The sequence below is a fragment of the Leptolyngbya sp. AS-A5 genome (genome assembly GCF_039962495.1).
Taxonomy (GTDB): Bacteria; Cyanobacteriota; Cyanobacteriia; order Leptolyngbyales; family Leptolyngbyaceae; genus Leptolyngbya.
In genome coordinates, this window is record NZ_JAMPLL010000011.1 from 1 (window position 1) to 115,343 (window position 115,343).

Sequence of the window (115,343 nt, forward strand, 5' to 3'; positions counted from 1 at the left end):
ACTCTTCAACGCTTTCCTGGATTTCTAACTTGTAAACCCCTGCCATCGCGAAGTACAGAATCCAACTCTTGAGTTATACCATCTGTAGTCTAGTTTTGAAGAATTGGTATTAGGGGGCTGGTGAGCACTCTAATGTCTGGAAACAGACGGATGAGAAACAATGGCGCAGCACCGAGGCGACCTGAGCGGTGCACAATGGTAAAACCTCCAACCCTTATTGCCCAAACCTGCCCGAACAGGCAGACCCGCAAACGATCATCGTCAAGTTCTCAATGGCATCTTGTGAATTCATCGCACCGGAGCACCTTGGTCAGACTTGCCAGAGCGGTATGCGTCACGGGGTACAGTGTCAAGTCGCTTCTACCGTTGGCGCACTCAAGGAGTGTGGCCGCAGATTTTAGATCAACTCCAACAGCAAGGCGATGCGGAGCAGCAGATCGATTGGGAAGCGCATTTCGTCGATAGCACCGTTGTTCGCGCCCATCAGCACGCCTCTGGCGCAAAAAGGGGGGTCAAAACCCCGAACAACCGCGCTTAACGACTGACTAACTGCAAGAACAAGAGGCACTCGGACGCTCAAAAGGTGGGTTTAGCACGAAGATTCAGATTCAAGCTGAAGGACTCGGCAAACCGATGCAGTTTTTGGTTCTGCTTGGACAGAGCCATGATGTCACAGGCTTTGGCAAACTCAACCAAGCAGCGCCACGCATCAAGCGCAGGGGACGCGGTAGACCGAAGCAACGACCGCGCTATCTGGTCGGCGACAAAGGCTATGATGCCGATTCGATTCGTTGTACCCTCCGCCGCCAGCATACAACCCCGGTGATGCCCAAGCGCAGAAACGCCAAGCGCAAGCCACCATTGAATCGCGGACTGTACCGAGAACGCAACTGCATTGAACGCCTGATCAATCGACTCAAGCAAGCTCGACGAGTGGCAACACGATATGAAAAACGGGCGGAGAACTATCATGCAATGCTGACGATTGCCGCCATTCTGATTTGACTAAAATGAGGGGCTACCTTACATTTAGACTTTGCAGATACGCACTAGAAATTCCTCATTTTCCCTCTGACTAACCACTAGTGCGAGATCGTATTCCTGAATATTATGTAAGAGAAACTTTTCTGCATAGGCTGTAAACCCTGTTGATTTCATCGAGGATGATATGAAAACTGCTTCCGCCAGACTATGGAGTACGTTCTTCTCCATGCTTGCGCTTTGCTGCTCCAGTATTCCTGCAATGGCTTTGCCTCTTCAGGAAGGCATGTATCGTATTGGGTCTAAGTACATTCAAATTTCAGCCAACGGCGATCGCCTCTGCTATCAGGGACTATCGGCAAGAGGTAGCACTACTGCCTCAATTGGAACCTATACATTACCTGACTTTTACGTGGTTAATTTCAAAACTGCTGACAGTAAGGAAACACTTGTTTTGCACCAACCCACTATTGGAAATTTACTTTTTGGTACGTTACATAATCTTGCTTCTTGGGAGGCCGACTATCAAAGTCCTCGATCGCAAAATGATGCAATGAAGCGGTGTCTAGGAAGCCAATCTCCCTTCATAGAGCAGAGTACTTCATCACGGTAAATTAAATTTAGATTGAGCAGCAACTTCTTTAGTTGAGCAGATTTTAGAAGGAAACTTCCTCAGCTTTAGCTTTAGAAACAAAAATCTCTAAAGTAAATAAATTAAGTCAAGATCACGATCAACCTTAGAAAATTCCTGCTGTCTTAGCGGCTTGTTAAAAGTGAAAGAGCTTTGCCTAAATAGCAAAAAAGAAGCAATGTTAAGCTTGCTTTCCTCTGTTCCTGTATTCCTCTAATGTCTAAATCGTTCTTGGAATCCTTGTAGAGTCAATTCCTTCAAACCATTTCCAGTGCTGCGCCTTAAACCACTCGGCCATCTCTCCAGATGGGCAGCTTTTTCAAGCCACAGAATTTATAATATAGCAGAGCTTGGTGCATCCTGATTTTTTTCTTGCACGATCGCCCAAATTTCCAAAATTCCATCTCGATCAAGCTGTGCTGACCGGAACGTTTTGCGGTATGAATAGTGAGTTCACGCCCTCAGTTACTGCGATATATGAGTTGGAATCGTCGTCACGTTCTCTCGCTGGCTGATTTCTCGCCTGCGGAATATGATACCGTTCTGCAAACGGCGAGCAGTTTTCGAGAAGTCTTAACGCGCCGTACTAAAAAAGTCCCGACGCTGCAAGGGCAAGTGGTAGCAAATTTGTTCTTTGAACCCTCAACCCGCACCCGCAGTAGTTTTGAGCTTGCGGCAAAAAGATTATCTGCCGATACATTAAATTTTGCAGCCAGCACTTCTTCAATTACAAAAGGCGAAACCATTCTGGATACGGCGAAAACGTATCTAGCAATGGGAACGGACATGATGGTGATTCGGCATAAAGAAGCGGGAGTACCGCAGGCGATCGCCGATGAGATGGATCGCTTAAACGTGAAAGTTGGCGTGTTAAACGCAGGCGACGGACAGCATGAGCATCCCTCGCAGGCGTTGCTAGATTTGTTTACAATCTGTTCGCTGATTGATGTGGAGAAGCCACGATCGGCGTTATTAACTGGAAAGAAAGTCGCGATCGTGGGAGATATTTTGCATTCGCGAGTGGCGCGATCGAATATTTGGAGCTTGACAGCAAGTGGTGCAGAAGTGCATTTAGCTGCACCTCCGACCTTGTTACCAAAAGCGTTTGCGGCGTTTGTGAAAGACAGTAACCCGGAAATTTCGCGTCAGCTGTTCATTCATTGGACGTTAGAACCTGCTCTGATTGATGCGGATTTTGTCATGACGCTGAGATTGCAGAAAGAACGGATGACCAGTCATTTGCTGCCGAGTCTGCGGGAGTATCATCAGCAGTTTGGGATTACTCGCGATCGCCTGAAGTTGTGTAAGCCAGAGGTGAGAGTTTTACATCCAGGTCCCGTAAATCGTGGGGTCGAGATTAGCTCGGACTTGATGGATGATCCGGTTTTGAGTTTAATTTCTCAACAGGTAACGAGCGGAGTCGCTGTGCGAATGGCACTGCTCTATCTCATGGGCGGCGGTAAGGTCGGTTAAAGCTGCCGAATTGTGACCGAATCTGGATACACTGAGAACTGTTGAGCGATCGCGGGTTTCATGAATTCTACCGACTACGATGTGATTGTAATTGGGTCAGGCATTGGCGGCTTGGTGACAGCCACTCAGCTCGCGGCAAAAGGAGCCAGCGTCTTAGTTTTAGAGCGGTATCTGATTCCTGGAGGCAGTGCAGGCTATTTCGATCGTGAGGAAGGCTACCGCTTTGATGTCGGGGCATCAATGATTTTTGGGTTTGGGGACAAGGGAACGACGAATTTACTCACCCGCGCTTTGGATGGCGTGGGAATGTCGATCGAAACGATTCCCGATCCGGTTCAGGTTCACTATCACTTGCCGGATGGATTGGATCTGAAAGTTCATCGCGATTACGAGAAGTTTTTGCACGAATTGATCGCCTACTTTCCACACGAAGAAAAGGGAATTCGGCAATTCTATGATGAGTGCTGGAAGGTATTTAATTGCCTGAATGCGATGGAGCTGCTGTCATTAGAAGAACCGCGATATCTGACGCGAGTGTTTTTCCAACATCCCTTTGCTTGTTTGGGCTTAGTGAAATATTTGCCGCAGAATGCTGGAGATATTGCCCGTCGATATATTTACGATCCGCAATTGCTGAAATTTATTGATGCGGAATGTTATATCTGGTCGGTTGTGCCTGCCGATCGTACTCCGATGATCAATGCGGGGATGGTATTTAGCGATCGACATTACGGCGGCATCAACTATCCGAAAGGCGGTGTCGGGCAGATTGCACAAAAATTAGTCGAAGGATTAGAGAAGGCTGGAAGTCACATCAAGTACAAAGCAAGAGTGACGGAAATCGTCACTGAAAACAATCGCGCGGTGGGGGTTAAGTTAGCTTCTGGGGAAACATTCCGAGCAAAGCGGATTGTTTCTAATGCAACACGCTGGGATACGTTTGAGAAATTACTTCCCGAAACGCAGAAGCCAACCTCTGAGAAAAAATGGCAAAAACGCTATCAGCAATCCCCAAGCTTTTTGAGTTTGCATCTTGGAGTCAAGGCTGAATCATTACCTGTTGGAATCGAGTGTCATCACATCTTGCTAGAGAATTGGGATGATATGGAAGCAGAACAAGGAACGATTTTCGTCTCGATTCCGACACTGCTTGATCCGAGTTTGGCACCAGAAGGACATCACATTGTTCATACCTTTAGCCCTAGCTGGATGCAGGAATGGGAGAACTTGTCTCCGAGCGAATACGCCGAGAAGAAAGAGAAAGCCGCCGATCGCTTAATCGATCGTTTAACACAGATTATTCCGGATCTCGATCGTGGCTTAGATTTTCAGGAGGTTGGGACACCGAGAAGCCATCGCCGCTATCTGGGGCGCGACAATGGTACGTATGGCCCGATTCCCTCGCGTAAACTGCTGGGATTATTGGGAATGCCGTTTAATCGGACTGCGGTTCCTCATCTTTACTGCGTGGGTGATAGTACCTTTCCTGGACAGGGTTTGAATGCGGTAGCGTTTTCAGGATTTGCCTGTGCCCATCGGATTGCAGTGGATTTAGGACTGTAGCAGCTTACGGGGTAAGACTAAGCGGTTGAGGGGGAGCAAAGACGTTTGTACGATCGCACCCCTCCGCCGCAATCTGCACATACGCTGAAATCCATTTAAAGTAGCTTACCGTTTCTAGAGAAATCGGAACTTTGCTGAATAAAAATAGGAAGAAATCGATTCGCTGCCGTGATACCGAATCAATTTGTTAATGCGACAGATCCTTCGCCCCCTAAATCCCCCATACTGGGGGACTTTGAGAATCCGAAACAGATTTGGCTTGAAGTCCCCCACGAGTGGGGGACTGGGGGGGCTTCCAAGATCTGTAGCACTCAAAAATTAATTTGGTATGACAACAGCGATCGAAGATTTGATGAGCATTGCTGTGCGGATTTCTTTTTTCTCAGATGAGACGATCGACGCTAGAATCAGTTCCATTCCGATTTAAGATCAGAACATCTGATCTGCGTCCCGAATCAGTGTATGGAAATTCTCTCGGTTAGTCTTAAAAACTTCAAGTTTCACAGCGATCGCTCCTTTTCGTTTCAGCCGGGGACAAATGCGATTTGTGGTGAGAATGGTGCAGGCAAGACGAGCATTCTCGAAGCGATCGCGTGGGTATTGTTTGACTATACGGGCGCGTACACCAAAGATGATTTGATTCGCAATGGCTCCAATAGTGCCCAAGTGCGGGTAAGCTTTGTTTCGAGCCGGGATCAGCGCACTTATGATGTAAGTCGCTGTACGAGATCGAGCTACACCATTTATGATCCGGAACTGCGCGAAAAGCTCAATTACACCAAAAAAGAAGATGTCCTTCCCTGGCTGAGAGAACATTTGGGAGTGCCAGTAGGGACAAATTTATCCGATCTGTTTCGCAATACGATCGGGGTTCCGCAAGGCACGTTTACAGTTGATTTTCTCAAGACCGCAGAGGAGCGCAAGAAGGTCTTTGATCCGATTCTGAAGGTTGAAGAGTACAAGAAAGTCTATAAAGAGTTAGGCGACTTAGAAAAGTTTGCCAAAGCTCAATCTGAGAAGTTAGAGCGTGATATCCAGCAGTATGAGGAATCACTGCAAGAGTGGGATGAACTGAGTCAGCAGAAAGAAGCGCTCAGCCAGACGATCGCTCAGATTCAAATTGATCTGAAACATTGGGAGCAGCAATACGATCGGCTCAAAGCAGATCAAGAGCAGTACAGTGTGATCGCGGCTCAGGTTCAGCAACTTACTGCTAATTTAGAAGCGATCGTCAGTCGAATGCGGGCTGAGGAACTAAATGTCCAGCGATTGAAGCTAGAACTAGAGACGGCGGAAAAATCGGTTGCTATCTGTACAGAGCGCCGTGAGAGTTATCAAACTTATATGCAAGCTGACCAAGCTTTGCAAGCATTCGATCAGAGTCGGACTCAGCAAGAGAAACTATTGCGCGATCGCCAAACGCGAATTGAATCTTTCAGTGCCTATCAATCCAAGTTAGCGATTTTAACTCAAAAAGGTGAGCGTCGATCGCAAATCGAAGCGGATCTCAAGCAATTAGAACCATTAATCCAGCAACAATCTGAACTAGAGCAACAGCAAACCCAACTCAATCAGCAACTCCAAACCTGTCAAAGCTGGAAGCAAACTATGCAGCGCGATGAAAAGCGCCTAGTGCAACTTCAGCAGAATCAAAAACAACTGAGCGATGAAATCGAGCGATTAGAGGGATTAGGCGCGATCGTCAAACAAATTCCTCAGCTTGAGGAACAACAGCAGCGCTATCAACAACAACTCAGCCGCATCGAAGCTGCTACTCAATTCGAAGCAGACTTGCGCCAAATTATCTCACAAGCCCAGAAGCGCGAGAACATTCAAACTCAACACATTCGAGCGGCAACCGTAACGTTAAAAGAACTGCAACAAGCAACACCGCTTTGGCAATCTCAGCTTGAAACAGTGTTAACGACGATCGCCCATAGCTCAAAGCTCAATCATCTTTTGATGCAGGATCTTCAAGAAATCTTAGATGATTTATCTCAGCAGTTAGTGGTCGATCGCTTAAAACAATTACTCAAAGAAACTCAAACTCAGCTTAAAACGGTTCGCGATCAAGAAGCACAGTATCGCAGTCTAGACGCGAAGTTTGATCAAGAAGAAAGACTTGCTGCGGAAGTTGCAGAACTCCGATCGCTGATTGCTGAACATCAATCCCAACTGCTCACAGAACCCGAACTCAAAGCAAAGCTCGCTGAAATTACAGCACAGCTACAAGCATTAGATAATCCTCGCGATCGTAGTCGTTACCTCACACGCGATCTAAAAGCTTTAGCAGGTCTGGATGCTGAACTTACTCAACTCCAATCAGAACTGAAAAACGGGCAAGACGCAATTACCGCGATCGACTTGGAGTTAAAGACATTTGAGAACTTAGCCGATCAAATTCAGGAACAGCAGAACTTACGCGATCGCTACAGAGAAGACTATCAGCTTTATCTAGCTCACCAGCAATCCGCAAACAGCTTCAAAGACCGAAAAGCACAGCTAGAAGATGCGATCGCACAGTTAAATCAATATCAATCACAACTTCAAACATTAACCAATCAAAAAGCACGGCTAGAAGAAACTTACGATCCAGAGCAAGTTAAACAGATTAATGCTGAGTACGAAGAAGCCAACCGTCAAAAAATCTCACTTAGCACAACACTCCCGATCGAAACCAAGCGCCTAGAAGAATGCGAAACTAGGCTATCTCGCCTACAAGCCATTCAGCAAAAGCGAACCGAAGCCCAAGCCCAACTCAAGCAAAAACAAAAGACTGAACGATTTATCAAATTTGCGCGAAAATCCTACAAAGAAGCCGCACCTAGAATCACAGAACGCTATGTGCAAACAATTTCTCATGAAGCCGATCGCTTGTTTAGAGAATTGCTCAACCGTCCGAATGTAGCACTGCAATGGACACGCGATTATGAAATCATGGTGCAAGAAGGCGCACATTCCCGCAGATTCATCAATCTATCCGGCGGTGAGCAGATGTGTGCCGCTTTAGCCGTGCGATTAGCCTTGTTAAAGGTACTGGCAGACATCGACATTGCTTTCTTTGATGAACCCACCACAAATATGGATCGACCCAGACGAGAAAGCTTAGCCGAAGCGATCGGTAACATCAAATCCTTCCGTCAACTGTTTGTGATTAGCCACGATGATACCTTCGAGAAAGTCACAGAAAACGTAATCCTCGTTGAGCGAGAATTTAGCGACTAAGATTAAAGAGACTTGCGAGATAGGCAGCATACGATCGCAAATCCCGTAAGTCTCCTGCCACGATCGCACCTGAAATAAAAAGCGGAGCGAAAAAACCATAAACAATCCTAAGAGAGAAGCAGTTCTGCATCAAACTACCTACGCTAACAGAGCGCTAAACTGCCGATCAAGGACGAACTCCTATGAGTTGGGAAAGAAAACCAGATTCGTCCAGAGACACGATCGCGTCTCTGATGTTGCCGCTCGCTCTGATCTTAGGTCTTGTACTCTTGCTCAGCCTTAGCGCAGGACAGACTAGCCCAGAAACGACAGAAAGTAGTCCGTTGGAGGCTGGACTGAAGTTGCTTGTGAGTTACTTAGCCGCCGGAGCGGAAATCGCGGCAGCCATTGTGATCGGAGCGGCGGTGTTTCGAGGCATTGTAAACTATGTGCGGCAAGCGTTTTCTCGGAGGCAGCACTTAGATGCCACCGAAGGGATTCGCCTACAATTAGGGCGGGTTCTGGCGCTGGGATTAGAGTTTACCGTTGCGAGTGACATTCTTCGTACTGCGGTTGCTCCAACTCGTCAAGACATTCTAAATTTGGGTGCGATCGTCCTACTGCGAACCCTGTTGAACTATTTTCTAGAGCGCGAAATCCAGCAGGGCGAACACAATCGGATGTCCGAGCAACCTGCACAGCCGAGAGTGTAATGAGTCGAAAAAGCTTAAAGCCGATCGAAGGTGCAAATCGCACAATGCGGCGCAGATTGGGAATTAAAGGGGAACTCTTGCTGGCAACGGCTCCAACCGTCGTTGTATTGAGCGTGTCCTAGCTCTGGTTGAAGTGCTGAGTCGGCAACGCCTATTGTTTGCTTCTTTAGCTGCAAGTGCGTTTTTGATTTATCTCGATCCGCAGCATGGAACAAACTCCGTCCGAACTTTGGTTTCAGCGCAAATTATGTCAGCCGTGATCGGTTGGCTGACGTTTTGGTGGTTGGGAGCAGGGTATTTCGCCGCCGGAAGCGCGATGATTCTGACGATCGTGTTGATGATCGTGCTAGAGGTTGTTCATCCCCCTGCGGTTGCCACTTCACTCAGCTTTGCTCTCAGAGCAGGCGACGAAAATAACCTCGTTTTGTTTGCCTTAGCAGTAGGGATCACTGCGGTATTGGTGGGGCTAGAGCGAGTTGCGTTGTGGTTGATTGCTCGCTTTGATCGGTAACGAAAGAATTTGGTATTAGAAGTTACGATCGACAGGATAAATTTTCATCAGCCTTTTTTTGTAATTCACATCTATCATTAGGAATAGCTTGCCCTAACTTAGACGGTGATTCTCTATGATGAATGCTCAACGCTTAACTTTCGAGGGAATTTATCAATTTTTTCAAACCCCGCAGCCGGTCTTTCTCAATCAAGAACTCACAGTTTGCTATTTGATGTCAGTGCTAGTGCGCTCTGAGTCCTATGGGACAGAACTGGTACAACAGCTACAGCAGGACTACCCCAACTATCGGCTGTCAGACACGATTCTGCAAAATTCGCTGCGGTTTCTGGAAAAACAAGCCCTGATCACAAGCTACTGGAAAAAACTAGAAAAGCGAGGTCGTCCGCGCCGAATGTATCACCTGCGCCCGGAAGCTCGGTCTAAAGCAGAAGACTTGGCAAAACTCTGGTGGGAGCATATGGGACTCGCTTCTGCCGATCGCTCAACTCCAGAGCCAACCCCCGTGGTTTAAGTTTCTCAAGAACAATTGTCCGCCGCTCCTGCGATCGGCGGACAGTCTAATGCGTTCTAATACGTTAAATCCAGTTAAAGCGGATTAAGCGCTAGCGATGAGTTAAGGCGGAGATTTAGATCGCTTTGAGAATTAACCGAAATGACCTGATTTGTGTTGCGTCCGAAGATCAAGCCGCCTAATGCACCTGCGCCTGTTCCGATTAAAACCTTACCCAGGGAAACCCGACGATTTCCACTGACAGCGGAAATAATCGCCGCCGCACCAGACCCGATCGCGGCTCCTTTGAGGATGGCATCGGTGCTGACTCCGCGTCGAATCTCTTCAGTCCGGCTGATCACATCGGTTTGGGCATCGAGTGCGAGTTGAGTGCCGTTGGTCAAGACCAGCGTATTGGCGACAAAGCGCGTTCCACCGCTGGCGGGCTGGAATTCGCCTTTGACTTGGCTACCTGCGGGAATGAGCAGCGCTCCATTCGAGGTGCGAACGTTATTGGGGATCGTTAGGGTAATGGGAAGACGCTCATTAGGGGCAACCAGAATTTTTTCAGCATCGCGGTAAGCTAGGCGCAGAGTAGTATTGGCGGGGATGCGAACTGCTCCCGTAGAGCGGGGTTGCGAGGGAAAAAGCTGAGCAATCTGCATGGAAGCAGGGGCAGCAACCGCGTCTTTTGCCAAGACGATCGGGGCGGCTCCAGTTGCTGTTACACCTAATGTCAGGGCAAGTGCAGTCCCGGACTGTAGTTTTTTCAGGTTCAACATGATTTTTGTCCTTCAAGTCTGAATCTAGCGGCGATGTCTTGATTGACTTTGCAGCTAGAAGTTAAGTTCCTTGAGTTGAACATGGTTATTTCTCATTAACAAAAAACCTGTCTGAAGCCGGAGATTCGAGCAGGTGGGAAAAATCAATAATTCTAGACCTTGCACCTTACAATTCAGTCTAGTGACTTCCTCTAGAAAATCAATCCTGAACAATCCGATCGCTCCCCAAATAGCGGATCATTTTCAGCTATGCTTGATCGCCGAAAGTACCTGCATCGGTAAGTACACGGTAAACTTTGAGCCAACCCCAACCGTCGATTCAACCTCGATCGAACCTCCGTGTAGCTCGACTAATTGCTTAGTGAGCGCGAGTCCTAACCCTGTTCCTTCATACTTGCGGTCATACGACGCATCTAACTGCTGAAACTTCTGAAACAGAAACGATCGCTGATGGCTAGGAATGCCAATTCCCGTGTCTTCGACTTGTAAGACTGCGGCTTCTCGGCTAATTCTGACGCGCATCGTGACGCGACCTTGCGCTGGAGTGAACTTAATCGCATTGTTGAGCAAATTGAGGCAAATTTGCTGGACTCGCTGTGGATCAGCTTGAAATAGAAAGTCTTGTGATCGCTCTATGGCACTTTGAGATCGTTGTGGCAGCAGTTCTAGCGATAGTTCTACCTGTTTCGCATCGGCTTTATCCCGTAGCAGTTGAATGGTTTGCTGAGCCAGGTCAGCGAGGGAAAATCGTTGAATTTGCAGAAGCATTCTCCCCGCTTGTACTTCTGACAAATCGAGAATGTCGTTGATAAGTGTCAGCAAATGTTCGCCGCGATCTTGAATCGTTTGGAGATATTCCCGCTGCTTTTGGGGAGCCAGTGTATAACTGACATCCTGGTTATAGCAGCGTAATAGCGTTGAAGCCATGCCGATAATCGTCGTGAGGGGAGATCGTAGTTCGTGACTCATCGTAGCGAGAAATTCTGATTTAGCACGGCTAGCAGATTGAGCAGCGATCAAAGTATCTCTCAGTTCTTGAGTGCGATCGATAACTTGCTGCTCTAGCGTGTCTTTCTGCTCTTCTAGTTCGCTGTAAAGTTTTGCTTGATAAATGGCAATCGCGAGGTGTTCGGCGATGCGCTGAAGCAGGACTTTTTCGCGATCGTTCCACTGACGGGGCTGTTGGCACTGATGCACGATCAGCAATCCCCAAAGCTCATCTTGTACAACGATCGGAGTGACCAGTTCCGCTTGCATATCGAGTGAGAACTGATCCAACAACGAGGCAACTGTTGAGGATTTACGTCCGTTCACTGTCCAGGTAATCGATTCGTGCTGAGTTTTCTGAAGACGCTGTAGACTGGCAGCACTATATTCACTCATCACATGCAGAATCGAAGCAATCGCGTCGCTACTGCGTGACTCATAGGTAATACCATCCAGCTTCTGAATCATGCCGTCAGCGATCGAGCTTGTCATCGGATCAATTGCACAAGAAGGAGCCGGAAAGTTGAATTGATAAATGATTACACGGTCGGCTTGCAGAAAATCGCGCACTCGGTGAACTGCGGTTTCGAGAATCACAGGCAGATTTAAGCTGTGCCGAATTAAAGTCGTGACCTGGCTCAGTAGGCGTTCTTGCTCGACTTGATGAAACATTGCAGCATCCGGTGCAGGATGGGACAACAGTTCGATCAGTTTTAGTGCGAATTCACTTTGGCGATCGCTGTTGTTTTCCTGTAGCTCGAATGAAAAGGTAGGCGGATGGCTTAAAGTGCTGAGAAAGTCGGCGATCTCAGTAGGCGAAAACGATAGTTTTAGACAACAGTGCTCTGAATCTAGGGGTGCTCCTAGCAGCAAGGCGCTAAAGTCGGGCGATGCTACAAGAACAAAGCGAGAGGCAATTTGAGGAAAATTGGCTTCTGTCAATACGATCGCATCTGATCCAACCATCTGTTGGAGCAAGCTTCCGACTTGGTTAAACACAATCCAGGAAGAAGTTTGACTCAGGTTCTGGAAGCTAGGCATATCCGGGAGAGCAAGCGGCAGGTTTAGAGGAAGCGATTGACTCTATTACACTGCGGGGTGTTGAGCATCGTCCGTCGGAAGTGTTCCTTTATTATCAGTCTGATTTCAGGCGACCTGAACTTTATGAAGGTTCCCTTAATGTGATGATTACTCTGTCTGTAATTCTAAATAGATCGTAATACCAATTTGATTTATGAATTTTGCGCCCGATTGATCGCTGCGGAATTTGTTTTTGAATCGGTATCAAAACAGGGAGAAATTTTTGACACAAAAAAGGGGCGAATCATTCGCCCCTTTTCTCAATGGCTTAAACCATCTTTAAGTTCGGATACTCTGCCAACAGATCATCGCGAGTCAGAACATCACCTTCAGCTTGCGGAGTCCATAGCACTTCCAAAGCTAGAAGCTGATCGCTTGAAACACTACCCAACTGACCCAGCGATCGTCGCAGGTCTTCAGCACTATTAATCTGTGGAAGCTGCAACTTACCTTGAGTTCCCACCAGCAGTGTTACAACAATGTACTCGCCGGAAGTCTCTGATAATGCGCCACCTTTTTCTGCAACAGTCAACGCACTCGATGAAGCAGGTTTCAGTTGATTGTTTACGTTTGAGAGGGTTTCTGCATTGAACTTGCTGCGCTCAGATAACGCCAGACGATTGAACTCTGCACCTGCGGCTTCAAGTCGAGCTTGGCTCGATTCGGCAATGCCGTACACCCAATACTGAGGATTACGTAACAGAGCCAGCGTTACTTCTTGCAGCACTTGAGCTAAGCCTTCCGAGGTTTCCGTATCGGCGCGTTCACCGATGCGATCGAGATCGGCTTTCAGTTCCCGTGCTTGAGCTAGCAGCCCGACTTGGACTTTCGCTACCGAAACGGTCGAAGAGCCGTAATCCAGTTCGCCATCGCTGCTAGCGCGGCGGAAGCTGTTGACCAAGAAGCCTGCAACCGAAATCAAAATGAACAGCGAGAACACGCCACCCAGTCCGCCTCCAGTGCCAAAGAACGGGAAGTAGACAAACGGGAAGAACCCACCGCCACCGGGGTAATAGCCACCACCGTAACCGCCTCCAGGTGGAGAATAAGTCCGGCTGGGAGGCGAATAGCTCCGAGCCGGCGCTCTAAATGAGCCGCCACCAATCCGTCCACCGCTTGCTGCCAGCGCACCATCCGCATGACCAAACGCCAGCGTAATCACTAGCGCCAGTGCGATCACCGGACGGAGCAAGGCTTTAAATCGTTTTGAAATCTTCATAAATCTTTCCCCTATCGCTTCCAGACGGAGAGAAGTCAGGTTCAGCCGTCCGGCTTGTCTTAACTCTTTGTTACAGAGTTTTAAGCTCACAGATCTACTGTATCGCTTTCAATAGAGGTTGCAAATGTCCTAAGCGATACGTTTTAGGAGAGATTTCCGTACTAGAAGTTAGCCGCCACCGACGATCGTCACGATCTCTAGCCGATCGCCGTTTTTCACTTCGGTTTCGTCCCAAAACTGGCGATGCAGGATTTCGCCGTTGTATTCGACGGCGACTAAGCGGGGATTTAGCCCGAGCGATTCGAGGAATTTCGGCAGCGTTAAGGATGCCTCACAGGTTTGAGTTTCTCCGTTCACTTGTAGCGTGATCATGTCTCCCCCCACGGATCAGGCGTGGTGTGCGCCCGAAATCGGCGTTTTTGCTCTAATTGGGCGACAAAAAACTGGGTCGCAAAGGTGGGCTGGTCGGCTTGCATAATCGCCCGCACCACAGAAATGCGATCGGCTCCGGCGGTTAACACTTCATAGACATTTTGCGTATCAATGCCACCGATCGCATACCAGGGAATCGAGCAGTGTGCGGCTGCGTATCGCACATAGTCTAAGCCTGCTGCGGGTCTGCCTGCTTTTGTCGGGGTTTCGTAAACAGGCCCGACTCCAACATAGTCGGCTCCCTGTGCGATCGCTTGCTCTAATTGCTCTGGGCTGTGGGTCGATCGACCAATAATTTTGTGCTGACCGAGCATTTGGCGTGCCCACTCTAGCGGCAGGTCGTCTTGTCCAAGGTGAACGCCGTCAGCATCCACGGCTAATGCCAAATCGACGCGATCGTTGACGATAAATAGCGCGTTGTATTCCCGGCACAACTGGCATAACTTTTGAGCATTCTTGAGCCGGACAGAATCGTCTGCTTCTTTATCGCGATACTGCACCAGGGATAGTCCACCTTGTAGGGCTGCTTCTACGGTGCTGAGTAGGTCGTCGGTCGGTGAGGTGATGAGGTAAAGCCGTGCGGATTCTAATTGCTGACGGCGCTGGATCGAGAGTAATTGGCTTTCGAGCGTGTAGACTTGGTAGCGCATTTGTTTGACCGCGCTTGCCATGTCCGATCGATAAACTTTGCCATATTCTTCTAGCACCCGGAGTGCCTCTTCTACGCGGGCAAAATTCACTTGTAGCACTTGTTCGACGCTGGTGCGGACTGCTTCCTGGGGATGGGTTAAGTCGGTGCCAGGATCATCCGGGGTATTTCGAGCCGCACGCAGTTCTGACTGATGCCAGTGGGCGAGTTCTTGCCGCCAGTCTTTGCACTGTTCGGTTAACGTGGCATCCTCTAAGCCAAAGCGACACCATTCCTCGATTACCCGCAGGCCTTCGCGGGCACGATCGAGGTTCGCATCTAAAATTCGGTATAGTGCTGGCTGCATAAGGGGTTGAAACTGCGCTGAATTGCCCATTCGATCCGTCCTATTGATTGTTTATCGTATCAGGGGTGCGAGACCTAACGCTTTTATAAAGAATCTTTAACTATCTGTCAGCAGATTAACTGAGAGAATTTCATTCCAGCGTGGTAATTTACGTAGAAATCGCCTCTTGCTCAAGGTTCCAGTAGTTCTACAGAGGTCGATTTAAATTTCCTATGTAGACTGAAATCTCTGTAACCGATCCATTCGCGTGCGCCATGTTATCCGAACAAGCCGTATGTAGGAGAACAACTGTGAATCGCCCTTTTCAGCCCCGTTTTGCTTTCTCCGTATTTGCTGTCTTTAGTGTATCGGGACTCGCTGCACCGCTTGCCAGTGCAAATCCGATTCCTGATCAGATGATTCTATCGACTGGCTCTGTAATTTATGTGAATCCCGCGATCGGTAGTGATAGTGCGTTGGGTCAAGCGAATTCTCCGCTTAAAACGATTACGGTGGCGCTCGATCGTGCGGCTCCAAATTCGACGATCGTTCTCTTACCTGGAGTTTATAGTGTCGAAACTGGGGAGGTTTTCCCGATCCAGCTTAAACCCAGCGTCACGGTTCAGGGCGATCCCCGCGATCGGGGGCAGAATGTGGTGATTCGCGGCGGCGATATGTTTTTGAGTCGATCGTTTGCGCGGCAGAATGTCACGATTTTGGGGGCGAATGGGGCAACTTTAACCGGAGTTACAGTAACAAATCCGAATCCGCAAGGATATGGACTTTGGACAGAATCGAGTAGTCCGGTGGTTGTGGCGAATACTTTCGCCGGGAACAGTCATGACGGCGCTTCGATCGTAGGCAATAGCGCTCCAATTCTGAAAAACAATTATTTCTACCAAAATGGTGCAAACGGCATCACAATTTATGGCACTTCACGCCCTGAGCTTCAAGAGAACATTTTTGAACGGACTGGATTTGGCGTAAACATTTCTCAAAATGCGGCTCCGAGGCTGATCGGCAATCGGATTACTCTGAACAAAGACGGCATTGTGATTCAGGGTAATGCTCAGCCGATTTTGCGAAACAATGTGATCGACAGTAACGATCGTGATGGCATTGTTTCGATCGCGCAGTCTCGTCCGGATTTAGGAACTTCGGCTGATCCGGGTAACAATACGTTTGTGAGTAATCGTCAGTTTGATGTCAATGCTCAGAGGACGACGCAAACGGTTCCAGCCTTTGGGAATCAACTCTCTGCCCGAACGATCGGACGGTTGGATTTATCTGGAATTGACAACACTCCACCGATTACAACAAATATTGCGTCTTCGACTGGGTTCGGACAGGCGCGACCTTTGACCAGTCTGACTCCGATCACAATTAATGCCAGATCTCCAGTTGGTCGTAGTCGTTCCGCCTCGGCTTCAGGCGCGATTGAGATTCCGGTTCCAGCTCCGATGAACGATCCGACTCCTGTGGTGCAGCGCCGAATTGCCCGATCGGCGTTCCCGCGCCCAATGAATTTTGGACAAATGAATTCTGGACAATCTGCACCCCTGCCGATCGCACGATCGACGTTTGCACGCCCAATGGATTCTGGGCAATCTGCATCATTGCCGATCGCGCGATCGGCGTTTCCGCGCCCGACTGAACCGAGACAAAGTGCGTCGCTCCCTGTCGGGCAGAGCATTCTACTGCCGGCATCAGCGTTTCCTCGATCAGCGACACCAATCCAGATCAATAGCATCTCGCGAGCGCCGGTCTCGCAGCCTTCTGCGTTTCAGGCTCGGCGCGCTGTTCCAGCAGGACTCTTACCTGTGCCTCGTGCTGTGCCACCGATTGGGAATACACGCGGAACGACAGTGCGGGTTTGGCGAGGAGGGGGAGCACGGAGCGCAGCGGTGGTGAGTCAAGCGGCGAGTTTAGGGTTTCGGTTTCGGGTGATTGTGAGAGCGAATACGGATATTGAACAGTCGCGATTGCGATCGGTAGTTCCGGGTGCGTTTTCGCTGCGGGGGCGGAATGTGATGCAGGCGGGTGCGTTTCGCGATCGCACCGAGGCAGATGAACTGCTGCAAGTGCTGATGAGTCAGGGATTGCAGGCGGCGATCGAGGGGGTTTAACGATCTGTCTGGGAGAGCTTTTCGCTGCGGCTGAGTCGGGTGATGCCTCCTCATCGTCAGTTCGACGAGTTTTCCTGCTTCGTTTTACCGGCTTCTTGCCCCCTAAATCCCCCATTCTGGGCGACTTTGAAGGTTGGAAAACTCCCAATTTTAGTTTTGTTTTCTAATACCAGATTGATTTGTGGATGCGACAGATTCTCGCCCCCTAAATCCCCCATTCTGGAGGACTTTGAGTATGATCTGTCGCATTCTATGTTTAATTCGGTATAAGTCCCCCACTCGTGGGGGATTTAGGGGGCTAGCAAAGGCAATCAACGAAGCGGATAATTTTTATCGAACTCCGTGAAATCGATTAGGACTTCGGACAATTGCGATCTGATGCACTATTTCAGTGGTCGCGATCGCTATTTCAGTGATCCGTTGTACTGTTTCAGTTCACGCGATCGCTAAAACAGTTCACGCGATCGCTATTTCAGTGATCCGATGAGCTAAAACAGTTCATCGATGAGCTATTTCAGTTCACGCGATCGCTATTTCAGTTCATCGATGAGCTATTTCAGTTCACGCGATCGCTATTTCAGCGATCCGTTGCACTATTTCAGTGATCCGTTGCACTAAAACAGTGCAATTCTTCAGTCCTACCAATTAAACGCTGGAAAGAAGTTCTCCCCGACCGATCGCTTCAACCGCTTCATCGCTCGACCCGCCATCTCGGTAAACAACAACTCCCCGCACAAAAGCTGCGTTGCATACCGCGTCGCCTTGTCATACTTCACGCCGTACTTGTAGCAAGCCCCCGTCCACTGATAGAAAATTCGCGCCAAATTCAACGCCGCATCGAAATTTGCCGCGAATTCCGCATGAATACGATTCGTGTACTCATCGGTTGCCTCATCAATAATCGAATCTGCCGCGATCGCACCACTCTTCACCGCGTGCAAAATCCCATCGCCAAATAGCGGATTAATCAACCCCGCCGCATCCCCAACGAGTAAAATTCGTCCTTCATGCAGTCGCTCTTTTCCACCCCAAATCGGCAGCGGATGAGCATGAAACTTCAGCGCATCCGGGTCGTATTTCACACCCAGCGCATCCATATAATCCAAAATCGTTTGCTTCAACTGAGCGGGGAGCGCGCGATCCTTTCTCGCATCCAGCGAATTCGGACGAAACGCACCTGCCCCAATATTTAAATGATCACCCTTTGGAAAAATCCACGCATAGCCCCGTTTTACCGCCCCGTATTCTAAATGAGCAATATCCGGACGCAAATCCGCATGACCCTCGCCCCATTGATGCGGATGCTCAATCTCCATCGCCAGCGCGATCGTCGGCTTCTTCCTTAGCTGTGTTGCCTTCACCACGACTCCGTTTGCGCCATCTGCGCCGATCACATATCGCGCCTTTGCGGTAAATTCACTACCTGTCTTAAAGCCTTGCGCTCTCACGATCACGCCATTCGATTCTGGCTCCACCGATCGCACCGCAATCCCATCCCTTAACTCCGCTCCAAATTTCAGCGCTCTCTGCGCCAAAACCTGATCAAAAATCGGGCGCTGCACCATCCACAACGACAATCGCTCATCTGTCGATCGTGGATTCATCAAGCCCAAATACGCATCCTCAAACTTCCAGGTGTGCCGCATCATCGTCACATCCGACTCCACAAACGCCTCCGGCGCCAAATCTTGCAGTTGATCCTGCATCACCATCGGCATTCCACCACCGCAAGTCTTATGACGCGGTAAAAACTGCTTTTCGAGCAGCGCTACTTTCAATCCTGCTTGAGCCAACTTTGCAGCCGAGATCGTTCCAGACGGGCCCGCACCGCAAACAATAACATCGTAATTTTGCATGAGCGATCGGTAAAATTTCGCTTTCTAGCCTAATCGAAAATCGCTTCCTACAGTAGCGGATGTCGTGCCAACTCTGACTCCTGTAGGGGCGACCCTGAATCAGCCGGGGAGTGGGGTGTCGTTTTAGCGTTCACAACTCAAACTCGATCGCTGTTCAGCCTGCTCAATCACTTCTCAGTAATTCCAGGGATCGATTTCTAACCAGTAATATTGCTCTGAATAGCAAATTAATACGGAAACCTAACCGTGAATCAGCTTCGTAGTGCTCAACATAATGACCTTTAAGCTATATTAAGCAACCGCTTTAGAGATAGAATCGGATCTATCTCAGGGACAACCTTTCTACACAGAAGTAAAAGTATTGAATTTGTGCAAATAAACTGATGTAAATTTAGCGATGTTTTTATGAAAAAACAGTAGAAGCTTTCAGGATTCTAGGTTTCTGGCTAGAAAGATCATGAGTCTCTGCAACTGATACAGCATCTTTAAGATGAAATTTTTAAGGTGACATTCCACTTATACAGAATGTTTTGGCTAACGCTAAAAAGCGGTTTCATCTAATGAGCAGCACAGCTAATACCTACCAGAAAAATGACCGGATTAGTATAATACCGCTAATTTTCCAGCAAATCTATCTTCAGATTTAGTCAGCCGTGCAATGACTCGAAAGAATAACCCTCAATCGCTGCAACCGACGCTAAGGGAAGATTTGATGCAGATTTTAGTCATCGAAGACGAAAGGGACGTGCGCCTCAATATTGTTGAGATTTTGGCTTCTGGAGGATTCGACTCGCTGAATGCAGACAATGGACGAATGGGCGTAGAACTGGCAAAAGAACGATCTCCCGATCTGATCTTGTGCGACATTAAAATGCCCGATTTTGACGGCTACCACGTTCTAGAAGCCCTGCGGCAAGATCCCCAAACCGCTATGATCCCGTTCATCTTTCTCACGGCAAAAGCGGACAAAGCCGAAATTCGGCACGGCATGAATTTAGGAGCCGACGACTATCTTGTCAAACCGTTTCGGCGCGTCGAATTGCTCGATACGATCGCGGCGCGCCTCAAACGCCATCGCGCCCAAGTCGAAATTCAGAAGAAAGTCGATCAGCTCCAACAGCTCAACAGTCAAAAAAACGATCTGCTCAACACAATTACGCACGATCTCCGCGCTCCACTCACCACGATTAAAGTCGCGCTGCAACTGATGGAAGCCGTGCCCGAAAATCGAGGGCAATATACCGAAATTGCGCTGACTGCCTGTGAGCAAGGCGAGGAGCTGATTCAAAATCTGCTTGACTTATATCGACTAGAGGCGGGTGAGGCATTATCTCCTGCAGAACCGCTCAACTTGAAAGAACTGATGCGTCTAACGACAGAGGGGTTTCGAGCGCGAAGCCGCGAGGGTCAGCAACGCTTCAGGGTCAATTTGCCAGAAACGCTGCCCACGATCGTAGCCGATAGCATCAGCTTACGACGCATCTTGGTGGAGCTGCTCAACAACGCTTGTAAGTACACCGAAAGCGGCGGCGAAATTTGCTTTCGAGTGGATGAAATTGCCCGCTCAACTCGGAGAACCGTGCTGAGATTTACGATCGCCAATCAAACCGAAATTCCCTCGCAGAGCCTACCGCAGATTTTCGACAAGTTTTACCGAGTTCCGGGTCGCGATCGTGCGCTCAAAGGTGGAACAGGGTTAGGACTAGCGGTGGTGAAAAAATTGGTTGACCAACTCCAGGGCACGATCGCGGTCAAAAGCGAAGCGGGTTGGACAACTTTTGTGGTTGAGCTTCCTTTCGAGGCGCTTTGAGTGCGATGAGCAAGGTTTTGATTCTCGGCATTTCTGTAGGTTTGATCGTGGGTCTATTGTGGGCGGGGGCGCACTTTATCGACTCGATCGGTGAACTGGTTCATTTCAATGCTCGTCCTCAATCCGATCGAGTGGTTTGTGAACTCACCCGCGAACCACTCATCGGCAAGCTAGAAACGCAGCAGTTTGATAAATCCCGGTTGCGATCAACCGCAATCCAGCGCAACTCTAATCAAATTCGGCTTGCTTTAGTCACACAGTCTGGGGAGCAAATTCCACTCACCCGCAATTGGTCAATTAGCAACAATCAGCAGCTATTGCAGCAGCGGGAATCCCTCGATCGCTTTCTTGCTGACCCGAAGGCGACGACGATCGAGATGCGAACGCATCGCCCCGGCTATCTTTGGGTTATTCTGGCGGTATTAATTGGAGCGATCGCCCTAGTTGGGAAAATTGCGCTACACCTGATCAAACCTTAGCGACAGCCTAAACTTTCGCGGCTGTCTACTCCGGTTGTGGGATTGGTCCCAGCCGCACGTTTACACAATTGCGTTGTCGTGTAGCGATCGAGGATGGCATCCGTAAAGTCAACCCCTGTAATGTCCGCCTCATCCAGAATGCTATTCGATAACGTTGCACCGACCAAAATCGCATTCGTCAGATTCGCTTTGTAAAGCGTGACCCGATCAATCAGCGATCCTTCCAAATTTGCGCCGCTCAGATTTGCACCCAGTAAATTCCCCTTGGTCAGCATTGAATTTTTCAGGTTTGCCCCCTGAAAATTTGCCTCCCGCATCTCGGCAGCCACAAACACCCCGCCCTCAAAATTTTGGTTGGAAAAATCCTGTCCAGTGAGTTGAGCATTGGCATAGTTGAGAAACCTCGTCTCAGCAAATGCCGGATTTGCCGCCAGCAAAATCCAAAACCAAGCCAGTGCAACAATCAACAGAGCGTAAACGATACGCTTTACCGTGCGGGGAATTGGAACAAGAAACATCAGACCAGCGTGAACGAAAGAGCTACCATCAGCCTAACGCTTACTGCGGGAGTTTCGATCGCTGAGCTTGCCAATCATCCCCAATCCGAATCGTCAAATCCGAGTCGAGTTCCCCAGTCGAATTGGCTTCAACGTTGCCAAATCCCAGCGCACTTTGCAGCACTTTTGCACCCTGTAAATCGCCGCGCTGCACGATAATTTGCGTTTTCTGCTGTGGGTCTTGCCAATTCTGAGCCTGATAAACATTCGTATATCCAAGCGTTTCAAGATACTGAGCAAACTGAGTTCCAGCCTTCGGATCACCGGACGCATTCTGAACGGCAATTTTGAGATTCGCTAAGGGGGCTTCCAGTCCGGTTTCCGTTGCGGCAGACTTGAAATACTCCTGCATCACGCGATCGCGCCCCTGCGTATCCATGATCCAATAGCTGGCACGAAATTCATTCGGAGCGCTAAACCGACCCGGCAACAGCACCATCTTGAAATCATCTTTGTCGAGCTTCTGCCCAAAATTCACCAGCGCCAGCATCTCTTCCATCGTCAGATTCGTGTCGATGTACTTCTGCATCAAGCTGACCAACCTGGGAATGCGCGGCAAAACCATCGGACTGGTCAATTTCGATCGCAGCGCTTTGATTAATGCCTGCTGCCGCTGTACCCGTCCAATGTCGCCGATCGAGTTATGCCGAAATCGAGCAAACTGCTCTGCTTTTTCTCCGTTTAGCGTTTGCCAACCGGGTTTGAGATCAATTTTGAGCTTTTGGGTGTTGTCGGTGTACTGCATCGCTTCAGGCACATACACTTCAACTCCACCAAGCAGATCGACCAGTTCGCGAAACGCATCGGTACTGACGCGGACATAGCGATCGATCTGCACTCCATTTAACGCCTGACTCACGGTTTCTCGCGCTAAAAGCGGCCCACCGCTGGCGTTGGCTTGATTGATCTTGGTGACTCCCACGCCCGGTATTTCAACTTGAGTATCCCGTGGAATCGACAGCAAACTCACCGAATCATCGGTTGGATCGACTCGGAGCAGCAGCATCGTATCACTTCGACCGGAGAAGATTTCGCTTGAACCCGTAGGAGCATCCAGCACGCGATCGATCCCCATCACCAACACATTCACGGGACGAGACACTTTGTACCGAAACCCACTGCTCCAAAAATCTCCGAGCAATCTTCGCCCCTGGTCTGGAGCGACACCGGGAAGCGGGGCGATCAGCGCCAAGGTGGTTCCAAGCGTTGCCGAAATCGTCGCGGCTCCCAAAAATCCAGCAATCCAAAAGAGAGATCGTGCGATCGCAGGCTGCTTAGGAGAGTTTACAGGCGCGATCGGGACGGCAGGGCGAGATTGAGCGGTCAATTTCTCAGTCGCGCTAGACGGATCTAGCGTAGATGGTCGCTTAGACTCTTTCACTCCGTTCACACCTCAAAAAACTTCGCTCAAACGCTCTACCAAACTGTTCGTCGTTATCCTAGCCAGAAAGTTTCTAATTTTCTTCAGCTTTTGGAGATATTTTCTCCTGCCAAACTAAGTAAATTAATTACCAGTTGAATTATCGCTCGGTAGATGAAATTCTGAGCAACCAGGCTTGGGTCATTCCAGGGAATTCTACACTCCCCTTCCGACATTCGGCTAGTGTTGTCTATCAAAATTGCACGATTTGGGGTCAAAGAAAACCGCATCTTTCGCATCTGCCAACCGAAGGAGCATTCTCAGAGTCAGGCAAGCTGCCTGATTCCCACGATAAACCTTGAATATTGCTGATCCGCCTAGATCGATCGGGGAAGAATGAGAAGAGTCCGCAAAGATAGTAATCAACGATATACGAATAGTCGTGAATTGATTAAAATCTGAGCGTTGTTCTAACCCCCATGGTGTGACGCGATATGACCCCATCTCTTGTTCCGATTATCCTTGCTGGCGGAAAAGGTGAGCGCTTTTGGCCCCTCAGCCGCAAACACCGTCCAAAACAGTTTCTCTGTCTAGATGGCAGCGGACGCAGCCTTCTACAAACAACCGCCGATCGCTTACTTTCGACCGCAGGCGATTGGAGCAATCTTTGGGTCGTGACGGCTTCCCATTTGGCCGATGGGGTGCGTGAACAGCTTCCCGACTTGCCGATCGAAAACATCCTAGTAGAGCCAGAGGGGCGCGATACGGCTCCGGCAGTGGCATGGAGTACGATCGAAGTTGCAAAGCGCTACGGTGAGGACGTTGTAACCGGATTTTTTCCAGCCGATCACTGGATTGCAGAACAAGACATTTTTGAAGCGACGCTAAAAGCCGCAACAGATGCAGCCGTCCAAAATGCAGCGATCGTCACTTTGGGAATTGCGCCAACTCATGCAGCAACGGGATATGGCTACATTGAGCAGGGTGAAAAGATTGGAGTGTACGACAATTATCCTGCTTATCGAGTCGATCGCTTCACAGAAAAGCCCGATCGGGAGACCGCAGAAGCATTTGTTAGTAGCGGACGGTTTAGCTGGAATGGTGGCATGTTCGTATTTCAAGCAAAAGTGATGCTTGATCAGCTGCACAAACACGCCCCAGAAATCATTCAATTATTAGAAGAGAAAGGCATCGAAGCATATTCAACCGTTCCTAAACTTAGCATCGATTACGCGGTGATGGAAAAGACCGATCGTGCTTGTGTGCTGCCAGTGCGCTTTAGCTGGGATGACTTGGGCGATTGGGGGGCGATCGAGCGTTTAATGAAGTCCGATAATCCAAATGTGGAGTTAGGGCAGCATGTCGGGCTGGATACCAGTGGCGCGATCGTTTATACCTCAGATGATGATGAAGTGGTGGTGACGATCGGTTTAGAAGATACGGTAATCGTTCGCGATGGCAAAGTGACGCTGATTGTGAAAAAAGACCGGACGCAAGAAATTAAATCGGTGTTGAAAACGATTCAGGCGCGATCTGAATTTCAGGATTTGTTGTAAAAAATCCCAATGGATATAGAGACGCGATTAATCGCGTCTCTATATCCCGGCGACGATCAATGATGTGCAACCCCCCAAGGGGCATCACAACACATTACACTGCCGAAATTCGACATGATCCCGACTAATCGAAATATCGCAATTGCCAAAGAAATCATGACCGAGTAATCCCACATCTAACGGGCCGATCGATACCGGAACCTCGCGAATCGTACTTCCTGCAACGGTGATCGACTGCACGACCGCAACTCTCACCGTCGTCACACCTGCTGCGGTCATCGCCTGAGCCTCACCGACGACCCTAACTCCCAATCGCCGCGCCATTTCCGCCGTGATCATCGTCGCGGATGCTCCCGTATCAACCATCATTTCATAGCGTTGGTTGCCGTTAAAAACCACATCGATCACAGGAATACGATTCTTGCGATACTTAATCGGGACGCGAATCCCTTGCTCTTTTTGAGCCGCGATCGCGCTTAGTTCCTCGGCTGAAATTGCGCGATCGATGCGAATGCCTGGATCTTGCGCGGCGATTTTTTCTTTTCCGGTGCGTGCTGCTCGATCTTCCGTTCTTGAAAGGGCTTGCTGAAATTCAGAGAGTTTTTGATTGGCTCGCTTGCGGTTTGGATCAGATTTCGGCACTTGTTTGAGCGCTGTGATCGCACTCTTCCACCGACTCGCAACCAGTTGCCAATCCTCCGGAGACTGCGCCGATTGACTGATCGTGCGGGCACTTGCCGCTCGATCGAGCGCCGTTTGATAGAAATCTTCAGTCGGTGCCGCAGGAGTGGCGACCGTTTGAACCGGAGAAGACGAAACCTGTGGAGAAACTCGCTGTGTCGATCGCTCCTGACTACACCCCGCTGCAATCGCCGCGAACACGATCGCCGACCTAACCCAAACACCAACTCTGAGCATACTGAGAATTCCAAGGACTCAATCCTGACTGTCTTAGAGTTCCCTAGAATTCTGTGCAAAAGCTTAGAGACCCCTTGCAACCCGCAATAGACATGATAATAATGATGAGATCTTTGTAATTGACTGTGTTTATGTCCTCTGCTCAACCTGCGTTACTTGTGCTGGCTGATGGCACAACTTATCAGGGTTACTCGTTCGGTGCAACGGGAACCACGATCGGAGAAGTCGTGTTCAATACCGGAATGACGGGTTATCAAGAAGTCATGACTGATCCAAGCTATCGGGGTCAGATTGTGACATTCACCTATCCAGAACTGGGCAATACGGGGGTAAATCCCGACGATGAAGAATCCGACGTGCCGCATGTCCGGGGCGTGATTGCCCGAAATATTTGCGAACGTCCGAGCAACTGGCGATCGACGCAATCCCTGCCCGACTATCTCAAACAGCACCACTTACTCGGCATCTACGGCATCGATACTCGTGCCCTAACGCGAAAACTACGATCGGCGGGTGCAATGAACGGCGCGATTTCAACCGAAGTGCTCGACCCCAGCGAACTGCTCGAACAAGTGCAGAACGCACCGAGCATGGCAGGATTGAACCTCGTCAAAGAAGTTAGTACGACCCAAGTTTACGAATGGTCAGAAAAAACCGAGACGATTTGGGAATTTAGCTCGACTGCTCCGAGCCTTGAAGACCCGATGACTGTGGTTGCGATCGATTTCGGCATCAAGCGCAATATTCTGCGACGGCTTGCGAGTTATGGCTGCCGTGTGATCGTTGTTCCGGTCAACACTCCGCCTGAAGAAGTCCTTAAGTATAATCCAGACGGAATCTTTCTCTCAAACGGGCCGGGCGATCCGGCTGCTGTCACCGAGGGCATCGAAACTACAAGAGCACTCTTGAAGGCTGAGAAGCCCGTTTTCGGGATTTGTATGGGACACCAAATTCTCGGCTTATCACTGGGTGCCGAAACCTTTAAGCTTAAGTTCGGACATCGCGGCTTGAATCAACCCTGCGGTCTGACCCAGCAAATCGAAATCACCAGCCAAAATCACGGTTTTGCGCTCGCTGCCGATTCGCTCCCGGATGCCTCGGTCGAAATCACTCACCTGAATCTCAACGATCGCACCGTTGCCGGATTACGGCATAAAACCCTGCCGATGTTCTCAGTGCAGTATCATCCGGAGGCGAGTCCTGGGCCACACGATGCTGATTATCTATTTGAAAATTTCGTGCGATCGATGCGCGAACATAAACAATCAGAAATCAGGCAATAGAAAATATTGCTGCAACGGTGTATACTGGAGCGTCAAATTAAATTTAGAGTTTAAACGCGGTAGGAGGGGGCTATTCCTGAGCAACTAACCCTAACAGTCAGTCTTCGAGGCACACGCGAAGTTAGGGACAATACATATCAACTCTTTCGCCTCGTCGGGCAACTTGATGCTTTTTCTGAACCAACCTTCCGGAAGGTTCTGACAAAATGCGTTGAAGATGGCCCTAAACACGTCATTTTAGATCTGTCTAAAATTGACTTTGTTGATAGTTCCGGTCTGGGCGCTTTGGTGCAAGTTGCCAAAAAAGCGCAGCAGGCATCGGGAACCTTACAGATTGTGACGAATGCGCGAGTCACACAGACGGTCAAGCTTGTTCGTTTAGAACAATTTTTGGCGCTGCAACCGTCCGTGGAAACCGCGATCGAGAATGTTCAATCTGCCTAAGTCGCATCATCTCAGAAAAGAACCGCTGTCCAAATGGTTGGATAGTCGGTTTTTTTCGTAGTCTGTTACGATAAAAAAGCGTCTTACGGAGTCGGAAAAGATGTGATCTCATCGAATGAGTTAGGGGTTCTAGAATTATCTACAGGCTTGCCTGCGCCATCGATGTCTGAGATCCAGCGGCTCTCTCCGGCTGCGTTCGCATATTTAGGCGATGCAGTTTACGAACTGTATATTCGGAGGCGTTGTCTGTTGCCACCGAAGCGTTCTGAAGTCTATCATCAACAAGTTGTGTCGAACGTGAGGGCAGAAACCCAAGCCTTGCACCTGCGATCGCTCATGCCCCATTTAAGCGAGTCTGAACATGAGTTTCTCAAGCGGGGACGCAATGCTGCTGTAAATCGCCCAAAACGACTTGACCCCGAAATTTACCAACACGCCACCAGCCTAGAAGCCCTAATTGGCTATCTGTATTTGACTGACCCTGCCCGCTTGTTTGAATTGTTAGGGTTTCTCAACCTTAAGTAAAAAATTAGAAAAAGCGAGATTTGACGCGATCGCTTTTCTTTGTCGTCTTTTTGCCTGTTCCTTCTGCCTCTTCAACCAGGATTAAATTACTATGGCTACTCCCAATAACCGCAACGCTGGCTCACAGGGTCGGTCAAATCGTGACTTTGGCGGTAAAAAACCCAATTTCAAAAAGTCGGGCCATCCCAAACGCAACAGCGAGGGAAGCTTTGATCGCCCTAAAACTGACGATCGCCGATTTGAAAAGCGCGACCGCAACTTCGATGGGGATCGAGATCAGCGCAGTGCCGGTGCTGACGGCTCTAATCGGGGTCGCTCAGACTCAAGCGGTGAAAGACGCTACGAACGCAAAGAAAGAAGTTTTGATCGTCCCAGAAACGACGATCGACGATTTGAGAAGCGCGATCGTCCTAGAGATGATTTCAATGGAGAGCGACGCGGACGGGATTCTGATCGTCCGAGGGGCGAATTCAACGGAGAACGAAGAGAGCGGAATTTCGATCGCCCCAACGGTGAAAGACGCAGCTTCGATCGTCCGAAAGGCGAATTTAATGGAGAACGAAGAGAGCGGAACTTCGATCGCCCAAATGGTGAAAGACGCAGCTTCGATCGTCCGAAAGGCGAATTTAATGGAGAACGAAGAGAGCGGAACTTCGATCGCCCAAATGGTGAAAGACGCAGCTTCGATCGTCCGAAAGGCGAATTTAATGGAGAACGAAGAGAGCGGAACTTCGATCGCCCAAATGGTGAAAGACGCAGCTTCGATCGTCCGAAAGGCGAATTTAATGGAGAGCGGAAGTTTGACCGTCCTTGGAATGGCGGCAGTGCGAGATTTGAGAAGCGCGATAGCTTCGCTCCCCGCAAACCCGACCATTTAGCCGATCAAGCTCGCGATGATATCCCGCAGCACTTTGTGTCGCATGATGAGCCGTTCGAAAGCAATGAAACTCCCGATCTGATCTATGGTCGTCATCCGGTATTGAGTGCGCTGCAAGGGGAGCGATTGCTTAATCGCATCTGGATCACCGAGAAGCTTCACTATGATCCCCGCTATCTTTCATTGCTGAATCAAGCGAAAGCAAACGGAACAGTCATCGATGAAGTGACACCAAAACGACTAGATCAGCTAACCTATGGTGCAAATCATCAGGGGATCGCAGCACAAATTGCAGCTTATGAGTACACTGATCTTGGTGACTTGATTGTTCGTGCCAAAGCTGCAACTGATCAGCCTGTGATCGTGGTTGCAGATAGCATTACTGACCCTCACAACTTAGGTGCAATTATCCGGACGGCTGAGGCGTTAGGAGCACAAGGAATCGTGATTCCGCAGCGTCGTGCGGTAGGCGTAACTTCAACGGTGATGAAAGTGGCAGCAGGCGCGATCGAAAAGCTTCCTGTAGCTAGAGTGGTCAATCTGGCTCGTGCACTGGAAGACCTCAAAGCGGCTGGATTCTGGATTTATGGCACAGCTTCCGAATCAAGCCAGCCAGTTCATACCGTCAAATTTGCTAAAGCCTCGGTGTTGGTTGTTGGTGCAGAAGGGGAAGGTTTAGGATTGATGACGCAGCGTGGATGCGATGTACTGGTTTCAATTCCACTACAGGGCACTACGCCTAGCCTCAATGCCTCAGTTGCAGCAGGAATGGCACTCTATGAGGTGTACCGTCAACGCTGGGAGAACACCATCCATCTGGATGGATTTAAGACATCGATCGGATTGAAAAATCAAGTGTGACGGAGTATAAAGAGACTTGAACTCCGATTTGGAGCATCAAGCACAACAATCTCCCAGCATTCTGTTGCAAGATTGAATCTGATGCACTGGTAGCTTTCCCCTCTGACGATGTTCGCTGCGGATTGCAGGCCGTTCTTTGATTGAATTAGCTAGCTTATGAATGAACTCTTGACAGGTTTTCTTAGCTCGATCGGTCTTGCTTGGTGGGTTGAGATCACGACTGATAGCCCCCGATGCGTCTACTATTTCGGCCCTTTTCCCAACAAGAAAATGGCTCAAAGTCACCAGTCGGGCTATCTCGAAGATTTGGAGCGCGAAGGCGCGACCAACATCAAAATCACGGTCAAGCGCTGTAAGCCCTCGAATCTCACAATTTACGATGAGAAAGCGGATGTGGGGTTTAACAAGATGCCCGGTGTTTTGAGCGGTCAGTATTAAACATAAGCTGGCAAAGCGCTTGGGAAAGACGCGATCGCAAATCGCGTCTTTCCAACTACTGACACACTTCGGACTGATACACTTCGGGATGTCGATCAAGCCATTGATCGATATCCGTTAGAATTTGATTCGGAATTTCCCACGGCAGCAGGTGTGCTGTGTCGGAATAGACTTTACATTCACAGTTCGCCAGATGTTTTGCGGTTTCAAGACTTGACGCTGCGGTAATGTGGCGATCATGTTCACCCGCTAACATCAGCACCGGACAGGTAATCTTTTCAAAGTTTTGCACTCGATAATACCCTTCGCTTAGTGCTGCATTCAGCGCTCGATTTGCAGCGACTGAGGTATTCAGAAAAGCATAGACTGCATCACTCGCGATGTATCGGTAGGTTGCGGGGGTGTGTTGCTGAATGAGGTGCCGGAAGAGCGATCGCTTTGCAAAGGTGTCAATATTCCAGCGCCATCCAGGTTTAATCACATTCAACAAGGCAGCGATCCCAGTATAGAGATTGTCTTGCAGGCTAATTCGAGGATGATTTCCCCAGGGGCGCGCAGACGTAGCAACGAGAATCAAACCGCTCACTTTTTCGGGGAAGCGGGCGGCAAGTTCGAGCGCAACAATTCCACCGAGCGACCAGCCGAGGATTAAGGCACGATCGATGCCGTACTGCTCCAACACCCCTTGCAAATCATCCAGGTGATCGAGCATGACAAAATTGGCGCGAGTTTTTGACTGACCATAGCCGCGTAGGTCGGGCGCGATCGTTTGAAACCGCTTTGATAAATGTTGAGTAAATACGCTCATACTGCGACCCGATCCCGGATGTCCATGTAGACAAACGATCGGATAGCCCGCTCCATCAATCCATACCTTTAAAGAAAATCGATTCATTTCTACCCCTAATTCTCAACGTTCGCTTCCCGCTCTCCGATATCATGAGAGACGAATACTCGCAAACAAACTGGTGTTATGGCAACGGAAGAAACCAAGCCTCAAGGCGAATCGGAACTCCCCCCGACGGTGGGCGAAAATGTACCCGATGTCGTCAAAGAAAACCTGCATGGGGAAGATGTACCCACCACCACGGAGATTCCGACGGCAAACGCACCTGATCCCACTGCCGTAAATGCTGGAGATAATCCTAACGCAGCGAATCCCGCAACCGGAAAGGCTCCAAAAGAAGATGCGGGAATCAAGCCTGCGAAGGCGAAGAAAGAAAAGGCTCCAGGCGTTGAGGATAAGCCTTTCGGTGACTTTATTCAACAAGATTATTTGCCTGCTTTGAAGCAAGGATTAGAGAACCTGGGAACGCGATCGCTGGAACTGCATTTCGAGAAGCGCAAGATTCCAATTAAGGGTTACGACCAAGCGCCGGAGTGCTGGCAGGTGATTGGCAAATGGCAACCGAGCTATAAGCAATTGCGGGAATTTAATATCTATTTTTTCGATGAAAATATCAATGGTTTGAAAGGATTTGCTTGTGCAGAGGGCGATCGTCTTAGCACTCTGGAATCTTTTTTGATTGATGAGCGCAAAGTTACGCTAGATCTGCTGGTGTTTGGTACAGTTCAACGCCTGAACGGTCAGAAGTGGTTAGCTCGCAACTAAGATGAAAGCTTAGAAAGCCCTCGATCGTGAGTTTCCGATCGAGGGCTTTTTGCGGGGTTCTGGCGATCGGCTGATCTATTCTGGTGGGGAAAAGCTGAAGTAGACTGCAATGGAGCTAGAAGCATTATTAGAACAGCGTCGATTGATTCGGGCGATCGGGTTTGATGATGCACCGTTTATCCGCAAGTCCGGAGAACCTGTGTCGATCGCGGGCGTGGTTTGTGCCGGGACACGATTTGAGGGGATGTTGTGGGGGCAGATTGAGCCGGATGGTTGGAATGCCACCGAGACGATCGCAAACATTCTGTTAAACAGTAAGTTTTTACCCCAAGCTCATATTGTGCTGCTCGACGGAATTTCGCTAGGGGGCTTTAATGTGGTGGATTTGCCTGCATTATCGGGTGAGATCGATCGTCCCTGCGTGAGCGTAATGCGTCGCTATCCGAAGTTAGAGAAGGTTGAATACGCGCTTAGACGATTGCCAGAGCCAGAACGCCGATTAAAGTTGATTGCGCGAGCGGGGGAAATCTATCAATCGCCGCCATTTGTGTTTCAAGTTCAGGGTGCAGCACCGGACACGACAGCGCGAGTGTTGGCGAGATTAACCGATCGGGGTCATGTTCCCGAAGCCCTAAGATTAGCGCATCTAATTGCTTCGGCTGTTATTAACGGCGAAAGTGGTCATCAGGCGTAAATCCGATCCCGGTTGTGAGGTGCGAGTAAGTTTTGGGAATCGCTATCGATCGGAATGATCCCACCTGGATTAAGCGGAAATAGATTACCGTAATAGTCTCGTTTTATCGCTTGTAAGTCGCACGTTTCCGCAACGCCAGGAAGCTGATAAATATCTCGAACATACGCGCCTAAATTTGCATAATCTTGAATGCGGCGGCGGCTACACTTGAAAATGCCGTAATAAGCAGCATCAAAGCGAGATAGCGTTGTAAAGAGGCGAATATCTGCAAGCGTTAGAGTATCACCACAGAGGTAGCGATTTTTTTCTAATGTGTTGTCGATCGTATCCAGCGTTGTAAATAACTCGTTGCAAGCGGATTCATAAGCAGCTTGTGTTTGAGCAAATCCACACCGATAAACGCCATTGTTGACTGGATTATAAGTTTTTAGATTCCAGCGATCGATCTGATCGCGTAATGCTTCTGGATATAAATCAATTTCTGGATGCGCTGCAAATTCGTTCAACTCAGCATTGAGCATCACAATAATTTCAGAACTTTCATTATTGACGATCGTATTTGTTTCACAATCCCACAGCACTGGAACGGTCGATCGCCCTGTATACCCTGGTTTTGCTAACCGATAGAGTTCCGTTAAAGTAGAGCAGCCAAACTCAGGTTTCTCTAAAATCCAGCCGCCATTCTCCGGAGAAGGAGAGACGATTGAGACCGCGATCGCGGCTTCCAATCCTTTCAGCGATCGTGTGACTAAGGTGCGATGCGCCCAAGGACAACTCATTCCCACGAATAGCTTATAGCGTCCTGAAGCGGCGGGGTAATTCTCTGATCCAATGCGATCCCGAAACTGGCTTTCAGGACGAGTATAAGCACCAGACGCATCACGCGGCGCAAGTTTGGACATCATAATCCGCCACATCGTCGTCCAAACAAAACGCCCTAGTTGAATGATCAGCTTTGGAGGCATAGGATGAGACCAGCGCAATAATTCAAATTATGGATAATAAGCCGAAAAATGTAATTGATGTTGATGCTGGAACTTTATTAGTTGTTGCAATCGCAGTTCTACTGATCCCGCTATTGCTGGCAGGCTTCTTTTCGCAATAAAAACCGAGCCCCTCTGTAAGACTGAATCCAATTCACAGAACCCAATCCGACAAAGGGGACAGATTAGTGCGAGAGCCGATTATCGTGCAATTTTCACCGGAGTCCGGTTTGCTCTGACATCAAACTCAGCTTTCTGAATCAGCGATCGACCCGTCATTTCTTCAGGAATCGGTAGTCTCAGAATATCGAGAATGGTTGGTGCGACATCCGCTAATCGTCCATCATCTCGTAGTGACACTTCAGTTCCATGTCCCGGAATCTTTAAGCCTTCGCCTTCCACCAGAATGAAGGGAACGGGGTTTGTCGTGTGAGCCGTCCAGGGATTGTGATTTTCGTCGTACATCTGTTCAGCATTCCCGTGGTCGGCTGTGATCAACGCAGTTCCGCCTGCGCGATTAATCGCTTCGAGCAAGCGGCCCAAGCACCGATCGACCGTTTCAAGCGCCGTAATCGTCGCTTCGATCTGTCCTGTATGTCCGACCATATCAGGATTGGCGTAATTAAGAATGATCATTGAGTAGATGCGTTTCTCAATGGCTGCGATCGCGCCTTCGGTAACTTTTTCGGCTGACATCGCAGGTTTTTTGTCGTAGGTCAGCACCATCGGACTTGGCACTAGCTCCCGATCTTCTCCGGGGAAAGGCTCTTCTAGCCCACCGTTGAAGAAATACGTCACATGAGCATATTTTTCCGTTTCAGCGGTGCGGAGTTGGCGTAATCCATGCCGCGCAACGACCTCGCCCAAAATGTTGTTAAAGTTCTGCGGCTCAAACGCAACTTTGACCGAAAGCGAAGGATCATACTGCGTAAAAGTGACAAACGAGAGCGGCGAAATCTGTGATCGCTCAAATCCATTGAACTTGGGATCAACGAATGCTTGAGTGAGTTGACGCGCCCGATCGGGACGGAAATTGAAGAAAATTACCCCGTCTCCCGGTTCCACGGCTCCCGGTGCAATCCGCACCGGTTCGACAAACTCATCGGTTACACCTGCCGCATAGGAAGCCTTCAGCACCTCGATCGCGCTTTGCCCAGTGCCTTCGCCGCTCTCGGTCATGACTTTATAGGCTTTTTCAACCCGATCCCAGCGACGATCTCGATCCATTGCATGATAGCGACCACTAATCGTCACAATCCGACCGACACCGAGACGATCGATTTCTAGCTGAAACTTTTGGATCTCTGATAACGCTGACATCGGCGTGGTGTCGCGCCCGTCGGTAATCGCGTGAATGCAGACTTCTTCGATCCCTTGTGCTTTTGCAAGTTCTAGCAATCCGACCAAGTGCGAAATGTGAGAGTGAACCCCGCCCTCTGAACACAAGCCCACGAGATGTAACTTCGTCTGGTGTGAAGACACTTCCTGGCAAATTTCGACTAATTTTGGATTTTGCAGCAGGCTTTTATCTTCGACTGCATCAGAAATTCTGACCAATTCTTGAGGAACGACGCGCCCTGCGCCTAAATTGAGGTGTCCGACTTCCGAATTGCCCATCTGACCGTCTGGCAATCCGACATCTTTTCCAGATGTGCGAATTAGCGTGTGAGGATACGCTGCCCACAAGCTATTCATGACTAGCGTATTGGCTTGCGCGATCGCATTTCCATCGCGGCTCTCGCGGTAGCCCCAGCCATCCAGAATAACAAGCACCACAGGAGAAACAGGCGGTTGCCCCATATTGTTCTGCCCTTTCACTGAAATATTCTCCGCAAATCATACCATTGCTATCGTGACCATTCCCTTTTCCATGCCCCTGAAGATCCTTAATCAGTTATTTTATTAATGATTTCTTAAGAATCCTATCAGTCCAACAAATCACAGCAGGGAATTCACCCAACAATGAATGGCTTGCTATCAGTCAACATTCTCATAGCAAACCATCTATCGCGAGTTCTTATTTTTTGAATAGTAGCGGGTTTCGCCAAAAATTACGCGCTTTTTTGAGCTTTTTTTTCCTTCTCTTTGGCTTTTTGTTTAGTGCGTTTTTCAGCAACTTTCGCGGCTTTTTCAGCCTCGATTGCAGCTAGCTTTGCTTTCTCTTTTTCTTCAGCGACTTTCTCTAAATAATAGTGGTAATCGCCTCGGTACAGGCGGAGTTCACCGTCTCGAATCTCAACAATTTTATTTGCAGTTTTCGAGATGAAATAGCGATCGTGCGACACAATTACAACGCTGCCATCATAGTTCTGAATGGCTTCTTCCAGCATTTCTTTGGCTGGAATATCTAAGTGATTGGTCGGCTCATCAAGAATGAGTAAATTGGCGGGTTGAAGCAGCATTTTTGCCAGTGCCAGCCTCGCTTTTTCGCCACCGCTGAGCGCTTCTACTCTCTTAAAAACGGTGTCACCACTGAACAGAAATCGCCCTAAATGTGTACGAACTTCCTCATTTTTCCAGTCCGGAACTTCATCGTGAATCGTGTCGATCACGGTTTTGTTTAAATCTAGCGCTTCGGCTTGGTTCTGCTCGAAGTAACTGGGAATTACGTTATGATCCCCTAACTTAACGGTGCCCTCGACAGGTTGTTCGCTTCCGGTCATCAGATGCAGCAGCGTTGATTTTCCGGCTCCATTCGGCCCTAAAATCGCGACGTGATCCCCACGTTCGATGAGCAATTCTGCTCCTAAAAATAGGATTTTATCGCCATACATATGCGTGAGATCTTCGATGATCACCACTTCGCGACCGCTTCGAGACGCAGGCGGAAAACGGAAATGTAGGGTTCTGACATCAGAATCGGGAGCTTCAATCCGCTCGATTTTGTCGAGTTGTTTTTCTCGGCTTTTTGCCTGAGTGCTACGGGTGGCGCTGGCACGGAAGCGCTCGACAAACGCTTGCTGCTTTTCTAATTCCTTTTGCTGCCGCTCAAACGCACTCAGTTGCGCGTCTCGTTGTTCTTGCTTTTGTTGCAGATAAGCGGAGTAATTGCCAAGGTACGTTGCCGATATGCCGCGCTCGGTTTCTACAATTTGGGTACAGAGGCGATCGAGAAATTCGCGATCGTGCGACACAATCACCATCGGAGTCGATAATTCCTTGAGGTAGTTCTCCAGCCATTCGATCGTCTCCAAATCCAAATGGTTGGTCGGCTCGTCAAGCAGCAGCAGATCCGGAGATTGCAGCAGAATTTTTCCTAAGCTCATTCGCATTTGCCAGCCGCCGCTAAATGCACTGACTAAACGGTCGCCATCATCGGGATCAAATCCCATTTCTGGCAGAATCTTCTCGATTCGAGTTTCTAAGCCGTACCCATCCATCGCCTCGAATTGACGCTGCAAGCGATCCATTTTGTTCAGCAGCTTGTCTAATTCTTCGGGGGTCGCGGTTTCCATCGCACAATGAACTTGGGTAAGGGCCTCATGCACTGCGTTGGCTTCCTTGAACGCCCGCCAAAATTCTTCGCGCACGGTTCGAGTTGGATCGACTTCAAATTCTTGCGTAAGATAAGCGATGTGCAGACTGGCAGGGCGGATGACTTCTCCGTCAGTCGGTTCGATCTCGCCTGCAATGATTTTTAGCTGAGTAGATTTGCCTGCTCCGTTCACGCCAACCAGACCGATGCGATCGCCCGGTTTAACCTCCCAATTCACATCTTTAAGAACTTCGCCAGTCGAATAAATTTTGCTGACGTGCTCTAGTCGCAACATAAGAAACTCCAAGGGTTAGGAATGCAGGCAAGTTTTAAAATCTTAACAAACCCTAACCCAATTCGATCTTTAAGTTGCGAACTGTTTCGGTAGCGTGAATGATCCGTCTGCATTCGGCGGAAAGTCAACGATCTGCACGATCGCCTCTGTATTCAGTTCACCATAAAGATGCGGAAACTCTCCGACTCCTTCGACCGCTTCATATTCGATTTCTGCACGAACGCGATCGGGATCAATCACGAGCAAAACCAATGAAGTTTTTCCCCGATAAAATTGATTTGCAACCCAAATCACTTGATCCGGTGTGGAGCAGTGAATAAATCCTTCCGTCTCAAGCGAATCAGCCCGATAGGCTCCGGATTGTTGAGCCGCAATTGCAGCATCGCGCTCTGTAATGTGCAGGAGCATTAGTTTATTGATCCCATTGATCCCAAGGTGAGAAGCGAGAGGGAGAAGGTGTTAAAAAATGAAGTCGGAGCCTCTTTCGGTTTGGGTGCGCTAATGCCTGCGAACAATGTTAGAAGCGCAGTAATGACGATCGCTTGTAGAAGTTTTTCTAGCATCTCGAACCTCGCTCAATTTTCAGGAAGGCAAGTCGTGCATCTACCTTTTGAATGATCTTACCCACATTTGATGCACATCGCGTATCTTTAGAGTCTTATAAGTTTGCAGGCAATGGAGTGAGCTGACTCACTTTAGGTTGGTGAAAATAAGTCAGGTCAGCAAACAGAGAACAGAAGAAATGAGTGAGGACAAAACTGTAACTTAAGGTGAAGGATTGCAACGAATTTCTAACATAAAGCCATCCGGATCGTAGAAATAAATTCCGCGTCCGGTTGGGCGAGACACAGGGCCGTGGTCGATCTCCACGTGATAGTGATGCAGCACTTCAACAGCCCGATCGAACAACTCCGGTGCGATGTCAAACGCAAAATGATTCATTCGGGTAAAGCCTTTTTTGGGATCGGGATCAGGCGGAGTTAAATCGGGTTCCCAAAACAAATCAATAATGGTGCCATCTGGTGTTTTAAAGTTGGCAACTTTCCCAGAAGCAACTGCGTTTTTCAGCGTTTCGGGAACTTCTGATCCAGTGAGTTCATGCAAGCCTAAAACTGTGCCGTAAAAATGGCGAGATGCTTGCATATCTTTGACGTTCAGGGCGAGGTGATGCACCTGACGTAAACAGCCTGCTAAGGAAATGAGCGATTCGGAAGTAGAGAGCATAATTAACACCGCATTTTTTAATGTTCTAGCGTGTCTCGACGATCGTTTTCAATCCGGTGACAAGTCGCTGAATGCCTTCGATCGCGGTTTCTTTTTCGAGTGCGCCATATCCCACACGCAAATAACAACCATTTTCTAGTCCAAAGGTAAACCCTGGAAGTACAGCAACTCGGTGATCTTGAATCAGTCGTTTTACGAGTTCCATTGTGTCTAGTTCGGTGTGAACTTTGAGCAGAAAATAGAATGCGCCATCTGCTTCTGGAACGGTGCAGAAATGACGAATCGATTCGAGTTCAGCTAAAACAATGTCGCGGACTTGAGAAATGAATACAAGTTTTTCTTCGCAGTACGATCGTCCTGCCTGCAATGCTCCTAGTGCCGCATATTGAGAAACCACAGCAGGACAAATCACATTCGTATCCTGAATTTTCTGCACTGATTCTAGCAAGTAAGCCGGAATGACCATATATCCGATGCGCCAACTGGCAAAGCCATAAGCTTTAGACAAACTAAAGATTGAGATCGTATGGTTAGCACTATCGCCAATGCTGGCGGCAGAGAAATGATCAACGCCATAAGTGAAATATTCGTAAGCTTCATCGGTAATGTGAAAGCAATTCGATTCACGACACAATTGATTCACTTCTCGCAGTGCAAATTCGGAGTACACTGCACCTGTTGGATTATTTGGAGAAATGGTGACGATCGCACGAGTTCGATCTGTGATGGCAGCTCGAATTAAATCAGGCTGAAGCTGATAATTTTCATCTGTTGGCACTAACACAGCTCGACAACTCGCAATCTCGATCGCCATTTCGTGATTGAAATAGAACGGAGTTTGCAGAATGATCTCATCACCGGGATCAGTAATCGCTAAAACAACATGCAGAAACGCCATATTGCTGCCTGCGGTGACAACAATTTCTCGATTAGTCAAATCAATCTTGTTTTCAGTGGTTAATTTCTGTGCGATCGCCGCTTTCAATGCTGGAATTCCCTCAACCGCTTGATATTTGTGATTCGCTGGGTTGCTGAGAAACGTGGTGATTTGATCGATCGCGCTTTGAGGCGGCGGATAGTTCACCACACCTTGACCGAGTGAAATCGTACCAGGGTGTTGCCGGATCAGTTCACCGACGATCGGGATAATCGGCGATTGAACTGCTTGCATCCGAGAGGGAAGACGATTGAAATTCATGAGAATTGACAACGCTAAGCCCTATCATGGTATCGAACATTCCTTCGGCAGTGAGCTATGGCGCAAGAGCAAAAAGATCAAGAACATCCGTTGTGGAAGACCGATCGCGAGATTGTGAATGGTTTACTGAGCGGTGAAGCGACCGATTTGAATCTTGCTGAACTCGCGCGACTTCGCATTCGCTACAATGGCTTTCCTGGAGCGCGAGACATTCAAGCGGATTTAGACAAAGTTCTCAAACAGTGGAACTTAACCGAGGATGTGTTGTTTGAAAAAACTCGCAAAATTCATGCAGAATCCCAACCGTATAAAGGGCGCGGTGCAAAACGCGACGATTGGAGCTAAGCAAAAATTTTCCAGGTTTCGTTCTCGATCAAAATGTAAATCCCTAACCCAATCAGCACGATCGGCACCAAAATTCGGTTGTATTGTTCCAGCACAGGCGAGATCGCTGGATGACGCGATAACCAGTCGGCAACTCTACACCACACCGCAACCAAGCTAAAAAATACGGTCAACACAATCATCATTCGCTGTAACTCTAAGCTGGCAAACAGGGGAATGTAGGTTGCAATATTGTCTCCACCGTTTGCAAACGTGACGATCGCAACACTTAGGATCTGTGGCTGAAAAAATCGCAATAAAACCTTCGTGACTGGGTGATCCGGTAGCGTTGCGCCTTGAATTTCACCTTCTTCCTCTCGGCTTACGATCGCCCGAATTCCCAGACAAATTGGCAGAACTCCTAGCAGACCAATCCAAGTCTGCGGGATCAACAATCCACCTAAAAATCCCAATAAGCTACACCAAACAATTCCGGCAAATCCTAAATACTGTCCTAAATAGATGTGTGCTCTTGTAAAAGACGAATTGACCTGAGTAAAGAACAGCATCAGGACAAACAAATCATCGATATTCGTCGCCGCAAACGCGATCGCCCCTGTTAAAACAGTCGAGAGAAACCAGAGCATCAAGCAAGACACCTTACAATCTGAAATCAACGGTATCAGACTTAGGAACCCCCATGATGCACGGCTTTATTCCCAGCGATCGCTATTTTCCCTATCTCAGTTGGACAGATATCGAATCAATGCCCAACAAAGAGAACGTTGTAATTGTGCAGCCGATCGGCGCGATCGAGCAGCATGGCGCACATTTACCGTTAGCGGTGGATTCTGCTATTAGTGTCGCTGTCTTGGGTAAAGCATTATCTCAACTTGATCCCAACATTCCCGCCTATGCTTTACCGCCTTTGTACTATGGCAAATCAAATGAACATTGGCACTTTCCCGGAACGATCACACTCAGCACTCAAACCCTACTCGCAGTTCTAATTGAAGTTGCAGAAAGCATTTATCGGGCTGGATTTCGTAAGCTAGTATTCATCAATTCCCACGGAGGGCAGCCGCAAATTCTTGAAATCGCTGCCCGTGATTTGCACCAGCAATACGAAGACTTTGCATTGTTTCCATTATTTACTTGGAAAGTTCCCACGATCGGCGCGATTGCATCTGAACTCTTCAGCGAAAAAGAACTCGAACTTGGAATTCATGCAGGCGATGTTGAGACGAGTTTGCTACTTTCAATCCTGCCGGATCAAGTGAAAATGGAACGCGCTAAAGCCGAATATCCGCTGGGTGAACCGCAAGCAGGGGTTCTCAGCATGGAAGGAGCGCTTCCGTTTGCCTGGATGACTCGTGATCTGAGCCGCAGCGGTGTGTTGGGCGATCCCACAACTGCCACAAAAGAAAAGGGCGATCGCATTCTCACCGCTCTAGTGAATGGATGGGTACAAGTCCTCGAAGATGTTTATCAATTTTCATTACCAACTGCGTGGAAGTGTGAATAAGTTGAAGTATTTGTCGCAAATAGGATTGCACTTCTCCAGACCTCAGTAAAATTGGAGACAAATCGCACAGCTTATCTGGAGGTTTGTATGGCAGATGCGATCGTTGTTCCCGTTCGTCAAGTGTTGCAGACAAGGCAGGAACTTGATGAGGCAGTCAGAAACTACATTACAAGTGATTGGCAAGGCGAAGAACTACTTCTGCGTTGGCAAGCGATTCGCGACGCTTCACTCGCACAATTGGCGGATTCTGACCCGTTCGCAGTTCCAGGAGAAGATAGTTATTAGAGCAGACTGATTGTAAAGATTCGCGGATGAATCTGATCAATTGCAAGAGCAGCAGAAATACTTTTGAGGTGTACCTTACCCGGATTTTATCTCAACGGATCGCTTCTAGAATTGTCTGCGTCAACACAAGAGCAAACGGCTTCTAGAAAGAGACCTTACTCTCACTGGGGTTTTCCGATAGCTTAATTTAGAGCTGTCGGGAACAACCGCGCAGATCTCTGGCTGCACCAAGCGGTGCAGCCACGACTCAGCCCACTCTAAAAGGCAACCTTCGCTTAGATCAAACAGACACGGTTTTCATGGCAGAGCGTCAAGAGAGGTAGAGGCCAAGACCTGCCATAAACTCCCTATTTCAAGAATTCAACGAGTTGGGCTAACTTATCCCATGCTGCACCAGACTTAACGATTTCTCTTGCTTGATCAATTCCCTGCTCATACGACTCTACCGCCTGTCCCACACGCAGCGCTAATGCCGCATTCAAAGTCACAGCATCTTGTTGAGCTTGCGTTCCTTTCCCTTGCAGCACCGATCGTAAGATCTCCGTATTCACAGAGATATTCCCTCCTCGCAGGGCATCGGTTGCGGCTTTCTGCAATCCAAGCGCTTGGGGATCGATCGTCGTCAGTTCCACCGCTTGATTGTTCAATACTGCAATGTCAGTCAGATCGCTCAAGCCTGCTTCATCGAGTCGCTCCCTGCCGTGCAGCACGATCGCAGATTCCTTGCCCAATAGCTTTAATGCTTCTGCGATCGGCTCTAACAGCGCAGAACTATACACTCCGATCACTTGTCCTGTCGGCTGTAACGGATTCACCAACGGGCCTAGCAAATTAAACACTGTCCGCACTTTCAGCGTTCTTCGCATCGGCGCCACGACCTTCAGCGCCGGATGCCAACCCGGAGCAAATAAAAACGTGATGCCCACTTCTGATACTGCCGCCTGGATTCGCTCCGGGTCTGCACCCAAATTCACGCCCAACGCTTCGAGAACATCTGCTGATCCCACTAAACTCGATGCCGATCGATTGCCATGCTTTGCCACTCGTAGTCCGGCTGCTGAAGCCACAAACGCCACGGCAGTTGAGATATTGAATGTAGAAGCACCATCGCCACCCGTTCCGCACGTATCGATCAGAGAAAAATTGGGGCGCTCGATCGACTGGGCTTGCGACTGCAATACTTTCGCCATTCCCGCGAGTTCTGGCGCTGAAATACCTTTTGCCTGCAACGCCACTAAAATTGCACCCGATAAAACTGGGGGAATCTCATCATTGAGCCATCCCTGCATCAACGTTGAAGCTTGATTGAGCGAGAGCGAGTCGCGATCGAGAAGCTGCTGAAGTAATTCAGACCATTGTGCGGTTTCTAGAGCCGGGGTAGTCATAGGTCAGGAGGGAGAACGATTCAAATCCTGTAGAAAATGATCTCACGCAATGGTTTTCTTGAAGCTTCTTCCTTAAAATTTGCAAATTAGGGTGTGATTTAGATCGCAAAGTAGCGCGATCCAAGTCACATTTGATACTCTATAGGCACGGAGAAAAATTCGTCATCCGTGGTGCATCCTTTAAGAAATGTGAGGGGTTTCTTTTGTGCAGATCATTCCCCAATCTAGTCATCTGTTCACCTTGATTGTGCAGCCAAGCGATCGCGAAACGCGTGCGGTGCTGTATCGATTGGGCTTTGAGAAAATCGCAGTCTTGCCGCAACTGCTCTATCGTTCTGTGAGCCAGTTTGAACTGTCGAATCTGTTCGCGGCAATCTGTCAGCACGTCTCGAACCAGGCAAAGGCATTATCTCGATATCTCGTGACGCGATCGGCGCTGGATCTGGAGCATTTATTGAGTGAGTTCCACAGTGCCCAATCGCTCAAACACATGATGCTGCTGGGCAAACACACCTGGTTTTTCCAGGTCTTGTCGAGTCGGCAACTGTTTTTTAACTATCAGCCGATTTTTGATCTGCATTCGGGTCAAGTGGTGGCGCATGAATGTTTAGCCCACGCTCGCAATGAAGAGGGGCAGCTCTTTAACGGACAGCAACTGATTGATGCAGCGTTGATGATGAATTTGACCCGAGAGTTTGATACGCTCGCCCGATCAATGTGCTTTAACACCTTGGCGCAGTGGAATCAGCCGGATCGTCCTACTTTTTTCATTAATGTCTTACCCAACGCGATCGCGCATCATCCCGAATCGCTAGAGCAGAACTTTCAGCAAGTGCTGGATCTCGGCTTGCACCCAGAACAAATCGTGTTTGAACTCACCGAAGTCGAAGCGCTGACTCAGCATCCTAACTTACCGAGAGTGATTGAACAAATTCGGGCAGGCGGGTTTGGGTTAGCGCTGGATGACTTGGGCAGTAATGTGGGAATCGATCACTATTGCACCGAGTTACGCCCGGATGTGATCAAGCTCGATCGACGATTGATTCACCGATGCAGTCGCTACGAAATGAAGCAAGTGATGGTTAAGAGCTTGGTTCAGGTGGCGAAAGAATTTGGCATCACGGTGTTAGCCGAGGGACTCGAAGCTGTAGAAGACATCGAATTTTGTCGATCGATTGGCGTAGATCTGGGGCAGGGATTCGGATTAGGAATGCCGAGTCGAATGCCGATTGTCGCGGGTTCGCTTCAATCTGGCTCAGTGATCGTCGATTCAGTTTCCGTTAATTAGTTCCAAATTCGGGGAGAGCCGCGATAACGCATCTTCCGACGCACGACTAAACTTCGCATCACCTGCGGAATATCGCCGCGATGCCCCATCACAATCACCGCATCGCCTTCGCTTAATACGGTCATTTGTCCCGGATGGGTGATTGTCGTCCCGTCTGCTCGTCGCAGCGCTACGATGATCATCGTGCCGCGTCCCCGCGTTTCAATATCGCCGATCGTCGCCCCAATCATGCCGGACTTTTGGGTAATCGCCAGTTCATCCATCTGAATATCCATCTGTCCAAGCAGTTCATTCAGCGTATTGCGATCGGTACCTTGGCTGAAAAAATCCAGCGTTGCCGGATGCGTGATCATGTGTGCCATCCGCAAAGCGCTAATCGAAGCGGGTAACACCACTTGATTGGCTCCTGCAAGTCGGAGTTTTTTCTCGGTCGAAGGCAGTTCCCCGCGAGACAGAATCAAGAGTTTTGGATTCAGTTCGCGAGCCGTCAGCGTAATGAACACATTCGCTGCATCATCGGGTAGCACCGTCGCCAATGCCCGCGCCGTATTGATTCCCGCTTTATGCAAAACCGTGTCATCGGTCGCATTTCCCAAATACACTAAATAGCCCTGAGATTCTGCTTGCTCGATCCGATCGTCGTTATGATCAATCACCACAAACTTGACTTGAGCATCGGTCAGCTTTTTCGCCAAAATCTGCCCCATCCGACCGAAACCACAAATAATCACATGGTCTTCCAGTGCCTTGATTGTTTGAGACATATGGTTTCTTTGTAAAATCTGCTTGATTTCGCCTTCAGTCACCATCTGGATAAATCCGCCCACGGCATAAACCGCAGACGACGTACCGCTGATGATCACCAGCATCGTAAAAACTTTGAGTTCCGGGGTATTGACGGGACGCACCTCTCCAAACCCCACCCCAAACACCGTAATGACTACCATGTAAAACGCATCGAGTACCGACCAGCCCGCGACAACATAGCCTGCGGCAGCAATCAAGACGGTAATCACAAAAAAGACGACTCCGGTGATGATTCGTCTGAGGGAACCTTGCATAGTCAAGCTTGAGCGTGTTCGCGCTCTCGGTGGCGAAGTGCTTCTATCATCGCAGATTCATCCTCCTTTAGAGTGTTTATTCCGCAACGGTAGATCTACGAATGTTAAATCGGGTGAATCGATCGCAGCCTCGATCTCCAATTCCCCAATAATTGATCTAGACCTTAGAAAAGAACGGTTCACAACCTCCATGCCGAAAACTGTTGCGGAAGCGATGACCCCCAATCCGATCACGGTTCATCCTGAAACCCCGATCAACGACGTGATCAAAATCCTAGCCGAGCGGCATATTAGCGGTCTGCCTGTACTCGATGCCAACGGTCAACTGGTCGGCATCATTTCTGAAACCGATTTGATGTGGCGCGAAACCGATGTCACACCCCCCGCTTATATCATGCTGCTCGATAGTGTGATTTATCTAGAAAATCCAGGGCGGTATGAAAAAGAATTGCATAAAGCGATCGGGCAAACCGTCGGAGAGGTAATGAGTTCGGCTCCAGTCACCACGACTTCAGACACACTCCTGTCCAAAGCGGCCAAGGCGATGCACGACCACAAAATTCATCGATTGCCTGTGCTTGATTCATCCAGTAAGGTCGTCGGCATCTTAACTCGTGGCGATATTATCCGCAGCATGGCAGCAGAGCAAGCTTGATTTATTAGAGATTTGACCCTATGAATACACCAGATTCGATTCGCGACCTATTACAATCTCAAGATTTTGGCGATCGCCTGCGTGGAGTCAATCAACTCAGAACGATTGATCCGGCGATCGCGTTTGAACTCATTCAAATTCCTGTGGCAGACTCCAATGTGCGGGTGCGATATGCTGCGGTTAGTCAGCTTGCGTCGCTGGGGAGCCAAAATCGCGAGGCTGCACTGAGCTTATTAAAAGTGGCGCTGGCAGATGCCGAAGCGGATGTGCAAGCAGCAGCAGCGGACTCGATCGGGGCGCTCAAGCTGACGGAAGCTTATGAACAACTCGAAGCCCTCTACCACAGAACGTCAGAATGGCTGGTCAGTTTCAGTGTGATCGCAGCGCTGGGCGAACTGGGTGAGCCGCGATCGTTTGATTTGCTGAAAGAAGCGCTCGGCTCTAACAGTGAGGTATTGGTCAAAACGGCAGCGATCGGCTCACTGGGAGAATTAGGTGATGCGCGAGCCGTTGAGTTACTTACGCCTTATGCAACCGACCCCGACTGGCAGATTCGCTATCGGGTGGTGCAAGCCCTAGCTCGGTTGAATACACCTGAAGCAAGAGCGACGATCGAAACTCTGACCCACGATGAAACCGAGCAAGTTGCAAGTCACGCAAAACAAGTTTTGGCTGCGTCGTAGCTTTAAAGAATAAAGGTGGCAGATCGCTGATTTATTGCATCCGTGATCGTAGTGACGCGATTAATCGTGTCGCTACGACAAGTTCTACACTTATCGCGCCTTTAAGATGATCACGTTTTTACGAAAACTCAATAGATAAGCTAATCGTTGTGTTCATCGTTGCGCCAGGTTCAACCGAAAGTAATCGATCGCCTGTATTTAAAGCATTGCGAGGAGCGCTCCAAGGTTCTAGACAATAAAAATCCTTGCCTTTCAGCGTCCAAAACACCAGCAAAGGAAATTCATTCGCCGCAGTCAGAGTAATTCGTGTGTGACGGCTTAGATCCGTGACATTCGAGACTTGGCGGCTGATTTGCAGAAACGCCCAATCGATCTCATCCTGAGCGAAATTAAACGTATTGAAGAACGGATAGTGCGCTTGAGTTCTTTGATCTAGAGCATCGTTCGCAGGAATATCGAATCGAAGCTGATGTTTTTCTGGAGCCAAAAAATAGGGATGAAACCCGATCGAAAACGGCATCGGTTTATCTGAGAGATTGCTAATTTGCTGCTCGATCAGTAACGTTTGACCCTGTAATCGGTAAGTAAATACTAACCGGAAGTCAAACGGATAGTGTTCACGAGTTTGAGGGGTACTGGAAAGCCCGATCGTAAAGCTGAGTTCCGCTTCTGTGTTTTGCTCCATCACTTCCCAGGGCAAATCACGAGCAAATCCGTGCTGCTTCAGAGTGTAGGACTGTCCTTTGTAGATGTAAGCATTGTTGGGCAAATTCCCACAGATGGGGAACAAAATCGGAATTCCACCCCGGACTGAAAGCGTGGGATCAGCAAACCGAGCGGTATCCATATACAGGAGTTCGCGTCCCTGAACTTGCCAACTGGTGATAATGCCCCCGCGATCGGGAACGATTTCGAGCTTAGAGTTAGAAGCCCGATCAGACAAGACATAGGTATCGAATTGCTGGCGACGACGTTCAATGGAAAACACAGGCAGATGAATAAATGGTGTTAAGGATAGAGAGCAGCATCGACGATCGTGTCAGTAGGCATTGAGGTTGCATAACGACGACGATCGGGTTCAATGCTTTGACTCGGTGCTGGAGGGTTGAGTCCATCTGAGTCTGTTTGGCGATCGTTTGGATCGTCGGTCGACTGCGGACTGGGTGAAGTAGAGGGCTGAACCTCTGGAGCCGGAGATTCGCGGCTGGGCTGATTGATGAACGAATTTTGATTCCAGGGTTGGTCAGAAGAACTCGGACTTGATTCCGGAGCAGGCGTTAAAGTCGGACTTGCAGAATCGGGGCTCAATTGGGAATCTGAAGGCGTTGACTCTGGGGTTGGTGCAGCCTGATCGGGATCAGAATCAGGTTGAACAGTGCTAGAGGGACTCGGAGATGGGGTATCCGGCTGCGTTATGCTGTTCGATCGCGCATCAATAATCGTGGGCGACTTTAGCGGTTGCTGGAACACATCGGAAACCGATTCGATTTGGTTGAGAATTTCTTGTCCACGATCGCCCGTTGCCACGTGCGGCTGAAATCCTTTAACCTCAACAGGTAGAAGTTCGACTTTCATTTGCCGATCTTTAAGCGCAACCCGCAGCACTGCACTGTCATAATTCCCTTCTGCTTTTTTGCCAAAAATGAAGTTTCCGAGCGAATAGGCGATCGGGCGACCTTTGTAAATTTCTGCGCCTTGCAAAACGCTGGAATGATGACCCACCACTAAATCTGCGCCTTGATCGATGGAAAAATGGGCGAGTTCGATCTGAGATTCGCTGGGATATTTGGCAATCTCATCGCCCCAGTGGAGGTTCACAACCACCCAATCGACTTGATCGCGAATGGCTTTAATATCGGCTGCAATGCGATCGTTTTGCTTCAGGTTCGTTCCGGGGGTTGATTCGCTAGCGGCTTGCTCCGGTGCGCCAAAATAACCCAGGTACGCCACTCGTTGCCCATCGACATCAAGAATTTCAGGACGACGGGCTTCTTTCGTGTCTCGTCCTGCCCCAAAATGACGAATTCCCGCTTGGTCAAGCGTTTTGATCGTGTCTTCGAGTCCGGTGCCCTGGTAATCCATCATGCGATCGTTTGCTAGATTCACAAGACCGATGCCGCCGTTTTTCAGCACGTCTACTTGAGCCGGATCAGCTTTGAACCCTTCGTTCTTGGTTGAATCGGATGCCGTGGTAAACGGCGCTTCGAGGTTGACGATCGAGACATCCGCTTGCCGTGTTTCTGGCAGCGCGGCAAATGCCCAGTTTTTGTCGTCCTTCACCAACTCTGCGTAAGTATGGGTGAGCGACACATCACCCGTAAATAGAAGCGTGGCGGTTCCATCTGTGGAAGTTCCGGCAGTCTCGACCTGCACAGGTTCTAGCGCAGTGGTCACGGTTTGGGGTCTGACTGTAGAGTTGGCTGCTGAGTTGGCTGCTGTCGCCGTGGTTTGGGTGGGCGGTGCATCTTTGTACCCTAACCAGCAGCCGAAGATAAACGCGGCAGCAGTCGTTCCGGTGAGTAAGAGCGATCGCAGGGCGCGAAACTGCAGTCTTTGACGAGTGGTTTGCCGGAGTTTTGACTTGATCTGAGCAACGTCTGCGGTGGGAGCTTGCGCCCGGGGTTGTGCGAGTTTGGCTCGACGAGCGGGAGAAACAACTCGCACCGTTTTACGCCAGAGAATTTGAGGTTTACCCGTAAAGCGGGCAGCAATTTGAACGCCATCGATCGCGGCAGAGTTCAATTGCCAAATGTGATGGCAAATGAAGCGCACCAGATTTTGCTGAAATTCTGGCGATTGGGCATCGACTTCCGGAGAAGGATAAAATTCGACAAAGATTCTGACGCACCCCGGCGATGAAGCGGATTCTGTCTGAGCGAACAGATTGTGAGGCAGCAAAAACACATTCAGCCAATACGTGAGTGCATCCAAATCGCCCGATCGTGCCAACTCCTGCACCGAGGGCTGATTTGACTGAGTTGCCTGACCCATACTGTTTAGACTCCACACGCACAAGGACACAGATTAGTAATACTGCAATTCTGGGAAGTTGAACGAATTTTATGGCATAAAGCCAACTTTTGTCACATTGGAGAAATATTTTTCCCACAATCTAACGATGAATTGATCAATCCGCACTGTATTCGAGATTGGAATCGCAGCAAAGACACAGATCAGCCTTGTGCGTAGCGGGTAACATAAGCTTACTGACTGAATTGACAAAGCTCCATGTCTGTTGATCCCAATTTGCCTGCTTCCAATACCACCAATGGTTCTGCGGTTTCAATCACGCCAACTCGCGCAGAAGTTTCGAGAGAGCGGACTGCCTCTCATCTAGCGTCTTCACAATCTGGATCATCGCCCCCAAATCCGAGTCGAGCGATCATTTTGATTGTGGCATTGCTCATTGTGTCGATCGGGCTATTTCTCAACCAGTTCTGGCTAATTTTGGCAGGCTCGATCGTCACGCTCTTGTTCTCAGCGCAGATGCTTTACCCAACCGTAAAGCCCGTCCTGATCGAAATTCTCACCGAGCAAGATCAAGGGATTACTTTGGGGGTAATTGGGGCAGTTGTGGGGTTGATTGGGATTGCAAAAATTTTCGGAGCCGATCAAGCGATCGCACAGTTATATCGCACTTTAGATTGGGATACAGTTGGGGCATTAGGTGAAGTGTTCGGCGCGTTGGGACAGATTTTGATCGCGATCTTGGCAGTTTATATTGCATGGCGACAGTACATCATCTCGATCGAACTCACCGTGCAGCAAAATACAATTACGCAACAGCAAACGATCGATACGTATTTCCAGGGAATCTCGGATCTAGTGCTGGATGAAGAAGGGCTGCTGGAAGATTGGCCCCAAGAACGAGCGATCGCAGAAGGGCGAACAGCTGCAATTTTAAGCAGTGTCGATGGTGCCGGAAAAGCCAAGATCATTCGGTTCCTTTCGCGGGCAAAATTGCTGTCTCCCCTCAAGCGAGATGCACGCTTGGGCAGAGCAATCCTTAACGGAACGGGTGGATATGCAGAAGATCGAGTCAACGGGATTCGGGTGATCGATTTAGGAATTATGCTGGCAGCAGCAGATCTTTCAGGAACGGATTTACGCTGGGCAGATTTGAGTGAAGCGAACCTCATTCGTGCAAATCTAGCCAACTGCGACTTAGTGAAAACGAATTTTGCCCGCACGGTATTATGTAGTGCGAGTTTACGCGGCGCTGATTTAAGCGGGACTCGTTTCTTCTATGGCAAAGCAGAAACCGCCTCGCCTCGCAGTCGCACAGAGCCGCCAAACTTCAAAACCGGAGCTTATACAGGTGCCGTGATCGAAAACGCAGACTTTACTGATGCAGAAGATATGTCTGAGGAGCAACGATACTACTGCTGCGCTTGGGGTGGCTCAACAACACGCAGCACTATTCCCGGTGGGTGTGAAGGAATTCCCAATAAGCTTGGGCGATGAAGATTTAAAAAGAAAACAAGAGCACAGTCGGTCTTTCGGCGTTCCGCGCTCTTGATGCTATCCTTTGGGACACTCGATCGAAGGTGGAGAATGTATCGACGCTTCAACCTTCGCAATCTTGGTTTAAGTCAGGCTGGCAATGAACGATCAAAGAGCAAGACACGACTCTTCGGAATCGATCGCGTCCTAGACTTTGACTTTCTTCACTTTCAGGCTCTTGAGGTACTCGGTCGGATTAGCAGGATCGAATGAAACCCCATCAAAGAACTTCTCGACCCCGCGCGAGGCATCTTTCGGAATGTCAGCATCTGCAATTCCGGCTTCTTTCGCCGCTTCTTTCCAGAGGTCTTCGCGGTTGGTTTTATCCACCAGCGCTTTGACATCGGTTTCAGCGGGAAGCATTTCCCAGCGAATGTTCTCGGTGAGGAACCAGGTGTCGTGACTCTTGTAGGGGTAAGACACGCTGCCTTTGCTGTCTTTCCAATAGAGCGGCCCCATGTTGATATCGTTGATTTCAGGCTGACCGTCGCCCATGTTGTACTTACCGGCGAGCGGCGAGTCGAGGATGTTCGCCGGCAGGTTGAAGTATTGCCGTCCGCCCACAAGCTGAGCCAGTTCTTTGCGGTTTTCCTGCTTGTCGCACCATTGTTGCGCTTCCATCAAGCCTTTCAGAATCGCTTTGGCCGCTTTCGGGTGCTTGTCTGTCCAGTCTGCTCGCATTCCAAAGTATTCTTCGGGGTGGTCTTTCCAGATTTGAGCGGTGAGCGCTCCCATAAAGCCGATGTTGTCAGACAAGATCCGGTAGGGCCAGGGGTCGCCGGTGCTAAATCCGTCCATTGTGCTGGTTTTCATATTGGCAACGGTTTGCGCGGGCGGCACCACGATCAGTCTCACATCGGTATCGGGGTTCACACCGCCTGCAGCTAGCCAGTAGCGAATCCACAGTTCTTAGTTTGCGCCAGGAAAAGTGTAGGCTGCGGTGAACGGAGTGCCTTTCGATTGCAGTTCCTTCAAATAGGTAGCGCCGCCTTTGGACAGATCGAGGTGAAGATTTTTGCCGAGGTGCTTATTGGCGATCGCAATGCCATTTCCTTGAGTTGAGGTCTGCAACATCACGTACATCGGAACCTTGCGATTATCCGTGATTCTGCCTTCTGAAATTAAGTAAGGCATCGGCATTTGGAACTGTGCGCCGTCAATGCCGCCACCTGCCGAGCCGATGACAATGTTATCTCGCAATGCACCCCAGGAAGATTGCTTCAAGGCTTGCACATCGGTCATGCCGTACTTCTTAAAGAAGCCTTTTTCAACGGCAACGACGAATGGTGCAGCTTCAAAGATAGGCAAATAGCCAAGCCGAGCGGTTGTGACTTCTGGGGCATCTCCACCGCCGGAGTTCACGGCTGGAACGGCTCCGGGGGAGGGAGGGGCAGCCGCATTATCCCGGCTGGGAGGATTGCCAACGCAGCCTTTCAGCACAAACGCGCCGATGCCGGACGCAGTTGCAGTATATAAGAAGCGGCGGCGGGAAAACTGACTCATAACTCGAATCTCCTAACAAACAAAATCGCTATTTTTTGGCATGAGAAGCTGTCAGGAGTTATCCCAAAGTGACAGCCTTTTGAGAAGTAAAAGCTGAGCAGAAATTGAACCAAAACGAAACACAAATATTGCAACCGGAAGGACGCAAAGCCGCACAATTCCTGAGGTCTTCTAACATTTTTTTAAGCAGATAGAAGCCGCGATCACGCTGACATTTGTATTTGCGTTCAAGTATTCAATTAGTAAATAAACTTTGTGAACTCAGAAGTTTCTTCTCTGATGGAAATTAGTTTATAGCCTTTTATAGCCATCTTGATCAAGTTAGGAATAAAACCATGAGAGTAATATCCAATCCATTCGATAAGTTTTTATTTTGATTTAATAATCCGAATTATTGATTAAGCAATTATTCTTATTTGAGCCTATTAATGCTAAAAATTGGTTGGAACCTATGAGCGTTCAGAAATAGCTAAAAGATGGGTAGTAAGCAGGTTTCAGCGACCCAATGATTGTTTTGATCTATTGAAATTGCACTTTTGATTAGATTATGTTTGCTCTATTACACAGGGTTAAATTACAAGATCTCTGCCTACGAATTTGCGTTTTGATCGAAGCGATATCAGTTTCAGTGTAATTTTATTGATTCTTTAGATGGAGCAGAATCAATTCGCTCTTATTCATTTATCTTCATAATTGTTTTATAGCCCGTGCTCGATCGTGAAAGTCAGATCTAAAATCATTGAGTAGAACTAATTAGAAGGATTGATTGTAATGCGATTCTTTTTATCAATCGGAGCGATTCTTGCTGCAATTTCGGTTGCAGGAGGCGCATTTGCAAGTCATGCGTTAAAGGGAAAACTAGATGATCGCGCTTTGGCTGTCTTTGAAACGGGGGCGCGATATCAGATGTACCACGCGATCGCATTAGTTCTAGTTGCATTATTTATTAGCAGAACTGAATTTGCAGATCCGCTTTTAACTGCTTCAGGAATCGCGTTTATTGTAGGAATTGTGCTTTTCTCTGGCAGTTTGTACGCGCTGTCGCTCTCTGGCGTGAAGTGGTTAGGAGCGGTGGCTCCATTAGGCGGAACAGCGTTTATCGTCGGTTGGGTATGTTTGGCGATCTCAGCTTGGAGACTGAAACTATAAGCAAAAGATTTATGTCACCATTTAGACAGTTCGCCCACGAAATTTATATATGTGTCGATTGCTAGGTTATTTGGGACAGCCTGTTTTACTTGATCGCTTAGTTTCTCAATCGGATCATTCTCTGGTCGTGCAGAGCTATCAACCGAAGGAAATGACGGCGGGTTTAATGAATGCTGACGGCTTTGGGGTCGGTTGGTATCGGGAAACTGAAGCGTTTATGTATCGCAATACCTTACCGATTTGGAATGATATGAACTTGCAAAGTTTAAGTCGGTATGTCGAATCAGGCTGTGTGTTGGCAAATGTTCGGAGCGCAACGGCTGGACTTGCGACGGATTTGAGTAACTGTCAGCCATTTCAGTACGATTCGATCTTAGGGCTTCACAACGGATTTATTCAGGATTTTCGCAAAACGCTGTATCGTCCCCTGCGTGATCGTCTTAGCGACGTTGCCTATGAATTAATCCAAGGACTGACGGATTCAGAGCATCTTTTTGCAACCGTGATTAATGAGCTAGAAACGAGCGCGAATTTAACTGAGGCGTTGCATCGTACTTTGAAGGTGCTGACTGAACTGGGTGAAAAACATCAAGTTCCTTTCTCGGCAAACCTAATCCTGAGTGATGGCAATCAGTTGGTTGCATCTCGTTATGCTCAGGGAGTTCCGACTCCCACGCTTTATTATCTGGTGAACGACCCGAATTTTCCGCAGTCGGTTCTCGTTGCATCTGAGCCTCTATTCGAGGGAAATTGGAAAGCATTAAGCGATCGCTGTTTGTTAACTATAGATGATGATTTCGAGCCAAACATTACTTCTATCTGAGTTGCAACACTCGATGCAGCAGTGTCGATCGAGAACGTTAGCGCTCATTGAATCGATTGATTACAACACTTTTTGCACTCAGGCACATCCGGACTTCAGCCCGATCGGGTGGCATCTGGGACATATTGCTTATACTGAGGCGCTGTGGATTTTGCAGCGATGTGCAGGTTATCCGCCGTTGCTGCCTGAATATCATCGATTGTTTGCTCAGGATGGATTGCCGAAAAGCGATCGTGTTCGATTACCTGAAATTAATACGGTCGTTGAATATTTAGCGACGGTGAGGGCAAAAGTGTTTGATTATTTGGCGATCGCGCCTGTGGATCAGCAGGAACGATTGTGGAAATGGTTATTGCAACATGAGTGTCAACACGCGGAAACGATGGCGATCGTGCTTGCGCTGATCGGACGGGCTGCGGTTGGAGATGCAGGAAGCCCCCTAAATCCCCCACGGGTGGGAGATTTTGAATCAGAGCGCATGATTTCAATTCCAGGGGGTTCTTTTATTCAGGGGAATGAGGCGATCGAGGCACAAGATAATGAGCGCCCCCAGCACGAAGTCTATTTAGAGGCATATTGGATCGATCGACATCCAGTGACTTGTGCGGAATATCGATCGTTTATTGAAGCGGGCGGCTATCAGGATCGGGAGTGGTGGACAGCAGAAGGATGGGAATGGGTTCAGAAAAGCGGAATCGATCGTCCGTTGTATGGGAGTGCAGACAATATTCCAGTTTGCGGTGTGAGTTGGTATGAAGCGGACGCTTACGCAAAATTTGTGGGAAAACGACTGCCAACCGAAGCCGAATGGGAAAAAGCGGCTGCATTTCAGAATATGCTAGGTGAGGTTTGGCAGTGGACATCGACCTGGTTTGATGGATATTCGGGCTTTGAGAGCTATCCGTATCCGGGATATTCTCAAACCTATTTTGATCGAGCGCATCGCGTACTCAAAGGCGGAAGTTGGGCAACTTTCCCGTGGGCAATGCGAAACAGCTTCCGAAACTGGTATTATCCGCAGGTTCGAGAGATTTTTTCAGGGTTTCGCTGTGTTTGTTCGGCTGGTGTAAGGAGTTAGTTGTGCCGCAGAATTTTAGTGCGTTGGATCGCGTTCACCTCGTTTATCTCGTCGATCGCTCCCTTCCTTCTGAAGACGAGCTACATCCGGGAAGTGATGTTATACGCGGATTGAGTCAAGCACCAAAAACCTTACCGCCGCGCTACTTTTATGATGATCGCGGCTCTCAACTATTTGAGCAAATTACCGAACTGCCAGAATATTATCTAACTCGAACTGAAACAGAAATTCTCAAAGCTTGTGCGCCCGAAATTGTTCAAATCACCGGAGCTTGTGAACTGATTGAACTTGGTAGCGGCAATTCAACCAAAACGCGAATTTTGCTGGATGCCTACCGATCGGCGGATCATCCTTTGGTGTATTGTCCGATCGACATTAGCGCTGGAATTCTTGAAAGTAGCGCTCAAAGCTTGCTGTCAGACTACGCAACCCTTGAAGTTTATGGGCTAGTCGGAACCTATGAACAGGCACTGGAAAACCTTCCGCAAACTCATCTTCAAAGTCGAATGATCGGGTTTATCGGCAGCACATTAGGAAATTTGAATCCGCAGGAATGCGATATTTTTCTTGATCAAATTGCAAATGCGCTGAAGCCGGAAGAATATTTTCTACTCGGAATTGATTTGCATAAATCCACTGCCCGATTAGAAGCAGCGTATAACGATCGCCAGGGCATAACCGCAGAATTTAACTTGAATATGCTGCGTCATTTAAATCAGCGATTTCAGGGCGATTTTGATTTAACGCAGTTTCAGCACGTCGCGATTTATAACGAAGCTGAGCGACAAATTGAGATGCACTTACGGAGTTTGCGATCGCAAACCGTTCGCTTGAACACATTAGATTTAACAGTCGAATTTTCAGCCGGAGAGACGATTTTAAGCGAGATTTCGCGTAAATTTGATCTCGATGAGATGAAACAGCTTTTAAGCGCAAAAAAATTAGACTGGGTTCGCGTCTGGACAGATTCCGAGCAAGCCTTTGCCGTTCTGCTGTGTCAACGGATTCTAGGTTAGAACGTCGAGATCGATCGCGCACTAGGGCATTCTAGGCTTCAGTAAAAGCGACTCAAAACGGGGCGGCTTCAATCTTTAAATAGATTAGAAATTGCCCTTTTCCGGAAAAATCTATATAAACTGATATGGACAATTCAGAAAATCTGAACTTGAATAAGCATGGAATCATCAATAAGATTCAGAAATCCTGGCTTGAGTCACAATAAACTAGAGACTACAAACTAGAGACCGTTGGGAAACCGCAATCCGTGTTACAGCCAGCATGAGAAGGTGAAGGGGAGATGAGTGAAACGACATCATTTTTAGGAGGCGCAGCACTTGCAGGACTGGCGGCTGTTGTTTTGCTGAAAGGAGGAGTCGGCAACAGTTCGCCTACGGTCCCGTCCCAACCCTTGCCGAACTATAACTATTCTGTGCCGCCTGCTGTTCCTACTGCACCTCCTCCGATCGCCACAACGAGCGCTGATTCTGATAAACAAAAAGCAGAGATCGAGCAGTTGAGAGCGCTCGTCGAGCAACAGCAGATTCAAACCGAGCAGTTCAAAACGCAACTGCAAAGCCAGCAAGCTCTGATTGAAACGCTGAATACTCAAAACAAAGTTGCCGTACCCGCGCCACAAAGGACTGCAAATCCAACAAACGAAAATAATTCTGTTCTCTCGAATCTTCTCTGGATGCTGGGCGGGGTGATTTTAACCTTTGGCGGCGGGATTGCTTTGGTTGGAATGTTTGTGTTATTCGCAAAGCAGCAGCGCCCTTCGCGAACGATCGAAGTGATTCACGATGAGTATCCGGGCTATTTGTCGAACCGTCGTCGAACGCAAGTGCTGCCTGCGCGGCGATCGATCCGACGAGTTGAAGCAGAGGAAATCGATTAGCGGTAGAGTGTGAGTTGGCTTTTTGCAACTCCACTCCTGATGATTAAGACACTCCGAATCAGTTGGTCTCCGATTCAGCGGCGTTTAACGCCTTATCTGTTTTTGTTGCCAGCGTTGATCGTGTTGGGGATTACGGTTTTCTATCCGGCACTGCAAGCGTTTTATTTCAGTTTTACGCGCTACGACTTGATCACAGAACCGCAGTGGATCGGGTGGGCAAATTTTAAGCGGTTGAGTACCGATCCGGTGTTTTGGCAGACGTTACGCAATACGATTTTGTATTTGGTCTGCGTGGTTCCGGTTCTGGCGATCGCACCTCTGGCTTTAGCGATTCTGGTCAATCAGAAGATTCGAGGAATTCGCTGGTTTCGAGTAGCGTACTATACACCTGTGATCATTTCGATGGTAGTGGCAGGAATTGCTTGGAAGTGGTTGTACTCGGATAACGGATTGTTGAATCAGTTTTTACGAGCGATCGGTTTCGGGGGCGTGCCCTGGTTAACTGATCCAAATTGGGCGCTGTTTAGCGTGATGGCGGTGACGATTTGGAAGGGGTTGGGCTATTACATGGTGATTTATTTAGCAGGATTGCAGTCGATTCCGGCGGAATTATACGAAGCAGCAGCGCTCGAGGGTTCAGACGGCGTTCGCAAGCACTGGGATATTACTCTGCCGTTGATGCAGCCTTATTTGTTGTTAGTTGCGGTGATCTCTGCAATTTCTGCAACGAAAGTGTTTGAAGAAATATTCATTATGACGCAAGGCGGCCCGTTGAATAGTTCTAAAACGATCGTGTTTTACGTGTATGAGCAGGCGTTCACAAAATTAGAAATTAGCTATGCCTGTACGATCGGGCTTGTGATGTTTTTGATGATTTTAGTTTTGTCGATCGTGCGGTTAGCGGTGCAGCGTTCTACTGATGCGGAAAGCTTAAACGAAACAAAGCTATAGTCAAGCTTTAACTTTCCGAATCCTTTGAAGCAGAGTTTGTCTCAAGGATTTGGGCACCAGCGAAAGTGCTAATCCAGCATAAGCTTTTGGAACTGAAGCAGATTTGCCAAATTGCACTAATTCCCGTCCGCGCTTTGTTTCACCCATTTCAATCAATCTCAGTCCAAGCAATAATTGCGTTTCGGCCAAGCGCGATCGCCGGATCTGCTCTAATTCTGCTGTGAACTGAAAATTCTCTAAATAACGCAGCTTGTCTTTGAGATAAGGAATGGCACGTTCGATGCCTTGCTGCTCTGGATGTACTCGATATTCCATTAAGCGTTGTGGCAAGTAATAACCCTGCTTTCCGTCAATTGCTAATCGCACAAATAAATCATTATCTTCACAGTTTTGAATATTTGGGCGCATATAATCTACATCTTGTAATGCTTGCATTCTAAAAAGCGTTGCACCAACTTGAAAGCTCTGCTTCACAAATACGATTTCCAGAAGCGATCGCGGAATTCCTTCGGTCAATTCAGTTCTGCCCCATTTTTGCGAGTTTCTATCCGTTTGTTCAAGGTCGCGCTGATTGTCGGAATTAATAATCCAGTGATCCGTTCCAACAAAGTCGATCGCTGAATTTTGATCAAGAATTTCACTCGTTTTTTCTAAAAACTCTGGGATGAGGCGATCATCGTCATCGAATTTAATAAAATACTTTCCACTCGCGACTTCATAGCCCGATCGCATATTGTTGCTTTTGCCCACGTTGCGAGGATGCCGCACATATCGAACTCGCGGATCAGTGTAGCGCTGCATGATTTCTGGAGTTCCATCTTGAGAGCCATCATCGCAGATGATCAACTCCCAATCTGAAATCGTTTGCGCGAAAACACTGTCGATCGCATAAGGCAGAAAGTGAGCGCGATTATACGTAGGAATGCAAACGCTAATTTTGGGCATACCGATAGGAGGTTAGTTTCTCTCAATATCGACACGATCGCCCCATGAATATCCTCATGTTGTCCACAACTTTCCCGTATCCCCCAACCAAAGGCGGAACGCAGGTTCGTACATTCCATTTGCTGAAGTACTTGAATCAAGCGCATCACGTTACGCTTCTGACCCAGCGCAGTGAAGAGGTTAGCGATGCAGAAATTGAAGCACTACGGGAATTTACGGGGAAATTAGTTGTGTTTGAGAAACCGATTCCGAGATCGAATAAAGTGCGACGATTTGCAGAGTTTCTGAGCGAAGGAACACCGCCAAGTGTGAGATCGAACTATTCACCCCCGATGCAAGCTTGGATCGATCAACACATTGATCAGTTCGATGTGATTACCTGTGAACACAGCGTCAACGAAATTTATGTCCGTTCAACCTTTCAGCAGAAAAAGATTGTGAACGTGCATAGTTCAGTGTATGGATCTTGTAAGAATCAATTACAGACTGGAACTTCTGAGAATCAACTGCGCGATCGCATCAATCTACCGCTTCTGAAACGCTACGAGAAACGTTATTGTCGAAAATTTACCAACATTGTAGTGACAACTGACGACGATCGTACCCAACTCCAACGCTTTAATCCAAATGCCGATTTCACGGTCATTCCTAACGGAGTTGATTTCACCGCATTTCCCTACCGTACTTGCGATCCGGGGGGTCATCATCTCGTTTTCATTGGTGCAATGGATAATTTAGCAAATATTGATGCTGCAAAGTTTTTAAGTCTGGAAATCTTACCGCAGCTTCAATCGATTTATCCTGATGTTACTTTGTCGATCGTTGGCGCACGTCCAACCGCAGAAATTCAACAATTAGGTGAGCGCAAATTGGGTGAGCGCAAAAATATCATCGTTACCGGACGAGTTGAATCGATCGCAGATTACCTACACCAAGCAACAGTCTGTGTAATTCCAATGCGAACCGGATTCGGAATTAAAAACAAAACACTTGAGGCAATGGCAGCCGGAACACCGATTGTATCGAGCGATCGAGGACTTGAAGGATTACAATTCAACCGACCCATTCGGGCACTGCAAGCCAATACAGTGAGCGAATATGTTGCGGCAATTTCACGATTGTTTGGTGATCCAGCGTTACGATCGCAACTGTCCCAAAATGCACGATCGTTAATCGAAACCGAATACACTTGGGAACGCGCAGGACGGCAATATTTACAAGTCTTAGAGGGAAATTAGCTCGAAAACTCAAAAACGCATATACCATTCAAAGAAAGGGCAGTGTTTCAAATCGCGTTATGAAAGTGCAATTGCCAAAAATCGGTGCAATTCCCTGGAAATCAGTCGGATCGAGTGTGGTGATCGTGACCGCAGCAGGTTTGGTTGCTTCTAGCATTTGGCTAAGTTTGCAATTCATCAAAGACCCGCGATCGGTCGCCTGGATGAATCAATACCTGCCCAAAAACGCCAAAATTCCTATTAGCGACTGGGACGATCCAAAAACTATTCGAGAAATTCAAGCAGATCTTAGAAAAGCTGGATTGTTTGCAGGTGAACCAATCCGCATTGATACGGCAATCAAAGCCAAGCAAAAACAAACCGATTTGCTCATGCCGATCTATCAACGCGCAAAAGACGGCGAGGACGATCGCTTAACCGAACTCCGGGCTTATCAATTGGTGTTCAATCCAACCCCAAACAAAACCGAAGCCCTTCAGTTCGTCAATCAAATCGCAGTGCGGGAGCTACAGGAAGATTTTGTCACCGAACCTCTCATTCGCGCCCATGTGATCGATTCCGGTGTCGATCGATCTGTCCCGTTCACCACAGTTCAACGATTTGAAGACCGCGCTCCGCGTAACGGGGCATGGCTCACCCTGAGCGGCAAACTCCAGCAGGGGGACAAATCGATCGCTTACGGTCAGGTGGTTTACTACAATCCCATCACGACTGCGATGAGCGTGATGCTGTCTTGGACAAGTCCAACGGGCGAGTTTCCAACCTGGCAAGCGGCTTCAAAAGGTCGTCCGGCTGAGTTTGTAGTCAATCAAACCGTCGGACTAGAGCCAGATTTTCAGGTGTATCAACTGCGATCGGTGCAGCGAAAAAACATTCCGTTTCAGCTTCAGCCGATTTCACTCAGCCAAAGCGGACTGCGACAAGAGAATGGAGCCTTTGTCGATGCGCTATTCCTCGCTCGCAGTGGGCTATGGTCAACAGCACTTGAGTATATGCAGTCTGTCAAGCAGCAAGTTGGCAAAAACTGGACGATGACGGCTCAAGCTCAAATGGATCTCGTCGAGCGTCATGCCAGAGTGACCAAAGCACAAGCCGATCAGCCTTGGGCAAGTGCAGGGCAGCAAATGATAGCTCATCTGATTGATGGACGCTGGGAACGTGCTGCCCAGTTTGTGCAAAACTCTACGATCGATCGCGCTGAAATCCTGGATACGCTCAAGCTCGATTCCGATCAAGTTCAGAAACGGATTCAGGCAGCCCTAAACCTGAATCCAGCCCGATCCGACGTGCAGCTTTGGGCAGCACTCCGACTCGCCGCACAACATGGCAAACCAAACGCGATCGCGTGGCTCAAGAAACAACCCCAAGATTCGAGCCTGCGTCGCGCTCAAACGCTGAAATTCCTGAGCGATTTAGATCCGATGACCCTTGGAGCCGTTCCGCCTGCCCCCGCAATGATTTCTCAAGCTCATAAGCATTAATGACACTATTCTCAAAAACGCCAATATTTATGTTTTACGTCTTGTCGTTTTAAGAGTCTGAGTAAGTTATCTAGAGAAAGAAAACATTAAGTTTAGGCAAAAGCGATCGCGATTTAATTGACAATAAGACCTATTATCAAAAAGATCGTGCTTTTCGGTGTTGCTAGTTTGCAACGCAATTCATGATTCACTGGTGTAAGGATAGATAGGTCATGACAAAGCTTTTGATTCATTCCCTGGTTTTAGCAGCAGGATTGGGACTTGCTTCTAACGCCACCGCATCTGAAATTAACGTAGATTCAGAAATTAAGGTAAATTCAGCAAATCCAGCTGTTGCAGAACTGAGCAACGAGGAGCCTTTAGCGCAGGTGACATCGGTTTCGCAGCTTTCCGATGTCCGCCCGACAGATTGGGCATTTCAGGCGCTACAGTCTCTAGTTGAGCGCTATGGCTGTATCGCGGGTTATCCCGATCGTACCTTCCGAGGCAATCGTGCCACCACTCGATATGAATTTGCAGCCGGATTGAATGCCTGCCTCAATCGCATTAATGAACTGATCGCCGCTTCCACCGCAGATTTAGTCAAAAAAGAAGACCTCGCCACGCTGCAAAAACTGCAAGAACAATTTGCCGCAGAACTCGCAACCCTGCGGGGTCGGGTCGATTCGCTGGAAGCTCGCACGACTACGCTGGAAAAACAACAATTTTCAATCACCACAAAGCTCAATGCCGAAGTCGTTTTAGGTATCACCGGAGCCGCCGCAGGACGCGATTTTATTCGACGTGAGTTTGATCCTGTAACCGGAACCAGTACCGAAGTGCTCGATCGCGTCTCCCGCAATACGATCGTCGGCAATCGTATCCGCTTGAACTTCGACACCAGCTTCACCGGACGTGACAACTTGAGAACCCGTCTGCAAGCGGCAAACCTTTCTGCGCTTCCTGCCAGCGTGAGTGGCGACCAACTGACCACCGAAGGGGCGTTGAGATTTGCAGGGGGTGATAATAATGAAGTAGTGATCGATGCTTTGAACTATACGTTTCCGATCGGAGAAAACACGACCGTTGTGGTCGAAGCGAATGCAGGTGCGATCGATGACTTTACCGATACGCTGAATCCTTATCTTGATGGAGATGGTGGTTCAGGCGCATTGTCGCACTTCGGCACACGCAACTCGATTTACTATCTAGGCAACGGTACCGCCGGAACCGGACTCGGACTGCGCCATAAGTTCGGCGATGCTCTAGAACTGAGTTTAGGCTATCTCTCAGGTGAGCCAAATTCTCCCGCAGCCGGAGACGGCTTATTTAACGGTTCTTACGGTGCGCTGGCTCAACTCACCTTCCGTCCGACTGAGCGACTGGGAATCGGTTTGACTTACATTCACGCTTACAACGTCGATTTTGCAGGAAACGGCTCGGTAGGTAGCACTCGTGCAAATTTCCGCTCTCTCGGTGACACAGGCTTCTTAGCCAACAATGTGCCCACTTCAGCGAATGCTTACGGCATCTCGGCAACCTTCCAACTTGCGCCGCAGCTTGTACTTAATGGTGCAGTCGGCTACGCGAATGCTCAATCGTTACAGCCTGGACAGCGAGGCACATTGGACATCTGGAACTGGTCAGTCGGCTTAGCGGTTCCTGACTTTCTCAAAAAAGGCAGCGTTGCCGGGGTGATTGTGGGGATGGAACCGAAAGTTACCGGAGCGCGGGGAACATTCGGATCTGCGGTGGGACGCGATCGCAGCACCTCACTCCATGTTGAAGGCTTCTATCAATATCAACTCAATGACAACATTGCGATTACACCCGGAATTATTTGGCTAACGGCTCCGAATCATGACGATCGCAACGATGACATTGTGATTGGAACAATCCGAACCACTTTCACGTTCTAAGGTGCAAAAAAACGATCAGAGCTTATCAATTCTCCGATCGTTTTTGATCAGTTCAATGGTTCGCTATTCTCCAGTAACGGATAGTTCATCAACCCAAACTCTCGGAGCAACCCCTGAGCCTGTAAATTCCGTCTCTTTCTCGACATAGATAATCGACTTCAGCACTTCCCGAATGTCACCTGCAACGGTAGCAGATTCAATGCTGGTACGCTTTCCATTCTGAATCAGCCAACCATCAAACGGCAGCGAGAACGAACCTTGCAGCGCTTGAACTCCCGCATGAAGCGCACTCAGATCATCAATCAGAATTAGATTGTCTGCATTCTCTAAGCTATATTCCTGCGCTGCGGGTTCACCCGCATAGACATGAAAGAAATGCGGACTGACTGTAACCTTTGCGCCCATGTTTGCGTGTCCAGTGGGCTGTGCATTCATCCGTTTTGCTGTGCCTGCACTATGTAGGAAGTTCGACAACACGCCATTTTTGATCAATGGAATGGCACGAGTCGGAGTTCCCTCGCCATCAAATGCTTCTGCACCAATGTTTTCAGGATGTAGGGCATTGTCATCTAAGCACAGGAGCGGAGAGGCGATCGTTGTGCCCAAAGATTCAACAGTAGAGAGACTTTGGTTATCTAAGATGCTTTGAGCATTAAACAAGTTAGAAAACGCACCAATCAAGCTCAAGAAGGCTTCTGGTGAAAACACGATGCGATATTTGCCTGTTTTTACTTTGTCATAGTTCAAATGACTGATTGTTTTCTCTGCTGCTTCTTTCAAACAGCCTTCAACATCCAGCTTTTCGATTCCAGGGCTGACGCGAAAAGCTCCTGCACTACGAGGTTTTCTGCCTTCTTCTTCGGTTTTGGTGTAGAGATACATTGACGCATAAGAATGCGCTTCATGCCGTAATGCACCTTGACTGTTGAGATAGAAGCGATCGATATCCCGCTGCGCCAAACCATTGTAGGGAACACCGACGATCGCAGGATGCGCCGATAGTAGTTCTTTCTCTGCGTGAATCAATGTTTCTAACAATTGCGACACCGGAGCTTGCGGCAGATGCTCACTGTTCACATCCGCTGTTTTCGCCGTTGCTTCAGGACTAAAATCCGGTGCATTGTCTTTCACGCCAAAGTAACTGGCTTCTTTAGCCGTTTTCAAAGCAAGCTCTAAGCCGATCGAATCAACATCGGTTGTCGAAGTTACACCTACACTGTGTTCTTCGTTCCACACGCGCACCGTTACGCCCGATCGCTGTGAAGCCTTCATTTGCTGCGGCTCACCTTGATCGACCTGCACGCTGGTTTCATCGATCGATGAACCATAGATATCAAACTTCTCAATTCCGAGTTTCTTTGCAGCTTCTTGTGCTGCGGCTGCAATGTCTTGAACCTTTGCCATTTGTTTAACGCCTATTGTGCAGAAGTGAATCTCTTTAATTACTTCGGGTTTGCTCCCTAAATCCCCAATCAGAAACTTTGAACAAAATGCTTCAACCTCCTGAGAAGCACCACTAAGCTTTAACGCCAAGAATGCTCCTACAGTCGATCGATTCCTTTATCTCAAAGTCCCCCACTCGTGAGGGATTTAGGGAGCAACAACCCACCCAAAACGAAGCAATTTGCCCTTATCGCCCACCCACGGTGATCGAATCGACCTTCAGGTGCGGCTGTCCAACGGTGACATAAACACTACCGCTCACCGAACCACAGAACCCTGCCGCCAAGCCTAGATCCTTAGAGCACATGGAAATCTTATTCATGATGTCCACTGCTTCTCCGATCAGCGTTGCACCTTTAAGCGGTTTCGTCACTTTGCCGTTTTCGATCAAATACGCTTCATCAACTGCAAAGTTGAACTGCCCAGTCGGCCCAACACTACCGCCGCCCATTTTCTTGCAGTAGATGCCTTTCTCGATCGACGCAAACAAGTCATCGATTTCATACTCTCCCGGTGCAATGTAGGTGTTCCGCATCCGACTGGCTGCTGCGAAAGTGTATCCTTGACGGCGACCGCTGCCAGTTCTTGGATGCCCAGTTCTCACCGAACCTGCACGATCGGAAATAAAGTTCTTCAAAATGCCATTCTCAATCAGCAACGTGCGCTGAGCAGGCATTCCTTCATCATCCATGTCGATCGTTCCAAACGCATCCGATGTGATGCCTTCATCCCAAGCAGTAAGATTTTCGTGTGCAATCTTCTCGCCTTTCTTTTCAGCAAACGGAGTCGTCTTGCGTTCGATCTGCGTCGTTTCGAGCAAGTGTCCACACGCTTCGTGGAAAATCACGCCGCCGAATTCGTTTGCCATGACGATCGGATAGTTGCCCGACTCCACATAATCCGCATACAGCATCTTCGCGGCGGAATCTGCTACTTCTTCCGCATCGTTCGCGTAATTCCAATTTCTGAGGAAATCCGGTTCACTGGTGCTACCGACACGCTTATTGATCGACGATCGATTCGTTCCCTCGGCGCACAGCAAGCTATATCCAACCGACTGCGTTAAACGAATGTCCCGCGCAAACGTGCCATCGCTCGCAGCAACTAACACTTCTTGCCAATCGCGGAAATACACAGCACGGCGCGATTGAACGTGATTTGCTTTCTGCAAGAGCGATCCGTTTGCCGCAAGTAGGACATCGCCCATTTCCCGCATCGAACTCGACTGACCGAGCCATGCCTCTTTGCCCTTCTTCGTCGCGTAGTCGCGCAGCAGTTCCAGATGAATTTCTGGAATAAACGAATTCGGAGACGGCAAGTGCAAGCCCATAATCGACAAGCCTTTCTCCAAGGCTGCTTTCAGACCGTTAAACGACAAGTCATTGGTCGAAACGTAACAGTCTGCTTTGCCGCGAAACACCCGCACTCCTGCACCCGTTGCCAATCGAGGCGAAATGCTGGTAATCGCGTCATCTTCTGCCATACAGCTAATGTAGTTGACGCGCTCTAAGAAAAATTCAATAAAATCTGCCCCGGCTGCCCGTCCAAGTCCAAGCAAAATCGACAACGGTGCTTCCCACGTTTCATCGAAGCGATCGGGAGCATAGGTATAGTTCAAGCTGGGTAGCTCTTTGGAGATCAAAAGAGTCGGTGATTGCATTAAGCAAGCCTCGTGCGTATTCGGGGTGGTTTTCGTTTATTGTAGCGAAGCCGTTCCGTTTCCGGGATCTCTGCGCTTTGGGGGGAGACCGTACTCTGTAGGGGCGATCGCGAACAGAAGAGTCACATCTGGAGTGTCGAGTTCACAGGATCTTTAGAAAGATTTCACTGATTTTGTCTGACAAGTCAGTAAACCTGCTGAAGGACTAACTGGTTCTCTAAAAATCATGGAGGCATTCCATGCGTGATCTTCTCGCTCTGACCAGCCTAGCCTGTTGGCTTATCCTCATGATTTGGGTCTATCACAATTCGCCCGAATGGTTTTTTGTTCCCTTTTTCTTCGTGGCAACCCTTCTGTACCTCCGTCTATTGGAACCCGGAAAAAGCTCGTAGAGTTGGCGTTTGCTTGATAGCCTGAAAGTGCTGTGATTGGGATTGAGGTTGTGAATTCTCCACGCACGAAGTTAGACACCAGGCTAGAACAAATCCACCGCACGATCGTCACGGCTGCACAAATGAGATCGATCGAGCAGCGCCTATTTGATGCGGGAATGCCCGTTACCGCACTGATGGAAAAGGTTGCTGGAAGGCTGAGCGATCGCATTGTCAGCCTGTATCCTTCTGCTTGCAAAGTTGGAGTTCTCGTCGGGTCAGGGCATAACGGCGGAGATGCCTTAGTGGTGGCGCGAGAACTTCACTTTCGAGGGTATGACGTGCGATTGTGCTGTCCCTTCTCTCGCTGCAAAGAGCTAACCACCAGTCACCTACAGTACGCAAAAAGTTTAGGCATTCCTTGTGACGCAGAAATCGACAGTTTGCGATCGTCTGACTTTTTAATTGATGGCTTATTTGGCTTTGGGCTAACCCGATCGCTCGAAGCCCCGATTTCTACAATGGTTGATTCTGTCAATGAATGGAATTTACCGATCGTCAGCATTGATCTGCCATCAGGACTGCACACCGATACAGGTCACCCCCTTAGAGCCGCAATCCGAGCCACTCATACGCTCTGTCTCGGCTTATGGAAACTCGGCTTACTGCAAGATCATGCCTTGGAGTTTGTCGGTCAAGCTGAATTAATTGATTTTGATATTCCCCTAACTGACATCGCTGCGGTGTTAGGCGATCCGCCCCAAATTCAACGAGTTACCTCAGCCTGGGCAATGTCCGCCTTACCGCTTCATCGTCCCGCCTCAACTCATAAATATAAGATGGGGCATTTGCTACTAATCTGCGGCTCTCGTCGATATGCAGGTGGAGCGCTACTAACTGGACTCGGCGCACGATCGAGCGGCGTGGGAATGCTGTCGATCGCCGTTCCCGAATCGCTCAAGCCGACCCTTTCCGCTCAACTGCCCGAAGCCTTAATCATTGGTTGTCCTGAAACTAAATCCGGCGCGATCGCCGAGCTTCCACAAATCGATTTGAGCGCCTTTGATGCGATCGCTTGCGGCCCCGGATTAACGCTCGATGCCGCTGCGATCGTCGGTCAGGTTTTAGCGTCCGATCGCGCAGTCGTCCTCGATGCCGATGGATTAAATGCTTTAGCGCAATTCGGAACCGTTCCCACTCTCCAAAAGCGCCGAGCCGCAACGATTCTCACACCCCATTTGGGCGAGTTTAAACGCTTGTTTCCGGATCTTGCGGTTGAATGTCGAGCCACTGCGGTTCAGCAAGCAGCAAAATCAACGGGTGCGATCGTGCTGCTTAAGGGAGCAAGGATTGCGATCGCCTCTCCCGAAGCGCAAACAAGAATTAACCCAAAGAGTACCCCAGCGCTTGCCCGTGGCGGTAGCGGCGATGTCTTGACCGGACTACTCGGCGGACTCCTGGCACAAAATCTTGCAGATCAGCCTCCAATTCCGCTGCTCGGTCTGACTCAGACTGCTGCCTGGTGGCATGCTGAAGCAGGCATTCTCGCGGCTCAAAACCGCACAGAGCTTGGAGTTGATGCCCATACGTTGACTCAATTTCTGATTCCAGCCCTAGTAAGTCAACAACAAAAAACATTTTTTTAATTCGAGATTCGCTCTTGCTCACAATCCTGTGCTACTATATATAACTGTGAATGGTAAGGGTCGATGCCCGAGTGGTTAATGGGGGCGGACTGTAAATCCGCTGGCTACGCCTACGCTGGTTCAAATCCAGCTCGGCCCATATTCACAAGTGCGATGGTTTTCATCGCCTTCTGCCCGTGTGGCTCAGTGGTAGAGCACACCCTTGGTAAGGGTGAGGTCACGAGTTCAATCCTCGTCACGGGCTTTTAATAAAACCTGTACGTTCGCATATTAAATGTCGCGATTCGCAGATTAGTGTCGTTTTTGGCGTTTTTTAGCATTTCAGCTGTAACTTCGCAAATTAATGTCGCTAATCAATACATTCTTGGTGTTCGCAAATTAATGTCGCTAATTACCAAGGGTGTGCTCCTTTCAGTCCTCCTAGAGGCTAAAACTCTATCATGCTAAAGCTGCGAGGGGGATCGCGAGCAATTCTATTTCACCGTAAAACTAGTCCACTCTTTCCTGAAAGAGCGATTGCGACTCAAACCTAATTCAGCGAGCCATACGGCGGTCTCATCTTTTGAGCAATGCTTTCAGCCCACCCATAGCTGGGAAGGCGATTGTGACACCGCTCAAAGGCTTACCGCTAACCTCATGTAATTCTTTCAGCCCACCCATAGCTGGGAAGGCGATTGCGACACTATTCCGACGAGGTTGTCAGCTTTTCTTTTTATCCTTTCAGCCCACCCATAGCTGGGAAGGCGATTGCGACCGTACTGCTGGAATGCCTACGCATTCATTTTCGCTCCTTTGCTAAAGATTCTGATCGGCAGCAAGAACTAGAGGAATTAGCGCAAGCAACCACGATTCCTGAGCTTCAGTTTTTGCTCTTTAGTGAGCAACGAGCGACTCGTGAGTTGACCGAGCAAGGACTCCGGCAACCGAAAGAGATTGTATTATTCATAACCTACACGATCGCACCCGGAAAGACTCAAACTCATAATCAGATCGAGCAGGCGATCGCTTGGTTTGTCAAGCATTACGAAGCCTTGAAGGGGCGAAGAGACCAACTTCAAGAACTTCGCTATCAGCATGTGCTGACGCAAGATTTCAAGGCAGGCTATCTGTATTGGAAGCAGCAACTCACGATTCGCATGGGACTCGGTGTAATTCCGCTAACTGCCCAAGAACTGTGGGAAGCTGAGGTTTGGTCAAAGTTCAATCATTCCCAAGTCCCTGCAATTCCCCAATGTCTCGTGTTGAAAGCGGGGAGCAGATAGACAAGCGGATTTTTGCGCTCAATCCAATAGATATAAGCAAAGACTGGTGGAAGCCAGACAACAAAATACGCCATAAACCGCCAGACTGCTGCAACTGGCTCTTGATTTAGCTGTGGAAATACAGTGGTTTTGAGTCCGATAAACAGTAACCAAGTCATAATCCAGGCAAGATGTAGCAGGATAACGTAGGTGATCAAGAGCAACCAAGAGGGTTGAAGGAATCGCTGTCGGAGTTGAACCATAACACAAGGGATAAAGCGACAGAATGGTCTGCTGGACAGAGACAAATTGAAACAGTGACTTCAATGCGATTCGATCAATTCGCTTGATCTAAAGCAGTTCGCACCTGTTGTTCTAGCAGTGTGCAACTAAAGCCTAACTGCTCTAAAACGATCGTACCCAATCCTTGCCCTTCGACCAAAATACCCAGGAGCAGATGTTCGGTGCCAATATAAGAGTGTCCCAACTCACGGGATTGGTTGAGGGCAATATTCAGCGTGGTTTTCGCTCTCGGCGTAAAGGGAACCTCATTCGGAGTGCTATGACCGCGCCCAATTTGGCGCTCGATCACAGGCTTCACAGCATCCAACCTAACTCCTGCGGCGCTAAGAACCTGAGCCGCAATGCCCGTTTCTTCTGACAGCAAGCCCACTAGAAGCTGCTCGGTGCCAACATACTGATGCTGCAAGCGGCGCGACTCATTCTGAGCAAGAAAGATAGCTTGAATGGCTTTCTGAGTAAATCGCTCAAACCCGACTGGCAATGCAACTCGCCCAAACCAATTGCTCAAAAAGGTTTGGACTGAAGGTAAAAAATTCTCAAACATAAATTTCTCCCGCGATGGAATCGTTTCGACTTCTAGCTCTAGCCGTTGATAAGCTTGCTCCTGTTGAGAAGCGGGCTGCCGAATTGCACACCCGTTGTAAAGAAATGCCAGCAGCGCTTCGGTTGTTTCCACATTGGCAGAGTACCAGAGGAATTGGCGATCGCGCTGTACCGTGACAAGGGCTTCAACCCGCAGCTTTTCCAGGTGATGCGACAGGGTGGAGTTGGGAATTTGCAGTTGTGCTTGCAGTTCCCCGACAGTCATTCCTTGAGGATAAGCCGCGAATAGCAGTCGCATGATATCTAAACGAGGCTCAGAACCGAGGGCAGCAAAGACATCAGCATATTGGGCAGAGTTGCTCATGCTATTTCTGGAAGTAATTTATATTTCTGGAATAGTCGAAATAAAAGTGGTGTCAAGATTTAGTTAGTCGCCCAGATTGTTTCAAAAACTGAAACTAAACGGTAGTGCATCAGAGAGCGGCGGTTCGGATAAAATTAACATCTACTTTCAAGCTTGATCTATGCAATGTCGGCTGTGTGGTCATCTGTAGATATGAATTATGAGATGAATTGGAAAAAGAACCGGGAAAACTGGGAAATGAATCTATAGGATTATTGCAATGAGTGGTTTGTTAAAAAAAGCATTGGGGTTATTTGGCGATCGTCCAGACTCAGAGGTACCAGAAAACCCCTCATCAGAACAGAATTCCTCAAACTTAACTTCATCAGAGACAGAACAACCAGAAATGCTCCCATCAGAGCAACAGTCACCAGCATCTCCTTCCCCTAAACACAATACACAGCCTGCCGATATGACTTCTGAGAACTACTCCGTGAAATATCAGTGGGTTTATAACTTAACACCAACTAATTGCCAGGAGTTTGAGGCACTGACATTTCCTAGCCTTCAGAAACGGTGGCAAACCCATCAGCAACGAGGTAATCTCGGTGGCGTTGTCGCGATCGTGGGTGGAGTAATGGTTGGGTTAGCGATCGTTGATCTTTTCCCGGAAGGTGCGGAAGTTCTTTCTCTGTTTGTTGTACCTGAATACCGACAACACGGCATTGGTGCTCAACTACTCCATTATGTGGAAACAGCATTACGTCGGCTTAAATGTCCCCAAGTTCAAATTCGCTATCGAGTCAGCGATTTGACCAATCAGGCGCTCGAAGCTATCCTAAACCATCAAGGATGGCAGGCTCCCAAAACCGATTTTCTCATTACCAAAACGACGATCGAAGCGCTCAAGCAAGCACCTTGGGTGTATCAATACCCACTGCCACCTAAATTTACCGTTTTTCCCTGGCTCGAATTAACCAAAGCAGAACGGGGGGGTATCTTACACCGCCGCTCCTATCCCGAAAGCCTCAATCCTTTTCATTCCGATCCTCGGCTTGAACCGATCAATAGCTTAGGCTTGCGTTATCAAGGTGAAGTGGTTGGTTGGACAATCAACCATCGTGTGGCTACCGATACAATTCGCTATTCCACAATGTACGTTGAGCCTCAGTTTCAGCGCTTGGGACGCGGATTTTCGCTTCTAACTGAAGCAATTAAACGCCAAATTGAAAGCGGGATTCCTTATGCGACGACTGCTGTTTCGAGTGAGAATTTACCGATGCTGCGCTGCACTGATCGTTATTACAAACCCTATGCCACTTATCTTTCTGAGTCTCGTTCTAGCTATAAAGTCTTAGATTAGTCTTAATTCAGAGGGATGTCAGTTTCTACATCCCTCTGAATTCGTTAAGGCTTTGTTTATACTGTTATCTGAAACTTAGTTTTCAGCAGCGATCGGTAAGCTTCAAGCAGCCCGTACCAGTTGGAAAGTGCTTGAGCGATTAGCTTTGAGCGATCATCAATTTCAACAACCGATAACTCATAGTGGAAATTGCCAGAAAAGAGCAGTCCTGAAATTTGCGAGTCGTCGGACAACCGCAATTGAGTTGGATGAATGCTGAGTTGGAAGCGGCAGTCGTCGAGCAGGTAAGACAAATTAAGTGAAGCTTGCATTGGTTCACGTCCAAACTGCTGCCATTCGCCCGGAGAGAGCAGCGTTTCTAGCAAATACTTCCGAGCACCATCCGCTTGATCTTGGAAGGTCACGATTCGTTTGGGATTGATACCGATCGCTTGATAATCAACCTTGGGCATCGTTTCAACAAATTTCGCTGCCATTCTGGCGATCGCGATGTCTTCCTGAGCTTTGCCGTTGATGGATTCGGAGAATGAGATTTTGCCAGGTTCAACCAGAAGGCTAATCCCATTTTGAAAGACCAGTTGTGTGACTTGCTGAGAAGTTACGGAATTTCGAGCCAGTTGCCACTCGCGAGGAACAATGCCGCTAAAAACAAAGAATTCTGGATTGAGCAGTGCCGCGCTTAGTTCATTGGCGACGATCACAATCGAAAGCTCCTGGATATCGATTGAGTTTTCTGAAGTGAGTTGGGGTGCGGCTTGCTCTAGGGATTGCTCAGAAGACTTCTCCAATACTAAGGCTGTATCCATTCAGACTGTCCTCAAAATTTTTGATGTTTTTATCATGCCCCTATCATTTATGAAGATTCCGATTGTCTTCGCTCTGAAATGAAAAAAGATGAGTATAAACGGTGAATGCTAAGCGTCATTGAAATATAGGCAACTTACCGGAGTCAGAAACGTGAATTTGTATGAGATCAATATGAGTTTTTGTCAGCTATTTTGCTGTGCACTTCTTAATATTTCGTAAGCTAATATTTTTCAGGATTTCAGTATTTCTACCTTCACGCAAGTGATCAATTTACCTCATTATAGGTAGATAATACTGAATTTATAAGCGTGTTGAGATCGCAAAGTCTAGCGACCTGCTCCACAGTAAAACCCGATCGTAACAGCGCTGCTTAATGTGCTAGAGCCGTTGTAGACATTGAACGCTCTGATTTATAGAGTCCTTCTGTACAAGACCAAGACTCAACAGATCGCCCTTGTCAAATAGGCAGAAGCTTCAATTCCGCGAGCTTTTGCCTATTACTGCTGGCTCTAAATTGTGTTGCCCTGTTGATTCACTTTCATAACTTCGCAGTCTTTTTTCTCAGGGGATTGAACGATGAGTTCCGATTTTAACCGCGCGTCTTTTTCTGATGCTAAGTCTTTCAAGCAACTAACAACTTCACCAGTCGAACTGCAAACAGGACTTACAAATCAGTCGCCGTGGGCAAACATTCCTCATGCGTTCTCCCTCTCAACTTCTCAGCAGTCTAGTCTCTTCAGCGGCGAATTTGAGACTCCATCAGACACAACACAAGGACTTGAAGCTGAACTGAGAACGGGAAGCAGTGACATCATTCGTCAGAATGCAGACCGTTCTTTTCCGATCGTTCCCTGGTCAAACGCGACAACCAGCACACCAAACAGTGTTGCGCCCTACACAAATTGGGATCAGGAGCTATTCTTTGTCGATAGCACGGTAGAGGATGCAGCCAGCCTCCTCGCCGGAATTTCTTCTAATCAAATCATCTATTTAAATGCAGCACAGGATGGTGTTGAGCAGATCACTGAGGCTCTAGCCCAACGGCAGGGAATTTCTGCGATCCATATCATTTCTCACGGCGATTCAGGTTCGCTGCGATTAGGTAATGCTGACCTGAGTGGGGAAACGCTCGATCGCTATCGCGACAGCTTACAAGCCTGGAAAACTAGCCTGACCGACGATGCTGATATTTTGATTTATGGCTGTGATGTGGCAGCAGGAGAGCAAGGGCAAGCAGTTATCACGCAAATCAGCCAGCTAACCGGGGCAGATGTTGCCGCATCGGATGATTTGACCGGGAATGCAGCACTGGGTGGAGACTGGATTCTAGAATTTGGTGCAGGGACGATCAACACAAGCGTCCTATTCAATATTGACTATCAGCACATTCTGGCAACCGCTTCTCTCACCAATGGCAAATTTGTGTATTCGACGACCGGTGAGACAGGAGTTGAGAAGAACCAGCTCACGGTTTCGATCAGTGGTAGCAATCTCATCGTCACAGACAATGACCAAGATTCATATTCGATTGGGATCTCCGGATCTGATATCAAAATCATTAATACCTATAGCGTCAGTGTAGCGCTCAGCACCATCACATCTTTTGAGATTAATACAGGAAATAGTGATGACACGATCACCTTCTCTCCAGATTTCAGCAGCTTCTTGAACGCTGTCAATATCAGCATTAATACAGGGATGGGGTCGGATACCATTACGTTTGACACCGTAGTTAACACCCAAGGCGGAACCCTGTCGATCGAGACTGGCGATGATGGTGACACGATTACCTTCAATCAAGCTGTCGATACGAAGGGCGCAAGTTTTAGCATCAATAGTGGTAATGGGGGAGATACCATTACGGTTAATGCTGCAATCAGCACCCAAGGTGGAACCTTTACGATCAATGCTGGCGATGATGGTGACACGATCACGCTCAACCAAGCTGTCGATACAAAGGCTGGTTCTTTCAGTCTTAGTGGAGGCGGCGGAAACGATACGTTTAACGTTAACAACACGATCTCTACAGCAGGTGGAGCTGTCAGTCTTAACGGAGGCGACGGAAACGATACGTTTAACGTTAACAACACGATCTCTACGGCAGGTGGAGCTGTCAGTCTTAACGGAGGTGACGGAAACGATACGTTTAACGTTAACAACACGATCCCTACGGCAGGTGGAGCTGTCACCATTAGTGGGGATAGTGGAAACGATACAGCTACGATAAACGCAAGTGTCTATACACAGGGCGGCAATCTCAGTATTGAGGCGAACACGTTAACTGTGAAGGCTGGCAACAATCTTTCAACCCGTAAAACCTCCGGAGCAGATCACTCCACAGCAACTTCTACAGGCAATTCTGGTGCGATCTCCTTAATAGGTGAACAAATTACGATCGGATCAAAAGACAGTGCACTTTACACCGGACTGTACTCTCAAGTCGAGACCGGAAGTACTTACAAAGCAGGCGACATCAAGATTAACGTCAGCGAGACTGCGCTCACGACACTCGATCCGACGGACACCAGCAACGCGACGATCGATCTCAATAAAGTAATCCTGAAGGGAAACAATGTTACTTTCTCTGCCACTGCGGATTATGCTCAAACATTTGATGATAGTAGTTCGGTCGCAGGCTGGGCAGTTAGCTTTTTAGACAACTATTCTCTGGTGGGAGGTGGAGCGGTTTCCAAATCCACCGCAACGATTACAGCAGATTACTCCACGCAAATTACCGGTGCTGATGTCAGTATGTCTGCGAGCGCGACCACCGAGGCAATCATTCAGCCTCTTTTCTCTTACATTTTGGGTGCTGCCTACGCTAAAGCGGATTCCACTGCGAAAGTGACATTTGCAGGAAAGATCACCGCCACCAGTAACGTTTCTATTTCTACACTGACTGATAACACGGTTAGTGCTCAATCCAGTACCTCCAAGTGGGACAGTTCAAATGCCGTGCCAATTCGGCAGCCTCCGCAGCAATTACCGAACTCTACAGTAACTCCACCGCACAAATTACCGACCAAGCTTCGATCTCAGCAGGCGGAAATGTCAGTGTCACAGCGAAAACGATCGATCGTAACTACACCAGCGCTAAATCAAGTACTAGTTCGAATGGAACACTTGCGGTTGCTGCTGCTGTTTCATTAGAGGATGGCAGCACAAATGCATTGATGGATGGTCAGGTCACGGCTGGAGGCAGTATTACTGTCGAAGCAAGCCAGAAGAATGAGGATGTTCAAAGTATCCTCACAGGTGGCAGTAGCTTGACAGGTGGGAGTGGGGTGAGTGCTGTTGCGGGTGTCAGTGAGCTCAAGGGTGATGTGTTCTCTGGAATTCAGAGCAGCGTTGGAGCAGGGCTTTGGAGTGCAATTGCCTCCTTGGGATCATCAGAGTCCTCTCAGGCTAGCAGTAAGACGAAAGGAAAGACCCCCAGCTTTCAGATTGGGGCTGCTTTCGCTTATATCGATGACACGAACAATGTCACGGCTCGCATTGGAGATACTTACAAACCTGGTGAGACTGCGGCAGCAAACGTCACGGCTAAATCGGGTAGCATCACTGTCGATGCTACGGCTGAATATCGGCCTAATGTCACAGCGAGTTCGATGCTAGATGACTCCGGCAGCAGTTCATCCGGCGGCAGTTCATCCAGCTCCTCTAGCGGTTCTTCAGGTAGCACATCCTCTAGCAGCTTTGCGGGTTCGGCAGGTGTTGCGATCGGAGACTACACCAATAACGTTACTGCTTATATTGGCAGTTCGGCAACCGTTAACGCTTATAAGAGCTTATCGGTAACGGCTAACACGCTGAATAACTATAGCGCTGAGTGGGGCGTTAACCTCGTCGAACCTTTTACTGGGACTGGAGACTGGTATACCAAGGCGGGTACGTTCGTCAATAATTTATCGGGTTATCTTAACAATAACTTGGGTTTAGATAACTACGTATTTGATTCCTGGAGCCAAGCAACAGCCAGTGCCGAGAGCAAATTGGCAGCAGCCGGTGCCGTGACTGCTCTATCCTTGGATCATACAAGCAAAGCCTATATCGATCAAAACGCCAAAATCAACCAAGACACGACGCTGCGATCAGATCAGCAAACCGTGATGGTTGAATCTAATAGTATTAATGAATCTGTTCACTTTGGCGGTAACATTGCTCTACCTGGAGTATCCTGGAACGGCAAAACTTCGTCTGCACACTTTAGTATTGGTGGAGCTGGCGCAAGCGCGAGTAACGCAGTAGGTGGAACAGTATTGGTGCTGGACTACATAAACGATGTCTCCGCTCGAATTGAGGATGGAGTGACATTGTATGCCGATAGCCTAAAGGTGAATGCTGATAGCAAGACGATGAGCATTGATATTGCGGCTTCTGGCGGTAAGGCTGACAAGTTTGGCTTTAATGGCGCAGGCACTTGGGTCTTTGTCGATAATACAACCACTGCACAAATTGATGACGGGGTGACTCTGGTGGTTGGAGACAACCTCGTGAGTGGTTCAACCGCAAGTTTAGTCGTAAGCGCCGAGGACACCAGCGATGTCATCAATATCATGGGCGGAATTTCCGTCAGTGACAGTATCGGTATGGGAGTCACAGTTGGGTTCAATACGATTGATCGTAATACCCGTGCTGTAATCGGTAATTTAAGTGGTTCTGGTGAAACTGATCAAGCCACATCAATTAGTAGCAGTGGCAATGTCAAAGTCAATGCGAAGAATGATGGGTATATTGGTTCTTTCTCTCTAGCCTCGGCAGTTTCCACAGGTGGTGATGTCACCAACCATTCAGATGGCACGACTACAGGTTCCACAAGCTATGGAGTAGGCATCTCCGGAGACGTAGCATTTAACGAAGTTACAGACACCACCGAGGCGTATTTGCGGGATGTCAAAGTCACGACGACGAATCAATCGACTGTCAGCGTCACGGCTAACAATGATAGTGAAATCATGGCGATCGGTGGCTCGGTTGCCCTGACGATTGGAAATAACTATAAATCCACAAGCTCATTGGGCTTAGCAGGCTCCTACGGTCAAAATATCGTCAGTCAGACTACCAATGCCTACCTGGAAAACACAACACTTACAAATCCCAAGACTTTTACCGTCACTGCCACCAACACGAGTGAAATTTATGCTGTTGTCGCAGGTGGATCGGGAGCAGCGAATTCTGATCTGAATACAGGCATCGCTGGCGCAGTCACCATCAACGAAATTACCAATACCACCAAAGCTTATATTGCCAATTCCACAACGACGATCGCAGGTGCGATTACCGTCAGTGCTACGGATAGTTCCACCTTGCATGCTGATGCTGGCGGAGTTGCGTTGGCGATCGCATTCAAGCCTGAATCAAATGCGGCCTCCCTAAGTGCAGGGGTAGGCGTATCTGTTAACGATGTCACGAATACTGTGAGTGCCTATGTTGATAAATCTACACTCACTGCTGCTGGAAACGTTGCCGTAACAGCGACATCGACAGGAACAATCGATGCCTTTGCTCTGGGGGGAGCAGCCTCCGTCAGCTCCAATGCTTCTCTAATGGCTTTCAGCTTTTCTGGTGCTGGGGCGGGTGCAGATAATGACATTGAGAATACCATCAGTGCTTACGTTACAAATAGCAGCACTATTACAACGTCTAACAGTGGAACGATTTCAATTACTGCTACCGATAACAGCACTATCACTGCCGATAGCGGGGGATACTCGATTGCCTTTAGCCGCAGTTCGGCGAGTGCATCTGGTTCTGTTGGTGTGGCGATCGCCAATAACGATATTCAGAACACGATCAGCGCTTACGTTGATCAGTCCACTCTGAACTCGACCGGCGCAGTTGATATCACGGCACAGTCGACGGCAGAAATCGATGCGCTGAGTATTGGGGGTTCGGCTGCTGGATCGTCTGGCTATTTAGGCAGTCTGAGCATCAGTGGCGCGGGTGCGGGCACGACCAATAGCATCGACAATAAAATCTCCGCCCAAGTGAAGAACACTGCAACAATCACAACGTCTAATAACGCGGCAGTCACAGTGAAGGCAACAGACGGCAGCCTGATTACCGCAGATGCCGGTGGCGTAGTGATCGCAGGAACACTGGGCAATGGTTCGAGCGCATCATTGTCGATCGGCGCTTCTATCGCCACCAATAAGATTGGGTTAGAGCGCGGCCACACAATTCAAGCTCTCGTTGACAATGCAACTATCAATGCTGCTGGCAATGTCGGACTAACTGCGAGCTCTACTGCCACGATTGATGGCTTAGCTTTCAGTGGAGCAGCCGCCGTTTCCGGCTCTACAGGAGGCGGAAATATCAGCCTTGCAGGATCTGGAACTGGCATTGAGAATACAATTAAGGCGACGATCGCAGCAGGGATTCAAAACGGTGGAAAAGTCACGACTGTCGAAACGGTTACTCTGACTGCGACTGATGATAGTGAGATTACGGCTGATGCTGGAGCGGCTAGCCTCGCAATCGGTGTGAGTGGAGATGGATCTGGTGCTGTATCTATCGGAGTTGCGATCGCCAATAACGAGATCAACAATACGGTCAAAGCCTTTGTCGATAAAGGAACAGTCACTGCAGGCGATTTGAATCTCTCCGCTTCGTCTAGCGCTCTAATTGATACCAAAGGTATCGCAGGGGCCGTTTCCGTTGCAGCTAGCGGTGGAGCATCCTTGAGTGGTGCGGGAGCCGGGACAGGGGTAACGAATACCCTGCGGAACACTATTCAGTCTTACATCCAAAACGGCAGTACAATCACCACCAAGACGGATGCAAATAATGGTGGTGATCTCAATTTCAGCGCGATCGACGATAGCACTATTGAAAGCGTCGCCATCGGTGGAAGCATTGCCATCTCTGGGAGTACAGGTGCAGCCTTTAGCTTGGCAATCGGGGCTGTAACAATGACCAATACGATCGACAACACGGTTCAGTCGTTCATTGGTCAAAATTCAACCGACAGCACGAGCATTAGCGCAGGAGATGATATTGCCCTGACAGCGCAGTCTAAGCTGACCATGACGCAAAATACTGCCGTTGCTGCGTCGCTCTCCGCAGGAGTTGCGCCAACCAGTGCCAGCTTCAGCGGCGCTGGCGCTAGCGTTACGACGACTACAACGAGTGATATAGCGGCCTTTATCCGCAACGTAAATACGTCGACCAATAGCTACAACGTACAAGCAGCAGACGCAATTACTCTAACAGCCAACGATGCCTCCAATCTTGATCCGACTATTGGCAGCGGTGCGCTAGTTGCAAGCATGGTCGGTGCATCAGTTGGTGTATCTATCACTGATACAACTGTAAACAATACAGTTCAAGCCTACATCGACAATGCAAAAGTCTCTTCTACCAATGGCAATCTCAGTCTCACAGCGACCTCGTCACCCGATATCGATGCCCTGGCGGTTGCGACTTCGGTGGCTGCAAGCATAGGTGGAGCTGGGGCAGGCGCAGAAGCGACCGCAACCGTGAAGTCTACAGTCGAAGCTCGAATTGGCTCTGGCAGTAGCGTGAAGGCGAAAACTATTAATGTCACGGCTGATAGTACTGATGACGTCACAACTGATGCCTATGGCACGGGCGCAGGCGTAGTTGCGATCGGAGCGGCCGTTGCAGACTCCAAGACCCAAAGCACAACGAAAGCCCATGTTACTGGAGCGCAGATTACTGCGACGAATCTCAATATCAGCAGTACTGGTGACGGCAAGGTTGATGCTGGCGTGATGTCGCTTGCGGGAGGCGTGTGGGCTTCTGGATCAGGTAATAGTGCGGATGCAACGTTTGATTCCACCGTACAAGCCTACATTGGAGATTCAACGACAGTCACCCTCACAGGCAATCTCAACATCACCGCTACCGCGCAACCCGATGTGGATGCGACTGCTTTCGGCTTGAGTGTATCCGGACTCTTACAGGTGGGCTATTCTGCTGCAACCGCTGAAGTGACACCTCAGATCGACGCTTACATTGGCAATGGCAGTACAATTAGTGCGAGTAATTTGACTCTCCTCGCGCAACAAAGTCTACCAACTAGCGGAGATGCTGCCTATGCCAAGGCAACAGGATCGGGAGGCGCAGTATTTGGTTCACTCAACGCTAGCGAAAGTACTGCCACCAATTCAGGACAGGTCAGCGCCTATGTTGGTAAGTATAGTAACTTAACGATTACCAATACTGCTTCGATTAAAACAGATGCCGACAGCCAGCAGACAGCAGAAGCAGATGGCTACAATGCTGGGGCATTAGCACTGGGCAACAATATTGCTAGTGCTGAGTCAAGCCTGACGACACAAGCCTATTTGGACAATGGAGTCAATGTCACGGCTAAGGATTTGAAGATTCAGGCGATCGGTAACGATTACAACTACGCAAACGCGATCGCGGGTGGTGGCGGTGTGATTTCTGGGCAGGCAGCGACAGGTTCGACGGACAGTGCAAGTACCGCTAAGGTTCGCATTGAGGATGGAGATACCACGAGCGGCAATGTAGAAATCAAGATCAGTAACGCGATCGACATTCTGGCTGACCAAACCACGAAATTCAACAGCAAAGCCAACAGTGTAAATGCTTCGGTGGTTGGTGGGAGCGGCGCTTACACTGAGAACACAGTGAATTCCACCGCAAGCGTCACGATTGGCGTTGATCCGGACAATACCGTTCAGAATTTAGTGATCAACGCTGCCAGCTTGACCGTGAATGCAATTCAGACCATTCTCAAGCCAGAGCTGGTTGACGAAACCGCGGAGTCAGCATCGGGAGGTGTCATTGATGCACCCGCTGCATCGAGCACAACGACGATTAATAACTCGACGACGATTACGATCGGCGACAGCTCGACCAGCAATAACTTTGACACCACGATTTCCACCACAGGCGATATTACCTTAAACGCGCTGAATACAGTCTATGCTTGGGACGATACGCTGCTCGATAGCGGTGGCGTCGTCTCGGTTGCCCGATCAAACTCGAAGGTAGAGCAAAAGACCAACGAAGCGGTGATCACAATCCAGGATGCCAACCTGTATAGCGATGGTGAGATTACCCTTTCAACGCGAGCAGAGGTTGAGTTTGATGTCACTGCCAGCGCTTCTAGTTATGGAGTGGCTGGCGTTCCTTCTGCCTATTCAACGGCAACCACGAATACTAAAAACCAGATTCAACTCAAGAATGGAGCGTATCTGCGCTCTGAGAAAGATGTCAATCTTTTGGCAGGGCAGAATGCTGATGGGGACACTAACGTAATCAACATCAATGCCCGCTCCAATGTCTGGAATTACACGGCTGCTCCAATTAGTAGTGCTGGGTCATCGGATGCTTCTGTCACTTTAGAGAACACAATTACGATCGACGCAGGTGCCCAGATCTTGACGGTCAATGACACCAATCTGCTCACGACAGAAGGCGATGTCGAAGCGGTAGGAGTCCTGAAGAGCCAAGACGGTTACGAAGAGCTTGTCGGAAACTTGTCAGGTGCATCGGTTGCAGACATTAAACGCACAGTTGACAATATCAAGCGTACAACGGGTGTTACGGTCAATGGCACGGTCGAGGTCAGTATTGAGAACCAGGAAACGCTGACGATCGATGAAAGCTTGAACCTGAACTCAAAAACAACCGTGAATGGTGTCAGCGTCTACCCGATCAATATCACGCAGCAGACTGATGGCATTGGCACTGTCACTCTTAGCGTCGAGAATGTTTACAACACCATTAGTCAACGGATTCTGCAACTTAAAGAGCTGAAAGCCGCTTACGCTGGTGACGTCAGTACCGTTGCCTCCTACACCTCCGAGATTGAATATTGGGAAATCAAACTGGCAGAACTGGGATCTGTAACGCAGGTTACGTATATTGATGTACCAGATATTACGGTGAAGGTGGGCGATATCCGCGTTACAGGCGACTACCTCAAGGGTAGCGGCCTGTTGAATTCGCCTGGCGATGCCAAAATTCTTATTACAAATGGTAGCCCCTACTACTTGCGGGTTAACGATCTCAATATCCCAGAAATTGCAGGGGGACGAATTCTCTTCAATACTGCTTCGGTCACGAGTAATGCGACGATCAATAGCCGGAATACAAGCGGCAATACCGCTAATTTCAGCCAAATCACGACATCAGCCAGTAGCGATGAAGCCCTGATTAGTGTAGAAAATACTTACGATCCGACCTTTGCCGTGCAGAAGAGCCAGTTTACTGCTCTGGGCGTGAGTACACCAGCGGCTCCTGATTTGGAAGTTCTTGGGTCTGTGTCCAACTTCAAAGGCACGGTCAGGTTGACGAACGATGAAGGAAGCATTGTCGTCACGGGTAGCCTCAATGCAAAAACTATTGATATTAACTCTGGCAGCGACTTTGTCTTAAGCGACAATGGCACGGTGTTTGAATTCAATCCCTCTAGTAAAGTCAACGTCTCCAACAATACAATCACGATCGCTAGCCATGGATTGAAGACAGGCGAGCAAGTGTTCTATCAAAACGGCGGTGGTACAAGCATTGGTGGATTGATAAATGCTCGTAGCTACTTCGCGATCGTTGTTGATAGCAACACAATCAAGCTTGCCTCCACTGAAACCGATGCCTCCGCGAATAAGGCAATCGATCTGACCAGTGTAGGGAGCGGCACTCAGAGTCTTAGCCTCACAGATGATCTGGGCTTCCTACATGTAGGTGGCGATCCGCGTAGCCAATTATCCGGTACCGCCAGCACTTATGAAACTGGTAGTGCAACCACTGGGAGCTCCTCTGTAGATCCCAGCAGTGCCAGCAGTATTACCGCAAGCAATAACGTCTTTATTAATGCTCGCTATCTCAACATCAACGGTGTGATCCAGAGCGGAATGCCCGATCGTAGTCTTACCCTCAGCGACACACTCAACTCTACGATTTTTGGTTTCAAATTCAGCTATGATCTCGCCAGAATGTTTGGTGGAACGCCCTCCACCAAGTACCTCACTCTGTCTACCGATACAGACGGCACTGGCATTGATGCCAAATACAACGCTGAAACAAACCGCATTGAATTAGACAATGTCTCGATCGAAGGCGGTTACATGCAGTTGACTGGGCATATCCTCAGTACAGGCGACGGCAACCTGAAAGTGATGGATGGCTTTGGGCGGATCAACATCGTCAACAACACGAGCTTTGATATTGCGCTCAACAGCATTGACACGGGTGGCAGCGGCATCGAAGGAAAACTCAAAATTATTGATACTGCTCGAACGGGAGCAGATGGCGAAGCTCTCGTCACAACCTATACCCATGTTGGCAATAATGTCACGATAACTGACACCTCAATATCTGGCGGCAAGACGACCACGACTTCCAATTCCCGTAGCGCCAGCTACAGCCCCCTTGCAAACCAACGTTATACCTGGGTGACCGGGCAATCTAGCCTCACTGAAACAGTAAAAACTTATGCCAAATCGAATGTCTGGGGAATTGATGAACTCGCAAAAGATCCTGGAACAGAGATCGAGTCGCATACTACACTGCTGGATGAAACGCCGCTGTTAGAAGGAACTTATGTTGAAACCGGCACCAGCAGCAATCTATACAACTACAGCCGCGAAGTAGTGACCACGAGCAACAGTCAACTCGTGGATCAGGATACCTGGAAAACTACAAGCGGCTGGTGGGTCTTTAAGTCAACTACCTACTATCGCCGCGATACCTATCAGAAAGGTCAGAAGACAATCAATACTCACAGCTACAAGGCTGATTCTCCAATCGCCGTGACCTTCGTTGGCTATGACACGGGTTCGATCAGTGTGACCTCTACCTCGAACATTCTGATTTTAGATTCAGTCACCAACGAGGGTGGCACCACGACTCTCAAATCCACTTCTGGTTACATTGGCAACCTGTCCACGGCAGGCACGATTACCAGCAATAGCCTAGTGCTCTCCGGCAGCAAATTAGAGGGTTTGAAGACTGACGTGAATCAGTTGCAATTTACGGCAACTGGGGATGTATCCATTACTGATACTGCAGGCGATGTGACGATTTCTGGTGAAAGTTATTCTTCATCCGGTAAAGTCACACTGTCTACAGAAGGCTCACTGCTGAGCGCAGGTGCGGGCACTTATGATATTAAGGGTTACGCGATCGATCTGACTTCTGAGAGTGGCTCGATCGGCTCCTCCACTCGGTCACTTCGCGTGAATTCTGGTATTAAAACTAACGCGACGCTCAGTACCGCCGATGGCGTCTCTGGTCTCACGCTAGATGCCGCGGATGATATCTACCTGGAGGAAACGGATGGCGATCTTTATCTCGTCAGCGCTAAGGCGGGAAGCAATATTACCCTCAATGTGACCAAGGGTGGACTGATTGACAACAACCTGTCAGAAACGCTCGATCCTTACTCCCAAGCCCAGCTCGAAAGTCTCTGGTCGCAAGTTGGTTTGACGACCGATCGTAGTTCTAAGGCGATCGCCAGCTTCAAGCAACAGGCAGAGCAGCTTTATGATACCTACTGGAACTATCGCAACGTCAAATCCAGCGTGAATGCAGCAGGTCAAATAGTCTATACCGCTGACGACTACAACGCCAACTTCTCTTACAGTTACAGTGATACTGCGAAAGCCCAACTGCGTACGCTCGGCTACACTGATAGCGCGATCGCTGCGATGGCAGCAGAGAAAACCGCACAGCATCACACCCTCCATCAGTTGTTCAGTGGCGGTAGTGTGACCCTAACCGGCAATGATGCTTACATATCTACTGTCATTACTGACCTGTTTAAGGACAGTGACTTCACCGGCAAGAACCTGACCACCGTCAGCACTTACAGCCCCACGTTAATCGAGTCGAAGTATAACGTCAGCACTAGTCAGCAAGGCAGCCTTAGTCAAGGCAGCAAGTGGAGCCTGGATCAACTGAAAAATACGGTTGCCGCCGGATTGTTTGGTTCCGTAACAGATACGCAGTACATGGTCGAGGATCCAAATATCACAGCCGGTGGCGACATCACGATCACAACGAGCGGTGGTGTTGGTCGCGCTGAAGGTACAGTCGTGATCGATAACTGGAGCAGTATTAAAAACTGGGCGACCGATCTGACCGAAGCTCAACGTCTTGCGCTCAGCTATGCAGAGCGCGATGATATCACCTACTATGATGCATCGGGCAACAAGATTAGTGATCTGAGCAAATCGGGCACCTCGATCGCCAAGGTTTCCATCAGCCTCAAGCAAGATGTAGACATCAATACGACTGGGGAAATTAACCTCACGGCTGGCGGCAATGTCTTCCTAGGGTCTGAGCAAGACATTAACCTCGATCAGGTTAAAGCGGGCAGCGAAGTGCGGATTAAGGCTGCTAAAGGCATTGTCAACGTGGCTGCGTCAGGAGCAGTCAACGTTACCAGCGGAGGTGATCTGGTTCTAGAGGCCGGAAGTGCCAGCATAGGGACTAGCACCACTCCAATTACGATCGACCTCAAAGATAACGCTTACTACTACAATGGCAAGCTCTATCTTCTGAGTAGCTCGGCCACCTGGGAAACGGCTCAAACCTACGCTCAGAGTCTAGGCGGCAACTTAATCACAATCAATGATGCAACCGAAGAAGCATGGTTGAAGTCGACATTCGGCTCAACAGAAAGCTTCTGGATTGGCTTGACTGACAAGGTGACGGAAGGCACTTTTGCTTGGGCAAATGGTGAAACTACAACCTATCGTAACTGGGCAGCAGGTGAACCGAATAATTCCAATAATGAGGATTATGTCTCCATGAACTTTGGCAGTAATCGCCAATGGAACGATAACTCCTCAACCGCAACGATGCGCGGCATTGTAGAAATCGGTTCTCTTGGCGCTAACTTGACCGCTCGTGCGAAGACAGATATCTATGTCGCAAATAGCGGCAACCTCAATATCAGTGAAGTCTATGCTGGAAATATTCTCAGTCTGTCTTCGACAGGGGGCATTATCGATGCCAACAATAATGCTGATGCCAATCTCCAAAGTGACTTCCTGACACTAACTGCCCCATCTGTAGGAACCCCTACGAACGCAGTCGACTTCGCGGATGATACAGAAGTCAAGTTGAATACGACTCAGAATGTATATTTGCAAACCCTTGGGGATCTGAGCGTCGATGTTTTGGGTAGAACAAGTGGAACTGTCAACATCACCGGCGATAGCAGCAACAACATCATTACGCTCTACAGCAGTTCTGACAGCCTCAATTCAACGATAGACATTTCTATTAATGGTGGAAGCGGTAGCGATACCCTGATTGTGAAACCCACCCGTACGGGCGGCACATGGGATCAAACGAACCGAACGATTACGGGTACAGGTTTAGGCACGATCGCTTACAGCAATATTGAAACGGTGAAAATCACGCCGGTTGCTGGAAACGACAGCGCCACGACGACTGAAGCAACCTCGACTACGTTTACTGTCTTGGGCAATGATGTCGACTTTTATCCTGCGAACGCGATCGCAATTTCAGAAATTGGCGGCACCAGCGTCACGGCAGGCCAAACAGTGACCCTGACTTCTGGTGCATTAGTCACCTTCAATGCCAACAACAGCTTCACCTATAATCCCAATGGCAAATTTGAATTCGTTGGAGTGGGCAAGACCGCAACCGATACCTTTACCTACGGTGTAACCAATTCCTCTGGCGGAACGGACACCGCAACGGTCACCGTGACGATCGCTGGGATTAACGATGCGCCCACCGGCGTAGACGATAGTCTGACCACAGATGAAGCGACGACATTGACGATCTCGGCGCTCAGCAATGACTTTGATACTGATATTGGAGACACACTGAGTATCACCCATGCCAATGGTACCGCTGTGAGTGCTGGCTCGATCCTAACGCTGGCGTCTGGCGCGAAGGTGACTTTCAATGCGGACGGCACCTTCAGCTACAATCCGAACGGTAAGTTCGAATATCTAGGAATTGGGAAGACAGCCACCGACAGCTTTCAATACACCATCAGTGACGGCAAAGGAGGCACCAGTATTGCAACCATTAATCTCACAATTACTGGGGTTAATGATGCTCCTACAGCCAAAGCTGACAGCGTGACCACCACCGAAAACTCGACAGTGACCTTCGCAGTCCTAGGTAACGACTCGGATATTGATGTAGGAGATACCCTTAGCGTCACAAAGATAAACGGCGTCACACTGAGTGCTGGTTCTAGTGTCTTGATTGACTCTAAAGCTAAGGTTACGCTGAATGCCAACGGTACGCTCACCTATGATCCAAACGGCAAATTCGAGTATTTGGGCAAGAGTGCAACAGGTACCGATAGCTTCACCTACACTATTAGTGACAGCAAAGGGGGAGTCAGTACCGCAACTATTAATCTCACGATTACCGGAGAGAATGATGCACCTACTGCAAATGCAGATAGTGTGACGACCAATGAAGACATTTCGACTACATTCAGCATCTTGAGCAATGATTTTGATATTGATACGGGTGACACGATTAGTATCAGTCGGATTAATGGCAAGGTTATGGTTCCTGGTTCAACGATTACGCTGACTTCCGGCGCAAAGCTTACTTACCATACCAACCGCACTTTTACTTATAACCCCAATGGTAAATTTGCTGCACTCAACATGGGTGATACAGCGACCGACAGCTTCACCTATACGATTGTCGATGGTAAAGGAGGAAGCAGCACTGCCACTGCTACGATCACAATTAAAGGTGGCAGCTTCTTCGAACGGACAGGAAGTAGCAATCCATTCAACGGTGTCGATGTCGGCTATAACAGCAACATAACATTTGCAGATCTCGATAAAGATGGCGATCTGGATGCGTTTATGGCAGCATCTGAGGGTATCCGCTACTATCAGAATACGAATGGTAGCTTTACCCAAGTCACTGGAACTTCTAATCCCTTGAATGGGGTGTCCGGTGCCTCGATTTCCTTTGCAGATATTGACAAGGACGGCGATTTAGATGCCTTCGTTGGTGATGCTAAGCTCGGTATCAATTACTACCAAAACAACAATGGTAAATTTTCTCTAGTCACTGGTGCTAAGAATCCCTTCAATAACATTTCTGACACTATTGCACCCAGCTTTATCGATATCGATAATGATGGTGACTTAGACGCCTTCGCAGGAAGCATTGACGGCACAATTAAGTTCTATCGCAATACCAATGGCAGCTTTGCTCAAGTGACTGGAAGTGCCAATCCCTTTAATGGGGTAGATTTTGGTGATGACACTAGCATATCCTTTGCTGACGTTGACCTAGATGGCGACTTAGATGCTTTTATTGGGAAATCGGCTGGTATTATTGGCTACTACAGCAACACAAACGGCAACTTTGCTCCATCAAGTAGCAATCCGTTTAATGGGGTAGACGTAGGACAAAATGCAACGATCGCGTTTGCTGATATTAATGGCGATGGCGATTTAGATGCCTTCATCGGTGAATTCGATGGTAATTTCAATTACTTCGAGAACGTCAACACGGCACCTGTTGCCTCGGCTGACAGCACAACAACGAATGAGGATACCGCGATTACCTTTAGTACATTAAGCAATGATTCTGATGCGAATGTTGCCGATACGCTAAGCATCACGAAAGTGAATGGCACTTCCATGACCGCTGGCTCTTCAATTTCTCTCACCTCTGGAGCAAAGGTGACATTGAATGCCAACAAGACCTTTACATACAGCCCGAACGGTAAGTTCGAGTATCTGGGAAGCGGAAAGTCGGCAACGGATAGCTTCACCTACTCGATTAGCGATGGCAGAGGAGGTATCAGCACTGCGACCGTCAGCTTGACGATTACTGGAGTCAACGATGCTCCTGTTACTGTTGCCGATAGCGCAACTACTGATGAAGACACCACGACTACAATCAGCGTACTGAGCAATGACTATGATATGGATACAGATACCTTCAGCATCACTCAGGTGAATGGAGCCGCAATCTCCTCTGGTTCTACAATCACGCTCGGTTCTGGTGCAAAATTGACCATAAATAGTAATGGCACCTTTACCTACAATCCTAATGGCAAGTTCTCGTCCTTGCAGTCGGGGGCAACAGGTAGTGATAGTTTCACCTACACCATTAGCGATGGTAAAGGTGGTACCAGTACGGCAACTGTCTCTCTGTCAATCACTGGATTAACCTTTAGAGAGCGTACTGGTACAGCGAATCCCTTCACCGGGTTAGATGTTGGTGACAAAGCAACTCCTGCTTTTGCAGACATTGATAAAGATGGCGATTTAGATGCTTTTGTGGGATCATCTGATGGAACGATTCGCTACTATCGCAACACCAATGGAAGCTTCACCCAAGTTACTGGAACTGCTAATCCCTTTAATGGAATCACTTGGGGTAATAACAGCAGTATCTCTTTTGCGGATATTGATCGTGATGGTGATTTAGATGCTTTTATTAGCGGAACTAAAGGGGGGATCGGATACTACCAAAATACCAACGGTGTCTTTACTCTGAACACGAATACTACCTTGTTCCCTGGTTTAACCTTCACCACTAATGCTCCTACATTCGCAGACATTGATGGAGATGGCGATTTAGATGCATTCATCACCAATGCAAGTAGCTCGTCTAGCACAACAGGCTCGATCGCGTTCTATCGCAATACCAATGGCAGCTTTACGCAAGTTACCGGAACGGCAAACCCATTCAATGGAATGAGTATTGGTGTTAACACTCGCTATGATTTTGCAGACCTTGATAAAGATGGAGATCTAGATATGTTTGTGGGTGACGACAAAGTTGGCGCTGCCTACTACCGGAATACCAATGGTAGCTTTAGCTATGAGTCAGGTGCGAATCCCTTCGCCAATATCAGTGGCATCGGTTCAACTAGTGCAATTATCTTTGCAGATATAGATAAGGACGGGGATTCGGACGCGATCTTTGGTCAGCAGGATGGCACCTTGAAATACTTAGAAAACAAGTAATCCTGTTGAGCTGTAATGAAGCGATAGCGAATAGGGGCTGCCTCTTTCCACCAGTCCCTTTCGCTCAAAAATTATTGCCGCTTAGGCTATTGCCACCTGAATTTTCGATCGCGTTTCTCTACCCTTCCCGCTAGCGCTCTCTCATTCGAGAAACCTTCTAAGTCTCACAATTGCCTTCTAAATCTCACCGCTTATAAGTTGTGTTTCAAAGCCCCGAAGCCGGGAACCTTAAAGGTGGAGGAATAAAAAATAGCAATGCAAGAAACTCAGTACATATTCTGTTCTGAAAAATGCTGAGCCAAACACTAGCGTTCCTGCTTTAATAGCACCAAGCCCCAAGACACATTTTTTACCCGTGAGGAAGTATGAGTATCAGTGTGAATGAAACCGCCCCGATCGTGCCAAAAGTACAATTAACGCATAAGACAATTCTGCAAGAGCCGAAGCGCAAGGAAACGTGGAAAGTTCAAGCGATCACAATGCTTCGGAGTGCCGCTTTGCCGGTCGCGGGTGCCGCAGTCATGAATATTGCTTTTTTACAGACTGCAATGGCATTGTCCTATAACTCTACTGGAACACCATTTACTAATACGGGATTGGGGCTTCCAACGGGAATAGCAGTCGATAGCAGTGGCAATGTCTTTGTCTCGAATTTTGATACCGCTACTATATCAAAATATACTAGCAACGGCACTCCATCAGCGACATTTGGATCAGGTGCAAGCTTCGCTGGTATCGCGATCTCCAACGATGGAAGCGTCTTGGTTGCGGACACAACCAACAATAAGGTACTGAAATATAGTAGCGATGGTACTACGTCAGCAGTGTTTACCTCATTGGACTTGGCTAATCCCTTTGGTATTGCGGTGGATAGCAGTGGAAATGTTTTTGTCACGAATACTAGCGATGTTACAAAAGATGTAAGGAAGTACAGTAGCAATGGTACCTCGCTTGGAATATTTGCTAATACAACATCGGGCTTGAGTAGCCCATTTGGCATTGCGGTTGACAGCAGCGGCAATGTTTTTATCGGCGATATTGATACCAGCAAAATACTAAAATATAGCAACACAGGTACCCTATTACAAGCGCTTACGGTGGGTTTGCTCCCAAATAGTATCGCGATCGATAGCAGTGGTGATATTTTGGTGGCAGATAGCGCTGGCGACGTTGTAGTTCGTTATGACAGCACTGGTGTCGAGCGTCAGAGACTTAGTGGACTCACTGCCCCCTCTGCACTGGCAATTGATCGTAGTAACAATCTTTTGGTTGCAAGTTTTAATGAAAACACCCCTGTTATCACCCGTTTCGCTGGATCTTTAGAACCGATTACTCCTGTACCGTTTGGTTTTTCGCCGCTTTGGGCGCTGTTGCCAGCTAGTATTCGCTGCATCATCAAGCGATTGCAAAAGCGAAAGTAACCTGAGATAGCTACAAGACAGCTGCCTCCTAACTGAGAGGGCCTATTTAGCTTTTTATTCAAACACGAGCGTATCTACACAACGGGTCAAGGCAAATTAGAACAGACCTCTTGCGTGAATCAGTGAGAGGGTAGTAGAAGTAGGTCAAGGAGGACAAACTGATGACCTATGAACAGCTAAAACATCTAAAGCCAAGTGCGTTCAAGCGCCGATGCAGCGTATCTCCTGAAACGGTTACTCAGATGGTTGAAGTGTTGCGTCCCGACCTTGACCGGCGGAGAAAACGCGGGGGACAAGCAAAACTGAGCGTCGAAGACCAACTTCTGGTGGTGCTGGAGTATTGGCGCGAATACCGAACACAGTTTTATGCTGGCAGTAGCTGGGGGTTAAGCGAGTCGGCAGTCTGCCGATTGATTCAACGGGTTGAATCGTTACTGATGGCATGTCGATTCCTCTATCTTTTTCGGTTCAGTTATCGCGCTTGGCTTTGGTGTTGCTGATTGACTCACTTTAGGCGGAGCCGATGGCTTAGATTGCGGCATTGCAGGTGAGTTTGCCAAAGTGATCGGCACTGCAAACCCTAGGACAGAAAGTTTTAGAAGAAGTGAGTACTTCGTGGGGCAGTGCCAACAAGTATTTTTAGCCGTATTTTTCACAGACAAACTTAGCGATGGCGAAGAATTTTGTGACAATTCTATCCCTGCTTCAGCCTGCCAATTCCCATAAACGAAATCCTATTTTCTGATTTGTACTTGCTGGTGTTTAAGCGATCGTGACTCTTGCTAAATCTCAAATGACAAGGAAATATCAAGTCCTTCAGGATATTAGAAAATGCGTCTCTATTGATATCAGAAATGGGGAGAACTAGAACAGGTAAAGAGTAAAAAAGCGACATCCAGTTTGCGAAGCGATCTTCTGATTTGAGAGCGGTGGGTCAGAAATTTTTAAGGAAGTGATCGCTACAGCAAAAACAATTCTAAGAGCGACACTTAATTTGCGAAGGATTTTTTGAGTGAGAAGCGACACCCAATTTGCAAAATTAACTCTGCGACACTCAATTTGCGAAGAATTTCAAATGTCGTTTTCCTACTAAAAATCCTAAGAGTCCTATCAGATAAGGACTCTATCTCACTATTTTACGCGGCATTAATTTGCGAAGTGCGACATTTAATGTCGCACTTTTGTGCCTTAAAGAAAATGCTTGCTGCTATGGCAGGAATTTTCTTTAAACATGGAGCGGCAAATATATGCTTTATCATTAATCAGCGTAAGTGTTCCTTTCTTACATGTTGGGACACGTTGGCATATCCTCTCCAATCAACAGCCTCGCGAGACTGGGCAACGCTTCACCATAGGTTGGGTGAATGTGAACCGATTGTTCGAGTACCTGCCACGTTGCTTTCGCTTCCATCAATGACAAAAAGATATGCACCAGTTCAGCCGCTTCATATCCAACCAGCGTTGCTCCTAAAATCAAATTCGTCTCGGTGTCGATGACCATCCGATAGAAACCCAGATCGTGCCCCCACTCAATGCTACGAGCAATATAAGCCATTGGCAGCATGGCTTCGCGAGCCGCAATGCCCTGTTGCTGAGCTTGCTCTAACGTCATGCCCACTCGACCCACTTGTGGCTCTGTGTAAACGGCATAGCCCAAGACCCGATCATTGCGTGTCCGGTGTTCGCCGCACAGAATCGCTTTCAAGCGGCGATAGTCTTCCCAAGAAACATGGGTAAACGCAGGCTGCTTGGCAACGTCTCCGATCGCATAAACGCCAGAGCAGGTCGTCTGGAACTGATCGTCGATTTTAATAAATCCTTGTGCATCTAATTCAACACCAGTCACCGCAGAATTCAAGGCCCCAGTATTTGGTTTGCGTCCAGTTGCAATCAGCAATGCTTCGCCATTAAGGACTTCGCCATTACTTAGCGTTAGCGTAAACACACCGTTCGTGTAAGCAACTTGCTGAACCTTCGTATTCAAATGCAGTCCAATTCCGTCTTGCTTGAAGGCATCTAAAAGCACAGCACTGACATCGGATTCTTCTTGAGCTAGCAGGCGATCTCCTCGCACAATTAATTCGGTTTGGCTGCCTAAACGCGCCATTCCCTGCCCTAACTCCAAGGCAATATAGCCCCCGCCGACTACAAGCAACCGGGGCGGCATCTGCTGCAGATCAAAGAAATTTCGGTTGGTGAGATAAGGCGTTCCTGCTAAACCAGGAAAGTCAGGAATGGTGGAGGATGTGCCGGTGTTAATAACAATGATGGGAGCCTGCACCGTCACCCCGCCTCCGCTGACCGTTCGCTCTCCGGTAAACGTGGCTTCAGCACAAACGACTTTAACCCCAGCACTCTCTAGCCGCCGTTTAGTGCCCTGATTAAACTGGCTGCGAATGCCACGCACCCGCTCCATCACTGCCGGAAAATCGACTTCAACCTGCGCCTGTATGCCGAGCTTTGCGGCTTGTCGAGCACGACCTGCGGCATGAGCAGCAGCTAAAAAGGCTTTAGAAGGCGTACAGCCATAGTTGATACAACTGCCACCCAACGCATCGCGCTCAAATAGAACGACGTTTTTACCTGCTTTAGCAAAGTCAGCCGCAAGTGGAACTCCACCCTGACCACTTCCAATCACAATTAAATCTGCTGTTTTCATAGTTACCTCTGTTAATAAAGTTGATAGAGTGAGCAATTGCATTGCATGAATGCTACTAAATTTCGTTAAATTCCATTCCGGTTGTAATTTTTATTGGTTCGGACATTCACTTGGGATGCAGATGTCATCACATTGAGTCTTCTTATTCTCCTTATCTGCTGTTTGTAATGAATTAATTGCGTTGCAAACGCACGAGAATTGATTGGCTTCAAGAACTTTTGTCTGGAGCTGTGAGGATTGTTATGTTCTCACAGCCTGTGCTGAAGGTAAGTCTCCGGGCGGACCCAAAATTTCGTCACCAATCTCGGCAGAAATGCGTTCGAATAGTGCCATATCCGGTGCTGCTGTTTCATCCAGGGTGCCAACTGCTGCAATCAGCTGAGCAAAGCTACTGGGCGCAGCAACAACCAATCCACGAGCAGGTTGATCGCTGAGTACACCGATCGCATGCGGTGTGCCAGGAGCAATCAAAAAGCTTTCACCCGCACTGAGTATAAACTTGTGTTCACCTGCCCAGACCGTAAACTCTCCTTCTAGCACATAGAGTTGTTCGGAATAGCGCGTGTGACGATGGAGTGGTGTTTGTGTACCCGGTGGGAAGTAGCCTTCGATCAGATCGTACTGCCCTCCAGTGGTGGTGTGATCGGCAATGATATTGAGGCGAGAGCCTAAAAGCCAGAAAGATTGTGTCATGACATTACTCCGATTCATGCGTGAGTTAGTGAATGTGAAATCTCTGCTGTCGATCGCTGCTTCAATAATTTCCAACTCAGAGTTAGGAATGCCTTGATTGATCCAAAGCTGCAATCTCTCTTTAACTAACGCAGTGACCTGAACGCTGCGCGGATTTCCTTAGAAAAGAGCTGAGGCTCCTCCCACGCGGCGAAGTGACCGCCCTTGTCAGCCTCATGGAAGTAGCTCAAGTTGCGATAGGCACGCCGAGCCCACGTCTCTGGCACTCGATAGATCTCCCCCGGAAATACCGTGATGGCGACCGGGAGCGAGATTTCGTCAGTCTTCTGCGCGATCGCGTTCAAGAGACTGGCTTTGTTCTCCCAGTACAGCCGAGCTGACGAGACGGCACTGTTTGTTAGCCAGTACAGCGTAATGTCGTCCAGCACCTCATCTTTCGTCGGGGACTTTTCGGAATTGCTGCTGCTGGATGTCCACTGCGCGAAGCCTGGATGCCCGAGCAGCCACGCCGCGAGTCCGGTTGGTGAGTCCGTCAGACCGTACCCGATCGTCTGTGGACGTGTGCCCATCATCAGGGCGTAGGCTCGGTCTTTCTTATTAAACATGTCAAGTGAGTTGAACGCCACGCGTTCCTTCTCGGAGAGTTCCGCTGGCGCAGGTCCGCCGCTGGCAAGCACTGGGGCTACGTCGGGCGGGATCGTCGCTGGTAAGTTGATGTGGATGCCGATTAATCCTGCTGGTGCCTGGCGCGCCATCGCGCTAGTGATGGGAGACCCCCAGTCGCCGCCCTGGGCAACGTAGCGGGTGTACCCGAGGCGCTGCATCAGTTGTGCCCAGGCTTGTGCAATGCGATCGGGGTCCCAACCAGTGCCCGTCGGCTTGCCGGAGAAGCCGTAGCCGGGAATCGATGGAATCACCAGATCGAAGGCATCCTCTGGTTGTCCCTTGTATGCAGTCGGGTCGGTCAGCGGACCAATGACCTTTAGCTGTTCAATGACCGATCCGGGCCATCCGTGTGTGATGATCAACGGCAATGCATTTGGGTGTTTGGAGCGGACGTGAATAAAGTGAATATCCAAGCCGTCAATGTTCGTTATGAACTGCGGTAAGGCATTCAGCTTTGCCTCAGCTTTCCGCCAGTCGTACTCCGTTCCCCAGTAACGGACGAGTTCCTTCATCGTCGCTAGTTGCACACCCTGCGACTGGTCGGCGACCGTCTCCTGGTCAGACCAGCGAGTCGCCTTGATGCGTCGGCGAAGATCGTCGATCGCCGCTTGCAGGACATGGACGCGGAAGGGACGGATGGCATTGTCTGCGATCGCCTTGTCCGCAATCTGGGTTGGTACACTGAGCTGGACGGGTTGCAGCGCAAGAGTGGGCAGTGCCAGAAACACTGTTGCTACCAGAAACCCGACGAGGAGTCGCGATAGGACGAAAGCACCTGAGGTGTGGGCTTTGGTTCTGTAACGAACTTTTTTCAGTTTAGACATGGTGTTTTCTCCTTACTGCAAATCGTCCTCACGACGCAGGCTGAACCCGATCAGTAACTGTCAACATCGATGACAGCTTTGGCAAACTCCTGCGGTGCTTCTTGCGGCAGGTTGTGCCCGATGCCGCCTTTGATCGTGCGGTGCGAATATTTACCCGAAAATTTCTTGGTGTAGGAACTGGGATCTGGGTGTGGCGCGCCATTAGCGTCACTCTCTAGCGTGATGGTATGTACGGCGATCGCGGGGAATGCAGCCAGCCGCTTCTCAAACTCGTCATACTTCGGCTCGCCTTTAGCCAGTCCAAGCCGCCAGCGATAGTTATGGATCACGATGGCGACATGATCCGGGTTGTTGAAGGATGCGGCGCTGCGATCGAATGTTGCGTCATCGAAGTTCCATTGCGGCGAAGCAAGCTTCCAGATGAGCTTGTTGAAATCGCGGCGGTATTTTTCATAGCCTGCACGCCCTCGATCGGTTGCGAAATAAAACTGGTACCACCATTGAAGTTCGGCTTGGGGCGGCAGCGGCATCTGGTTGACTTCAGGATTGCCGATCAAATAACCGCTAACAGAAACGAGTGCCTTGCAGCGATCGGGCCAGAGTGCCGCGATGATGTTGGCTGTTCGCGCTCCCCAATCAAACCCGCCAATGATCGCCTTCTCGATCTTGAGCGCATCCATTAAAGCAATGACATCGGCTGCAAGTGCCGACTGCTGCCCATTCCGGGGTGTCTCGCTCGAAAGAAAGCGCGTTGTGCCATAGCCGCGCAGATACGGGACGATCACCCGGTACCCCGCCGACGCTAACAGAGGAGCAACATTGACATAGCTGTGAATGTCGTAGGGCCAGCCATGCAGGAGGATTACCGGACGACCATTCGCGGGACCCGCTTCAGCGTATCCAACATTCAGGACACCGGCATCGATCTGCTTGAGTGAGCCAAATGATGTGTTTGTCCCCGACTTCATCATGGACGGAACGGCTGGTTTTGTTTGGCTTGATTGGGCGTTGGCAGAACCAAATCGATCGAGCTGTGTAGCCGCAATGGTCATAGCTGCGGTGGCTAAGAAGCGGCGGCGTTGTTGGTTGATTTTTTCAAACATTTTCTAATCCTGTTCGCCGATCGTTTGGGCGTAGGTTTTGCCGTACGGGTAGAAGAGTTCCTTGCATCCTTCTTGCCACGCCGCTTTCAGTTCAGGTGTGGTGATGTCCCAGTCCGATCGACATTTCTTAAGCACGGCGCGCAGGTCCTGACGCAGCTCTTCCAGAGTGGGTCGCCCGAAGAACCAGTAGCCCATATAGATCTTGTGAATGACCCGAGCCGGTTCCAGGACGATCGTGTAGGGGATCATGGGATTATGGAGCGGGTCGGTGTATTCGGCGATGTCAAGATCTTTCTGGATTTTGCGTCCCGCATCGGAGAGGAAAGGCCAGTGGGCACCGACACCGCTGCGATATTCATTTGTCTCAGTGATGTTGTCGGTACTGATCGTGACCAGACGGCAATAGCCAACCTCGATCTCACGATGGAGTTGAACCAATCCTTCAGCCTGTCGGCGGTCTTTGGGGCAGAATCCGCCGCGACTGAGGACGAGAATCATCGGATGTTGACCTTGCAGCTCGGAGAGCTTCCGGCGCTTTGTGGTGTGGTCGGGCAGTTCGTAGTCGGGGAAGACAGACCCCGGAACAATGTCAGAGCGCATAGGAAAACTCCTTAAATTCTGTTAGGGACAAGCAGCCGTTTATCTGTGCATAAGATTTGATGGGTGCCGAAAAGGATGGTTTATCCTTGCACTTGTGAATGTGGAAGGGCTGCTTCTGATGTACCAACCTGCTGGCTCTGGTAACGGTGTTTCATCTTGCGCCCTTCTGCATTGACTTCTTAAAGCTGAGTCTGCCCGCCATCAACGGCGAGTTCCACTCCTGTAATGTAGGAGGCGTCAAATGTGTGAATGCTGTAGATCAAGTTATGGTCTAAGGCTTTTGGGTCTTGGTTTTAGGCGTTGACTGGTACGATAATATTCGCGCCACGTCGATGCGCCGATCGGTTGCTTAATCGCGCAGGTAATGGCAGGTGTATCCGCCAGGATACTTGCGTAGGTAGTCCTGGTGGTACTGCTCAGCGCTGTACCAGGTCGCGGCGGGTTCGATGCTCGTGGTAACCGGACGCTTCCAGCGCCCCGACTCTGCGACACGCGCAATGACGTGTTCTGCGATCACCTGCTGCTCCTCCGTTTGCGGAAAGATCGCCGAGCGGTACTGCGTCCCGATGTCGTTGCCTTGGCGGTTGAGCGTCGTGGGGTCGTGCAGGCGGAAGAACCAGCGCTCAAGCAGATCCTCGAAGCTAAGCACCAATGGATCGAAGGTCACGCGGACTGCCTCGGCGTGTCCGGATCGGCTGTCGTGCGTGTCCTCATACGTCGGGTTCTCGAGCCAGCCGCCCGTGTAACCGACCTCAGTGTCGATTACGCCGGGCACCTCGCGTAGGATCTCCTCGACACCCCAAAAGCAGCCACCGGCAAGCACGGCCACCTCTACCTGTTGTGCAGCGGTCGTCACCGGGTGAGCTGCTCCATCCTCGTTCATGTTGCTTGGTTGGTTCCCGGCAGTCGCGTAGCCTCCACCCCACCAGTTCGTGACGAACACTGCATACTCGTCGGCAGCATCCTCCCACGTAAAATGCCCCGCTTCGAGGACGGCAAGTTTGCTCGCGGGCAGCCGTTCGAGGAGAAACTCCGCGTTGACCAGAGGCACGACGTGATCCCGTCGTCCGGCGATGATCAGCACTGGCGTTTGGATCGTCGGTAGCAGACCAGCAAGGTCGGGGAGCTGCGTCGGATACGCACGCACGTAGCGCATCGACTCGATGAACCGTTCGCCCTCATAGGACGAGAGGTAATCCTCGCGTGCGGCATCGGTCGGCGTGTATCGCTCGAACTTCGAGATCGCTGCACTGACAACCTGTCGCCCGTCGAGGTGGCGGTACGGTTCAAGGTCGGGGGCTTCGACCCACTCCTTCAATAGTCCGCCTAGCTGTAGTGGAACTGCCGCGCCCCCGCTCCCGACCACAAGACTACGCAACCGTCCCGGGTAGAGGGCTGCGGCGAAGAGTGCAGCACTGGTGCCGACGTCAGGTCCGACAACGTGCGGCTGCTCCAGCCCGAGCGCATCGGCGACGCGCACGATAAACTCGCCCATCGCGCGCGACGACATGAGCGCATCGCGGCGCTCGGAGTGTCCGAAGCCTGGAAGGTCGATCGCCACAAGGTGCGCGTGCTCGGCAAGCTGCAACCACGTTGGCTCAAACGCATACAAGCTCTCTGGCCACGGACTGAGAAGGAGAGCATGCACACCTCGCCCTGGGTCCTCACTCTCGGCATAACGGATGGATAGCCCGTTAATGGTGCGGAATTGCGGCTGGATGGGTGTGTGTAACGAGACGGTATTGGGTTGATTTCTCCCGATCGCATTCTCATCAAATGCTTGTCCGTTGTTTCGTTGTGTAACTTCTGATTGAGTCATGATGTCATTCTTTTAAGTAGTTTTGGATTTTTTCGGTTTGTGGGTAGTGAGCCAACTAGCGTAGCGATCAAACCGTCAAGCCGCGACTTGACTGGGCGTAAATTCAGCAGCGTGCAATTTCACAAAGTCGTACATGCTCGTCGGCGTCTTGCCAGTGAGCTTAAACAGGTCATCCGTCATGCGGTCATACCGTCCCTGCGCATGAAGTTCAGCCATCACTGCGAGGTGGTTGATTAGGTGCGTTGGCACGCCAAACTCACGCAACTTTGCATTCCAAGCGGAGAGTGGCACATCACGATAGCGGATCGGGCGGCCGAGTGCTTTGGAAAACGCGCGAGCATAGTGCTCTAGATCGGCTGATTCAAATCCGGTCAGATTGTAAACCTGACCAATGTGCGGGGCAGGGTCATCGAGGATCACGGCAACAGCGCGCGCCACATCAACCGCCGAGATTGGCGAGGTCTTGCTATTACCCAGCGGCAGCGCCAGTTCGTTGTTATCCTGGACACTATTGGCGGCGAGACGCAGGAAGAAGCCTTCGAGGAAGACCGTCGGTCGCACTGTGACGATCGGTAGCCCCGACCATGCCAATGCCTGTTCTGCAAGCCAGTGCAGTTTGTGCTGTGGGCTATCTGTGGTCTCGGTGATGCTCATCTGCGTCACCGTCATCTGCGACATGTTCACGAACGCTTCGACGCCATGATGCTTCGCCACCGCAGCAGTGTTGACCGTAGCTTCGAGATACGCTGCCGAGACTGACATTCCGAAATAGATGCGCTTAACACCTCCGATCGCCCGGTGCATCGAGTCCAGATCAGTCAAGTCGCCCAGCACAACCTCGGCACCAAGCTGGCGCAGAGCTTCAGCGCGTTTATCCTCCCGCCGAACTAAGGCGCGCACCTGATGCCCTTTGTCGAGCAGCATTGCAGTGAGGTTGCGACCGATCGCACCGATATCGCCAGCAGCTCCGGTTACGAGAATGGGGCTATTCTGTGTAGATTTTGTCGTCATCATCATTTACCTTCTTGTCACTCGTTGCGAGGACGTATCTGTCTGCGGGATCAACCAAACGTGAACGCAAAAGCCTCTACCCCAGCATCTAGAAACTCGATCTCGAACTGTCGATCGGTGATGGGCTGTGGCTGTCGAATCAGTTGATACAACCGCTGTTCGGTAACCGTGCCTTTGCCTCGCTCATCAACATCAAGTCCGCGAGCCGCGACTGCCGGCTGTCCGTCTATGAGCACACGAAACCGCACAGACGTGCCTGGCTCAGCCGGACCCATGACGAGATGCAGGTCGCGGGCGTGGAAGCGATCCGCGATCCGCCCACCGGGCTTATTCAAAACAATGGCTTGTCTGCCAATGGTCCAATCACCCAAAAGTGCCCATTGATTAAGTTTCAATTGCGCAGGGGCGGTATATAAACGAGGCTGGTTGCGCACCGCACCAGGAAACGCAAAATTCTCTGTTCTTTCGTAGCCGAGGTAGTTTTCAGGCGATCTCAAGCTGTTCCAATCGGCGGCAGCCTCAAAACCGTGAGCCTCGACTTCGAGCGTTTCCTGAGCAACTCGTCCAGTTCCAGACTCAGACAGTAGCTGTTGAATAATCCGTTCTGATTGTTCATACTCACCCTCGCCGAATTGGTGGTGACGGATCCGTCCTTGCGTGTCGATAAAGTAGAGGGCTGGCCAATAATGGTTTGCGAACGCACGCCACACTGCATAGTCGTTATCTACGGCGATTGGATAGTCAATTCTCATATCCATCAAAGCTCGGTGGACATTATCGATATTCTTCTCGAATTCAAATTCCGGTGTATGTACACCAATAACTACGAGTCCTTGATCCTGATACTTCGCGGCCCACGCCCGCACATAAGGGAGTTGGCGCAGCCAATTGATGCAGGTATAAGTGCAAAAGTTGATGAGTACGACTTTTCCACGCAGTTCGCCCACAGTTAATGGCTGCGAATTAAGCCACGCGATCGCGCCGACCAGCGCAGGCAGTTCGCCTTCAATCGGTAACTCAGCTGTTGCTGACGCAGCCTGCTGTTTAGTACAGGCGAGCCTGCCAAGCTGGGTGGCAGCAATAGTTGTAAGCATGGTTGTTAGAAAGTAGCGACGATTATGATTAATTTTTTCGAACACGTGCCGACCTCCCTGTAGTTGTGCTCCGTAGGCACGATGGAATTAGAAGACCGCGACAGTCCTTTCCTGATCAACGACCGCGCGCGAGACATCAGACTTGGGGGGCACGATGCGCTCATGCACGATACGCTCATGAATGGGTGATGCGGGCGTTCGATCGATCAGTAGACTGAGCAGTTCGGGGCGGTTGTAATGGCCGCGGGCGTCCATGAGCCGCTTGCGGGCATCGATCTGGGCAAAGTCAAGCTCGGCAATCACTTCGCCTTCGTCCGCTTTGAGCGGCTCACCGATGATCTGTCCGTCGGGACTCACGATCGCCGTGAAGCAGCCACCCGAAATCGGACCGAGCGGGCAACCCGTGTCCTTCATGATCTGAGCCTGCTGATCGGCATCCAACCACGCGGTTGCACAGACAACAAAGCAGGCGGATTCAAGGGCGTGCTGGCGAATGTTAATTTCCGCTTGTTCCGCAAACAGCGGACCGGCGAATGAGCCGGGGTACATCGCCGAGTGGATTTGCTCACCATCGGCGATCAGGGCGTACCGTACCAAAGGATTGTTATGCTCCCAGCAGGCAAGTTGTCCGATGCGCCCAACAGTACTATCAACAGCGCGCAAGCCCGAGCCGTCCCCCTGTCCCCAGAGTATCCGCTCGTTATAAGTCGGCGTCAGCTTACGGCGGCGCTGGATCAGCGTCCCGTCTGCGTCGAAGAGAAGCTGGGTATTGTAGATCGAGCCACCGTCGCGCTCATTGACGCCGATCGAAACGACCATGTTTGCTTCCTTCGCGGCTTCGGCGATCGCCCGGGTTTCAGCAGACGGCACTGTAACCGACTCTTCAAGCAACCTTAGATGTTCCTTTGCTAACGCGAACGGGGCTAACACATAGGAGAAGTAGGGGTAATAGGGAATGATGGTCTCGGGAAAGGTTGCGAACTGAACGCCCTGTTGGCCCAGCTCACGGATCTTTTTCACGACCTTCTCAACGGTACCCTGCCGGCTGTATAGCACGGGGCTGATCTGCACGGCGGCGGCTTTAACTTTCATAATTTACTGTTCATGTCAGGGGATAACAACGATCTTCGGTAACAGCCGATTTCCTAAAATCAGCCGAATCTGATATGGGGTTCAGCGCAGCGATCGGAACCCTGCCCTAAGTTCCTGAGCAAAAATCATTGGCTGCTCCCAGGCTGCGAAGTGTCCACCTTTGTCGAGTTGGTTGTAATAAATGAGCTTGGGATACGCCCGCTCGGTCCAGCTTCGCGGAGCCTCATATTGCTCGCCGGGGAAGACGCTCACCGCTACGGGAATGGAGACGCCCTTAGTGTTGAAAAAGCCACCCTTGTATTCCCAATAGAGACGGGATGCAGAGACCGCCGTGTTGGTCAGCCAGTAGAGGGTGATGTTGTCAAGGATCTCGTCGCGTGTCAGTTCGCCTGTAGCGCTGGTCGTCCGGTTCAGAGCCTCGACGACTGCCGCCGCTGGTTGACCGCCAGCATCATTGTGGTCTAGAAGCCAGGCAGCGAGTCCGACGGGTGAATCTGCAATTCCATACAAGGTTTGCGGGCGCGACGCCATTATTCTGGCGTAGTCAACTTGCTTGAATGTTCTGACCAGCTGCTCATAGGCACGCCGTTCTTCAGCTGAGAGACCAGAGGGCGCTGGGCTGCCTATTTGGAGCGCCCTATCAATGTCAGCTGGAACGGTGGCAGGCATGTTAGTGTGGATGGCAAGCAATCCGGCCGGAGCCTGCAAACCCATTTGGTCAACGACAAAGGCACCCCAGTCGCCACCTTGAGCGACGTAGCGGATGTAACCGAGACGCTTCATCAACACATCCCAGGCTCGGCCCATGCGCTCAGGCCCCCAGCCCGTCGTAGTTGGCTTGCCAGAGAAACCGTAACCTGGCATCGACGGAATCACTACATGGAAAGCGTCCGATGCGCTCGCGCCATGTGCCGTGGGATTGACCAGTGGATCGATGATCTTTAGCTGCTCAATGATTGAGCCAGGCCATCCGTGTGTGACGATGAGCGGTAAGGCGTTCTCATGCTTTGATCGAACGTGGATGAAATGAATGTCTAACCCATCGATCGCAGTGATGAAGTGCGGCAAAGCGTTCAACTTGGCCTCGACCTTGCGCCAGTTGTAATCTTTCGCCCAATAGCGTGCGAGTTCTTGCATTGTCGCGAGCGGTAATCCCTGCGACAGGTCAGTGACAGTCTCCTTTTCGGGCCATTGCGTCGATGCAATGCGGCGACGGAGGTCGACGAGTGCCTTTTCCGGCATGTTGATGCGAAAGGAGCGAATTGCAGTAGGGTCGGTGGTCTGCGCGGTTCTGGGTTGAGTCGTGGCGGTCTCGGGTTTCGTTTGGCTTGATTGGGCATTGGCAGAACCAAATCGACCGAGCTGTGTAGCCGCGATCGTTATGCCCGCAATACCCAGAAAGCGGCGGCGTTGATGGTTGATTTTGTCGGACATTGATCTTTCTCCGATTGGATCGAACTGAAGTTACTTATTGTCTGTCTGCATAACTTGGCTGTGATAGGGGGGGCGAGTTGTGGGGTTGTCCAGAACCCGCCCTGGCAGATGCTAATCTGACCAAATTATTTGGAAAGAACAGGCAAAATCTCTTCCATGTAACGGTCTGCTGCAGCCGCAGCCTCTTCTGGGCTGCTGCCATTCTGACGTGCACTCAGATAGGGCGCATACCAATCCCACCAGTGATGCTCACCGTGAGTCTTCTCATAATGGTCGTGGCGCTCTGCCGTCTCGTGGAGCAGGGTTGCAAGGGTTGAAACTTCTGCTTGTGGAGGGTCCCATAGGCGGCCAGGAAGCCGCGTTGTGATTTCTTGGAGCAACCAGACGTTTCCATCCGGATCTTCAAACGAGGCAAATGAGAAGTAGGAGCGACCTTCCGGATCACGTCCGCTGACGCGCGGGTTTTCCACAGCGTTGTTGAAGGGACCGCCAGCGTAGTGGAAGATTTCGCTCACATTGACACCACGATCGCTCAAGTCTTTGCGGGCAGCGTCGAGGTCGTCTACAGCGAGAACCAGGTTTTGCACCGAGCCAGGATTGTTCTGAGCGACTCCCTTGCCGAAGATGATCGAGGCGTCCGAGTTAGGCGGTGTCACATGTACGTTGCGGTAGCCACCCTCCGCAAGGTCAATGTCGAGTCGCCAGCCAAGATTCTCGTAGAATGCCTTGGTGCGATCGACGTCGGAAACGTTAAACACCACGACTTCGAGCTTCATGTTTGGACGGTTTACTTGATTGCTACTCATCTTGTTCTCCTTTATGTTGGTAGGTTTGTTTTTCAGATTGGTCGCTTTTCATTCTTCGGTAATTGCCCCATACACACCACTCAAGTTCGTTGAGTTAACACGCGACTTAGATATGTGCGCGCCAAGGAAACATGCAGTGGTTTTATGGCGCGATTGAGACTGTTTTTACGGTGGCTTGCAGCTGGTGTTCGAGCTGTAGAATTTCCGCTGCCCGCTCCCCGATGACCACGCAGGGAGCCATCGTGTTACCAGCTGTTACTCGCGGCAGAATCGATCCATCCGCGATCCGGAGATTGTCGATTCCATACACTTTCAGGTTGCTATCCACTACCGACATCGAATCTTGACCCATCTTCGCGGTGCAGGTTTCGTGCCAGAAACTTGTCGCAGCGTCTCGAGTAAAGCGTTCGAGTTCGGCTCCTTTCAAATTACCGGGCATCACTTCACGCTTGACGAACGGACGAAGCGGGGCGGAGTTACCGACTTCGCGGCAGAGTTCTACGCAGGCGATCGCGGTTTTGAGATCAGCCGGATCAGACAGCGTGTTTGCATCAATCAGAATCGGGTCGGATGGATCGGCTCCCGTCAGGCGCAGACAGCCTCGGCTTTTAGGGTGTGAAAGCGCCCCAAATAGCGTCCAGCCTGCACCAGGCAGCCCAAACCGAACAGCATTTTCAGCAGTGGTTTTTGGCACCTCAGCCTGACAGACAAATAAGTCTGGGCTTGACAGTCCAGACTGGCTGGTCGAGAAAAAGATTGTCTCGGAGAAGTTGTTTCTGGGTTCGAGAGCGGTTTCATATTCCCAGACACAATCAAATGCAACGTGGTCTTGAAAATTCTGTCCTACACCGGGAAGGTGCTGCACGACAGGAATTCCAAATCGCCGCAACTCAGCCTCATCGCCGATACCCGATTGCATCAGCACTTTCGGCGTATGAATTGCACCCAACGACAGCACGACTTCAACTGCCGCACCAATGCGATAGATCGCGTCATGATAAGCGATCTCCACGCCTGTGACCCGCTTGCCCTGGAACGTCAGCCTTGTAACCAGTGCATGACTGAGAACGGTTAGGTTCGGTCGATCCATATAAGGGTAGACGTAGGAGCGGAATATCGATTGGCGCTTGCCATCGCGGACTCGCACATCGCTGATAGAGGCGCCCTTCGCCGCTTCCATCATGCGTCCGTTCGGATTCTCAAAAGTAGGAATCCCAACCGATCGCGCTGCTTCGACCGTTGCAGGTGCGATCGGGTTTGGATCGGGTGCGGGCTGGACAAAGACCGGACCTCCCGTTCCGCGATACAGTGGGTCCGGTGCACCATGCCAATCTTCCAGGCGGCGATAAATCTTCAAGACAGATTCATAGCTCCAGGCCGGATCGTTGGCTTCGGAGGCGAAGAAATCCCAATCCTGCCGGTGTCCGCGGGCCCAAACCATGATGTTGATGCTCGATCCACCGCCAAGTACCTTGCCCATCGAGAACGGAATCGAACGACCATTCACATGTCGATTCGGCTGACCCTGGAAGCTCCAGTCGCGATCGCTTCCCAGGTTCATCGGCCATTGATTCGCTTCCATAACACTTGTCACATCATCGCTGCCTCCAGCTTCAAGCAGCAGAACGCTGACATCGGGATTCTCGGCCAGTCTACGGGCAACCACCGAGCCAGAAGATCCAGAACCACAAACAATAAAATCGTACTGGTGCCTTAGCTCGGCGGTGAGCTTGCGCTGGTTGCTGCGAACCCGTTCGGCGAAAATATCGCGGTTATCAGTCTCACGTTGATAGGTCTCCCGCTGATCCTTAAAGGACTCGTTCTCAAAATTCGTCTTCATCGCGTCTACCTCGCTTTCAAAATCGAATTAACTGAGGTTGCTTCTTGTCCGTTTCCGTTACCGCTTTATGAGCATGATCATTCGCGCTGATTTAAGAAATTGTTTGCAGCATCTTGTTCTGCCTGGATTGCGTTGACAAACTGATGCTGAATTCGTTGGAATTATGTGTTATCTGTCCGTATTGTTTAGTTGTGACTATGGAGAGGCGGCTACATGTTAGATGCTACGGGCCAAGTGATGGAACTCGACCCACCGCTCACTTCACCGAGGAAAAGGCAGTCGGGGCCAACAACTCACTGCTGATGTTCTGTATGAGTTGACCGTCCTTCTCGGTTTCGGTGCTGATCGCGATCCATTCGGGATCGGAGAGGAATGCGCTCCAGCGCTCCTGTCGCTCAGCCATGCTGTCCCAAACAAGCATATAGGTGAGTTGCTGGTCGCTCTCGCCGATTAACGTTGTCCAAAATCCAGCCTGACGAATGCCATGCTTTTCCCAAATTTGTAACGTGTGGTTCTGGAAGCGCGAAAGCAGCGCGGGTAGGCGTCCGGGCATGGCATGATAAATGCGTAATTCGTAGATCATGTCTTTAATGCCCCGCACTCTGACCACCATCGACGTGCAAGATTTCGCCCGTCACAAAGTTGGCTGACTCGAGGTAGAGGATTGCATCGATGACATCAGAGATCTCGCCCATATGACCGATCGGGTGCAGGGCATCGAGCTGTGCATGGGTCTCGACGGGATGCATGGGCGTCTTGATCGTACCCAGCGCGATCGCATTCACCCGGATACCGCGTCTGGCATACTCGATCGCCAGCGACTTAGTTGCAGCATTCAGCCCACCCTTCGTCAGTGATGCGAGCACAGAGGGTACACCCGCGATCGCGTTATCAACCAGACTCGTCGAGATCTGCACAATATGTCCGCTCCCCTGCTTCTCCATCTCGGCAATCGCGAGTTGCGTCATGTGAAAGAAGCCAGTGACATTAGTATCCAGGTATGCTGCGTAGTCTGCCTCGGTGTACTCGGTAAAGGGCTTAGCGATGAAGATGCCAGCGTTGTTAACAAGAGTGTCAATGCGCCCAAACCGGGTCATACCTTCGACGATCGCACGCTCGGCAGTTTTTCGATCAGCGATGTCGCCGGACACTGCTACGACTCCATCGTCATCTGATGGTTGAATTGAGCGTGAGGTTGCAATCACTCGATAGTTGCGATCGCGGTATGCCTTAACAAGGGCTGCGCCAATGCCCTGGGACGCCCCGGTAATGATCGCAACTTTCTGTTCAGTGCTCATGGTAAAACTCCTTTGGAAATACTGTGTGACTGTTGCAGCTCATACCAATTTGAGAAATAGATACTGCCATGATTTACCGAAACTCGTAGGTAATGGAGCTTTCACAATCCAAAATCGCAAATCTAAAATCCTAAATGGTATCAGGCGATGGTTTAAGCTGCGATGCGGTGGTCATGGTCGGTGCTGGTCGCGACTGGCAGCCATGCTTCGATGTCGTGTGCCATTTTCGCAGCACTGCTTCGGTAGAAGCCAACAGCGTCGTTGCCAGCAGGCAAATGCAGTGGTGGACGTTCGGTATTGGCAAGTTGAAGAATCACCTGAGCAAACTTTTTCGGATCACCAGGCTGGTTCTTGTGTAGCGCATCGGCTCCGCTCCGCATTGGTCCTACTGTTTCCTGATAATCATCAATGATGGTTTTAGCGGCAACATAGGATTCAGTGCTCAGAAATTCGGTACTAAAAAGACCGGGAGCCACTACCGTAACGTGGATGCCGAGCGGTGCTAGTTCAACTGCTAGCCCTTTCGAGAGACCTTCGACCGCAAACTTGGTGGAGCCATACAATCCCCAGCCCGGAATGGCATCGTAGCCAAACAATGACGAGATATTGATGATGTGTCCAAACTTTTGCTGGCGCAGGTACGGCAACACAGCACGCGTCACGTTGAGCAAACCAAACACGTTGGTATCATATTGTTTGCGGACTTCGGCATCCGTGAACTCTTCGGTCGCACCAATCATGCCAAACCCAGCATTATTGACTAGAACATCGATCCGATCGAAACGAGCAATGCCTTGCTTGACCGCCGCTTGCACTTGCTCTTCCTGGGTGACATCCATCTGCACCACGTACAGATCCGGGTGGTTGTTTAGGCTAGCGGCAAGTTGTGCGGGCTGGCTGCGAACCGTTGCCACGACTTGATCACCCGCTGCCAGGGCTGCTCTGGTAACTTCTAACCCAAATCCTCTAGAAACTCCGGTAATGAACCATACTTTTTGCGTTTTCATGGTGTGTCCTCTTTAGGTGTGGTCTAGTGTTTTTGTTTTAGGTTGGTGAGCTTGCTGCCCACCTCGATTAATTTCATGCTTCTGCAATCGCCCAATGCAAACCACTCAAGGTCTTTGAGTTAAACCGCGACTTAATCATTCTGATTGGAAGAAAGCAGTAGGACGTGAAGTTGTGAGACCTGCTATGCTTCAGGCGAGCTACGTGATGGAGTAATTCTGGATTGTTTACTCACGCACATAACGTTGAGTGATATCGGCAACGATAATGTTGTTATCATCCCGACTAACTGAAATTGTCAGAACTTCCTAGTTCAATTTCCTAGCAGTTTGGTGTGTTGGCGGCACAGATGACAAGTCCGATGCACCTCTAATTGAATGGAATAGTGAGAGGTACGAAGCTCGTAGGCAATCAACACTATTCCTCCAAATAGAACGGCAACTCCACCCAGAAAGACTATCAGTGCCATCTGTGATAGCCAACTGACATTCGTGGCAACGGCTATAGCAATGACCAACATATCCAACATAAAAATCAGGATGGAAGTGTAAGTAAGAACAAGGGCATCATGCACGAAATGATGGTGCTTCAGCAGATCCCTCAGCAGGGATTCAAGTTCTTGTAGCCTCTGAACTTTGTTCCGATTGTGAGCCAGATCGGACTCCTGCAAGTTGCTTAGTCCCTGGTCAAAGGTACGTAGGCGATCGCCGAGGGAACCGTACCGGACAATCAAGCCATTTACCATGACGGCACAAGCTGTCATCGTGACGACGGGCGCAATGATCAGATTGATTGTCTTTGTCACTTCCTCAATTGCTAACATAATGCCACGCTCCTTTGGATGAGGCGTTATACCGCCCCCAGTAGTAAAAATCCTTGCAATTTTGCGTTTAATAACTTAGATAGGGGAATTAAGTTTGGCAGTCATCGTCACGAGTTTGCTGCCAAGTTGCACGATACTTGTTTGTTGAGCTTCATCCTTCAAATTGCCATTATCATCAAACGCTTGATAAGCGTTGCTAATTGCCTGCTGATCGGGCAACACCAAAACCCCAATGTTGCCAAGAATAGAACGGACATGAACTAATCCTCGTAAGCCTCCCAAAACTCCAGGAGAGGCACTCATTAACACCGCAACCTTGTCTGCGAAACACTCCAATGGAGGTTCGCCCGGTTCAGAACGCGATGCCCAATCGATCGCATTTTTCAGCAGTGGGGTGATCGAACTGTTGTATTCTGGGCAGGCAATCAGGAAGCCCTGATGCGCTTTCATCAGGTCCTTGAGCTTGAGGACATTCTCTGGCAGCCCCTCGGCCTCTTCCAAATCCCCGTCGTAGAGTGGTAAGGGCAGATCGCGGAAATCTAGGTAGGTCACTTCTGCACCTGCGGCTTTAGCACCTTCAACGGCAATTTTTACCAGTTTTTTGTTGATAGAATCTTGGCGAGCACTTCCGGCAAACGCGAGAATTTTGGCAGTAATCATGAATTTTCCCTTTCTAGTTTTCACATGATGAGTCTATGGTTCTTGAGTTTTGAGCCATCCACAACGAGTTGTGAAAACTGTTAACTGGCACGAGCCACAGTGGTGCTAACTGTCCATTCCAGCGATCGCGGTTGAAAATTTAGTTCGCGTTTTGCCTTGGCATTCGATGCACCTCGCATCTGAGTCTGGTAGTAAACACTATCCGCACCGCCCTCCATTTTTAGAGCATCTTCAACCGATACTCGCGGCGGGGGTGGAGCATTCAGCGATTGAGCAAACGCAGGCAGCCAGTCGCGCACCGCCAAAGGCTGATCATCGACAATCAGATAAACACCAGGATTGCCCTGCTCTGCGGCGGCAATGGTGGCGATTGCTGCATCCTCAATGTGTATCCACGACCAGACCCCTTCCCCATTCCCGACAATTGGAAACTGTTGCTGCCGCACCTGTTGCCCTACATTGCCATCCGGGTTGAACCAAGTGCCGGGTCCGTAGAAGAAGCCATAGCGTAAGGCAATTCCTTCCAAATCAAGCGTTTGGAGTAAACGATGTTCAGTCTCAGCGACGAGGCGAGCATCCGCGGCAACGGCGGGGGAGGCATCAAGCGATAACGGTGTTTCCTCATCTGCCAATCCAGCACCGGGAATTCCCCAGAAGGCCATCGACTGTTTCAGAAAACGGCGCACCCCTGCTGCCTTTGCTGCCGCCAGCACATTGGCTCCTCCCTCTGACCGAATCCGCGTATTCAGAGCGGCTGTCGCATTCATGGATTCGCGAGTGTAAGTTTTGGGTAGAGCGGTGAGTTGTTCAATCACCACCTCTGGTTGAGCGCGAATGACAGCCGCTTTAACTGACTCTGCGTCGAATACATCTGCGATCGCCGGTTCGATTCCCTGTGCCGCTAAGGACTGTGCTCTTTCTTGGGTGCGGGTCAGCGCGACAACATTGTGTCCTCTAGCAAGTAATTGGTCGAGCGTTGGGCGACCGATCGCACCTGTTGCCCCGGCAACAAAAATCTTCATCTGTGAAATCTTCCAAAACGTGTTGACTAGTACAGCACTACATTGCGTTGATCGATATCCCGTTACCGTCCAGGAAGCCGTGTCTTCACTTCTTGGAGTACCCAACCATTGCCGTCTGGATCGCTGAACGAGGCATAGGAGGCATAGTCGCGACGGTCCGGATCGGGACCTGGTACCCGTCCTTCAGTTCCGGCGTGGTGGAAAATCCCGCCGATGTCGTGGAACACCTCACTCACCTCGACACCCCGATCGACCAGTTCGGCGCGGGCGGCCTCGATGTCATAAACGATGAGGTATAAACCTTGAACTGAACCCGGCTCGGCTAACGACACTCCTTTACCGAAGATGATTGAGCACTCCGATCCGGGGGGAGTCAATTGCACCACCCGGAAGCCATTCTCGCCAGGAAAGTCGGCATCAAGTCGCCATCCCAACGTTTTATAGAAGTCTATGGAGCGATCGACATCGGCAACGGGTATCACTACAACTTCAAGTTTCATGTTTTGGCTGTTTACAGGATTGCTACTCATCTTGATCTCCTTTGGATTGGTGGATTGGATATTCAGATTGGTTACACTTATTCTTCTGCGATCGCCCAATCCAAACCACTCAAGTTCTTTGAGTTAAAACGCGACTTAATCATTCGGATTGGAGGAAAGCAGCAGGAAGTGAAGCCGTTAGACCTGAGATGGTGAATTTAGCTTCGGTGTACCAAAGGTTGGGATAAATTGAATTGATATAGCGGTACTTATCAAAGTTAGGACGGAGTGCAGGGGTTTCACCCTAGCTGGGGGCACAGTCCTCACACTCTCTTTGTCTTAAGCTCAATGCGTAGCGCTGTACCTCTAATCCATCTGATTTGAAGTTAAAGTCATGAAACGCTCCTCATGAAAACCTTCGTTGATAATCGTCAAAAACGTTAGTTAATTGCCGCCACAATGGCTGCTATCAATTGCTCAACAGTCCGACGCTCGCGATAACGAGCCTCATTAACAAACAAAGCTGGTGCAACTTCTACCCCACTTCGATATCCACCCTGAATGTCTGCAATGATGTGCTCGACATAAACTCCTTTAGATAAGTCTTGCAAAAATCGAGGAATGTCAAGTCCCAAACGATTTGCATATTCCACGAGGTACCCATTCTCCAACGCTTGTTGATGGATAAAAAGCATCTCATGCATCTGCCAAAACTGACCTTGCATTGCTGCTGCTTCCGCTGCTTCCGCTGCCCTTTGAGCATGAGGATGAATCTGTATTTGGGGAAAATGACGAAAGATAAAACACACATCATTTTTCTCGAAAGAAGAACTTAACTGCTGTTGAGCAGCTTTAATCAACCGATAGGCATTTGCACTTTGAAAACATTCATAATCTCCATACATTATGAGTACAACACTGGCATTTAGCACACCTTGAGTGTGATCCTGAATTGAAGGTGGGACCAACAAGGAATGATGCTCATGATCATCAGCCATCTTCTAGACCTGTCAAGCAAACTTAAACCCTGCAGCTAAACTGCTGTTAGCGTT

88 protein-coding genes, 2 tRNA genes, 4 pseudogenes and 1 CRISPR repeat array are annotated in these 115,343 nt (G+C 49.4%); of the genes and pseudogenes, 45 read left to right on the plus strand and 49 right to left on the minus strand.

Annotated elements, in window-relative coordinates; genetic code table 11:
- Positions 1 to 217: 217 nt before the first annotated feature.
- The 8 genes and pseudogenes from NC980_RS14200 to NC980_RS14235 all read left to right on the plus strand — a co-directional run bounded on the left by NC980_RS14200 (position 218) and on the right by NC980_RS14235 (position 9,590).
- Positions 218 to 1,005, plus strand: a pseudogene (locus NC980_RS14200) (IS5 family transposase).
- Between the two features lie 163 nt (positions 1,006 to 1,168).
- Positions 1,169 to 1,594 (plus strand): hypothetical protein, encoded by a 426-nt coding sequence (locus NC980_RS14205; protein ID WP_190379197.1) that lies wholly within the window; start codon positions 1,169 to 1,171, stop codon positions 1,592 to 1,594.
- 495 nt (positions 1,595 to 2,089) lie between these two features.
- Positions 2,090 to 3,085 carry an aspartate carbamoyltransferase catalytic subunit gene (locus NC980_RS14210; RefSeq protein ID WP_190379302.1) on the plus strand — a complete coding sequence of 332 codons (996 nt, stop codon included), beginning with the start codon at positions 2,090 to 2,092 and terminating at the stop codon, positions 3,083 to 3,085.
- Between the two features lie 60 nt (positions 3,086 to 3,145).
- Positions 3,146 to 4,648 (plus strand): carotenoid isomerase, encoded by a 1,503-nt coding sequence (gene crtH, locus NC980_RS14215; protein WP_190379198.1) that lies wholly within the window; start codon positions 3,146 to 3,148, stop codon positions 4,646 to 4,648.
- Between the two features lie 462 nt (positions 4,649 to 5,110).
- Entirely contained in the window at positions 5,111 to 7,873 is a 2,763-nt protein-coding gene (locus tag NC980_RS14220) for an SMC family ATPase (protein WP_190379199.1), read from the plus strand.
- Between the two features lie 182 nt (positions 7,874 to 8,055).
- A complete protein-coding gene (locus NC980_RS14225) occupies positions 8,056 to 8,565 on the plus strand; it encodes a DUF1622 domain-containing protein (protein WP_190379200.1) in 510 nt (169 codons plus the stop codon).
- Positions 8,565 to 9,076: pseudogene (locus NC980_RS14230) on the plus strand (HPP family protein). The gene NC980_RS14225 and the pseudogene NC980_RS14230 overlap by 1 nt, the downstream one beginning before the upstream one ends.
- Before the next feature lie 115 nt (positions 9,077 to 9,191).
- Positions 9,192 to 9,590 (plus strand): PadR family transcriptional regulator, encoded by a 399-nt coding sequence (locus NC980_RS14235; protein ID WP_347273130.1) that lies wholly within the window; start codon positions 9,192 to 9,194, stop codon positions 9,588 to 9,590.
- 74 nt (positions 9,591 to 9,664) lie between these two features.
- Here the strand turns inward: NC980_RS14235 and NC980_RS14240 are convergent, their stop codons facing one another.
- From NC980_RS14240 to NC980_RS14260, 5 genes are all read right to left on the minus strand, one after another.
- The gene (locus NC980_RS14240) at positions 9,665 to 10,351 is read right to left on the minus strand and encodes a hypothetical protein (RefSeq protein WP_190379201.1); all 687 of its coding nucleotides are present in this window, start codon (positions 10,349 to 10,351) and stop codon (positions 9,665 to 9,667) included.
- Positions 10,352 to 10,594: 243 nt separating this feature from the next.
- Positions 10,595 to 12,379, minus strand: a complete 1,785-nt coding sequence (locus tag NC980_RS14245; RefSeq protein ID WP_190379202.1) for an ATP-binding protein — start codon at positions 12,377 to 12,379, stop codon at positions 10,595 to 10,597.
- Between the two features lie 307 nt (positions 12,380 to 12,686).
- Positions 12,687 to 13,637 carry a DUF1517 domain-containing protein gene (locus NC980_RS14250; protein ID WP_190379203.1) on the minus strand — a complete coding sequence of 317 codons (951 nt, stop codon included), beginning with the start codon at positions 13,635 to 13,637 and terminating at the stop codon, positions 12,687 to 12,689.
- A 168-nt stretch (positions 13,638 to 13,805) separates the two neighbouring features.
- A complete protein-coding gene (gene thiS, locus NC980_RS14255) occupies positions 13,806 to 14,009 on the minus strand; it encodes a sulfur carrier protein ThiS (protein ID WP_190379204.1) in 204 nt (67 codons plus the stop codon).
- Positions 14,006 to 15,064: a thiamine phosphate synthase gene (locus tag NC980_RS14260; protein ID WP_190379205.1), complete on the minus strand. Its 1,059-nt coding sequence runs from the start codon at positions 15,062 to 15,064 to the stop codon at positions 14,006 to 14,008. The genes thiS and NC980_RS14260 overlap by 4 nt, the downstream gene beginning before the upstream one ends.
- A 290-nt stretch (positions 15,065 to 15,354) precedes the next feature.
- On the opposite strand from NC980_RS14260, the gene NC980_RS14265 reads away from it, so the two are divergent.
- Positions 15,355 to 17,169: a DUF1565 domain-containing protein gene (locus NC980_RS14265; RefSeq protein ID WP_199298743.1), complete on the plus strand. Its 1,815-nt coding sequence runs from the start codon at positions 15,355 to 15,357 to the stop codon at positions 17,167 to 17,169.
- 638 nt (positions 17,170 to 17,807) lie between these two features.
- Here NC980_RS14265 and NC980_RS14270 read toward each other — a convergent pair.
- Positions 17,808 to 19,025, minus strand: a complete 1,218-nt coding sequence (locus NC980_RS14270) for a geranylgeranyl reductase family protein (RefSeq protein ID WP_190379207.1) — start codon at positions 19,023 to 19,025, stop codon at positions 17,808 to 17,810.
- A gap of 658 nt (positions 19,026 to 19,683) precedes the next feature.
- On the opposite strand from NC980_RS14270, the gene NC980_RS14275 reads away from it, so the two are divergent.
- Both NC980_RS14275 and NC980_RS14280 read left to right on the plus strand, forming a co-directional pair.
- The gene (locus NC980_RS14275) at positions 19,684 to 20,835 is read left to right on the plus strand and encodes a response regulator (protein ID WP_190379208.1); all 1,152 of its coding nucleotides are present in this window, start codon (positions 19,684 to 19,686) and stop codon (positions 20,833 to 20,835) included.
- Between the two features lie 5 nt (positions 20,836 to 20,840).
- Positions 20,841 to 21,314: a hypothetical protein gene (locus NC980_RS14280; protein WP_190379209.1), complete on the plus strand. Its 474-nt coding sequence runs from the start codon at positions 20,841 to 20,843 to the stop codon at positions 21,312 to 21,314.
- Here NC980_RS14280 and NC980_RS14285 read toward each other — a convergent pair.
- Positions 21,311 to 21,832, minus strand: a complete 522-nt coding sequence (locus NC980_RS14285) for a pentapeptide repeat-containing protein (RefSeq protein WP_190379210.1) — start codon at positions 21,830 to 21,832, stop codon at positions 21,311 to 21,313. The genes NC980_RS14280 and NC980_RS14285 overlap by 4 nt on opposite strands.
- Before the next feature lie 40 nt (positions 21,833 to 21,872).
- Positions 21,873 to 23,252 carry an LCP family protein gene (locus NC980_RS14290; RefSeq protein ID WP_347273135.1) on the minus strand — a complete coding sequence of 460 codons (1,380 nt, stop codon included), beginning with the start codon at positions 23,250 to 23,252 and terminating at the stop codon, positions 21,873 to 21,875.
- A gap of 473 nt (positions 23,253 to 23,725) precedes the next feature.
- Between NC980_RS14290 and NC980_RS14295 the strand changes: the two genes are divergently transcribed.
- Positions 23,726 to 24,787, plus strand: coding sequence for a mannose-1-phosphate guanylyltransferase (locus tag NC980_RS14295; RefSeq protein WP_190379212.1), 1,062 nt, complete (start codon positions 23,726 to 23,728; stop codon positions 24,785 to 24,787).
- 84 nt (positions 24,788 to 24,871) lie between these two features.
- Here NC980_RS14295 and NC980_RS14300 read toward each other — a convergent pair whose 3' ends face one another.
- Positions 24,872 to 25,705 carry a retropepsin-like aspartic protease gene (locus tag NC980_RS14300; protein WP_190379213.1) on the minus strand — a complete coding sequence of 278 codons (834 nt, stop codon included), beginning with the start codon at positions 25,703 to 25,705 and terminating at the stop codon, positions 24,872 to 24,874.
- 125 nt (positions 25,706 to 25,830) lie between these two features.
- On the opposite strand from NC980_RS14300, the gene carA reads away from it, so the two are divergent.
- From carA to NC980_RS14325, 5 genes and pseudogenes are all read left to right on the plus strand, one after another.
- Positions 25,831 to 26,988, plus strand: a complete 1,158-nt coding sequence (gene carA, locus NC980_RS14305) for a glutamine-hydrolyzing carbamoyl-phosphate synthase small subunit (protein ID WP_190379214.1) — start codon at positions 25,831 to 25,833, stop codon at positions 26,986 to 26,988.
- Between the two features lie 72 nt (positions 26,989 to 27,060).
- A complete protein-coding gene (locus NC980_RS14310; RefSeq protein ID WP_190379304.1) occupies positions 27,061 to 27,432 on the plus strand; it encodes an anti-sigma factor antagonist in 372 nt (123 codons plus the stop codon).
- A gap of 162 nt (positions 27,433 to 27,594) precedes the next feature.
- Positions 27,595 to 27,957 carry a ribonuclease III domain-containing protein gene (locus tag NC980_RS14315; protein ID WP_190379305.1) on the plus strand — a complete coding sequence of 121 codons (363 nt, stop codon included), beginning with the start codon at positions 27,595 to 27,597 and terminating at the stop codon, positions 27,955 to 27,957.
- Between the two features lie 952 nt (positions 27,958 to 28,909).
- A pseudogene (gene rlmB, locus NC980_RS14320) lies at positions 28,910 to 29,695 on the plus strand (23S rRNA (guanosine(2251)-2'-O)-methyltransferase RlmB); the annotation flags it as partial.
- 156 nt (positions 29,696 to 29,851) lie between these two features.
- Positions 29,852 to 30,133, plus strand: coding sequence for a DUF1816 domain-containing protein (locus NC980_RS14325; protein WP_190379216.1), 282 nt, complete (start codon positions 29,852 to 29,854; stop codon positions 30,131 to 30,133).
- Positions 30,134 to 30,188: 55 nt separating this feature from the next.
- Here the strand turns inward: NC980_RS14325 and NC980_RS14330 are convergent, their stop codons facing one another.
- Positions 30,189 to 31,028: an alpha/beta hydrolase gene (locus tag NC980_RS14330; protein WP_190379217.1), complete on the minus strand. Its 840-nt coding sequence runs from the start codon at positions 31,026 to 31,028 to the stop codon at positions 30,189 to 30,191.
- Positions 31,029 to 31,106: 78 nt separating this feature from the next.
- Between NC980_RS14330 and NC980_RS14335 the strand changes: the two genes are divergently transcribed.
- The gene (locus NC980_RS14335) at positions 31,107 to 31,745 is read left to right on the plus strand and encodes a DUF2996 domain-containing protein (RefSeq protein WP_190379218.1); all 639 of its coding nucleotides are present in this window, start codon (positions 31,107 to 31,109) and stop codon (positions 31,743 to 31,745) included.
- Between the two features lie 109 nt (positions 31,746 to 31,854).
- A complete protein-coding gene (locus NC980_RS14340; RefSeq protein WP_190379219.1) occupies positions 31,855 to 32,439 on the plus strand; it encodes a DUF99 family protein in 585 nt (194 codons plus the stop codon).
- On the opposite strand, the gene NC980_RS14345 is transcribed toward NC980_RS14340, so the two are convergent.
- The 7 genes from NC980_RS14345 to NC980_RS14375 form a co-directional block, all read right to left on the minus strand.
- Positions 32,430 to 33,404, minus strand: coding sequence for a glutathione S-transferase family protein (locus tag NC980_RS14345; RefSeq protein ID WP_190379220.1), 975 nt, complete (start codon positions 33,402 to 33,404; stop codon positions 32,430 to 32,432). The two genes, NC980_RS14340 and NC980_RS14345, sit on opposite strands and share 10 nt — an antisense overlap.
- A gap of 219 nt (positions 33,405 to 33,623) precedes the next feature.
- Positions 33,624 to 35,222, minus strand: a complete 1,599-nt coding sequence (gene gpmI, locus NC980_RS14350; RefSeq protein WP_190379306.1) for a 2,3-bisphosphoglycerate-independent phosphoglycerate mutase — start codon at positions 35,220 to 35,222, stop codon at positions 33,624 to 33,626.
- Between the two features lie 251 nt (positions 35,223 to 35,473).
- Positions 35,474 to 37,192: an ABC-F family ATP-binding cassette domain-containing protein gene (locus NC980_RS14355; RefSeq protein WP_190379221.1), complete on the minus strand. Its 1,719-nt coding sequence runs from the start codon at positions 37,190 to 37,192 to the stop codon at positions 35,474 to 35,476.
- Positions 37,193 to 37,261: 69 nt separating this feature from the next.
- On the minus strand, positions 37,262 to 37,600 hold the full coding sequence (locus NC980_RS14360) for a DUF952 domain-containing protein (RefSeq protein WP_190379222.1): 339 nt from the start codon (positions 37,598 to 37,600) through the stop codon (positions 37,262 to 37,264).
- Positions 37,600 to 37,755 (minus strand): hypothetical protein, encoded by a 156-nt coding sequence (locus NC980_RS14365; protein WP_190379223.1) that lies wholly within the window; start codon positions 37,753 to 37,755, stop codon positions 37,600 to 37,602. The genes NC980_RS14360 and NC980_RS14365 overlap by 1 nt, the downstream gene beginning before the upstream one ends.
- 202 nt (positions 37,756 to 37,957) lie before the next feature.
- Positions 37,958 to 38,416, minus strand: coding sequence for a VOC family protein (locus tag NC980_RS14370; protein ID WP_190379224.1), 459 nt, complete (start codon positions 38,414 to 38,416; stop codon positions 37,958 to 37,960).
- Between the two features lie 25 nt (positions 38,417 to 38,441).
- Positions 38,442 to 39,614 (minus strand): pyridoxal phosphate-dependent aminotransferase, encoded by a 1,173-nt coding sequence (locus NC980_RS14375; RefSeq protein WP_190379225.1) that lies wholly within the window; start codon positions 39,612 to 39,614, stop codon positions 38,442 to 38,444.
- A 57-nt stretch (positions 39,615 to 39,671) separates the two neighbouring features.
- Here NC980_RS14375 and NC980_RS14380 point away from each other — a divergent pair, with 57 nt between their 5' ends.
- Positions 39,672 to 39,959: a DUF3288 family protein gene (locus NC980_RS14380; protein ID WP_190379226.1), complete on the plus strand. Its 288-nt coding sequence runs from the start codon at positions 39,672 to 39,674 to the stop codon at positions 39,957 to 39,959.
- On the opposite strand, the gene NC980_RS14385 is transcribed toward NC980_RS14380, so the two are convergent.
- Positions 39,956 to 40,597, minus strand: coding sequence for a cadmium resistance transporter (locus NC980_RS14385; protein ID WP_348253935.1), 642 nt, complete (start codon positions 40,595 to 40,597; stop codon positions 39,956 to 39,958). The genes NC980_RS14380 and NC980_RS14385 overlap by 4 nt on opposite strands.
- A gap of 41 nt (positions 40,598 to 40,638) precedes the next feature.
- Here NC980_RS14385 and NC980_RS14390 point away from each other — a divergent pair, with 41 nt between their 5' ends.
- Both NC980_RS14390 and NC980_RS14395 read left to right on the plus strand, forming a co-directional pair.
- Positions 40,639 to 41,463, plus strand: coding sequence for a creatininase family protein (locus tag NC980_RS14390; RefSeq protein WP_190379228.1), 825 nt, complete (start codon positions 40,639 to 40,641; stop codon positions 41,461 to 41,463).
- 87 nt (positions 41,464 to 41,550) lie between these two features.
- Entirely contained in the window at positions 41,551 to 41,748 is a 198-nt protein-coding gene (locus tag NC980_RS14395; protein ID WP_190379229.1) for a hypothetical protein, read from the plus strand.
- Positions 41,749 to 42,095: 347 nt separating this feature from the next.
- Here NC980_RS14395 and trpD read toward each other — a convergent pair whose 3' ends face one another.
- On the minus strand, positions 42,096 to 43,133 hold the full coding sequence (gene trpD, locus NC980_RS14400) for an anthranilate phosphoribosyltransferase (protein WP_190379230.1): 1,038 nt from the start codon (positions 43,131 to 43,133) through the stop codon (positions 42,096 to 42,098).
- 205 nt (positions 43,134 to 43,338) lie between these two features.
- Here trpD and NC980_RS14405 point away from each other — a divergent pair, with 205 nt between their 5' ends.
- A complete protein-coding gene (locus NC980_RS14405) occupies positions 43,339 to 44,421 on the plus strand; it encodes an EAL domain-containing protein (RefSeq protein WP_190379231.1) in 1,083 nt (360 codons plus the stop codon).
- Here NC980_RS14405 and NC980_RS14410 read toward each other — a convergent pair.
- On the minus strand, positions 44,418 to 45,482 hold the full coding sequence (locus tag NC980_RS14410) for a potassium channel protein (RefSeq protein ID WP_190379232.1): 1,065 nt from the start codon (positions 45,480 to 45,482) through the stop codon (positions 44,418 to 44,420). The two genes, NC980_RS14405 and NC980_RS14410, sit on opposite strands and share 4 nt — an antisense overlap.
- A 190-nt stretch (positions 45,483 to 45,672) precedes the next feature.
- Between NC980_RS14410 and NC980_RS14415 the strand changes: the two genes are divergently transcribed.
- Both NC980_RS14415 and nblB read left to right on the plus strand, forming a co-directional pair.
- Positions 45,673 to 46,137: a CBS domain-containing protein gene (locus NC980_RS14415; protein ID WP_190379233.1), complete on the plus strand. Its 465-nt coding sequence runs from the start codon at positions 45,673 to 45,675 to the stop codon at positions 46,135 to 46,137.
- Positions 46,138 to 46,157: 20 nt separating this feature from the next.
- The gene (nblB, locus tag NC980_RS14420) at positions 46,158 to 46,820 is read left to right on the plus strand and encodes a phycobilisome degradation protein NblB (RefSeq protein ID WP_190379234.1); all 663 of its coding nucleotides are present in this window, start codon (positions 46,158 to 46,160) and stop codon (positions 46,818 to 46,820) included.
- A gap of 118 nt (positions 46,821 to 46,938) precedes the next feature.
- Here the strand turns inward: nblB and NC980_RS14425 are convergent, their stop codons facing one another.
- Together NC980_RS14425 and NC980_RS14430 are read right to left on the minus strand one after the other, a co-directional pair.
- Positions 46,939 to 47,808 (minus strand): aldose epimerase, encoded by an 870-nt coding sequence (locus NC980_RS14425; RefSeq protein WP_190379235.1) that lies wholly within the window; start codon positions 47,806 to 47,808, stop codon positions 46,939 to 46,941.
- A 20-nt stretch (positions 47,809 to 47,828) separates the two neighbouring features.
- A complete protein-coding gene (locus NC980_RS14430) occupies positions 47,829 to 49,811 on the minus strand; it encodes a CapA family protein (protein ID WP_190379236.1) in 1,983 nt (660 codons plus the stop codon).
- Positions 49,812 to 50,048: 237 nt separating this feature from the next.
- Here NC980_RS14430 and NC980_RS14435 point away from each other — a divergent pair, with 237 nt between their 5' ends.
- The gene (locus NC980_RS14435; RefSeq protein WP_190379237.1) at positions 50,049 to 51,284 is read left to right on the plus strand and encodes a pentapeptide repeat-containing protein; all 1,236 of its coding nucleotides are present in this window, start codon (positions 50,049 to 50,051) and stop codon (positions 51,282 to 51,284) included.
- 186 nt (positions 51,285 to 51,470) lie between these two features.
- Here NC980_RS14435 and NC980_RS14440 read toward each other — a convergent pair.
- Positions 51,471 to 52,826 (minus strand): annotated as a pseudogene (locus NC980_RS14440) (CmpA/NrtA family ABC transporter substrate-binding protein).
- Between the two features lie 771 nt (positions 52,827 to 53,597).
- On the opposite strand from NC980_RS14440, the gene NC980_RS14445 reads away from it, so the two are divergent.
- From NC980_RS14445 to NC980_RS14470, 6 genes are all read left to right on the plus strand, one after another.
- A complete protein-coding gene (locus NC980_RS14445) occupies positions 53,598 to 53,975 on the plus strand; it encodes a DUF423 domain-containing protein (protein ID WP_190379238.1) in 378 nt (125 codons plus the stop codon).
- Positions 53,976 to 54,024: 49 nt separating this feature from the next.
- Entirely contained in the window at positions 54,025 to 54,798 is a 774-nt protein-coding gene (egtC, locus tag NC980_RS14450; RefSeq protein ID WP_190379239.1) for an ergothioneine biosynthesis protein EgtC, read from the plus strand.
- A complete protein-coding gene (locus NC980_RS14455) occupies positions 54,767 to 55,876 on the plus strand; it encodes an SUMF1/EgtB/PvdO family nonheme iron enzyme (RefSeq protein ID WP_347273178.1) in 1,110 nt (369 codons plus the stop codon). Before egtC ends, NC980_RS14455 begins: the two co-directional genes overlap by 32 nt.
- A 2-nt stretch (positions 55,877 to 55,878) precedes the next feature.
- Entirely contained in the window at positions 55,879 to 56,892 is a 1,014-nt protein-coding gene (egtD, locus tag NC980_RS14460) for an L-histidine N(alpha)-methyltransferase (RefSeq protein WP_190379240.1), read from the plus strand.
- A gap of 281 nt (positions 56,893 to 57,173) precedes the next feature.
- The gene (locus NC980_RS14465; RefSeq protein ID WP_190379241.1) at positions 57,174 to 57,770 is read left to right on the plus strand and encodes a hypothetical protein; all 597 of its coding nucleotides are present in this window, start codon (positions 57,174 to 57,176) and stop codon (positions 57,768 to 57,770) included.
- Positions 57,771 to 57,809: 39 nt separating this feature from the next.
- The gene (locus NC980_RS14470; RefSeq protein ID WP_190379242.1) at positions 57,810 to 58,721 is read left to right on the plus strand and encodes a sugar ABC transporter permease; all 912 of its coding nucleotides are present in this window, start codon (positions 57,810 to 57,812) and stop codon (positions 58,719 to 58,721) included.
- Here NC980_RS14470 and NC980_RS14475 read toward each other — a convergent pair whose 3' ends face one another.
- On the minus strand, positions 58,722 to 59,666 hold the full coding sequence (locus tag NC980_RS14475) for a glycosyltransferase (RefSeq protein WP_190379243.1): 945 nt from the start codon (positions 59,664 to 59,666) through the stop codon (positions 58,722 to 58,724).
- Positions 59,667 to 59,710: 44 nt separating this feature from the next.
- On the opposite strand from NC980_RS14475, the gene NC980_RS14480 reads away from it, so the two are divergent.
- The 3 genes from NC980_RS14480 to NC980_RS14490 all read left to right on the plus strand — a co-directional run bounded on the left by NC980_RS14480 (position 59,711) and on the right by NC980_RS14490 (position 64,283).
- Entirely contained in the window at positions 59,711 to 60,904 is a 1,194-nt protein-coding gene (locus tag NC980_RS14480; protein WP_190379244.1) for a glycosyltransferase family 4 protein, read from the plus strand.
- Between the two features lie 59 nt (positions 60,905 to 60,963).
- Positions 60,964 to 62,385, plus strand: coding sequence for a hypothetical protein (locus NC980_RS14485; protein ID WP_190379245.1), 1,422 nt, complete (start codon positions 60,964 to 60,966; stop codon positions 62,383 to 62,385).
- Between the two features lie 212 nt (positions 62,386 to 62,597).
- Complete coding sequence (locus NC980_RS14490) at positions 62,598 to 64,283, plus strand: iron uptake porin (RefSeq protein WP_190379246.1); 1,686 nt, start codon at positions 62,598 to 62,600, stop codon at positions 64,281 to 64,283.
- A 63-nt stretch (positions 64,284 to 64,346) separates the two neighbouring features.
- On the opposite strand, the gene NC980_RS14495 is transcribed toward NC980_RS14490, so the two are convergent.
- Together NC980_RS14495 and NC980_RS14500 are read right to left on the minus strand one after the other, a co-directional pair.
- A complete protein-coding gene (locus NC980_RS14495; protein ID WP_190379247.1) occupies positions 64,347 to 65,687 on the minus strand; it encodes a TldD/PmbA family protein in 1,341 nt (446 codons plus the stop codon).
- A gap of 226 nt (positions 65,688 to 65,913) precedes the next feature.
- Entirely contained in the window at positions 65,914 to 67,386 is a 1,473-nt protein-coding gene (locus NC980_RS14500; RefSeq protein WP_190379248.1) for a TldD/PmbA family protein, read from the minus strand.
- 442 nt (positions 67,387 to 67,828) lie between these two features.
- Here NC980_RS14500 and NC980_RS14505 point away from each other — a divergent pair, with 442 nt between their 5' ends.
- The 4 genes from NC980_RS14505 (at position 67,829) to NC980_RS14520 (ending at position 70,665) form a co-directional block, all read left to right on the plus strand.
- On the plus strand, positions 67,829 to 69,403 hold the full coding sequence (locus NC980_RS14505) for an NAD(P)H-hydrate dehydratase (RefSeq protein WP_347273149.1): 1,575 nt from the start codon (positions 67,829 to 67,831) through the stop codon (positions 69,401 to 69,403).
- A gap of 57 nt (positions 69,404 to 69,460) precedes the next feature.
- Positions 69,461 to 69,542, plus strand: a tRNA-Tyr gene (locus NC980_RS14510).
- A 33-nt stretch (positions 69,543 to 69,575) separates the two neighbouring features.
- A tRNA-Thr gene (locus tag NC980_RS14515) sits at positions 69,576 to 69,647 on the plus strand.
- Between the two features lie 322 nt (positions 69,648 to 69,969).
- A CRISPR array of direct repeats spans positions 69,970 to 70,157; the repeat unit is 33 nt; unit sequence CTTTCAGCCCACCCATAGCTGGGAAGGCGATTG.
- A gap of 112 nt (positions 70,158 to 70,269) precedes the next feature.
- Positions 70,270 to 70,665, plus strand: a complete 396-nt coding sequence (locus NC980_RS14520) for a hypothetical protein (protein WP_190379249.1) — start codon at positions 70,270 to 70,272, stop codon at positions 70,663 to 70,665.
- Here the strand turns inward: NC980_RS14520 and NC980_RS14525 are convergent.
- Positions 70,608 to 70,907, minus strand: coding sequence for a hypothetical protein (locus NC980_RS14525; protein ID WP_190379250.1), 300 nt, complete (start codon positions 70,905 to 70,907; stop codon positions 70,608 to 70,610). The two genes, NC980_RS14520 and NC980_RS14525, sit on opposite strands and share 58 nt — an antisense overlap.
- A 74-nt stretch (positions 70,908 to 70,981) precedes the next feature.
- Positions 70,982 to 71,854 carry a metalloregulator ArsR/SmtB family transcription factor gene (locus NC980_RS14530; protein ID WP_190379251.1) on the minus strand — a complete coding sequence of 291 codons (873 nt, stop codon included), beginning with the start codon at positions 71,852 to 71,854 and terminating at the stop codon, positions 70,982 to 70,984.
- A 259-nt stretch (positions 71,855 to 72,113) separates the two neighbouring features.
- Between NC980_RS14530 and NC980_RS14535 the strand changes: the two genes are divergently transcribed.
- Positions 72,114 to 73,196, plus strand: coding sequence for a GNAT family N-acetyltransferase (locus NC980_RS14535; protein WP_190379252.1), 1,083 nt, complete (start codon positions 72,114 to 72,116; stop codon positions 73,194 to 73,196).
- A gap of 56 nt (positions 73,197 to 73,252) precedes the next feature.
- Here the strand turns inward: NC980_RS14535 and NC980_RS14540 are convergent, their stop codons facing one another.
- A complete protein-coding gene (locus NC980_RS14540; RefSeq protein WP_190379253.1) occupies positions 73,253 to 74,002 on the minus strand; it encodes a hypothetical protein in 750 nt (249 codons plus the stop codon).
- Positions 74,003 to 74,579: 577 nt separating this feature from the next.
- On the opposite strand from NC980_RS14540, the gene NC980_RS14545 reads away from it, so the two are divergent.
- The 4 genes from NC980_RS14545 to NC980_RS14560 all read left to right on the plus strand — a co-directional run bounded on the left by NC980_RS14545 (position 74,580) and on the right by NC980_RS14560 (position 93,863).
- Positions 74,580 to 77,153, plus strand: coding sequence for a DUF4347 domain-containing protein (locus NC980_RS14545; RefSeq protein WP_242027184.1), 2,574 nt, complete (start codon positions 74,580 to 74,582; stop codon positions 77,151 to 77,153).
- 1,439 nt (positions 77,154 to 78,592) lie between these two features.
- The gene (locus NC980_RS14550) at positions 78,593 to 91,942 is read left to right on the plus strand and encodes an Ig-like domain-containing protein (RefSeq protein ID WP_242027191.1); all 13,350 of its coding nucleotides are present in this window, start codon (positions 78,593 to 78,595) and stop codon (positions 91,940 to 91,942) included.
- Positions 91,943 to 92,307: 365 nt separating this feature from the next.
- Positions 92,308 to 93,363 (plus strand): NHL repeat-containing protein, encoded by a 1,056-nt coding sequence (locus NC980_RS14555; RefSeq protein ID WP_190379255.1) that lies wholly within the window; start codon positions 92,308 to 92,310, stop codon positions 93,361 to 93,363.
- A 161-nt stretch (positions 93,364 to 93,524) separates the two neighbouring features.
- A complete protein-coding gene (locus NC980_RS14560) occupies positions 93,525 to 93,863 on the plus strand; it encodes a transposase family protein (protein ID WP_242027185.1) in 339 nt (112 codons plus the stop codon).
- A 782-nt stretch (positions 93,864 to 94,645) separates the two neighbouring features.
- Here the strand turns inward: NC980_RS14560 and NC980_RS14565 are convergent.
- From NC980_RS14565 to NC980_RS14655, 19 genes are all read right to left on the minus strand, one after another.
- Positions 94,646 to 96,022, minus strand: a complete 1,377-nt coding sequence (locus NC980_RS14565) for an FAD-dependent oxidoreductase (protein ID WP_190379256.1) — start codon at positions 96,020 to 96,022, stop codon at positions 94,646 to 94,648.
- 240 nt (positions 96,023 to 96,262) lie between these two features.
- The gene (locus NC980_RS14570; protein ID WP_190379257.1) at positions 96,263 to 96,715 is read right to left on the minus strand and encodes a cupin domain-containing protein; all 453 of its coding nucleotides are present in this window, start codon (positions 96,713 to 96,715) and stop codon (positions 96,263 to 96,265) included.
- Between the two features lie 125 nt (positions 96,716 to 96,840).
- On the minus strand, positions 96,841 to 98,205 hold the full coding sequence (locus NC980_RS14575) for an epoxide hydrolase family protein (RefSeq protein ID WP_190379258.1): 1,365 nt from the start codon (positions 98,203 to 98,205) through the stop codon (positions 96,841 to 96,843).
- A gap of 50 nt (positions 98,206 to 98,255) precedes the next feature.
- The gene (locus NC980_RS14580; protein WP_190379259.1) at positions 98,256 to 99,308 is read right to left on the minus strand and encodes an alpha/beta hydrolase; all 1,053 of its coding nucleotides are present in this window, start codon (positions 99,306 to 99,308) and stop codon (positions 98,256 to 98,258) included.
- Between the two features lie 3 nt (positions 99,309 to 99,311).
- Positions 99,312 to 99,908, minus strand: a complete 597-nt coding sequence (locus NC980_RS14585) for a redoxin domain-containing protein (protein ID WP_190379260.1) — start codon at positions 99,906 to 99,908, stop codon at positions 99,312 to 99,314.
- 349 nt (positions 99,909 to 100,257) lie between these two features.
- Complete coding sequence (gene msrA / locus NC980_RS14590) at positions 100,258 to 101,727, minus strand: peptide-methionine (S)-S-oxide reductase MsrA (RefSeq protein ID WP_190379261.1); 1,470 nt, start codon at positions 101,725 to 101,727, stop codon at positions 100,258 to 100,260.
- Between the two features lie 75 nt (positions 101,728 to 101,802).
- Positions 101,803 to 102,738, minus strand: coding sequence for an NmrA family NAD(P)-binding protein (locus tag NC980_RS14595; protein ID WP_190379309.1), 936 nt, complete (start codon positions 102,736 to 102,738; stop codon positions 101,803 to 101,805).
- A 50-nt stretch (positions 102,739 to 102,788) separates the two neighbouring features.
- The gene (locus NC980_RS14600; RefSeq protein WP_199298746.1) at positions 102,789 to 103,877 is read right to left on the minus strand and encodes a redoxin domain-containing protein; all 1,089 of its coding nucleotides are present in this window, start codon (positions 103,875 to 103,877) and stop codon (positions 102,789 to 102,791) included.
- A 42-nt stretch (positions 103,878 to 103,919) separates the two neighbouring features.
- On the minus strand, positions 103,920 to 104,924 hold the full coding sequence (locus NC980_RS14605; protein ID WP_190379262.1) for a nitrilase-related carbon-nitrogen hydrolase: 1,005 nt from the start codon (positions 104,922 to 104,924) through the stop codon (positions 103,920 to 103,922).
- Positions 104,925 to 105,005: 81 nt separating this feature from the next.
- On the minus strand, positions 105,006 to 106,358 hold the full coding sequence (locus NC980_RS14610) for an epoxide hydrolase (RefSeq protein ID WP_190379263.1): 1,353 nt from the start codon (positions 106,356 to 106,358) through the stop codon (positions 105,006 to 105,008).
- Positions 106,359 to 106,483: 125 nt separating this feature from the next.
- The gene (locus NC980_RS14615) at positions 106,484 to 107,164 is read right to left on the minus strand and encodes a VOC family protein (RefSeq protein ID WP_190379264.1); all 681 of its coding nucleotides are present in this window, start codon (positions 107,162 to 107,164) and stop codon (positions 106,484 to 106,486) included.
- 142 nt (positions 107,165 to 107,306) lie between these two features.
- Positions 107,307 to 109,004, minus strand: coding sequence for a GMC family oxidoreductase N-terminal domain-containing protein (locus NC980_RS14620; protein ID WP_190379265.1), 1,698 nt, complete (start codon positions 109,002 to 109,004; stop codon positions 107,307 to 107,309).
- Between the two features lie 256 nt (positions 109,005 to 109,260).
- Positions 109,261 to 109,587 (minus strand): NIPSNAP family protein, encoded by a 327-nt coding sequence (locus tag NC980_RS14625; protein WP_190379266.1) that lies wholly within the window; start codon positions 109,585 to 109,587, stop codon positions 109,261 to 109,263.
- A gap of 4 nt (positions 109,588 to 109,591) precedes the next feature.
- The gene (locus NC980_RS14630; RefSeq protein ID WP_190379267.1) at positions 109,592 to 110,302 is read right to left on the minus strand and encodes an SDR family oxidoreductase; all 711 of its coding nucleotides are present in this window, start codon (positions 110,300 to 110,302) and stop codon (positions 109,592 to 109,594) included.
- Positions 110,303 to 110,454: 152 nt separating this feature from the next.
- Positions 110,455 to 111,309, minus strand: coding sequence for an oxidoreductase (locus tag NC980_RS14635; protein ID WP_190379268.1), 855 nt, complete (start codon positions 111,307 to 111,309; stop codon positions 110,455 to 110,457).
- A 311-nt stretch (positions 111,310 to 111,620) separates the two neighbouring features.
- Complete coding sequence (locus NC980_RS14640) at positions 111,621 to 112,130, minus strand: DUF2721 domain-containing protein (protein WP_190379269.1); 510 nt, start codon at positions 112,128 to 112,130, stop codon at positions 111,621 to 111,623.
- Positions 112,131 to 112,205: 75 nt separating this feature from the next.
- Positions 112,206 to 112,790: an NAD(P)H-dependent oxidoreductase gene (locus tag NC980_RS14645; protein ID WP_190379270.1), complete on the minus strand. Its 585-nt coding sequence runs from the start codon at positions 112,788 to 112,790 to the stop codon at positions 112,206 to 112,208.
- An 80-nt stretch (positions 112,791 to 112,870) separates the two neighbouring features.
- A complete protein-coding gene (locus tag NC980_RS14650; RefSeq protein ID WP_190379271.1) occupies positions 112,871 to 113,812 on the minus strand; it encodes an NAD(P)-dependent oxidoreductase in 942 nt (313 codons plus the stop codon).
- 62 nt (positions 113,813 to 113,874) lie between these two features.
- Positions 113,875 to 114,342 carry a VOC family protein gene (locus NC980_RS14655; RefSeq protein WP_190379272.1) on the minus strand — a complete coding sequence of 156 codons (468 nt, stop codon included), beginning with the start codon at positions 114,340 to 114,342 and terminating at the stop codon, positions 113,875 to 113,877.
- Positions 114,343 to 114,366: 24 nt separating this feature from the next.
- Between NC980_RS14655 and NC980_RS14660 the strand changes: the two genes are divergently transcribed.
- Positions 114,367 to 114,507, plus strand: coding sequence for a hypothetical protein (locus tag NC980_RS14660; RefSeq protein ID WP_190379273.1), 141 nt, complete (start codon positions 114,367 to 114,369; stop codon positions 114,505 to 114,507).
- 224 nt (positions 114,508 to 114,731) lie between these two features.
- On the opposite strand, the gene NC980_RS14665 is transcribed toward NC980_RS14660, so the two are convergent.
- Entirely contained in the window at positions 114,732 to 115,289 is a 558-nt protein-coding gene (locus tag NC980_RS14665) for a thioredoxin domain-containing protein (protein WP_190379274.1), read from the minus strand.
- Positions 115,290 to 115,343 lie beyond the last annotated feature (54 nt).

Coding starts and splice junctions, on each gene's coding strand:
- NC980_RS14205 (WP_190379197.1), top strand. CDS start 1,169: ATGAAAACTGCTTCCGCCAGACTATGGAGTACGTTCTTCTCCATGCTT.
- NC980_RS14210 (WP_190379302.1), top strand. CDS start 2,090: ATGAGTTGGAATCGTCGTCACGTTCTCTCGCTGGCTGATTTCTCGCCT.
- crtH (WP_190379198.1), top strand. CDS start 3,146: ATGAATTCTACCGACTACGATGTGATTGTAATTGGGTCAGGCATTGGC.
- NC980_RS14220 (WP_190379199.1), top strand. CDS start 5,111: ATGGAAATTCTCTCGGTTAGTCTTAAAAACTTCAAGTTTCACAGCGAT.
- NC980_RS14225 (WP_190379200.1), top strand. CDS start 8,056: ATGAGTTGGGAAAGAAAACCAGATTCGTCCAGAGACACGATCGCGTCT.
- NC980_RS14235 (WP_347273130.1), top strand. CDS start 9,192: ATGATGAATGCTCAACGCTTAACTTTCGAGGGAATTTATCAATTTTTT.
- NC980_RS14240 (WP_190379201.1), bottom strand. CDS start 10,351: ATGTTGAACCTGAAAAAACTACAGTCCGGGACTGCACTTGCCCTGACA.
- NC980_RS14245 (WP_190379202.1), bottom strand. CDS start 12,379: ATGCCTAGCTTCCAGAACCTGAGTCAAACTTCTTCCTGGATTGTGTTT.
- NC980_RS14250 (WP_190379203.1), bottom strand. CDS start 13,637: ATGAAGATTTCAAAACGATTTAAAGCCTTGCTCCGTCCGGTGATCGCA.
- thiS (WP_190379204.1), bottom strand. CDS start 14,009: ATGATCACGCTACAAGTGAACGGAGAAACTCAAACCTGTGAGGCATCC.
- NC980_RS14260 (WP_190379205.1), bottom strand. CDS start 15,064: ATGCAGCCAGCACTATACCGAATTTTAGATGCGAACCTCGATCGTGCC.
- NC980_RS14270 (WP_190379207.1), bottom strand. CDS start 19,025: ATGCAAAATTACGATGTTATTGTTTGCGGTGCGGGCCCGTCTGGAACG.
- NC980_RS14275 (WP_190379208.1), top strand. CDS start 19,684: ATGACTCGAAAGAATAACCCTCAATCGCTGCAACCGACGCTAAGGGAA.
- NC980_RS14280 (WP_190379209.1), top strand. CDS start 20,841: ATGAGCAAGGTTTTGATTCTCGGCATTTCTGTAGGTTTGATCGTGGGT.
- NC980_RS14285 (WP_190379210.1), bottom strand. CDS start 21,832: ATGTTTCTTGTTCCAATTCCCCGCACGGTAAAGCGTATCGTTTACGCT.
- NC980_RS14295 (WP_190379212.1), top strand. CDS start 23,726: ATGACCCCATCTCTTGTTCCGATTATCCTTGCTGGCGGAAAAGGTGAG.
- NC980_RS14300 (WP_190379213.1), bottom strand. CDS start 25,705: ATGCTCAGAGTTGGTGTTTGGGTTAGGTCGGCGATCGTGTTCGCGGCG.
- NC980_RS14315 (WP_190379305.1), top strand. CDS start 27,595: ATGTCTGAGATCCAGCGGCTCTCTCCGGCTGCGTTCGCATATTTAGGC.
- NC980_RS14325 (WP_190379216.1), top strand. CDS start 29,852: ATGAATGAACTCTTGACAGGTTTTCTTAGCTCGATCGGTCTTGCTTGG.
- NC980_RS14330 (WP_190379217.1), bottom strand. CDS start 31,028: ATGAATCGATTTTCTTTAAAGGTATGGATTGATGGAGCGGGCTATCCG.
- NC980_RS14335 (WP_190379218.1), top strand. CDS start 31,107: ATGGCAACGGAAGAAACCAAGCCTCAAGGCGAATCGGAACTCCCCCCG.
- NC980_RS14340 (WP_190379219.1), top strand. CDS start 31,855: ATGGAGCTAGAAGCATTATTAGAACAGCGTCGATTGATTCGGGCGATC.
- NC980_RS14345 (WP_190379220.1), bottom strand. CDS start 33,404: ATGCCTCCAAAGCTGATCATTCAACTAGGGCGTTTTGTTTGGACGACG.
- gpmI (WP_190379306.1), bottom strand. CDS start 35,222: ATGGGGCAACCGCCTGTTTCTCCTGTGGTGCTTGTTATTCTGGATGGC.
- NC980_RS14355 (WP_190379221.1), bottom strand. CDS start 37,192: ATGTTGCGACTAGAGCACGTCAGCAAAATTTATTCGACTGGCGAAGTT.
- NC980_RS14360 (WP_190379222.1), bottom strand. CDS start 37,600: ATGCTCCTGCACATTACAGAGCGCGATGCTGCAATTGCGGCTCAACAA.
- NC980_RS14365 (WP_190379223.1), bottom strand. CDS start 37,755: ATGCTAGAAAAACTTCTACAAGCGATCGTCATTACTGCGCTTCTAACA.
- NC980_RS14370 (WP_190379224.1), bottom strand. CDS start 38,416: ATGCTCTCTACTTCCGAATCGCTCATTTCCTTAGCAGGCTGTTTACGT.
- NC980_RS14375 (WP_190379225.1), bottom strand. CDS start 39,614: ATGAATTTCAATCGTCTTCCCTCTCGGATGCAAGCAGTTCAATCGCCG.
- NC980_RS14380 (WP_190379226.1), top strand. CDS start 39,672: ATGGCGCAAGAGCAAAAAGATCAAGAACATCCGTTGTGGAAGACCGAT.
- NC980_RS14390 (WP_190379228.1), top strand. CDS start 40,639: ATGATGCACGGCTTTATTCCCAGCGATCGCTATTTTCCCTATCTCAGT.
- NC980_RS14395 (WP_190379229.1), top strand. CDS start 41,551: ATGGCAGATGCGATCGTTGTTCCCGTTCGTCAAGTGTTGCAGACAAGG.
- trpD (WP_190379230.1), bottom strand. CDS start 43,133: ATGACTACCCCGGCTCTAGAAACCGCACAATGGTCTGAATTACTTCAG.
- NC980_RS14410 (WP_190379232.1), bottom strand. CDS start 45,482: ATGCAAGGTTCCCTCAGACGAATCATCACCGGAGTCGTCTTTTTTGTG.
- NC980_RS14415 (WP_190379233.1), top strand. CDS start 45,673: ATGCCGAAAACTGTTGCGGAAGCGATGACCCCCAATCCGATCACGGTT.
- nblB (WP_190379234.1), top strand. CDS start 46,158: ATGAATACACCAGATTCGATTCGCGACCTATTACAATCTCAAGATTTT.
- NC980_RS14430 (WP_190379236.1), bottom strand. CDS start 49,811: ATGGGTCAGGCAACTCAGTCAAATCAGCCCTCGGTGCAGGAGTTGGCA.
- NC980_RS14435 (WP_190379237.1), top strand. CDS start 50,049: ATGTCTGTTGATCCCAATTTGCCTGCTTCCAATACCACCAATGGTTCT.
- NC980_RS14445 (WP_190379238.1), top strand. CDS start 53,598: ATGCGATTCTTTTTATCAATCGGAGCGATTCTTGCTGCAATTTCGGTT.
- egtC (WP_190379239.1), top strand. CDS start 54,025: ATGTGTCGATTGCTAGGTTATTTGGGACAGCCTGTTTTACTTGATCGC.
- NC980_RS14455 (WP_347273178.1), top strand. CDS start 54,767: ATGATTTCGAGCCAAACATTACTTCTATCTGAGTTGCAACACTCGATG.
- NC980_RS14465 (WP_190379241.1), top strand. CDS start 57,174: ATGAGTGAAACGACATCATTTTTAGGAGGCGCAGCACTTGCAGGACTG.
- NC980_RS14470 (WP_190379242.1), top strand. CDS start 57,810: ATGATTAAGACACTCCGAATCAGTTGGTCTCCGATTCAGCGGCGTTTA.
- NC980_RS14475 (WP_190379243.1), bottom strand. CDS start 59,666: ATGCCCAAAATTAGCGTTTGCATTCCTACGTATAATCGCGCTCACTTT.
- NC980_RS14480 (WP_190379244.1), top strand. CDS start 59,711: ATGAATATCCTCATGTTGTCCACAACTTTCCCGTATCCCCCAACCAAA.
- NC980_RS14485 (WP_190379245.1), top strand. CDS start 60,964: ATGAAAGTGCAATTGCCAAAAATCGGTGCAATTCCCTGGAAATCAGTC.
- NC980_RS14490 (WP_190379246.1), top strand. CDS start 62,598: ATGACAAAGCTTTTGATTCATTCCCTGGTTTTAGCAGCAGGATTGGGA.
- NC980_RS14495 (WP_190379247.1), bottom strand. CDS start 65,687: ATGGCAAAGGTTCAAGACATTGCAGCCGCAGCACAAGAAGCTGCAAAG.
- NC980_RS14500 (WP_190379248.1), bottom strand. CDS start 67,386: ATGCAATCACCGACTCTTTTGATCTCCAAAGAGCTACCCAGCTTGAAC.
- NC980_RS14525 (WP_190379250.1), bottom strand. CDS start 70,907: ATGGTTCAACTCCGACAGCGATTCCTTCAACCCTCTTGGTTGCTCTTG.
- NC980_RS14530 (WP_190379251.1), bottom strand. CDS start 71,854: ATGAGCAACTCTGCCCAATATGCTGATGTCTTTGCTGCCCTCGGTTCT.
- NC980_RS14535 (WP_190379252.1), top strand. CDS start 72,114: ATGAGTGGTTTGTTAAAAAAAGCATTGGGGTTATTTGGCGATCGTCCA.
- NC980_RS14540 (WP_190379253.1), bottom strand. CDS start 74,002: ATGGATACAGCCTTAGTATTGGAGAAGTCTTCTGAGCAATCCCTAGAG.
- NC980_RS14545 (WP_242027184.1), top strand. CDS start 74,580: ATGAGTTCCGATTTTAACCGCGCGTCTTTTTCTGATGCTAAGTCTTTC.
- NC980_RS14550 (WP_242027191.1), top strand. CDS start 78,593: ATGGGAGTCACAGTTGGGTTCAATACGATTGATCGTAATACCCGTGCT.
- NC980_RS14555 (WP_190379255.1), top strand. CDS start 92,308: ATGAGTATCAGTGTGAATGAAACCGCCCCGATCGTGCCAAAAGTACAA.
- NC980_RS14560 (WP_242027185.1), top strand. CDS start 93,525: ATGACCTATGAACAGCTAAAACATCTAAAGCCAAGTGCGTTCAAGCGC.
- NC980_RS14565 (WP_190379256.1), bottom strand. CDS start 96,022: ATGAAAACAGCAGATTTAATTGTGATTGGAAGTGGTCAGGGTGGAGTT.
- NC980_RS14570 (WP_190379257.1), bottom strand. CDS start 96,715: ATGACACAATCTTTCTGGCTTTTAGGCTCTCGCCTCAATATCATTGCC.
- NC980_RS14575 (WP_190379258.1), bottom strand. CDS start 98,205: ATGTCTAAACTGAAAAAAGTTCGTTACAGAACCAAAGCCCACACCTCA.
- NC980_RS14580 (WP_190379259.1), bottom strand. CDS start 99,308: ATGTTTGAAAAAATCAACCAACAACGCCGCCGCTTCTTAGCCACCGCA.
- NC980_RS14585 (WP_190379260.1), bottom strand. CDS start 99,908: ATGCGCTCTGACATTGTTCCGGGGTCTGTCTTCCCCGACTACGAACTG.
- msrA (WP_190379261.1), bottom strand. CDS start 101,727: ATGACTCAATCAGAAGTTACACAACGAAACAACGGACAAGCATTTGAT.
- NC980_RS14595 (WP_190379309.1), bottom strand. CDS start 102,738: ATGACGACAAAATCTACACAGAATAGCCCCATTCTCGTAACCGGAGCT.
- NC980_RS14605 (WP_190379262.1), bottom strand. CDS start 104,924: ATGAAAGTTAAAGCCGCCGCCGTGCAGATCAGCCCCGTGCTATACAGC.
- NC980_RS14610 (WP_190379263.1), bottom strand. CDS start 106,358: ATGTCCGACAAAATCAACCATCAACGCCGCCGCTTTCTGGGTATTGCG.
- NC980_RS14615 (WP_190379264.1), bottom strand. CDS start 107,164: ATGAGTAGCAATCAAGTAAACCGTCCAAACATGAAGCTCGAAGTCGTG.
- NC980_RS14620 (WP_190379265.1), bottom strand. CDS start 109,004: ATGAAGACGAATTTTGAGAACGAGTCCTTTAAGGATCAGCGGGAGACC.
- NC980_RS14625 (WP_190379266.1), bottom strand. CDS start 109,587: ATGATCTACGAATTACGCATTTATCATGCCATGCCCGGACGCCTACCC.
- NC980_RS14630 (WP_190379267.1), bottom strand. CDS start 110,302: ATGAGCACTGAACAGAAAGTTGCGATCATTACCGGGGCGTCCCAGGGC.
- NC980_RS14635 (WP_190379268.1), bottom strand. CDS start 111,309: ATGAAAACGCAAAAAGTATGGTTCATTACCGGAGTTTCTAGAGGATTT.
- NC980_RS14640 (WP_190379269.1), bottom strand. CDS start 112,130: ATGTTAGCAATTGAGGAAGTGACAAAGACAATCAATCTGATCATTGCG.
- NC980_RS14645 (WP_190379270.1), bottom strand. CDS start 112,790: ATGATTACTGCCAAAATTCTCGCGTTTGCCGGAAGTGCTCGCCAAGAT.
- NC980_RS14650 (WP_190379271.1), bottom strand. CDS start 113,812: ATGAAGATTTTTGTTGCCGGGGCAACAGGTGCGATCGGTCGCCCAACG.
- NC980_RS14655 (WP_190379272.1), bottom strand. CDS start 114,342: ATGAGTAGCAATCCTGTAAACAGCCAAAACATGAAACTTGAAGTTGTA.
- NC980_RS14665 (WP_190379274.1), bottom strand. CDS start 115,289: ATGGCTGATGATCATGAGCATCATTCCTTGTTGGTCCCACCTTCAATT.